101 protein-coding genes and 6 tRNA genes (2 of these 107 only partly in view) are annotated in these 115,343 nt (G+C 64.4%); 36 read left to right on the forward strand and 71 right to left on the reverse strand.

The window, feature by feature from the left end; translation table 11 throughout:
- Window positions 1-766, forward strand: the 3' portion of a protein-coding gene (locus tag D7S86_RS08395) for a GNAT family N-acetyltransferase (RefSeq protein ID WP_121085353.1). The gene continues 50 nt to the left of window position 1, outside the view; the window shows 766 of its 816 coding nt (coding positions 51-816); its start codon lies beyond the left edge, outside the window; the stop codon is at window positions 764-766.
- A 65-nt stretch (window positions 767-831) separates the two neighbouring features.
- On the opposite strand, the gene ppx is transcribed toward D7S86_RS08395, so the two are convergent.
- Window positions 832-2,349, reverse strand: coding sequence for an exopolyphosphatase (gene ppx, locus D7S86_RS08400; RefSeq protein WP_121085355.1), 1,518 nt, complete (start codon window positions 2,347-2,349; stop codon window positions 832-834).
- 165 nt (window positions 2,350-2,514) lie between these two features.
- On the opposite strand from ppx, the gene ppk1 reads away from it, so the two are divergent.
- On the forward strand, window positions 2,515-4,584 hold the full coding sequence (gene ppk1 / locus D7S86_RS08405; RefSeq protein ID WP_166444109.1) for a polyphosphate kinase 1: 2,070 nt from the start codon (window positions 2,515-2,517) through the stop codon (window positions 4,582-4,584).
- A 162-nt stretch (window positions 4,585-4,746) separates the two neighbouring features.
- Here the strand turns inward: ppk1 and phoR are convergent, their stop codons facing one another.
- From phoR to D7S86_RS08460, 11 genes are all read right to left on the reverse strand, one after another.
- Window positions 4,747-6,069, reverse strand: coding sequence for a phosphate regulon sensor histidine kinase PhoR (gene phoR, locus D7S86_RS08410; RefSeq protein WP_121085359.1), 1,323 nt, complete (start codon window positions 6,067-6,069; stop codon window positions 4,747-4,749).
- Between the two features lie 154 nt (window positions 6,070-6,223).
- Entirely contained in the window at window positions 6,224-6,925 is a 702-nt protein-coding gene (gene phoB, locus D7S86_RS08415; RefSeq protein ID WP_121086054.1) for a phosphate regulon transcriptional regulator PhoB, read from the reverse strand.
- A gap of 34 nt (window positions 6,926-6,959) precedes the next feature.
- Complete coding sequence (phoU, locus tag D7S86_RS08420) at window positions 6,960-7,664, reverse strand: phosphate signaling complex protein PhoU (protein ID WP_121085361.1); 705 nt, start codon at window positions 7,662-7,664, stop codon at window positions 6,960-6,962.
- A gap of 15 nt (window positions 7,665-7,679) precedes the next feature.
- Complete coding sequence (gene pstB, locus D7S86_RS08425; protein WP_121085363.1) at window positions 7,680-8,471, reverse strand: phosphate ABC transporter ATP-binding protein PstB; 792 nt, start codon at window positions 8,469-8,471, stop codon at window positions 7,680-7,682.
- A gap of 3 nt (window positions 8,472-8,474) precedes the next feature.
- Window positions 8,475-9,368: a phosphate ABC transporter permease PstA gene (gene pstA / locus D7S86_RS08430; RefSeq protein ID WP_121085365.1), complete on the reverse strand. Its 894-nt coding sequence runs from the start codon at window positions 9,366-9,368 to the stop codon at window positions 8,475-8,477.
- Window positions 9,365-10,303: a phosphate ABC transporter permease PstC gene (gene pstC, locus D7S86_RS08435; protein WP_205962785.1), complete on the reverse strand. Its 939-nt coding sequence runs from the start codon at window positions 10,301-10,303 to the stop codon at window positions 9,365-9,367. Before pstC ends, pstA begins: the two co-directional genes overlap by 4 nt.
- Before the next feature lie 124 nt (window positions 10,304-10,427).
- Entirely contained in the window at window positions 10,428-11,462 is a 1,035-nt protein-coding gene (gene pstS / locus D7S86_RS08440; RefSeq protein ID WP_121085369.1) for a phosphate ABC transporter substrate-binding protein PstS, read from the reverse strand.
- A gap of 385 nt (window positions 11,463-11,847) precedes the next feature.
- Window positions 11,848-13,206: a phosphoglucosamine mutase gene (glmM, locus tag D7S86_RS08445; protein ID WP_121085371.1), complete on the reverse strand. Its 1,359-nt coding sequence runs from the start codon at window positions 13,204-13,206 to the stop codon at window positions 11,848-11,850.
- Between the two features lie 143 nt (window positions 13,207-13,349).
- The gene (gene folP / locus D7S86_RS08450) at window positions 13,350-14,192 is read right to left on the reverse strand and encodes a dihydropteroate synthase (RefSeq protein ID WP_476704089.1); all 843 of its coding nucleotides are present in this window, start codon (window positions 14,190-14,192) and stop codon (window positions 13,350-13,352) included.
- 250 nt (window positions 14,193-14,442) lie between these two features.
- Window positions 14,443-16,335 carry an ATP-dependent zinc metalloprotease FtsH gene (ftsH, locus tag D7S86_RS08455; protein WP_121085378.1) on the reverse strand — a complete coding sequence of 631 codons (1,893 nt, stop codon included), beginning with the start codon at window positions 16,333-16,335 and terminating at the stop codon, window positions 14,443-14,445.
- Between the two features lie 141 nt (window positions 16,336-16,476).
- Window positions 16,477-17,139 (reverse strand): RlmE family RNA methyltransferase, encoded by a 663-nt coding sequence (locus D7S86_RS08460; RefSeq protein WP_121085380.1) that lies wholly within the window; start codon window positions 17,137-17,139, stop codon window positions 16,477-16,479.
- Between the two features lie 110 nt (window positions 17,140-17,249).
- On the opposite strand from D7S86_RS08460, the gene D7S86_RS08465 reads away from it, so the two are divergent.
- Window positions 17,250-17,783 carry a YhbY family RNA-binding protein gene (locus tag D7S86_RS08465; RefSeq protein WP_121085382.1) on the forward strand — a complete coding sequence of 178 codons (534 nt, stop codon included), beginning with the start codon at window positions 17,250-17,252 and terminating at the stop codon, window positions 17,781-17,783.
- 64 nt (window positions 17,784-17,847) lie between these two features.
- Here D7S86_RS08465 and D7S86_RS08470 read toward each other — a convergent pair whose 3' ends face one another.
- The 6 genes from D7S86_RS08470 to gloB all read right to left on the reverse strand — a co-directional run bounded on the left by D7S86_RS08470 (window position 17,848) and on the right by gloB (window position 26,923).
- Window positions 17,848-18,351 (reverse strand): DUF4149 domain-containing protein, encoded by a 504-nt coding sequence (locus D7S86_RS08470; RefSeq protein ID WP_121086058.1) that lies wholly within the window; start codon window positions 18,349-18,351, stop codon window positions 17,848-17,850.
- Window positions 18,352-18,426: 75 nt separating this feature from the next.
- Entirely contained in the window at window positions 18,427-18,903 is a 477-nt protein-coding gene (gene greA, locus D7S86_RS08475) for a transcription elongation factor GreA (RefSeq protein WP_121085384.1), read from the reverse strand.
- Window positions 18,904-19,030: 127 nt separating this feature from the next.
- Window positions 19,031-22,285 (reverse strand): carbamoyl-phosphate synthase large subunit, encoded by a 3,255-nt coding sequence (gene carB, locus D7S86_RS08480; RefSeq protein WP_121085386.1) that lies wholly within the window; start codon window positions 22,283-22,285, stop codon window positions 19,031-19,033.
- A 50-nt stretch (window positions 22,286-22,335) separates the two neighbouring features.
- The gene (carA, locus tag D7S86_RS08485) at window positions 22,336-23,490 is read right to left on the reverse strand and encodes a glutamine-hydrolyzing carbamoyl-phosphate synthase small subunit (protein ID WP_121085388.1); all 1,155 of its coding nucleotides are present in this window, start codon (window positions 23,488-23,490) and stop codon (window positions 22,336-22,338) included.
- A 580-nt stretch (window positions 23,491-24,070) separates the two neighbouring features.
- Complete coding sequence (locus D7S86_RS08490) at window positions 24,071-25,885, reverse strand: transglycosylase SLT domain-containing protein (RefSeq protein WP_121085390.1); 1,815 nt, start codon at window positions 25,883-25,885, stop codon at window positions 24,071-24,073.
- 183 nt (window positions 25,886-26,068) lie between these two features.
- On the reverse strand, window positions 26,069-26,923 hold the full coding sequence (gene gloB / locus D7S86_RS08495; protein ID WP_121085392.1) for a hydroxyacylglutathione hydrolase: 855 nt from the start codon (window positions 26,921-26,923) through the stop codon (window positions 26,069-26,071).
- Between the two features lie 9 nt (window positions 26,924-26,932).
- On the opposite strand from gloB, the gene D7S86_RS08500 reads away from it, so the two are divergent.
- The 4 genes from D7S86_RS08500 to D7S86_RS08515 all read left to right on the forward strand — a co-directional run bounded on the left by D7S86_RS08500 (window position 26,933) and on the right by D7S86_RS08515 (window position 29,527).
- On the forward strand, window positions 26,933-27,901 hold the full coding sequence (locus D7S86_RS08500; RefSeq protein WP_121085394.1) for a class I SAM-dependent methyltransferase: 969 nt from the start codon (window positions 26,933-26,935) through the stop codon (window positions 27,899-27,901).
- 5 nt (window positions 27,902-27,906) lie between these two features.
- Window positions 27,907-28,350 carry a ribonuclease HI gene (rnhA, locus tag D7S86_RS08505; protein ID WP_121085396.1) on the forward strand — a complete coding sequence of 148 codons (444 nt, stop codon included), beginning with the start codon at window positions 27,907-27,909 and terminating at the stop codon, window positions 28,348-28,350.
- Between the two features lie 74 nt (window positions 28,351-28,424).
- Window positions 28,425-29,162: a DNA polymerase III subunit epsilon gene (gene dnaQ, locus D7S86_RS08510; protein WP_121085398.1), complete on the forward strand. Its 738-nt coding sequence runs from the start codon at window positions 28,425-28,427 to the stop codon at window positions 29,160-29,162.
- 290 nt (window positions 29,163-29,452) lie between these two features.
- A tRNA-Val gene (locus tag D7S86_RS08515) sits at window positions 29,453-29,527 on the forward strand.
- Between the two features lie 213 nt (window positions 29,528-29,740).
- Here the strand turns inward: D7S86_RS08515 and D7S86_RS08520 are convergent.
- From D7S86_RS08520 to D7S86_RS08535, 4 genes are all read right to left on the reverse strand, one after another.
- A complete protein-coding gene (locus D7S86_RS08520; protein WP_121085400.1) occupies window positions 29,741-30,499 on the reverse strand; it encodes a polysaccharide deacetylase family protein in 759 nt (252 codons plus the stop codon).
- A gap of 5 nt (window positions 30,500-30,504) precedes the next feature.
- Window positions 30,505-32,304 (reverse strand): HAD-IIIC family phosphatase, encoded by a 1,800-nt coding sequence (locus D7S86_RS08525; protein ID WP_158601905.1) that lies wholly within the window; start codon window positions 32,302-32,304, stop codon window positions 30,505-30,507.
- 277 nt (window positions 32,305-32,581) lie between these two features.
- A complete protein-coding gene (locus D7S86_RS08530) occupies window positions 32,582-32,848 on the reverse strand; it encodes a hypothetical protein (protein ID WP_121085404.1) in 267 nt (88 codons plus the stop codon).
- 216 nt (window positions 32,849-33,064) lie between these two features.
- Window positions 33,065-34,129 (reverse strand): glycosyltransferase family 4 protein, encoded by a 1,065-nt coding sequence (locus D7S86_RS08535; RefSeq protein ID WP_121085406.1) that lies wholly within the window; start codon window positions 34,127-34,129, stop codon window positions 33,065-33,067.
- 600 nt (window positions 34,130-34,729) lie between these two features.
- Here D7S86_RS08535 and D7S86_RS08540 point away from each other — a divergent pair.
- Window positions 34,730-36,628 carry an ABC transporter ATP-binding protein gene (locus tag D7S86_RS08540; RefSeq protein ID WP_121085408.1) on the forward strand — a complete coding sequence of 633 codons (1,899 nt, stop codon included), beginning with the start codon at window positions 34,730-34,732 and terminating at the stop codon, window positions 36,626-36,628.
- Window positions 36,629-36,835: 207 nt separating this feature from the next.
- Here D7S86_RS08540 and otsA read toward each other — a convergent pair whose 3' ends face one another.
- Window positions 36,836-38,212 (reverse strand): alpha,alpha-trehalose-phosphate synthase (UDP-forming), encoded by a 1,377-nt coding sequence (otsA, locus tag D7S86_RS08545; protein ID WP_121085410.1) that lies wholly within the window; start codon window positions 38,210-38,212, stop codon window positions 36,836-36,838.
- Window positions 38,209-38,967 carry a trehalose-phosphatase gene (otsB, locus tag D7S86_RS08550; RefSeq protein WP_121085412.1) on the reverse strand — a complete coding sequence of 253 codons (759 nt, stop codon included), beginning with the start codon at window positions 38,965-38,967 and terminating at the stop codon, window positions 38,209-38,211. Before otsB ends, otsA begins: the two co-directional genes overlap by 4 nt.
- Before the next feature lie 229 nt (window positions 38,968-39,196).
- Between otsB and D7S86_RS08555 the strand changes: the two genes are divergently transcribed.
- From D7S86_RS08555 to D7S86_RS08585, 7 genes are all read left to right on the forward strand, one after another.
- Window positions 39,197-39,823: an SCO family protein gene (locus D7S86_RS08555; RefSeq protein WP_121085414.1), complete on the forward strand. Its 627-nt coding sequence runs from the start codon at window positions 39,197-39,199 to the stop codon at window positions 39,821-39,823.
- 35 nt (window positions 39,824-39,858) lie between these two features.
- Window positions 39,859-40,314 carry a copper chaperone PCu(A)C gene (locus D7S86_RS08560; RefSeq protein WP_121085417.1) on the forward strand — a complete coding sequence of 152 codons (456 nt, stop codon included), beginning with the start codon at window positions 39,859-39,861 and terminating at the stop codon, window positions 40,312-40,314.
- 277 nt (window positions 40,315-40,591) lie between these two features.
- Window positions 40,592-41,884, forward strand: a complete 1,293-nt coding sequence (locus tag D7S86_RS08565; RefSeq protein WP_121085419.1) for an amidohydrolase family protein — start codon at window positions 40,592-40,594, stop codon at window positions 41,882-41,884.
- Entirely contained in the window at window positions 41,881-42,963 is a 1,083-nt protein-coding gene (locus D7S86_RS08570; protein ID WP_121085421.1) for an ABC transporter ATP-binding protein, read from the forward strand. Before D7S86_RS08565 ends, D7S86_RS08570 begins: the two co-directional genes overlap by 4 nt.
- 152 nt (window positions 42,964-43,115) lie before the next feature.
- Window positions 43,116-44,372 (forward strand): ABC transporter substrate-binding protein, encoded by a 1,257-nt coding sequence (locus D7S86_RS08575; RefSeq protein ID WP_121086060.1) that lies wholly within the window; start codon window positions 43,116-43,118, stop codon window positions 44,370-44,372.
- A 59-nt stretch (window positions 44,373-44,431) separates the two neighbouring features.
- Window positions 44,432-45,361: an ABC transporter permease gene (locus D7S86_RS08580; RefSeq protein WP_121085423.1), complete on the forward strand. Its 930-nt coding sequence runs from the start codon at window positions 44,432-44,434 to the stop codon at window positions 45,359-45,361.
- 1 nt (window position 45,362) lies between these two features.
- Window positions 45,363-46,268, forward strand: coding sequence for an ABC transporter permease (locus D7S86_RS08585; RefSeq protein ID WP_121085425.1), 906 nt, complete (start codon window positions 45,363-45,365; stop codon window positions 46,266-46,268).
- A gap of 81 nt (window positions 46,269-46,349) precedes the next feature.
- Here the strand turns inward: D7S86_RS08585 and D7S86_RS08590 are convergent.
- The 5 genes from D7S86_RS08590 to uvrC all read right to left on the reverse strand — a co-directional run bounded on the left by D7S86_RS08590 (window position 46,350) and on the right by uvrC (window position 49,949).
- Window positions 46,350-46,423, reverse strand: a tRNA-Cys gene (locus D7S86_RS08590).
- An 81-nt stretch (window positions 46,424-46,504) separates the two neighbouring features.
- Window positions 46,505-46,580 (reverse strand) — tRNA-Gly (locus D7S86_RS08595).
- Window positions 46,581-46,680: 100 nt separating this feature from the next.
- Window positions 46,681-46,756: transfer RNA gene (locus tag D7S86_RS08600), tRNA-Gly, on the reverse strand.
- A gap of 100 nt (window positions 46,757-46,856) precedes the next feature.
- A complete protein-coding gene (gene pgsA, locus D7S86_RS08605; RefSeq protein ID WP_121085427.1) occupies window positions 46,857-47,453 on the reverse strand; it encodes a CDP-diacylglycerol--glycerol-3-phosphate 3-phosphatidyltransferase in 597 nt (198 codons plus the stop codon).
- A gap of 123 nt (window positions 47,454-47,576) precedes the next feature.
- A complete protein-coding gene (uvrC, locus tag D7S86_RS08610) occupies window positions 47,577-49,949 on the reverse strand; it encodes an excinuclease ABC subunit UvrC (RefSeq protein WP_121085429.1) in 2,373 nt (790 codons plus the stop codon).
- Between the two features lie 304 nt (window positions 49,950-50,253).
- On the opposite strand from uvrC, the gene earP reads away from it, so the two are divergent.
- The 4 genes from earP to D7S86_RS29925 all read left to right on the forward strand — a co-directional run bounded on the left by earP (window position 50,254) and on the right by D7S86_RS29925 (window position 56,644).
- Window positions 50,254-51,438 (forward strand): elongation factor P maturation arginine rhamnosyltransferase EarP, encoded by a 1,185-nt coding sequence (gene earP / locus D7S86_RS08615; protein WP_121085431.1) that lies wholly within the window; start codon window positions 50,254-50,256, stop codon window positions 51,436-51,438.
- Between the two features lie 208 nt (window positions 51,439-51,646).
- A complete protein-coding gene (gene efp, locus D7S86_RS08620; RefSeq protein ID WP_121085433.1) occupies window positions 51,647-52,204 on the forward strand; it encodes an elongation factor P in 558 nt (185 codons plus the stop codon).
- Between the two features lie 487 nt (window positions 52,205-52,691).
- Entirely contained in the window at window positions 52,692-54,038 is a 1,347-nt protein-coding gene (locus tag D7S86_RS08630) for a sigma-54-dependent transcriptional regulator (protein ID WP_121085437.1), read from the forward strand.
- Between the two features lie 434 nt (window positions 54,039-54,472).
- Window positions 54,473-56,644, forward strand: a complete 2,172-nt coding sequence (locus D7S86_RS29925) for a hypothetical protein (protein WP_205962776.1) — start codon at window positions 54,473-54,475, stop codon at window positions 56,642-56,644.
- Between the two features lie 108 nt (window positions 56,645-56,752).
- Here D7S86_RS29925 and nagZ read toward each other — a convergent pair whose 3' ends face one another.
- The 22 genes from nagZ to D7S86_RS08745 all read right to left on the reverse strand — a co-directional run bounded on the left by nagZ (window position 56,753) and on the right by D7S86_RS08745 (window position 77,037).
- On the reverse strand, window positions 56,753-57,919 hold the full coding sequence (gene nagZ / locus D7S86_RS08640) for a beta-N-acetylhexosaminidase (protein ID WP_121085439.1): 1,167 nt from the start codon (window positions 57,917-57,919) through the stop codon (window positions 56,753-56,755).
- Window positions 57,920-58,315, reverse strand: a complete 396-nt coding sequence (gene acpS / locus D7S86_RS08645) for a holo-ACP synthase (RefSeq protein WP_121086062.1) — start codon at window positions 58,313-58,315, stop codon at window positions 57,920-57,922.
- Between the two features lie 7 nt (window positions 58,316-58,322).
- Window positions 58,323-59,102 carry a pyridoxine 5'-phosphate synthase gene (gene pdxJ, locus D7S86_RS08650; protein WP_121085441.1) on the reverse strand — a complete coding sequence of 260 codons (780 nt, stop codon included), beginning with the start codon at window positions 59,100-59,102 and terminating at the stop codon, window positions 58,323-58,325.
- On the reverse strand, window positions 59,099-60,019 hold the full coding sequence (gene recO, locus D7S86_RS08655) for a DNA repair protein RecO (protein ID WP_121085443.1): 921 nt from the start codon (window positions 60,017-60,019) through the stop codon (window positions 59,099-59,101). The genes pdxJ and recO overlap by 4 nt, the downstream gene beginning before the upstream one ends.
- On the reverse strand, window positions 60,006-60,902 hold the full coding sequence (gene era, locus D7S86_RS08660) for a GTPase Era (protein WP_338069170.1): 897 nt from the start codon (window positions 60,900-60,902) through the stop codon (window positions 60,006-60,008). Before era ends, recO begins: the two co-directional genes overlap by 14 nt.
- A gap of 31 nt (window positions 60,903-60,933) precedes the next feature.
- Window positions 60,934-62,163 carry a ribonuclease III gene (gene rnc / locus D7S86_RS08665; protein ID WP_121085447.1) on the reverse strand — a complete coding sequence of 410 codons (1,230 nt, stop codon included), beginning with the start codon at window positions 62,161-62,163 and terminating at the stop codon, window positions 60,934-60,936.
- Window positions 62,164-62,253: 90 nt separating this feature from the next.
- Window positions 62,254-63,153 carry a signal peptidase I gene (gene lepB, locus D7S86_RS08670; RefSeq protein ID WP_121085449.1) on the reverse strand — a complete coding sequence of 300 codons (900 nt, stop codon included), beginning with the start codon at window positions 63,151-63,153 and terminating at the stop codon, window positions 62,254-62,256.
- Window positions 63,154-63,169: 16 nt separating this feature from the next.
- Window positions 63,170-64,966 carry a translation elongation factor 4 gene (gene lepA / locus D7S86_RS08675; protein WP_121085451.1) on the reverse strand — a complete coding sequence of 599 codons (1,797 nt, stop codon included), beginning with the start codon at window positions 64,964-64,966 and terminating at the stop codon, window positions 63,170-63,172.
- Window positions 64,967-65,044: 78 nt separating this feature from the next.
- Window positions 65,045-65,329 carry a glutaredoxin family protein gene (locus D7S86_RS08680; protein ID WP_420813212.1) on the reverse strand — a complete coding sequence of 95 codons (285 nt, stop codon included), beginning with the start codon at window positions 65,327-65,329 and terminating at the stop codon, window positions 65,045-65,047.
- A gap of 14 nt (window positions 65,330-65,343) precedes the next feature.
- The gene (locus tag D7S86_RS08685; protein WP_121085453.1) at window positions 65,344-66,909 is read right to left on the reverse strand and encodes a DegQ family serine endoprotease; all 1,566 of its coding nucleotides are present in this window, start codon (window positions 66,907-66,909) and stop codon (window positions 65,344-65,346) included.
- A gap of 182 nt (window positions 66,910-67,091) precedes the next feature.
- Window positions 67,092-68,027: a MucB/RseB C-terminal domain-containing protein gene (locus D7S86_RS08690; protein ID WP_420813219.1), complete on the reverse strand. Its 936-nt coding sequence runs from the start codon at window positions 68,025-68,027 to the stop codon at window positions 67,092-67,094.
- A gap of 155 nt (window positions 68,028-68,182) precedes the next feature.
- The gene (locus D7S86_RS08695; RefSeq protein WP_121086066.1) at window positions 68,183-68,875 is read right to left on the reverse strand and encodes a sigma-E factor negative regulatory protein; all 693 of its coding nucleotides are present in this window, start codon (window positions 68,873-68,875) and stop codon (window positions 68,183-68,185) included.
- 102 nt (window positions 68,876-68,977) lie between these two features.
- Window positions 68,978-69,577: an RNA polymerase sigma factor RpoE gene (gene rpoE / locus D7S86_RS08700; protein WP_121085457.1), complete on the reverse strand. Its 600-nt coding sequence runs from the start codon at window positions 69,575-69,577 to the stop codon at window positions 68,978-68,980.
- 75 nt (window positions 69,578-69,652) lie between these two features.
- Window positions 69,653-70,135 carry a hypothetical protein gene (locus D7S86_RS08705; protein WP_121085459.1) on the reverse strand — a complete coding sequence of 161 codons (483 nt, stop codon included), beginning with the start codon at window positions 70,133-70,135 and terminating at the stop codon, window positions 69,653-69,655.
- A 15-nt stretch (window positions 70,136-70,150) separates the two neighbouring features.
- Window positions 70,151-71,389, reverse strand: a complete 1,239-nt coding sequence (fabF, locus tag D7S86_RS08710) for a beta-ketoacyl-ACP synthase II (protein ID WP_121086068.1) — start codon at window positions 71,387-71,389, stop codon at window positions 70,151-70,153.
- 129 nt (window positions 71,390-71,518) lie between these two features.
- Window positions 71,519-71,758: an acyl carrier protein gene (gene acpP / locus D7S86_RS08715; protein ID WP_121085461.1), complete on the reverse strand. Its 240-nt coding sequence runs from the start codon at window positions 71,756-71,758 to the stop codon at window positions 71,519-71,521.
- Between the two features lie 134 nt (window positions 71,759-71,892).
- Complete coding sequence (fabG, locus tag D7S86_RS08720; RefSeq protein WP_121085463.1) at window positions 71,893-72,642, reverse strand: 3-oxoacyl-ACP reductase FabG; 750 nt, start codon at window positions 72,640-72,642, stop codon at window positions 71,893-71,895.
- Between the two features lie 91 nt (window positions 72,643-72,733).
- Window positions 72,734-73,660, reverse strand: a complete 927-nt coding sequence (gene fabD / locus D7S86_RS08725) for an ACP S-malonyltransferase (protein WP_121085465.1) — start codon at window positions 73,658-73,660, stop codon at window positions 72,734-72,736.
- A 275-nt stretch (window positions 73,661-73,935) separates the two neighbouring features.
- The gene (locus tag D7S86_RS08730) at window positions 73,936-74,937 is read right to left on the reverse strand and encodes a beta-ketoacyl-ACP synthase III (RefSeq protein ID WP_205962777.1); all 1,002 of its coding nucleotides are present in this window, start codon (window positions 74,935-74,937) and stop codon (window positions 73,936-73,938) included.
- On the reverse strand, window positions 74,934-76,040 hold the full coding sequence (plsX, locus tag D7S86_RS08735; protein ID WP_121085469.1) for a phosphate acyltransferase PlsX: 1,107 nt from the start codon (window positions 76,038-76,040) through the stop codon (window positions 74,934-74,936). Before plsX ends, D7S86_RS08730 begins: the two co-directional genes overlap by 4 nt.
- A gap of 122 nt (window positions 76,041-76,162) precedes the next feature.
- Window positions 76,163-76,342 carry a 50S ribosomal protein L32 gene (gene rpmF, locus D7S86_RS08740; protein WP_121085471.1) on the reverse strand — a complete coding sequence of 60 codons (180 nt, stop codon included), beginning with the start codon at window positions 76,340-76,342 and terminating at the stop codon, window positions 76,163-76,165.
- A 74-nt stretch (window positions 76,343-76,416) separates the two neighbouring features.
- Window positions 76,417-77,037 carry a YceD family protein gene (locus D7S86_RS08745; protein WP_121085473.1) on the reverse strand — a complete coding sequence of 207 codons (621 nt, stop codon included), beginning with the start codon at window positions 77,035-77,037 and terminating at the stop codon, window positions 76,417-76,419.
- Between the two features lie 127 nt (window positions 77,038-77,164).
- On the opposite strand from D7S86_RS08745, the gene D7S86_RS08750 reads away from it, so the two are divergent.
- Entirely contained in the window at window positions 77,165-77,764 is a 600-nt protein-coding gene (locus tag D7S86_RS08750; protein WP_121086070.1) for a Maf-like protein, read from the forward strand.
- On the forward strand, window positions 77,761-78,477 hold the full coding sequence (locus D7S86_RS08755; RefSeq protein ID WP_121085475.1) for an SAM-dependent methyltransferase: 717 nt from the start codon (window positions 77,761-77,763) through the stop codon (window positions 78,475-78,477). The genes D7S86_RS08750 and D7S86_RS08755 overlap by 4 nt, the downstream gene beginning before the upstream one ends.
- 100 nt (window positions 78,478-78,577) lie before the next feature.
- On the opposite strand, the gene D7S86_RS08760 is transcribed toward D7S86_RS08755, so the two are convergent.
- The 4 genes from D7S86_RS08760 to rluC are packed head-to-tail and all read right to left on the reverse strand — an operon-like array spanning window position 78,578 to window position 81,700.
- Window positions 78,578-79,588: a S49 family peptidase gene (locus D7S86_RS08760; protein ID WP_121085477.1), complete on the reverse strand. Its 1,011-nt coding sequence runs from the start codon at window positions 79,586-79,588 to the stop codon at window positions 78,578-78,580.
- Window positions 79,589-79,638: 50 nt separating this feature from the next.
- Window positions 79,639-80,019, reverse strand: coding sequence for a Rieske (2Fe-2S) protein (locus tag D7S86_RS08765; RefSeq protein ID WP_121085479.1), 381 nt, complete (start codon window positions 80,017-80,019; stop codon window positions 79,639-79,641).
- Window positions 80,020-80,058: 39 nt separating this feature from the next.
- A complete protein-coding gene (locus D7S86_RS08770) occupies window positions 80,059-80,718 on the reverse strand; it encodes an HAD-IA family hydrolase (protein WP_121085480.1) in 660 nt (219 codons plus the stop codon).
- The gene (gene rluC / locus D7S86_RS08775; RefSeq protein ID WP_121085482.1) at window positions 80,699-81,700 is read right to left on the reverse strand and encodes a 23S rRNA pseudouridine(955/2504/2580) synthase RluC; all 1,002 of its coding nucleotides are present in this window, start codon (window positions 81,698-81,700) and stop codon (window positions 80,699-80,701) included. The genes D7S86_RS08770 and rluC overlap by 20 nt, the downstream gene beginning before the upstream one ends.
- 808 nt (window positions 81,701-82,508) lie before the next feature.
- Between rluC and D7S86_RS08780 the strand changes: the two genes are divergently transcribed.
- From D7S86_RS08780 to D7S86_RS08800, 5 genes are all read left to right on the forward strand, one after another.
- Window positions 82,509-85,874 (forward strand): Rne/Rng family ribonuclease, encoded by a 3,366-nt coding sequence (locus D7S86_RS08780; RefSeq protein WP_121085484.1) that lies wholly within the window; start codon window positions 82,509-82,511, stop codon window positions 85,872-85,874.
- A 284-nt stretch (window positions 85,875-86,158) separates the two neighbouring features.
- Window positions 86,159-87,295, forward strand: a complete 1,137-nt coding sequence (gene moaA / locus D7S86_RS08785; protein ID WP_121085486.1) for a GTP 3',8-cyclase MoaA — start codon at window positions 86,159-86,161, stop codon at window positions 87,293-87,295.
- Window positions 87,292-87,981 carry a molybdenum cofactor guanylyltransferase gene (gene mobA / locus D7S86_RS08790; RefSeq protein WP_121085488.1) on the forward strand — a complete coding sequence of 230 codons (690 nt, stop codon included), beginning with the start codon at window positions 87,292-87,294 and terminating at the stop codon, window positions 87,979-87,981. Before moaA ends, mobA begins: the two co-directional genes overlap by 4 nt.
- A gap of 91 nt (window positions 87,982-88,072) precedes the next feature.
- The gene (locus D7S86_RS08795) at window positions 88,073-88,384 is read left to right on the forward strand and encodes a hypothetical protein (protein WP_121085490.1); all 312 of its coding nucleotides are present in this window, start codon (window positions 88,073-88,075) and stop codon (window positions 88,382-88,384) included.
- Entirely contained in the window at window positions 88,384-88,866 is a 483-nt protein-coding gene (locus D7S86_RS08800) for a GNAT family N-acetyltransferase (RefSeq protein WP_121085492.1), read from the forward strand. The genes D7S86_RS08795 and D7S86_RS08800 overlap by 1 nt, the downstream gene beginning before the upstream one ends.
- A gap of 45 nt (window positions 88,867-88,911) precedes the next feature.
- On the opposite strand, the gene D7S86_RS08805 is transcribed toward D7S86_RS08800, so the two are convergent.
- The 4 genes from D7S86_RS08805 to pncB all read right to left on the reverse strand — a co-directional run bounded on the left by D7S86_RS08805 (window position 88,912) and on the right by pncB (window position 94,287).
- Window positions 88,912-90,294 (reverse strand): DNA recombination protein RmuC, encoded by a 1,383-nt coding sequence (locus D7S86_RS08805; RefSeq protein ID WP_121085494.1) that lies wholly within the window; start codon window positions 90,292-90,294, stop codon window positions 88,912-88,914.
- A complete protein-coding gene (locus D7S86_RS08810) occupies window positions 90,291-91,286 on the reverse strand; it encodes a 2-hydroxyacid dehydrogenase (RefSeq protein ID WP_121085496.1) in 996 nt (331 codons plus the stop codon). Before D7S86_RS08810 ends, D7S86_RS08805 begins: the two co-directional genes overlap by 4 nt.
- A 59-nt stretch (window positions 91,287-91,345) precedes the next feature.
- Entirely contained in the window at window positions 91,346-92,812 is a 1,467-nt protein-coding gene (locus tag D7S86_RS08815) for a sodium:proton antiporter (protein WP_121086072.1), read from the reverse strand.
- A 284-nt stretch (window positions 92,813-93,096) separates the two neighbouring features.
- The gene (gene pncB / locus D7S86_RS08820; RefSeq protein ID WP_121085499.1) at window positions 93,097-94,287 is read right to left on the reverse strand and encodes a nicotinate phosphoribosyltransferase; all 1,191 of its coding nucleotides are present in this window, start codon (window positions 94,285-94,287) and stop codon (window positions 93,097-93,099) included.
- Between the two features lie 307 nt (window positions 94,288-94,594).
- On the opposite strand from pncB, the gene fdxA reads away from it, so the two are divergent.
- The 4 genes from fdxA (at window position 94,595) to D7S86_RS08840 (ending at window position 95,915) form a co-directional block, all read left to right on the forward strand.
- Complete coding sequence (fdxA, locus tag D7S86_RS08825; RefSeq protein ID WP_121085501.1) at window positions 94,595-94,918, forward strand: ferredoxin FdxA; 324 nt, start codon at window positions 94,595-94,597, stop codon at window positions 94,916-94,918.
- Window positions 94,919-95,096: 178 nt separating this feature from the next.
- Window positions 95,097-95,172, forward strand: a tRNA-Asn gene (locus tag D7S86_RS08830).
- Between the two features lie 199 nt (window positions 95,173-95,371).
- A tRNA-Asn gene (locus tag D7S86_RS08835) sits at window positions 95,372-95,447 on the forward strand.
- Window positions 95,448-95,762: 315 nt separating this feature from the next.
- Window positions 95,763-95,915, forward strand: a complete 153-nt coding sequence (locus D7S86_RS08840; protein WP_121085502.1) for a DUF3096 domain-containing protein — start codon at window positions 95,763-95,765, stop codon at window positions 95,913-95,915.
- Window positions 95,916-95,987: 72 nt separating this feature from the next.
- Here the strand turns inward: D7S86_RS08840 and D7S86_RS08845 are convergent, their stop codons facing one another.
- Window positions 95,988-96,236: a hypothetical protein gene (locus D7S86_RS08845; RefSeq protein ID WP_121085504.1), complete on the reverse strand. Its 249-nt coding sequence runs from the start codon at window positions 96,234-96,236 to the stop codon at window positions 95,988-95,990.
- Window positions 96,237-96,580: 344 nt separating this feature from the next.
- Between D7S86_RS08845 and D7S86_RS08850 the strand changes: the two genes are divergently transcribed.
- Window positions 96,581-98,395: a glycoside hydrolase family 15 protein gene (locus tag D7S86_RS08850; RefSeq protein ID WP_121085506.1), complete on the forward strand. Its 1,815-nt coding sequence runs from the start codon at window positions 96,581-96,583 to the stop codon at window positions 98,393-98,395.
- A gap of 337 nt (window positions 98,396-98,732) precedes the next feature.
- Window positions 98,733-99,992, forward strand: a complete 1,260-nt coding sequence (locus tag D7S86_RS08855) for a polyhydroxyalkanoate depolymerase (protein ID WP_121085508.1) — start codon at window positions 98,733-98,735, stop codon at window positions 99,990-99,992.
- A 188-nt stretch (window positions 99,993-100,180) separates the two neighbouring features.
- On the opposite strand, the gene pdxR is transcribed toward D7S86_RS08855, so the two are convergent.
- The 10 genes from pdxR to upp form a co-directional block, all read right to left on the reverse strand.
- Window positions 100,181-101,659: a MocR-like pyridoxine biosynthesis transcription factor PdxR gene (gene pdxR, locus D7S86_RS08860; protein WP_121085510.1), complete on the reverse strand. Its 1,479-nt coding sequence runs from the start codon at window positions 101,657-101,659 to the stop codon at window positions 100,181-100,183.
- Window positions 101,660-101,936: 277 nt separating this feature from the next.
- A complete protein-coding gene (gene rng, locus D7S86_RS08865; protein ID WP_121085512.1) occupies window positions 101,937-103,403 on the reverse strand; it encodes a ribonuclease G in 1,467 nt (488 codons plus the stop codon).
- Window positions 103,404-103,429: 26 nt separating this feature from the next.
- Window positions 103,430-104,050 (reverse strand): Maf family protein, encoded by a 621-nt coding sequence (locus tag D7S86_RS08870; RefSeq protein WP_121085514.1) that lies wholly within the window; start codon window positions 104,048-104,050, stop codon window positions 103,430-103,432.
- Between the two features lie 79 nt (window positions 104,051-104,129).
- A complete protein-coding gene (rlmH, locus tag D7S86_RS08875) occupies window positions 104,130-104,600 on the reverse strand; it encodes a 23S rRNA (pseudouridine(1915)-N(3))-methyltransferase RlmH (protein ID WP_121085516.1) in 471 nt (156 codons plus the stop codon).
- Entirely contained in the window at window positions 104,600-105,226 is a 627-nt protein-coding gene (gene rsfS / locus D7S86_RS08880; protein WP_121085518.1) for a ribosome silencing factor, read from the reverse strand. The genes rlmH and rsfS overlap by 1 nt, the downstream gene beginning before the upstream one ends.
- 3 nt (window positions 105,227-105,229) lie before the next feature.
- Window positions 105,230-105,919: a nicotinate-nucleotide adenylyltransferase gene (locus D7S86_RS08885; RefSeq protein ID WP_420813220.1), complete on the reverse strand. Its 690-nt coding sequence runs from the start codon at window positions 105,917-105,919 to the stop codon at window positions 105,230-105,232.
- The gene (gene hemF / locus D7S86_RS08890; RefSeq protein ID WP_420813213.1) at window positions 105,916-106,836 is read right to left on the reverse strand and encodes an oxygen-dependent coproporphyrinogen oxidase; all 921 of its coding nucleotides are present in this window, start codon (window positions 106,834-106,836) and stop codon (window positions 105,916-105,918) included. The genes D7S86_RS08885 and hemF overlap by 4 nt, the downstream gene beginning before the upstream one ends.
- 187 nt (window positions 106,837-107,023) lie before the next feature.
- Window positions 107,024-108,298: a phosphoribosylamine--glycine ligase gene (purD, locus tag D7S86_RS08895; protein WP_121085524.1), complete on the reverse strand. Its 1,275-nt coding sequence runs from the start codon at window positions 108,296-108,298 to the stop codon at window positions 107,024-107,026.
- A 45-nt stretch (window positions 108,299-108,343) separates the two neighbouring features.
- Complete coding sequence (locus D7S86_RS08900; protein WP_121085526.1) at window positions 108,344-109,072, reverse strand: YebC/PmpR family DNA-binding transcriptional regulator; 729 nt, start codon at window positions 109,070-109,072, stop codon at window positions 108,344-108,346.
- A 286-nt stretch (window positions 109,073-109,358) separates the two neighbouring features.
- The gene (upp, locus tag D7S86_RS08905; protein ID WP_121085528.1) at window positions 109,359-110,045 is read right to left on the reverse strand and encodes a uracil phosphoribosyltransferase; all 687 of its coding nucleotides are present in this window, start codon (window positions 110,043-110,045) and stop codon (window positions 109,359-109,361) included.
- Between the two features lie 218 nt (window positions 110,046-110,263).
- Between upp and D7S86_RS08910 the strand changes: the two genes are divergently transcribed.
- From D7S86_RS08910 to D7S86_RS08920, 3 genes are all read left to right on the forward strand, one after another.
- Window positions 110,264-111,043: an SDR family oxidoreductase gene (locus D7S86_RS08910; protein WP_121085530.1), complete on the forward strand. Its 780-nt coding sequence runs from the start codon at window positions 110,264-110,266 to the stop codon at window positions 111,041-111,043.
- Window positions 111,044-111,088: 45 nt separating this feature from the next.
- Window positions 111,089-111,478 carry a methylglyoxal synthase gene (locus D7S86_RS08915; protein WP_121085532.1) on the forward strand — a complete coding sequence of 130 codons (390 nt, stop codon included), beginning with the start codon at window positions 111,089-111,091 and terminating at the stop codon, window positions 111,476-111,478.
- Window positions 111,479-111,634: 156 nt separating this feature from the next.
- A complete protein-coding gene (locus tag D7S86_RS08920) occupies window positions 111,635-113,188 on the forward strand; it encodes a methyl-accepting chemotaxis protein (RefSeq protein ID WP_121085533.1) in 1,554 nt (517 codons plus the stop codon).
- Between the two features lie 33 nt (window positions 113,189-113,221).
- Here D7S86_RS08920 and msbA read toward each other — a convergent pair whose 3' ends face one another.
- Window positions 113,222-115,006, reverse strand: coding sequence for a lipid A export permease/ATP-binding protein MsbA (gene msbA / locus D7S86_RS08925; RefSeq protein ID WP_121085535.1), 1,785 nt, complete (start codon window positions 115,004-115,006; stop codon window positions 113,222-113,224).
- A gap of 278 nt (window positions 115,007-115,284) precedes the next feature.
- On the opposite strand from msbA, the gene D7S86_RS08930 reads away from it, so the two are divergent.
- Window positions 115,285-115,343 carry the beginning of a glycosyltransferase family 2 protein gene (locus tag D7S86_RS08930; RefSeq protein ID WP_121085537.1) on the forward strand. It continues 724 nt past the right edge of the window, so 59 of the gene's 783 nt are visible here — the first part of the coding sequence; it begins with the start codon at window positions 115,285-115,287; its stop codon lies off the right edge, out of view.

Genomic DNA, 115,343 nt, shown 5'->3' on the forward strand with positions numbered 1-115,343 from the left:
CACTCGGAGGCGTCTTCCTCGTAGCGAAGACGCGGTTCCCCAGCACAATCTCAGCGTGGCTTGGGCGCATAGCGAAGAAGCCCTTCGCGAAGCGCAACATCTGCGGTACCGCGTCTTCGCGGAGGAAATGGGCGCGCAATTGAGCGGCCCCGAAGGCCTCGATATCGACGCATTCGACAAGTACTGCGATCACCTGCTCGTACGCGATCTCGACACGCTCAAGGTCGTCGGCACTTACCGCGTCCTGCCTCCGCATCGCGCCGCGCAAATCGGCCGACTCTATTCGGAAGGCGAGTTCGATATCAGCCGCCTCACGCATCTGCGCCCGAAAATGGTCGAGGTCGGCCGCTCGTGCGTGCATGCGAACTACCGCAGCGGCTCGGTCATCATGTCGCTCTGGGGCGGTCTCGCGGCCTATATGAAGAAACACGGCTACGAAACGATGCTCGGCTGCGCGAGCGTGCCGATGGGCGATGGCGGCCACTATGCGGCGAATCTCTATCAAGCGCTGCGCGATACGTCGATGACGGATCCCGAGTACCGCGCGTTCCCGCACACGCCGCTGCCCGTCGACGAACTGCACACGGGCGCGAGCGTCTCCGCGCCGCCGCTGATCAAGGGATATTTGCGTCTCGGCGCAAAAATCTGCGGCGCACCGGCCTGGGATCCGCATTTCAACACGGCTGATTTCCTGACGCTGTTCCGCTTGTCCGATATCAACGCGCGCTACGCACGCCACTTCATGGGCGACGCCGCATCGCGCTAACTGTATCCGACGTCGATACGCACTCGATGTGCGTATCGACGTGATGCTCGGTCAACCGCGTCCGTTCAGTCCGCTCGGTCCGTATAGACCACGCGGTATCCGTAGCCGACCTTCTCCCACTCCTGCGCCTCGCGCAACAAGTTGTAATCGGTCAGCGGATTCTCATCGACCCAGGCCTTCGGCACGCGCACTTCGAAGCGTTTCCCGTCTTCCTTGACGGCGATCGCAGGCATTGCGACATCGGCGCGACGACGGCACAACAACACGGCCAGACGCAGACAGAACAGCAGACGCCATTCGACCGTATGCGTCTGCGAGAGCTTGCCGAGTTTGCCCGCATGTCCGAGCACGAGACCCGCGAGACGCGCCTGATCGGTTCGCGAAAAGCCCGGCATGTCCGCATTGCTCGCGATATACGCCGAGTGCTTGTGATACGCGCTATGCGAGATCGACAGCCCGATTTCATGCAATGCCGCGGCCCACTGAAGAAACAAACGCGCCTCGGCGACCGCATCGTCATCGGTATCCGCGATCTGGTCGTAGAACGACGTCGCGAGTTCGGCGATACGCTGGCCTTGCTCGTGATCGACGCCATATCGCCGCGAAAACCCTTCGACGGTGATCGAGCGCATATCCTCGTGATGCGAGCGGCCGAGCAAGTCGTAGAGCACGCCGAGCCGCAACGCGCCGTCGGTCGTATCCGCATACTCGATACCGAGTTCGTCGAAGACCGCGATCATGATCGAGAGTCCGCCCGCGAGCACGGGCACGCGATCGGCCTTCAAGGCGATGAGCTTCGCGCGATTGACGTTCTCGGCCTTGATCAACGCGCGCTTGAGCTTCTCGAGACCGCCGCGCGTGATGCCGTGCGTGACGCCCGGATCATTGAAGTTGTTGGCTTCGATGAGTTCCGCGAGCGCACGCGCGGTGCCCGACGAACCGATCGCCTGCTCCCAACCCGCGCTCCGGTATTCGCTCGAGATAATCTGGATTTCACGGCGCGCGGCAAGTTCGGCCTGCCGCATCGCATAGTCGTCGATATTGCCGCTTGGGAAAAAGGTCTGGCTATGACTCACGCAGCCGATATACAGACTCTCCATGATCAGCGGATCGTAGTCCTGGCCGATGATGAATTCCGTCGAGCCGCCGCCGATATCGACAACGAGACGCTTGCCCGCGATCGTCGGCACCGAATGCGCCGCGCCCGCGTAAATCAAACGCGCTTCCTCGCGCCCCGCGATGACCTCGATCGGAAATCCGAGCGCGCGCTCGGCCTCGCCGAGAAAATCGCCCGCATTCTTCGCGACGCGCAATGCATTTGTCGCGACCGCGCGCACATGATCGGGATGAAAATCGCGCAGCCGTTCGCCGAACCGCTTGAGCGCTTCCCATCCGCGTAACTGGGCCGGTCGGTCAAGATATTTATCGCGTGATAAACCCGCGCCGAGGCGCACCGGCTCGCGCAATGCGTCGACCGGATAGATCTGACTACCCGCCGCGCTTTCCTCTACGCGACCGACAATCAACCGGAAGCTGTTCGAACCTAGGTCGACCGATGCAAGGAGTTGTGCGTGTTGGGACATGCGTGATTTGAAATATATTCGTGGTTACCCAGTGACGGCCGTCATGGCCGAGGGTATACAGTTGCAGCGTAAAGTTTGTGACAATGCCTGTCATCACGAATGCGACATGATACTGTGAGACCCTCCGAAAGTCCTTCAACTTCGAATTCATCGATCTCATCGCTCATGCGTTACCCGCTTCTCAATCGCGAACTCGGCATTCTCAGCTTTAACGAACGCGTGCTCGCGCAGGCAGAAGACGAATCGGTGCCGCTGCTTGAGCGGCTTAGGTTTGTCTGTATTACATCGAGCAATCTCGACGAATTCTTTGAAGTCCGCATGGCCGGTCTTCAAGAACAAATGCGTGACAACCCCGGTGCGTTGACGCCCGATGGCATGTCATTGCAACAGGTCTACGATCAGGTCGTCGAACGCGCGCAGAAACTCGTGCATCGTCAGTACACGATGCTCGACGGCATCCTGCCGCGACTCGAACAGGAAGGCATCGTTTTTCACAATGTCGACGAGCTCACGGACGTGCAAAACGAGTGGGCGCGCGAATACTTCCAGGACGAATTGTTGCCCGTCCTGACACCGATCGGACTCGACCCCGCGCACCCGTTTCCGCGCGTGCTCAACAAGAGCCTGAATTTCGCCGTCGAACTCGAAGGCAAGGATGCGTTCGGCCGTCAGGCCGTCATGGGCATCGTGCAGGCGCCGCGCGCGCTGCCGCGCCTCATCAAGATGCCGCATGAGCTGTCGGGCTACCCGTATGGCTTCGTGCTGCTGAGCACGCTCATGCAGCGCTTCGTCGGCGAGCTGTTCCCCCGGCTCACGGTCAAGAGCTGCAACCAGTTCCGCATCACGCGCAATAGCGAACTGTTCGTCGACGAAGACGAAATCACGAATCTGCGCATCGCGCTTCAGGGCGAATTGCCCGCGCGCCATCTCGGCGCGGCGGTGCGTCTCGAAGTCTCGGCCGACACGCCCAAGCATCTCGTGCGACGCATGATGGACGAAGCGGGTCTGCACGAGCAGGACTGCTATCGCGTCGATGGTCCCGTGAATCTCGTGCGGCTGATGCAACTGCCCGATCTCGTCGATCGTCCCGATCTCAAGTTCGTGCCGCATGTCCCGTCGACGCCGAAGGCCCTCGCGAACACGCCGAGCCTGTTCGCGGCGATCGACCGCGGCGACGTGCTGCTCCATCATCCGTACGAAAGCTTTCAGCCCGTGCTCGACCTGCTGCTCGAAGCCGCGAACGACCCGAACGTCGTCGCGATCAAGCAGACGATCTATCGCACGGGCAGCGTCTCGCCGCTCATGGACGCGCTCATGCAGGCCGCGCGCAACGGCAAGGAAGTCACCGTCGTGGTCGAGCTGCTCGCGCGCTTCGACGAAGAGACGAATATCAATTGGGCCGCGCAACTCGAATCGGTCGGCGCGCATGTCGTCTACGGCGTCGTCGGCCACAAGTGCCACGCGAAGATGATCCTGATCGTGCGGCGCGTCGTCGAGAACGGCAAGCCGCATCTGCGGCGCTACGTGCACCTCGGCACGGGCAACTATCATCCGCGCACCGCTCGGCTCTATACGGACTTCGGTCTCATGACGTCCGAGCCCAAGATCTGTGAAGACGTGCATCACGTGTTCCAGCAACTGACGGGCATCGGCGCCGAGATCACGCTGCATCGTCTCTGGCAATCGCCGTTCACGCTGCATCCGCGGCTCGTCGATGCAATCCGCGCCGAGACCGAACACGCACGCGCGGGCCGCAAGGCGCGCATCGTCGCGAAGATGAACGCGCTGCTCGAACCGACCGTGATTCACGCGCTGTACGACGCATCGCAAGCGGGCGTCAAGATCGATCTGATCGTACGCGGCGTCTGTTCGCTGCAGCCCGGTGTGCCGGGACTGTCCGAAAACATCTCGGTGCGCTCGGTCGTGGGCCGCTTCCTCGAACACCATCGGATCTACTACTTCTACGCGAACGGCGATGAGGACGTCTATCTGTCGAGCGCGGACTGGATGGATCGCAACTTCTTCCGGCGCGTCGAAGTCGCGTTCCCAATTCTCGATCGGCGGCTCAAACGGCGCGTGATCGCCGAAGGCCTGTCGGCCTTCCTCGGCGACAATCAGGCCGCCTGGGTCATGCAAAGCGATGGACACTACCGCCGCCGCAGACCCGGCAAGACTTCGCGCAACGCGCAGATGAGCCTGCTCGCGAAGCTCTGCAGCGATACCGTGGCGCCTTGAGCGTCGTCGAGGCGGGCGTGCCGTGAATGCATGCCCGCCTCGAACGAAAAAGGGGCTGAGATCCGGCATAAACCGGTCTCAGCCCCTTTTTTTACGCGGTATTTCGTTAGTGCGTTAAGCGACGATGACGCTCGACACTCGCCGAGGCATCGCCATGCCGGCTCAGATCGCCTTCGCCGCGGCCACCTTGTCGCGGAACGTTCGCGCCGCGGCGAAGCGCACCGCAAACTCGCTGCCGCGCCCTTCTTCGCTCTTGACCTGAAGCAACGCATCGTGCCGTTGCAGCACGTGCTTGACGATCGCAAGGCCGAGTCCGGTGCCGCCCGTGTCGCGCGAACGGCTACGATCGACGCGATAGAAGCGCTCGGTCAGACGCGGGATATGTTCGGCCGGAATCCCGATGCCGGTATCCGTGACAGAGAACACCGCGCCGTCGCCCGTATCGCGCCAGCGGATCGTGATCTTGCCGCCCTCGGGCGTATAGCGGACCGCATTGCTCACGAGATTGCCGAGCGCGCTCATGAGCTCGTTCTCGGCGCCGACGACCGTCAGCCCGTCGTCGGCTTCCATCTCGATCGTATGCTTTCCGCTCGACAAGCCGAGCGCGTCATCGCGCAGATGGCGCAGCAAATTCGGCATGTCGATCATATGCTCGACGGGCGGCTTCGCATCGCCTTCGAGCTTCGCGAGCACGAGCAGATCGTTGACGATGATCTGCATGCGCGCGGCCTGCTGCGCCATGATGTCGAGATATCGCGCGCGATCGGCCTCCGAGAGCGGCAGCTCGCGCATCGTTTCGAGAAAGCCCGACAGCACCGTCAGCGGCGTCTTGAGTTCGTGCGAGACGTTCGCGACGAAATCTCGGCGCATCGAATCGGTACGTTCGAGTTCGGTGATGTCCTGCGTGAGGACGAGCTTGCGATTGTCGCCATACGGAAATGCCTGCACGGCGAGGACTTTCTGGCGATTCTCGCCCATGCCGCGCATATGAAGATCCTCGTCGTAACGCTGCTGATGCAGATAGCGGACGAAGTCCGGATGACGGACGAGATGCGTGATGTGCTGGCGCAAATCGCGCTTCGTATCGAATCCGAAATGCGACTCGGCGATCGCGTTGCTCCATTCGATCTGGTTCTGGTCGTCGAGCATGACCACGCCGTTCGGCGATGCCTGGATCGCCTGGATAAAGCGCTGGTGCTGCATCTCGACTTGCCGGATCTGCGAATGCCAGCGTTTGACGAGCTTGTGAAGGCGATAGTAGATCTCGCCCCAGATGCCCGGCGCATGGATCACCTCGTCGTGCGCCGGCGCTTCGAGCGCATGCCAGAGCCGCCGCGTCTGGATACTGTTGAACACGACATAGCCGACGAGCGCGACACCCAGGAAAATCGGCGCAACGGCGGGCCTGCACCACATGCCGAGCCCGAGCGCGATAAGTGCCACGACGAGCAGGGACACCATTGCGCGTGTCCAGATGACGTTCATGCGAGACCTGATTCTATCGACGGCGCGCACGCGCACCGGGTTAAGGTCGCGGTGTCATCACACACCGCATGCAAGCCTCAAAGCCTCTTCACGATTGTCGCGCGCGCGTGCAATGCGCTGCCCGCGACAATCGGCGTCACGATGCGACGCGCGATCAGTTCGCCTTCGCGAGCCGATAGCCGCTGCCGCGCACCGTTTCGATCATGGCATCGCAGCCCGCGGGTTTGAGCGCGGCGCGCAGGCGCTTGATGTGCACGTCGACCGTACGCTCTTCGACGAACACGTGATCGCCCCAGACCTGGTCGAGCAATTGCGTGCGGCTATGGACGCGCTCGGGGTGCGTCATGAAGAAATGCAGCAGGCGGAACTCGGTCGGGCCGAGATCGAGCTTCGTCTCGGCGCCGCCGTTCTGCGCGGCGACGCGATGCGTCGACGGATCGAGGCGCAAGCCGTTGATCGCGACGATGTCCTCGGTCAACTGCGGCGCGCGACGACGCAACACGGCCTTGATACGCGCCATGAGTTCCTTCGGCGAGAACGGCTTCGTGACGTAGTCGTCGGCGCCGATCTCGAGGCCGAGCACCTTGTCCTGCTCTTCGCCGCGCGCGGTCAGCATGATGATCGGAATATGTTTCGTCCGATCGTTGGCGCGCAGATCGCGCGCGAACGAGACGCCGGATTTCCCGGGCAGCATCCAATCGAGCAGCACGAGATCGGGCAAGACGTCGCTGATCAGGCTCGCGGCCTGTTCGGCGTTGTATGCGCGTATCGGGCAATGTCCGGCATGCTGAAGGTTGACCGAGATCAGTTCGGAGATCGCGGGCTCGTCTTCGACGACGAGAATGCTGCTGGGTATCGACACCTAGGGGCCTCTTTCTTGTTCTGAAGAATCAACCGAGCGCTTCGCGTTCGAGCTGCTCGCGCGACACGTGACGCACATCCGTGCCCTTGACGATGTAGATGATGAACTCGGCGATGTTCTTCGCGTGGTCGCCGATGCGCTCGACGGCCTTCGCAATGAACAGATAGTCGAGCCCGGCCGAAATCGTGCGCGGATCTTCCATCATGTACGAGACGAGCTTGCGCACGAACGCGCGGAATTCCTCGTCGATCTGCTTGTCGTCGCGCACGATCTGCGCGGCGGCCACCGTATCGAGCCGCGCGAACGCGTCGAGCGCGCGACGCAGGATCGAGACCGCCATCTCGCCGGACAACTTGATCTCGGCGATATTGATCGCGCGCGCCGAGCCGTCTTCGGACAGGCGCTTCGTGCGCTTGGCGATCTTCTCGGCCTCGTCGCCCGCGCGTTCGAGATTCGTGATCGTCTTCGAGATCGCCATCAGCAAGCGCAGATCGCGCGCGGCCGGCTGGCGGCGCGCGATGATGTTGCTGCACTCCTCGTCGATCTCGACTTCCATCGTGTTGAGCTGGTGCTCGGACGCGATCACGCGGTCCGCCGCTTCGATATCGAAGTTGTTGAGCGCCTGCATCGCGATCGTGATCTGCGACTCGACGATCCCGCCCATTTCGAGCACCTTAGACGACACCGCGTTGAGATCGGCGTCGAACTGGCTGGACAAATGCTTGTCGGACATGGCTCGTTTCTCCCGTTAGCCGAAGCGGCCGGTAATGTAATCCTCGGTTTCCTTGCGCACGGGCTTGATGAAGATCTTTTCGGTTTCGCCGAACTCGATCAGTTCACCCAAGTACATGTACGCCGTATGGTCCGAGCAGCGTGCGGCCTGCTGCATGTTGTGCGTGACGATCACGACCGTGTAGTCGTCCTTGAGCTCGGCGATGAGCTCCTCGACACGGCCCGTCGAAATCGGATCGAGCGCCGAGCACGGTTCGTCGAGCAGCAGCACCTCGGGCTTGATCGCAATCCCGCGCGCGATGCACAGCCGTTGCTGCTGACCGCCCGAGAGACCATGGCCGCTTTGCTGGAGCTTGTCCTTGACCTCGGTCCAGAGCGCGGCCTTCGTCAGCGCCCATTCGACGCGATCGTCCATCTCCGAGCGCGAGAGCGACTCGAACATTTTGACGCCGAACGCGATGTTGTCGTAGATCGACATCGGGAACGGCGTGGGCTTCTGGAACACCATGCCCACGCGCGCGCGCAGCAGCGAGATATCCTGCGTCGTCTCGAGCAGGTTCTCGCCGTCCATGATGATCTCGCCCTCGGCGCGTTGCTCCGGATAGAGCGCGAACATCTTGTTGAACGTACGCAGCAGCGTCGACTTGCCGCATCCCGACGGACCGATGAATGCGGTCACCTTGCGGTCGGGAATCGACAGATTGATGTTCTTGAGCGCGTGATACCGGTTATAGAAGAAGTTGAGGTTCTTGACCTGGATCTTCGTGCCCGGGGCGGCCACGGCCGCATTAGCTTGAACGGTCGCCATCTTTTATCGGCTCTTGAAAAGCGAGCGCGCGAGAACGTTGAGTCCGAGCACGCCAAGGGTAATCAGGAAGACGCCCGCCCATGCAAGCGACTGCAGATGCGGATCGACGTTGAGTGCGAACTGGAAAATCGTGACCGGCAGACTCGCCATCGGCTTGGTCATGTTCAGGCCGAAGAACTGACTGTTGAGCGACGTGAACAGCAACGGCGCGGTCTCGCCGGTGATCCGCGCGATCGCGAGCAGCACGCCGGTCATGACGCCCGAGATCGACGACTTCAACGTGATCGAGAGCACCATCTTCCACTTCGGCGTACCGAGCGCGATCGCCGCTTCGCGCAGGGCGTTCGGTACAAGCTTGAGCATGTTCTCGGTCGTGCGGATCACGACGGGGATCTGCAGCAGCGCGAGCGCGGCCGCGCCGGCCCAGCCGCTGAAGCCGTGGAACGGCGCAACGAGGATCGCATAGACGAACAGACCGACGACGATCGACGGCCCCGACAACAGGATGTCGTTGATGAAGCGCACGAGACTCGCGAACCAGCTCTTCTGCCCATACTCGGCGAGATAGATGCCGGCCAGAATGCCGATCGGCGTGCCGACCGCGGTCGCGCATCCGACCATGATCAGCGAGCCGGCGATCGCATTGAGCAGACCGCCGCCCGGATCGCCCTGGGCGGGCGTCGATTGCGTGAAGAGATCGAGCGACAGACCGCCGATACCGAACTGGATCGTCGTGAACAGAATCCAGACGAGCCACAGCAGGCCGAAAGCCATCGCGAGCATCGACAGCGTCAGCGCGATGCGATTGACGCGGCGGCGACGCGTCTGGAGCTTGCGTCGGACGTCGCGCGCGCCGCCTTGCAACTGCGCCGCTGCGTTGAAAGTTTGGTCGCTCATCTTGCGCCCTCCGCGCGCTCAAGGCGCAACAGCATCAGCTTCGATGCGGACAGCACGACGAAAGTGATGAAGAACAGGATCAGGCCGAGCTCCATGAGCGCGGCCGTATGGAGCCCCGGACCCGCTTCGGCGAATTCGTTCGCGAGCGCCGACGCGATGCTGTTGCCCGGCGCGAACAGCGACACGCTGTTCAGCAGGTTCGTGTTGCCGATCACGAACGTGACGGCCATCGTTTCGCCGAGCGCGCGGCCAAGGCCGAGCATCACGCCGCCGATGACACCCGTCTTCGTATAAGGCAGCACGACGTTCCACATGACTTCCCACGTCGTACAGCCCAGTCCGTACGCCGATTCCTTGAGCAGCACGGGCGCGACTTCGAACACATCGCGCATGACCGACGTGATGTACGGAATGATCATGATCGCGAGGATGAAACCCGCGAGCAAGATGCCGATGCCGATCGTCGGGCCATGGAACAGCGCGCCGATCAGCGGCACCGAGCCGAGCACGGTTTTGAGGGGTTTTTCGATGAACGTCGCGAAACTCGGCGCGAAGACAAGCAGACCCCACATGCCGTAGACGATCGAAGGGATCGCGGCGAGCAGTTCGATGGCCGTACCGAGCGGCCGACGCAGCCAGACGGGCGCGAGTTCGGTCAGGAACAGCGAGATGCCGAAGCTCACGGGCACCGCGATGATCAGCGCGATCGCCGACGTCGCGAGCGTGCCGTAAATCGGCACGAGCGCGCCGAATTGATCATTGGGCGGATCCCAATCCGAGGTCCACAAGAACGACAGGCCGAACTTCGAGAGCGTCGGCCAGGAGGTAATCACGAGCGACACGAGAATGCCGCCGAGGAGCAACAACGTCACGAGCGCCGACAGGCGCGTGAGGGTCCCGAACACAAGGTCGCCGGTACGGGACGGCGCACGCATCGTGCTCGCGGGTTTGACTGAAAGCTGAGTGTCGGACATGGCGCCCCTTAAACGCACCGCGCGGCATGAATGCCGCGCGTGCTATCTGACAGCTCCCCGCGCCGCGGGGAGCAGGTTCCGGCTTTTACTGCGCTGCGAGCGACTTGCCCGACGCATCCTTCACCTTCGTCTTCCACTGCGAACGGATTTCGTTGATCACGCTATCCGGCAGCGTCACGTAGTCGAGATCGTTGGCAGCCGCCGTGCCGTTCTTGAACGCCCAGTCGAAGAACTTGAGCGTTTCCGCGCCTTGCGCCGGCTTGTCTTCGGCCGTGTGCACGAGCACGAACGTCGCGCCGACGACCGGCCACGCATCCTTGCCCGACTGGTTCGTCAGGATCTGGTAGAACGACTTCGACCAGTCGGCCGTCGCAGCCGCGGCCTTGAACGAATCCGCATCCGGCGCGACGACGTTGCCCGCCGCATTCTTGAGGTCGACATACGTCATCTTGTTCTGCTTGACGTAAGCATACTCGACATAGCCGATTGCGCCCGGGGTGCGCTGGACCGACACGGCGACGCCGTCGTTACCCTTGCCGCCCAGACCCGTCGGCCAGTTGACCGTCGCGCCTTCGCCGACCTTCGACTTCCACTCGGCATTGACCTTCGACAGGTAGTTCGTCCAGATGAAGCTCGTGCCCGAGCCGTCGGCGCGGCGCACGACCGCGATATCCGTATCCGGCAGCTTGACCTTCGGATTCAGCGCGACGATCGCCGGATCGTTCCACTTCGTGATCTTGCCGAGGTAGATGTCGCCGAGCACTTCGCCCGACAGCACGACTTCACCGGCCTTGACGCCCGGCAGGTTGATCACGGGAATCACGCCGCCGATGACCGTCGGGAATTGGAACAGGCCTTCCTTGTCGAGCTGGTCGTCCTTGAGCGGTGCGTCCGAGCCGGCGAAATCGACCGTCTTCGCGACGATTTGCTTGATCCCGCCCGACGATCCGATACCTTGGTAGTTGATGCGGCCGCCACCCGACTTCGCGTAGGCATCCGCCCACTTCGTATAGATCGGCGCCGCGAACGTGCTGCCTGCGCCCGTGACGTCGGTTGCGTGGGCGGCGAGGGCAAACATGACACCGGCCAGGCCGGCGATCGCGGATTTCATGAGACGCATGAGACCTCCAGGGAGTAAGCGTGTAGTCGCGTTGTTGGCAAATTGCCTCTGTGGACGCCGCTCACTTTAGGGCCCGTCTATGTCATTCATGTGACATTCGATGAAACGTATGTGACAGTCACATTACGCTTCGAAAGGCAAGATATTTTTTTGAAAACGCTGCGCAATGGGAGATTTTGATGCCAAATCGCTGCAATTATTGGCATTTCCCACGGAGACGGCCCAAAGCGGGCCTGAACGGAAAAGGCAGGAAAACGGGACGGGCGCCGACGTCACATGCGATTCACACTCGAACGCCGGTTGAATATCGTATAGCTTAAACGGTGATGGGCGCGCGGTCTGCGCGGGGCCGCACGATCGCACAAGCGCGCGCCCCGCGCTTTGCTCACGCGGTCGCGGTACGGACCGTGTTCGCGATCGATTCGGCATAGTGCGACGCCGCGCCGGGATCATGCGCCTCGACCATCACGCGCAGCACGGGCTCCGTCCCGGATGCGCGAATCAGCACGCGCCCCTGGTCGCCGAGCGCCGCGCGAGCCTGCGAAATCGCGGTATCGATCTCGCCGTTGCCCTTCCATTCGGCGTCGGGGCGCATCCGCACATTGATCAGCGTCTGCGGGAACAGCTCGACGCCTTCGAGCAGCTCGGCGAGCGTCTGACCGCTGCGCTGGAGCGCGGCGAGCACGAGCAATGCCGAAACGATGCCATCCCCCGTCGTATGGCGATCGAGCGACAGAATATGGCCCGAGCCTTCCGCGCCGAGCTCCCAGCCGTTCTCGCGCAGTTGTTCGAGCACATAGCGGTCGCCGACGGCCGCGCGTACGAACGGTACGCCGAGCTTCTCGAGCGCGAGCTCGACCGCCAGATTGGTCATCAGCGTACCGACCGCGCCCGGCACCCGACCGTTCGTCGCGATGCGGTCGCGCACCAGCACATAGAGCAGTTCGTCGCCGTTATACAGACGCCCGTCCGCATCGACGATCTGCACACGGTCCGCGTCGCCGTCGAGTGCGATACCGAGATCGGCCTGATTCGCCTTGACGGCCTGAACGAGCGCATCGGGCGCGGTCGCGCCGACGCCGTCGTTGATATTGAACCCGTTCGGATGAATCCCGATCGGCACGACTTCCGCGCCGAGTTCGTGGAACACGTGCGGCGCGACGTGATACGCGGCGCCATGCGCGCAATCGACGACGAGCTTCAGGCCGTGTAGATCGTATTTGGCCGGAAACGTGCTCTTGCAGAACTCGATATAGCGACCCGCCGCGTCGTCGAGACGGCGCGCTTTGCCCAGATGCTCGGAAGACGCGCATTCGAGCGGCTCGTCGAGGTGCGCCTCGATTTCGAGTTCGACCTCGTCGGGCAGCTTGTTGCCGTCGGCCGAGAAGAACTTGATGCCGTTATCGTCGTACGGATTGTGCGACGCGCTGATCACGACGCCGGCCGACAGCCGCAGCGCTCGTGTCAGATACGCGACACCCGGCGTCGGCATCGGCCCGGCGAGCATCACGTCGACGCCCGCGGCCGCAAAACCGGATTCGAGCGCCGCTTCGAGCATATAACCCGAGACGCGCGTGTCCTTGCCGATCAGCACCGTCGGGCGGCTACCGCGCTTGCCCGAATGCGAGCCGCCCGCGAGCACCTTGCCGGCCGCATAGCCGAGCCGCAACACGAACTCCGGCGTGATGGGCGACTGGCCGACCTTGCCACGGACGCCGTCCGTACCGAAATAACGACGAGTCATACGCTCGTTCTCCTGGTTATCGACTGTCAAACGCCAGTCACAATTATCCGCGAACCTCGTCCGCGACGGGTACGCCTTCTTTCCGCTGGTTCGTACCGGCGATTACGCGCACCGCGTGCCGTGACCGACCACGCGCGCTCCGCTCAACCGGCCGCGCGCATCGCTGCCCAGACCTTGAGCGCGTCGATCGTCTCGGCCACATCGTGCACGCGCACGATCCGCGCGCCGCGCTCAACCGCGAGCACCGCCGCCGCCACGCTCGCCGCCAGCCGTTCCGTGGCAGGCTTGTTGATGACGGCGCCGAGCATCGATTTGCGCGACATGCCCGCGAGCACCGGGACGCCGGCCGGCGCCGTGCGCGGCAAGTCCGCGAGCAGCGCGTAATTCTGTTCGACCGTCTTGCCGAAGCCGAAACCCGGATCGACGCTGATCCGCGCACGCGCCACGCCGGCCGATTCGAGATCGGCGACCCGATGCGCGAGAAACTGCGCGACATCGGCCACGACGTCGTCATACGCCGACTCCGGGGCGGTCTGCATCGTCTGCGGATCGCCGATCATATGCATGACGCAGAGCCCGCAGTCGCTCGCCGCCACGGCTTCGAGCGCGCCCGGCAGGCGCAGGCCCCAGATATCGTTGATCATGTCCGCGCCATGCGCGAGCGATTCGGCCATGACTTCGGGCTTATAGGTATCGATCGAGATCGCGACGCCCGCGTCGCGCAGTTCGTCGACGAGCGGTATCACGCGTTCGAGTTCCGCATCGAGCGCCAAAGGCGGCGCGCCCGGTCGCGTGGATTCCCCGCCGATGTCGATGATGTCGACGCCCGCCGCGATCATCTGCTCCGCATGCCGAAGCGCCGCGTCGCGCGCGATAAACCGGCCGCCGTCCGAAAACGAGTCCGGCGTCGCGTTGAGGATGCCCATTACCAGCGGACGCTCGAACGCATACTCGAACCGCCCGCATTGCCATACCGATTGCTTCACCACCCACTCCATATTCCATGCGCGTACGTCGCCGACCGGTGCGCACATCGCAGCATGATGCGCCCGGCACCGCGACCGTACTGTACAACGCGTCTCAATTGCCCGATCCGCGTACGCCCCTCGCCGCCCCGGCTCGGCTCGGCTCGGCTCGGCTCGGCTCGGCTCGGCGAAGGATCATCGATCGCTCGCCCGGCAATATCAACAAAAAAGGCCGGCTTTCGCCGGCCCCGATGCTCGATACGCTGACGGCTTACGCGGGTTGCGTCGCGCCGTTCGCGGGCTTGGTCTCGACGCCCGAGTTGCCGCCGCCCGGCGGCACGTCGCCCGAACCGCGCGGCGCACCCTTCGGCGGCCGCGGCGGCAGACCCGCCATGATGTCGTTGACCTGATCCGCATCGATCGTTTCCCAATCGAGCAGCGCCTTCGTCATCGCTTCAACCTTGTCGCGATTGTCCTGCAGCAGCTTGCGCGCTAGCGCGTATTGCTCGTCGAGGATCCGGCGGATTTCCGCGTCGACCTTCTGCTGCGTGCCTTCGGACACCGCGCGCGAGGACATGCGACCAAACGACTGATCCGATTCGGTATCGACATAGACCATCGTGCCGAGCACATCGGACATGCCGTAACGCGTGACCATATCGCGCGCGAGCTTCGTGGCGCGCTCGAAGTCGTTCGACGCGCCCGTCGAAATCGCGTTGAGGAACACTTCCTCGGCCGCGCGACCGCCGAACAGGATCGCGATCTCGTTGAGGATGCCGTCCTTGTACGCGTAGTTCTTGTCGTGTTCGGGCAGATACCAGGTCAGACCGCCCGCGAAGCCGCGCGGCATGATCGTGACCTTGTGAACGGGGTCCGACAGCGGCAGCAGCTTGCCGACGACCGCATGACCCGATTCGTGGTACGCCGTCATCCGGCGTTCTTCCTCGCGGATCACGGCCGACTTGCGCTCCGGACCCATATAGATCTTGTCCTTCGCGTCCTCGAAGTCCTGCATCTCGACAATGCGCTTGCCGCGACGCGCCGCGAACAGCGCGGCTTCGTTGACGAGGTTCGCGAGATCGGCGCCCGAGAAACCCGGCGTGCCGCGCGCGATGACCGACGCGTCGACGTCGTTCGCGACCGGCACCTTGCGCAGATGGACCTTGAGGATCTGCTCGCGGCCACGGATATCGGGCAGCCCGACAAACACCTGACGGTCGAAACGGCCCGGACGCAGCAGCGCCTTGTCGAGCACGTCGGAACGGTTCGTCGCGGCGATCACGATGACGCCCGAGTTCGCCTCGAAGCCGTCCATCTCGACGAGCATCTGGTTCAGCGTCTGTTCGCGCTCGTCGTTGCCGCCGCCCATGCCGGCGCCGCGATGACGGCCGACCGCGTCGATTTCGTCGATGAACACGATGCAAGGCGCGTGTTTCTTGGCCTGCTCGAACATGTCGCGCACGCGTGCCGCGCCGACGCCGACGAACATTTCGACGAAGTCCGAACCCGAGATGCTGAAGAACGGCACCTTCGCTTCGCCGGCGATCGCGCGCGCGAGCAAGGTCTTACCGGTGCCCGGAGGTCCGACGAGCAGCACGCCGCGCGGAATGCGGCCACCGAGCTTCTGGAATTTCTGGGGATCGCGGAGGAAATCGACGAGTTCGGAGACTTCTTCCTTGGCTTCGTCGCAGCCCGCGACATCGGTGAAATTGATCGCGTTGTTGTTCTCGTCGATGAGCCGCGCGCGCGACTTGCCGAACGAGAAGGCCCCGCCTTTGCCCCCGCCCTGCATCTGTCTCATCATGTAGAACCAGAAGCCGATGATCAGAATCGTGGGGCCGAGGTAATAGAGTGCCGAGATCAGCGCGTTCGGTTCATCTTCGGCCTTCGCCGTGACCGAGACGCCGTCCTTCATGAGATCGCCGATCATCCAGATGTCGCCGGGCGACACGAGCGTGTATTTGGCGCCGTCGGCGGGCGTCACGGTCAGGTTACGCCCCTGGACGATGACGTTCTTGATCTTGCCGTTCTTGGCGTCGTCCATGAACTGGGAGTAGCTGACCCCTTCCTGGATGCGAGGCTTGTCGAACTGCCTGAACACCGTAAACAGCACCAGTGCGATGACCAGCCACACTGCTGCCTTCGAAAACAAATTGTTGTTCAAAGCATCGCTCCTTCACTCATAACGCCGGCTGCCCGAAAAAAGTCCGGTTCCCACCGGCGAACCATTCTAATCCAGGCCGGGAAGCCCCGCCATAGGAATAGTCTACGCCATTGATAGTCAATTCAAGGGTTTGGCGCGCCTTTAGACGCCTTTACCGGGCGTCTTCAATCCCTTTCCGAGAATGAACGTTTCGGCCGATTTATCCCGGGAAGCCTTCGGCTTGCGGGCCGCCACCACCTTGAATTGCCGTTTGAACTTCTCGACGATCTGGCTATATCCGCTGCCGTGAAAGCACTTGACGAGCAACGCGCCTTCGGGCCGCAAATGGTTTTGTGAAAATTCAAGCGCCAGATCGCAAAGATGCTCGATGCGCGCGGCATCCGCCGACGCGACACCCGACAGGTTGGGCGCCATATCCGAAATTACAAGGTCCACCGCTTGCGCACCGACAATCGTCTCGAGTTGTTCGAGCACGGCGTCGTCGCGAAAATCGCCCTGGAGGAAGTGAACGTCGGCGATCGGTTCCATCGGCAGGATGTCGAGCGCAATGATCGTGCCGTCGATGCCGCCTTCGTTCTTGCGATTGCCCTGCGCGAGCTTGTTGCGCGCGTATTGGCTCCAACTGCCCGGCGTCGCGCCGAGATCGACGATGACCTGCCCCGGACGGATCAGCTTGTCCTGCTCGTCGATCTCCTTGAGCTTATATGCCGCGCGGGCGCGATAGCCCTCGCGCTGGGCGAGCTTGACGTACGGATCGTTGATGTGATCGTGAAGCCAGTGTTGATTGAAACGATTCTTTGCCATGAGATTGCATTGCGACGACGAACAAACACCGGGAAATGGCCTGAATCGTCGCTTTTGTTCGATAATACGCGTTTGGCGCGGTCCTCGCGCCCCTCTATCCAGACCGAGCCATGCCCGCCCTCAATGTGACCCCGGCGCACCGCGCCGCGTTGCGCTCCGATGCGCACGCCCTCAAACCCGTCGTCCTGATCGGGGCGGAAGGCCTTTCCGAAGCCGTGATCAAGGAGATCCGGGTCCACCTCGACGCGCATGAACTGATCAAGATCCGCGTGTCGGGCGACGATCGCGAGGCGCGCGTCGAAATTTATGATGCGATTTGCGACCGGCTCGACGCCGCGCCGATTCAACATATCGGCAAACTGCTCGTCGTCTGGCGCCCCGCGCCCGAGGAAACGCCCCTCAAGCCGAGCCAGCGCGCCAGCTCGCGCCTGCCGTCGGTCAACAGCGCGCGCGGCGAGCAGCTCGCAGCGCGTGGCGGTGCGCCGCGCGTCGTCAAGGTCACGAAACCGAGCAGCTCGGTTCGCAAGCCGAAACCCGTCAAGGTCACGGTTCGCGGCAACGAGCGCGTGACGGCCGGCGGCAACGTCAAGCGCGCGAAGCCGCGTCAGACGAGCGCCAAGCGCCACCACCAGTCGGTCAAGTAATTCACGCTCGGCGTGTCACTCGGCATCCGATCCGCACGGGACGGATGCCGGACCGCATGACGACTCAGGCCGGCGCGATCACCGACGCGCGCACGCCGCGCATACAGACAAGCCAGACGCCGAGCACGCTTTCAAGCAGATAGAACACCATCGACACGCCGTGCAGCGCGCCGAACTGCGTCTTGTACGCCGAATGCGAGATGTCGGTGCCCGCGGTCTGAGCCGCGATGCGCAGCGCATTCATCCAGGGCTGCAGCGCGAAATACCCGACCAGCGTGCACGCGATCATCGCGATGATCACACGCCGCGCGCGGCGCAGCGCTTGCGCGCCGATCTCGATCGACGACGCGCCGGCGTCCCGCATGCGCAGCACGCGGTTCGCGATCAGCAGCAACACGATGCCCGAGACGACCGACACATAGGCCTGCGTGTGGAACAGATTCGCCGCGACACGCCCCGCATCCGTTTCGGACAGCAGCGCAAACAGCGTCGGTGCGACGAGATAGCCCGTCGTGAGCAAGCTACCGACCCAGATCGTCGAAATCAGATTGAATAGTCGTTGCGGCATCGTGGCGCGGCCCGTCGCGATCGCGGCGGCGCGCCTTCGGACGCGCACCGCGCTACGCGTGACGGTTCAGATGTTTCAGATGTACTTGACCGAGATGATTTCCCACTCGCGCACGCCGCCCGGGGCCTGCACGGATGCGACGTCGCCTTCGACCTTGCCGATCAGCGCGCGCGCGATCGGCGAGCTGATCGAAATGAGGCCGTGATCGAGATCGGCCTCGTCGTCGCCGACGATCTGATACGTGACCGTCTTGCCCGCGTCGACGTCTTCGAGTTCGACGGTCGCGCCGAACACGACGCGGCCGTCCGCATCGACAGCCGACGGATCGATGATCTGCGCGGCCGACAGCTTCGACTCGAGTTCGGCAATGCGCCCTTCGATAAAGCCCTGCTTTTCCTTTGCCGCGTCGTATTCGGCGTTTTCGGACAGGTCGCCTTGCGCACGCGCCTCGGCGATCGAATTGATCACGGCCGGACGCTCCTTGGACTTCAGGCGCTCGAGCTCTGCTTTCAGCATCTGCGCGCCGCGCTTGGTCAACGGAATGGTGCTCATAAGAATTCAAAAACCAAAAAAAATCGCCGCAGCCAAAGTGCATCCGAACCGTCAGGTCCGGACACCGCGTTGGCCGCGGCTCGTTCCAGAGATGCCCCGATGCGTGCGCCCGGGGCCTCGATCCGAGTTAGTTTAGGCGAGCGTGCAGCCCTTGTAAATCGTAGACTTCGAGGTCCTTCAGGTAGCGCAGTCCCTCAACCGCCGCGCGCGCGCCCGACATCGTCGTGTAATACGTGACCTTGTGCGCCTGCGCGCTCATGCGGATCGAACGCGAATCGGCGATCGCGGTGCGCGTCTCGTCGACCGTCGTAAACACGAGCGCGATCTCGCCGTTCTTGATCATGTCGACGATATGCGGACGGCCGTCCTTGACCTTGTTGACGGTCTTGACGGGCACACCGGCCGACGCGATCGCCGATGCCGTGCCCTTCGTCGCGACGAGCGGATAGCCGAGTTCGTGCAATTGCTTCGCGACTTCGATCGCGACGCCCTTGTCCGAATCCTTGACCGTCAGCAGCACCGTGCCCGATGCCGGCAGACGCGAGCCCGCCGCGAGCTGCGACTTGAACAACGCCTCGCCGAACGTGCGGCCCACGCCCATGACTTCGCCCGTCGAACGCATTTCCGGTCCGAGCACCGGATCGACGGTCGGGAACTTGATGAACGGGAACACCGCTTCCTTGACGCTGAAATACGGCGGCTCGACTTCGGCCTTCACGCCTTGCGAGTCGAGCGACTGGCCGACCATGCACCGTGCGGCGATCTTCGCGAGCTGCATGCCGGTCGCCTTCGAGACGTACGGCACCGTGCGCGATGCGCGCGGGTTGACTTCGAGCACGTAGACGATGTCCTCGACCGTGCCGTCCGCGCGCTTGTCCTGCTGGATCGCGAACTGCACGTTCATCAGACCGATGACGTTGAGCGCGCGCGCCATCGCTGCGGTCTGGCGCTTGAGCTCGGCGACCGTCTCGGCCGACAACGAGTACGGCGGCAGCGAGCACGCCGAGTCGCCCGAGTGCACGCCGGCCTGTTCGATGTGCTCCATCACGCCGCCGATAAAGACGTCCTTGCCGTCGGAAATACAGTCGACGTCGCACTCGATCGCATCGTTGAGGAAGCGGTCGAGCAGCACGGGCGAATCGTTCGAAACCTTGACGGCCTCGCGCATATAGCGTTCGAGATCGCGCGGCTCATGGACGATTTCCATCGCGCGGCCGCCAAGCACGTACGACGGACGCACGACGAGCGGATAGCCGATTTCCTGCGCGAGCTTGAGCGCTTCGTCTTCGGCGCGCGCCGTGCGGTTCGGCGGCTGACGCAGGTTCAGCGTGAACAACAGCTTCTGGAAACGCTCGCGGTCTTCGGCCGCGTCGATCATATCGGGCGACGTGCCGATGATCGGCACCCCGTTCGCTTCGAGGTCGAGCGCGAGCTTGAGCGGCGTCTGGCCGCCGTACTGGACGATCACGCCGACCGGCTTTTCCTTGTCGACGATCTCGAGCACGTCTTCGAGCGTCAGCGATTCGAAATAGAGACGATCCGACGTGTCATAGTCGGTCGACACCGTCTCGGGATTGCAGTTGACCATGATGGTTTCGTACCCATCCTCGCGCATCGCGAGCGCCGCGTGCACGCAGCAGTAGTCGAACTCGATCCCCTGGCCGATGCGGTTCGGACCGCCGCCGAGCACCATGATCTTCTTGTTGTTCGTCGGCTGCGCCTCGCACTCGTCCTCGTAGGTCGAGTACATATAGGCCGTCTTCGTCGCGAACTCGGCCGCGCACGTATCGACGCGCTTGTAGACCGGACGCACGTTGAGCGCGATCCGGCGCGCGCGGACCTGCGTCTGCGTCGCGCCGAGCAGCTTCGCGAGGCGCCGATCGGAGAACCCCGCGCGCTTCAAATAACGGAGTTCGTCAAACGACAGGCTCTCGATCGTGCGGCCGGCAAGCGTCTTTTCGATGCGGACGATGTCCTCGATCTGCGCGAGGAACCACGGATCGATCGCGGTTTCCTCGTGGACTTCCTCGACCGTCATGCCGATGCGGAACGCATCGCCGACATACCAGATCCGATCCGGACCCGGCGTGCCGATTTCCTCGACGATCTCATCGCGGTCGGACGACTTCTCGTCGAGACCGTCGACCCCGACTTCGAGGCCGCGCAGCGCCTTCTGGAACGATTCCTGGAACGTGCGGCCGATCGCCATGACTTCGCCGACCGACTTCATCTGCGTCGTGAGCTTCGAATCAGCTTCGCGGAACTTCTCGAACGCGAAGCGCGGAATCTTCGTGACGACATAGTCGATCGTCGGCTCGAACGACGCGGGCGTCTGACCGCCCGTGATTTCGTTGCGCAACTCGTCGAGCGTGTAGCCGGCCGCGAGCTTGGCCGCGATCTTCGCGATCGGGAAACCCGTCGCCTTCGAGGCAAGCGCCGACGACCGCGAGACGCGCGGATTCATTTCGATGACGACCATGCGGCCATCGGCCGGGTTGATCGCGAACTGGACGTTCGAACCGCCCGTGTCGACGCCGATCTCGCGCAGCACGGCGAGCGACGCATTCCGCAGGATCTGATATTCCTTGTCGGTCAGCGTCTGTGCGGGCGCAACCGTGATCGAGTCGCCCGTATGCACGCCCATCGGGTCGAGGTTCTCGATCGAGCAGACGATGATGCAGTTGTCCTTTTTGTCGCGGACCACTTCCATCTCGTACTCTTTCCAGCCGAGCAGCGATTCTTCGATCAACAGTTCGCGCGTCGGCGAAAGATCGAGCCCGCGGCGGCAGATTTCCTCGAACTCTTCCTTGTTGTACGCGATACCGCCGCCCGAACCGCCGAGCGTGAACGACGGACGGATCACCACCGGGTAGCCGATGCCGCCGACTTCGCCCGCGATACGCGCCTGAACCTGCTGGGCCTCTTCCCACGAGTGCGCGATGCCCGACTTCGCGGAGCCGAGACCGATCTTCGTCATCGCGTCCTTGAACTTCTGACGGTCTTCGGCCTTGTCGATCGCCTCGGGCGACGCGCCGATGAGTTCGACGTCGTATTTCGCGAGCACGCCATGCGCGTGCAGGTCGAGCGCGCAGTTCAGCGCGGTCTGGCCGCCCATCGTCGGCAGGATCGCGTCGGGGCGTTCCTTCGCGATGATGCGCTCGACGACTTCCCACGTGATCGGCTCGATATACGTGACGTCGGCCGTGTTCGGGTCGGTCATGATCGTCGCGGGATTGCTGTTGACGAGAATGACCTTGTAGCCCTCTTCACGCAGCGCCTTGCACGCCTGTGCGCCCGAATAGTCGAACTCGCAGGCCTGGCCGATGATGATCGGACCGGCGCCGATGATGAGGATGCTCTTGATGTCTGTACGCTTCGGCATAAAGCTCTCGGATGCTGGATTCTGTGTTCGCTGTCGTCAATGTTGCGGGCTCAGGCCGCGACCGGCCGGCCGGCCTTCTTCGCCTCGATCATCGAGACGAAGCGATCGAACAGGTAGGCGATGTCGTGCGGACCCGGCGACGCTTCGGGGTGGCCCTGGAAGCAGAACGCGGGCTTGTCCGTCAGCGCGAAACCTTGCAGCGTGCCGTCGAACAGCGACGTATGCGTGACGCGCGCATTCGCGGGCAGCGTCGCGGCATCGACCGCGAAGCCGTGGTTCTGCGACGTGATCACGACGCGGCCGTCGTCGTGGTCTTTGACCGGATGATTCGCGCCGTGGTGACCCGTTTTCATCTTCATCGTCTTCGCGCCGACCGCGAGACCCATGATCTGATGACCGAGGCAGATGCCGAACGTCGGGATGCCGCGCTCGATGAACTCGCGCGTCGCACGGATCGCGTAGTCGCACGGTTCCGGATCGCCAGGGCCGTTCGAGAGAAAAATGCCGTCCGGATTCAGCGCGAGCGCATCGGCCGCGCTCGACTGCGCGGGCAACACCGTCACACGCAGGCCGCGCTCGGCGAGCATGCGCAGGATGTTGTACTTGACGCCGAAGTCGAACGCGACGACGTGAAATTTCGGATCGCGCTGCGCGCGATAGCCTTCGCCGAGACGCCATTCGGTCTGCGTCCACTCGAACGGCTTCGTCGCCGACACGACCTTGGCGAGGTCCATGCCCGCGAGGCCCGGGAACGAGCGCGCGAGTTCGAGCGCCTTGTCCGCATTGTCCTCGCCCGCGAGAATCGCCCCGCTTTGCGCGCCCTTCTCGCGCAGGATCCGCGTGAGCTTGCGCGTGTCGATACCCGCGATCGCAACGATGCCCTCGTCCTTCAAATACTGGGACAAGGTGCGCTGCTGGCGGAAATTCGAGGCGGCGAGCGGCAGATCGCGGATGATCAGACCGGCTGCGTGAACCTGGCTCGCCTCGACGTCTTCAGCGTTGACGCCGACATTGCCGATATGCGGGTACGTCAGCGTGACGATCTGACGCGAATAGCTCGGGTCGGTGAGGATTTCCTGATAGCCGGTGATCGCGGTATTGAAAACGACTTCGCCGATCGTCTGACCGGGTGCGCCAATCGAATAACCGCGGAAGACCGTACCGTCAGCGAGCGCAAGCTGGGCGAGAGGAAAAGACGGCAACACGGGAGGCTCCTTGCGGGGGACACCCAGCTGCCGACCTGCCGTTCATGTCCGGAGAACCGAGCTCGCCGGCCGCGGACTCCGTGTGCGGCACACCGAGCGCCTGTATGGCAATCGGGTGCGCGACGGTCGCGGCGTGGCGCGTCGATCCTGCACATCGCTTCGCAGCGCTTGCCCCCTTCGGGATCAGGCAAGTCGAACGGAAGATGCGGCGGACGAACGAGAGAGTGAGGGTAGGCGCTAGGGTGCGGGTGGATTAACTTAAACTTTCGAATTATAGCGCGCGGCAGCCCCTCAGGCTAGGCCTGCCCTAGGCCGGCTCGCTCGGAACCGGATGGCCGCCCCGCGGCAAACCCTTGCCGCACAAGGCGCTCGCGCTATTTCAAGACGGCTGGAAAAATATCCGACCGCGCTCCGTTCGACGAAACACGCAACCGCCCCTGCCCTGATCCAACCGCGACTGAATGCCGACCCAAGCCCATAAACGAAAACGCGCCGGCCCACAGGACCGGCGCGTGCAAAGGCGTCGAATTGATCGGAGCGTAACCTCACGCGTTGCCCCCGCAACACGTGTCAATCCGGGCTAGCCGCTGTTTTTGCTGCTGCGCTTCTCGGCGGCCTCGGTGGTGGCCCGTTTGCGGCTCGCACCACCATCCTGGGCTTTCGAAGTCTGCACTGCCTTGCCCGGCGCCTTCGACTGAGCCGTCTTGGACGTCGCGCGCGAGGCATCTTTCCCGCCGGCCACGCTTCGAGCAGTGGCTTGACGCCCCGCTTTCGAATCGTTGGCGGCGACACGCTTGGTCGCATCTTTTGCGTCTTGCGGCGCATGCGAACCGTGCGTCGAAGCCCTGATCATACTGCCGCGCGCTCCCGAATGGGAATCGGAATCCGCATTTCGTTCCGAGGCGTCAGCCTGCTTGTCCACCCCCTTCCCCGGGGCCCGGGACGCCCCCTTGTCCGCAGGCTTGTCGGCCTTGCCGTCGTCGCCCGCCGCCGCGGCGACCGGGAGCGGCTTACCGACCGGAACGTGCAGCACCAGCGTCTGACCCGGCGAGAGCTGGACGCCGCGCCGCTTGTTCCACGCGCGAAGCTGGGCGACCGTCACGCCGTAGCGCGACGCGACCGAGGCCATCGTCTCGTGACGCCGCACGCGAATCAGCACCTTGCGCGTATCCGGCACGTCAGGCTCGATCGCGAGCACGGCGTTTTCGGCCACGTCCGCGCTGATGTCTTCGTCATCGTCATCACGCGGCACGACAACCGTCGAACCCGGCTTGAGCCGCATGCCGCGCGGGATCCGGTTCGTGTCGCGCAGCGTATCGACGTCGACGCCGATCTTTTGCGCAAGCGCTTCAGGCGTCGTACGTGAGTCGACCGTGTAGGTCGTCCACGACGCGAGCTGCCCCGAGTAGACCTTGAGGTTGTCCTGGAACTGTTGGGCGTTGTCGAACGGCAGCAGGATCTGCGCTTGCGTCGCGCCGACGATCATCGGCAGGCGGAACGAGGGATTGAGCGCCTTGAACTCGTCCGACGACATGCCGGCCAGCTTGGCCGCGACATCGACATCGATATCGTGCGCGGTCGTGACCGTCACGAAATACGGGTGATTCGGAATATCGGGGAGCGAGAGCCCGTAAGCCTGCGGATTCTCGATGATGTTCTTGACCGCCTGCAGCTTCGGCACATAGTTGCGCGTCTCGGCGGGCATCTTGAGACTCATATAGTCCGTCGGCAGCCCCGCGGCCTGATTGCGCGCGATCGCGCGCTGCACATTGCCTTCGCCCCAGTTGTACGCGGCGAGCGCGAGATACCAGTCGCCGAACATGTCGTGGAGCTTCTGCAGGTAGTCGAGCGCGGCGCTCGTCGACGCGAGCACGTCGCGGCGCTCGTCCTGGAACATATTGTTGCGCAGGTTGAACGTCTTGCCCGTGCCCGGCACGAACTGCCACATGCCGGCGGCCTTCGCGACCGACAGCGCCTGCGGGTTATATGCGGATTCGATAAACGGCAGCAGCGCGAGCTCGGTCGGCATATTGCGCTGCTCGAGCTCGTTGACGATGTGATAGAGGTAAAGCTTCGACCGGTCGGTCATGCGCTGGACATAGTCGGGGCGCGACGTGTACCAATCGAGATTCGACTGGACGAGATCGCCGTCCATGTCCTGCAACTGGAAACCCTTTCGGATTCGCGACCAGATGTCGTCGGGCTGCTTGAGCGCGGCAACCGACTGGTTGTCCACATTGATCGGCGCACCGGTCGAGGAAAGTGCTGCAGGCAGATTCTTGGAGGGGGACTTCTGAATCGTGGAAATCGGCGAGGAAGCGAGGCCAGCCGTATCGGGTGCGCTCGCACACGCGGAGAGTAGCAAGGCGCCTAGCGCACAAATCAAGAATCGCATTGGACGTCTCGTTCCAGGGACTGCAAGGAAAGTGTTGGGCCGATGGTAAGTAAGGCCTCCTGATCCGTCAATCGAAAAAATGAAAAAAGCCTTGATAATCCGCTATATGGCCATGATTTCGCGAATGAATCTTAGGTAAACCCTGACTTGTCGCACACGGATTGGCGTGTTGATGAGAAAAGTCTACCGAAACACGTTTTTCCAATCCCGCATCGCGGCGAAGACATCGACGCGTGCCGCGCGGTCGCGGACCGATGGCGGCGTGTCGTTCATCGACGGCGCCGCCGCGAGCACGCGGTCGCGCACGGCCGGCTCGTGAGCGCGCAGGAACGGATTGACGCGTTTCTCGTGACCGATCGTCGTCGGCAGCGTCGGACGCCCGGCTTCGCGCAGCGCGCTCGCGCGATGCTGCCAGTCCTGCAGCGCGGCGTTATCGGGCTCGCAAGCGAGCGCGAAACGGATGTTCGAGAGCGTGTATTCGTGTGCGCAGTGGACCTGCGTCTGCTCGGGCAACGCGGCAAGCGCATCGAGCGAAGTCAGCATCTGCGCGGGCGATCCTTCGAACAAGCGTCCGCAGCCGCTCGCGAACAGCGTATCGCCGCAAAACACATGCGGCGCGCGATCGCCGCCCTGCAGCTGAAAATAGGCGATATGGCCGCGCGTGTGACCGGGCACGTCGATGACGTCGAACGGACCGAACGGCGCGCCGAGATCGATCGTGTCGCCGCCGGCGAGCGCGTGCGTCACGACGGCGATGTGTTCGGCACGCGGTCCGTAGACGGGAATCTCGGCATCGGTCCCGAAGGACTTCAATAAAGCGGCGACGCCGCCGACGTGGTCCGCGTGATGATGCGTGAGTAGAATAGCGGTCAACGTCAGATCGCGCTCGCGCAGCCAGTGCTCGACGGGAGCGGCTTCGCCGGGATCGACGACGACCGCGCGGCGGCCGTCGTCCATGACCCAGATGTAGTTGTCCGCGAACGCCGGAACCGGCGCGTAGTCGTACGAGGCGTACGAGGCGTTGCTCGAGCTCTTCATTGGATCACCATGTCTGACCACCGGATTATAGACTGGCCTGCGTGGACGGCTTCGCCGCCTGGGCGCTACGTGCTCGCATGGGAGCAGGCGCAACTCGACCACGTCGTCGGCGACATTTTCGGCTATCACGCGCTTCAGCTCGGCCTGCCGCAACTCGACGCGCTGCGCGAGAACCGGATGCCCTATCGCGGCCTCGTGCTCGACAACGCGAGCCGCGCGAGCACGCCCTATGCGATGCCGCCCTCGAAGGCCGCCCGTCCGGCGTCCGACGGATCGGCGGGCTGGAGTCCGCGATTCGATCCGCTGCATGGCGGGCCCGCCGGACACGCGGGCGACGATCCGCGCAACGGACGTGAAGGACGCGACGGGCGCGCCTCGGTCACGCCGCTGCCAAGCCGCGGCCTTGCGCATGCGCCCGGTTTTGCGCGCAGCACGATCTGGTGCGAATTCGTCGAATTGCCGTTCGAAGCGCAGAGCGTCGATCTCGTCGTGATGCCGCATACGCTCGAATTCACGCCCGACCCGCACCGGCTGCTGCGCGAAGTCGAGCGCGTGCTGATGCCCGACGGACAGCTCGTGATCGCCGGATTCAATTCGCTGAGCCTCTGGGGCATGCGGCAATCGATGGGACGCATGACGCGCAACCCGTTCGTGCCGGGCACCCACGATCTCATAGCGTTCACGCGGCTCAAGGACTGGATCAAGCTGCTCGGCTTCGAGTTCGACCGGGGCCGCTTCGGATGCTATCGGCCGCCGCTGTTGACCGACAAGTGGCTCGCGCGGTACGAATTCATGGAGTCGGCCGGCGATCGCTGGTGGCCGATCTTCGGCGCGACCTATATGATCACGGCCGTCAAACGCGTGCGCGGCATGCGGCTTGTCGGGCCCAAGTGGGCCAAGAAACCGGCGCTCGCGCCCGGGCTCGCGCCCGTCGCGACGCCGAATTCACACAGCTCGATTGAACGGAAGATCCAATAGAACTCATGCCGGATGTGATCGATATCTATACGGATGGCGCCTGCAAGGGCAATCCGGGCCCCGGTGGCTGGGGTGCGCTGTTGCGCTTCGGCACGCAGGAAAAGGAATTGTTCGGCGGCGAGAAGCTCACGACGAACAATCGCATGGAACTCATGGCCGTGATCGCGGCGCTCGAGGCGCTCAAACGCCCGTGCAAGGCGGTCGTGCATACCGATTCGCAATATGTGCAGAAAGGCATCAGCGAATGGATACACGGCTGGAAGAAAAAGAACTGGATGACGGCCGCGAAAGCGCCGGTCAAGAACGCCGATCTCTGGAAACGGCTCGATGCGCTGACCGTGCAGCATGAACTCGAATGGCGGTGGGTCAAGGGACACGCGGGTCATCCGGGCAACGAGCGCGCGGATCAGCTTGCAAATCGCGGCGTCGAATCGCTGACTTCGGCCTGACGGCTCGCATCGCGCGGTCAAGCCGCTCCGGCGGCTCGACATCGCATCCTCGGCAGCTCACGTCGGACATCATCATGCGTCAACTCATTCTCGATACTGAAACGACCGGCCTCAATGCGCGCTCGGGCGACCGCGTCATTGAATTCGGCGCGGTCGAACTCGTGAACCGGCGGCTCACGGGCCGCAATCTGCATTTCTATATCAATCCCGAACGCGAAAGCGATCCGGGCGCACTCGCGGTCCATGGATTGACGACCGAGTTTCTGAGCGACAAGCCCAAGTTCGCCGAAGTCGCCAATGAGATTCGCGATTTCGTCGCGGGGGCGGATCTGATCATTCATAACGCGCCGTTCGATCTCGCGTTTCTCGATGCCGAATTCGGCCTGCTCGGTCTGCCGACGTTTTCGAGTCAGTGCGGCGAGATCATCGACACGCTCGTGCTCGCGAAGTCGCTGTATCCGGGCAAGCGCAATTCGCTCGACGCGCTATGCGATCGGCTCGGGGTGAGCAACGCGCATCGGACGCTGCACGGGGCCTTGCTCGACTCGGAGTTGCTCGCCGAAGTGTATCTGGCGATGACACGGGGTCAGGAAAGCCTCGTGATCGACATGCTCGGCGACACGGGCGGAAAGGACATGCCGGGCGAGCAAGCCGTGACGACCGGATTCGCATCGCTCGACCTGCCTGTCGTCGTTGCATCGGACGACGAGCAGGCGGCCCACGACGCCGTGCTCAACGATCTCGACAAGTCGGTCAAGGGCGCATGCGTGTGGCGCGCCGAGCCGAAGATCGAGGAGACGAGCGGCGGTTGAGGCGAGACGGCGCGAATCGGTGAAAGATCGATGCAACGCGCTGGACAGGTTCAATGTCTATGGCGATCACGCGGGACGCGAGACACAGGGCGTGAAACACAGGGCATCAGCCGCGGAGCGCCAAACAAAGCGCCAGACACGGGAGCGATAAGCCCGTTCGCCCGCGCCCCTTCACTCGCGTGACCGCGGATGCGGCACGGCAACCCTCGCCTCAACGGGCAAAAAGCTTCAAAGATACATTTTTCGGTTGCCAGGCCAAAAAAACCGTTGCTATAATCGCGGTCTTCTTTGGACGGTTAGCTCAGCGGTAGAGCACTGCCTTCACACGGCAGGGGTCACAGGTTCAATCCCTGTACCGTCCACCACCGGATTCCCGGGTGTGTCGTCCCCGAAAAAAGGCCCTCAGCCATGCCGAGGGCCTTTTTCTTTTTGCAGTCATCGAAAACGCATTCGATGCGCTGTTTGACCGACATGGAGACCTGCGCCGGGCGCGTTTTTCGTCCTTGACCGCGTGCCCGACGCGATGACCTCGTGTTCTCGTTACCGGCAAGCGGTCATCCGCCGTCAGTAGCCAGAATTCAGGCGTGACCTGCGCCGCCGCCGAAAGTCAATTCAGCCACGGCATGCTTGACGGGCACACTCGCGATGCCCGCGCGCTTGAGCCCCTCGAGCACCTCGACGAGCATCTCCGGCGTACAGCCGAACGGCGACGGCTGCTCGGACACATCGTGCGTGAAGAACACGAGCCAGCCATTTTTCCGCTTGGCCTCCTCGATCCACTGCCCGATCTCGTCAGGCCGCCAACGGCGCGCTTCGATCGGCACCGACAGCACCTGCGCAAGATCGACACGACCTGCATTGATCCCAGGGCGGATACCGCGCGCAATCGCATATTCGCGCGCGATCACGCCCTTCGAACGCGGCCCGACGTCGCCATACGGATAGGCATAGCTCGCGACGCGTCCGTTGCCGACCGTCGCCTCGAAGAACGCCGCATTCTCGCGCTTCTCGTCGCGCAGTTGCGCCGCGCTCATGCCCGACGCGCGCCGATGCCCAAAACTATGGCAGCCAATTTCATGGCCTGCGGCAAGAATCCCCCCAAGATCGTCGGGCCGGAAATACTCGATGCCGTCCTCGGTCTGTCCCGCGAAGCGCCCCGCGGCGTAGTACGTGCCCCGGCTGTCATAGTCGGCCAGGATCGGTCCCGCGACCGACCACGCGGAACGCGGAAAGTCGTCGAACGTAATGCTCGCCAGCGGCCGTTCGAGCCGGCTCGACACCCACTTGTAGGGCAGCTTCCGGGTAATCAGGTTCGTTATTTTTTGACGCAAAGCCATGATGATCAGCCCGCTGCGGGATGGGGAGACAAGGTCTCGACCTTGACGATGTCCGAGTCTTCGAAAGGCGCCGACAAGTCGCGCGTCCACCCGTCCTCGTCACGCGAGAATCCGAGTTCTTCGAGCATGTCGCGCGCCGCGCCATTGCGCTTCGTTTCCTTGAAACGCACCGCGAATCGCGCATGCCCGCGCGCGCTCAACAGCGCGGCCAGATACGCGAACAACGCTTGCTCGACCCGCTTGCGCTGCACGCGGCAACTCATGAAGAACGCCTCGATCCGCCCATTGAGCACATCGAGCACGACAAAGCCGATCAAGCCGTAGTCGCCGTAACGATCGCGACAACGCACGGTCAGGTAGCGGCGATCGAGATCGCCCTGCACGCGCTCGACCTCGTCGCGTGAAAATTTCGCGCCCGTGAAATTGAGCTGGTTCGTTCGCTGCGACAACTCGTGCGCTCGCGTCATATCGGCCGTGTCGAGATCGCGGACCTCGATGACGAGCGCCGACGCCCGCAGGAACGCGTGGTAGTCGCCACCGTGCTGTTCCATGCTCTCGACGCGTTGCGCCTCCGTCCGATACAGCTCGCGGCGCCGCGCGCCTTCCGCGGTGACCGGCTGATTGAACCAGGGGTTCGTCAGCATGTGCGCGACGTCCTCATGCGTGAGCACACGCAAGGTCTCGTGGCCGCTGAGCGCCTCCGCGCGCTCGAACGGCTGGTCGTCGATAAACACGAAACTGTCGACACCGAGATCGAGGCGCTTCGCGATCCGCGCGATCGATTCGCTCTTGGGCCCCCAGTTGACCTGCGGATACAGGAAATAATCGGCCAGTCCGTGCAGATGCAGCGCTTCGAGCGCTTCATCGAGATCGTTCTTGCTCGCGATCGACTGGAGAATCCCGCGCGCATCGAGCGCCTTGATCGCGGCAACCGCTTCGGGACGCGGGTGTACGCCTTGCGCGCCCTCCTCGGCGAGCGTGCCGGTCCAGATCGTTTCGTCGAGATCCCAGACCACGACCTTGGCCAGCGCCGACGGCGGCGCAGCCGAGATCGCGGCCGGCGGCGGCGATGCATCGGCGATCGGCAAGGGGGTGCGAAGCCGGACAAAATCGAGCGCGCCGAATACCGCGTCGATGCCCTCGGCTTCGCCGACCGGTTCGATCTGGATCAGGTACGGGCGCGCGAGATCGATGACGTCGGACAGTTCGGCCACTGGAATAAACCAGGTCTGAGGCGCGTCCGTCAGCGTGATGTGCTTCTGATACGTGGCCTTCTTCGGCTCGCTTTGCAGGAACGTCACCGTGAAGGCACGCGCGCCATTGCGAACATAGGCTTCGATCGCGAACGCATCGTTCATGTTCGTGCTTGGCCGCGACGCACGCCCCGCGCGATTCTTGCGCTGATTCCAGTACCAGACGAAGTAACGCGCCAGGCTGAACGGCAAACGCGTGTTCGCAAGCCATTTCGACACGACGCGATCACGCCGCTCGAGCTTGGCGGCCGCGGCTTTCTCGTGCAAGGCGATCGGCCCACGCCCTTCAAGCTTGCCCCACTTGCGAAACCGGATCCGGCTCAGACCATGGCCGGCCGACTCGATACCGGCCTCGAACCGGCGGCACTGCAGATCGGAACGCGGATCGTAAAACGCGCAACTTGAATAGCAGGTCGGATATGCGCACTCGGAGCAGTGCTCGCCCCAGACGATTCGGCTCAGCGCGGTGACGTTTTCATCGTCCAACAGAAACGGGCCAGGCGGGATATTGGCCTTGAATTCAACGAATTCGAATACAACTGTTTCCTTCAAAGTGCCCCCCGGCCTGAACTCTGTGCGACTACGGCTTTTTAGGTATAAAAAAGCATAGCACGCCATTGTCGTACTCAGTGGCTTGCCCGCGGTGCAAAAGCTCTAAGATGAAGAGTCCTTACGGAACAGGTAATCGTTGAGCACGCAAGCGTGTTCAACCTCAGACGATTGCCCATTCCGATCGGTCAGTTTTGGCACACCAAGCTCGCCGCGTTTCGCCTTTTACGACGTCTCGTTTTGGCGCGTCTTTATTCGCCTTTGACGCATCTCGAAGACGTCATGCTCGCGGTTCGTTCGCCGATCTCGGACGAGGCTCGACGTCCGCGCCTGCGTCGTCGAAACCGCCGCCGTCCATCCCCGGACCCGTCTGCCAGACGGCCCTGCCGCGCGCCGACAGGAGCCCGCCGCCACGCGCCGGATCGGCCTCGCCCTCAGCAATCGCCATCGCGCCGCCAGGCGGCTCCTGAGCCCGCACGGGATGCCCCTTGCGCGCCGCATACGCTTCGTCGTGCGAGCGGCCCGCATACGTTTCGATCGCGTCCATCGAATCCCTCCGTCAAGCGATTTAACGGAGATCGCCGCATTCTTCGTTCCCGCTCGTTCAACGACCATCGTCGAACACGGACCATGCGGCTCAAATACAACACTCACACGACGCCCGGACACGCCATATAAAAACAAACCCCCGCCCGCCTCGCGGCGGCCGGGGGCTGAGTTAGACGCCGATGCGAGCACACCGCATCGGCTTCCGAACAGCGATTTACTTCGCGTTGACTTCGCGCAGCGTCGTACGGCCCTTCTGACGCACGAGTTGTTCGAACGCCTTCACGTAGTTCTGCGCCATGCGCTTGGACGTGAAGCGATCTTCGAATGCCTGACGAACGCGTGCGCGCGGAATCGTGTGCAGACGGTTGACGGCCGCGACAGCCGACGTTTCGTCTTCGACGATAAAGCCCGACACGCCGTTTTCGATGACTTCAGGCACCGAACCGCGGTTGAACGCGATGACCGGCGTACCGCATGCCATCGACTCGATCATCACGAGGCCGAAGGGTTCCGGCCAGTCGATCGGGAACAGCAGTGCATGCGCGCCCGACAGGAAGCCCGGCTTTTCGGCTTCGTTGATTTCGCCGATGTATTCGACGTGCGGCAGCGCGAACAGCGGCTTGATCTCTTCTTCGTAATACGCGCGATCGGCCTTGTCGATCTTCGCGGCGATCTTGATCTTCATGCCGGCGGCCTGCGCAATGCGAATCGCGCGGTCGACACGCTTTTCCGGCGACACGCGGCCGAGGAAAGCGAGATACTTCTGTTCGACGCCCGGAGCGGGCTTCAGCAGGTTTTCCGGCAGACCGTGGTGAACCGTCGTCAGCCAGTTGGCTTGCTGCAGCGGCGTGCGCTGGTGATCCGAAATCGAAATCACGGGCACATCGTTGAACGTGTCGAAAATCGGACCGAGTTCGGGCAGATCCAGACGGCCGTGCAGCGTCGTCACGAACGGCGTGTCCTGCCGGCTGAACAGCGGGAACGGATAATAGTCGATATGGAAATGCAGCACGTCGAATTCATGCGCGCGGCGGCGCACTTCTTCGAGCAGCAGCATGTGCGGCGCCATCGTGTCGCGAATCGTCGGGTCCAGACGCAGTGCCTGCGGCCAGAACGCTTCGAGCTTCGCCGAGGTCTTCGAGTCCCCGCTCGCGAACAAGGTCACGTCATGGCCCAGGTCGACGAGGGCTTCCGTCAGGTTGGACACGACGCGCTCTGTACCGCCGTAGAGCTTCGGGGGAACCGCCTCGTGCAGTGGAGCGATCTGAGCGATCCGCATATCGACACTCTCCTAAATAAAAAACAGGCAAAAATTTTGCTGCGAGTTCTGGATTCGGTGAAGCTTCGTTTCCGTTCTTTCACCGGGCCGCGGCCCCGCCGACGCCGACAGCCGTTCCGTAGTCGATTCCTGCGGGGCAGCGCATCGCGCGCATTGCAGCAAGTGAAGCCCTACGGGTAAATAGCGCTTGACACATAACGCACCACAATTGGGGCCGTTGACGCCAAAACATGAAAAAAATCTGTAAGCTTCGACCCTCGTCCCGAACACAGGGTTCAGATTTTGGACGAACTGCTCTAGCATTTAACGGACCCGCCTCGATCGCGCTTAATACGCAACTCCACCGAGGCGAGCAGGCCCGCATGTTGCGAAGCGTACGGACACGGCCGACTCCGCATCCCACGATGTGAACGAATGGATCACCGGGCGGGATTATGACGAGCCCCAAAATATTGCGAAGGCTTGAATTTCAAAGAATTTAGCTTGTTACAGTGGGGATACAACTTGTGGCAGGCAGTCTTGTCAGCCGTCACCTAGATTGGGGCGTTAGAGGCGGGTCCTTGGCGGAATAACCGTCAAGCCGCCAGCGATATCGAATTTATGAACACATCCGACGTGCAGCACAACACGCGGCTCACCCCCGAGCAACTCGAATTCGAGTCGCCCGAAAAGCTGACGGTCGCCGAGCGTAACCTGCGCAATGAACGCCTGTCCGGCTATTCGCGCCGGCCGCTCGCCTTCCTTTTCCGGTATATCCGGCGCCGTCCGATCGCCCACACGGTGCTGCTCACGAGCGTCTTCGTCGCGGTGCTCTGCGCGCTGATGTCGCAATACGCGATCAAACACCTCGTCGACGTGCTGTCCGCCGGCCACCGCAACACGGGCCCGGTCTGGATCGCGTTCCTGCTGCTCGTGACGCTGATCGCGGCCGACAATCTCTCGTGGCGCGTCGGCGGCTGGATCGCCGCGCGCGCGTTCGTCGGCGTGACCGGCGATCTGCGCCGCGACCTGTTCCAGTACCTGAGCGGCCATTCGCCGAGCTACTTCCTCGAAAAGCAGCCCGGCATGCTCGCGAGCCGGATCACGGCGACGTCGAACGCGGTCTACATCACCGAAAATACAATGGCCTGGAACGTCCTGCCGCCCACCATCGCGGTCATCGGCGCCATTGTCATGGTGACGATCGTCAATCCGCTGATGTCGGGCGGTCTGATGCTGATCTCGGCCGTGCTCGCCGTCGTGCTGTTCAGGCTCGCGGGCCGCGGTTCGCACAAGCACCATGCGTTCGCGACACGCGCCGCCGCCGTCGACGGTGAACTCGTCGACGTCATCAGCAATATGGGCCTCGTGCGTGCGTTCGGCGCGACGTTCCGCGAGCACGCGCGCTTCGCGAGCAGCGTATCGGCCGAAATGGATGCACGTCGCCACAGCCTGCTCTACCTCGAAAAGCTGCGCCTGCTGCACGCGGTCATCACCGCCTGCCTGTCGGCCGGCCTGCTCGGCTGGGCGCTCTGGCTCTGGACACAGGGCAAGGTCACCTCGGGCGACATCGTGCTGATCAGCTCGCTCGGCTTCACGATCCTGCACGGCACGCGCGATCTCGCGGTCGCGCTCGTCGACGTCACGCAGCACATCGCGCGTCTGGCCGAAGCCGTCGAAACGCTGCTCGAACCGCACAGCATGCCCGACCATTCGCACGCGACGTCGCTCGAATCGCGCGGCGGCAAGGTCCAGTTCGACGACGTCTGCTTCGCCTACCCGAAGCGCAAGCGCATTCTCGACAGCTACAACCTCGTGATCGAGCCGGGTCAGCGCGTCGGCCTCATCGGGAAATCAGGTGCGGGCAAATCGACCGTGCTGTCGCTGCTGCAGCGCTTCTACGAGACGCAGGGCGGCCGCATCCTGATCGACGATCAGGACATCTCGCTCGTGACGCAGGAAAGCCTGCGCCACGCGATCGCCGTCGTGCCGCAGGATATTTCGCTGTTCCATCGGTCGGTCTACGAAAACATCGCGTACGGCCGGCCCGATGCGACGCGCGACGAAGTTATCGCCGCGGCCCGCGAAGCGCGCTGCGCCGAATTCATCGAAGCGATGCCCGAAGGCTACGACACGATCGTCGGCGACCGCGGCGTCAAGCTCTCGGGCGGTCAGCGCCAGCGCATCGCCATCGCGCGCGCGGTGCTCAAGAACGCGCCGATCCTGCTGCTCGACGAAGCGACGTCGGCGCTCGACAGCCAGTCCGAGGAAGCGATCCAGCAGGCGCTCGATCGTCTGATGCGCGGTCGCACGGTCATCGCGATCGCGCACCGGCTCTCGACGCTGCAGAACTTCGACCGTCTGATCGTCATGAGCAACGGCCACGTGATCGACGACGGATCGCCCGAAGTCCTGCGCAACCGCCCCGGTCTCTATCGCGATCTGCTCGGCAAACAGCAGCACGGCAAAGGCGCGCATCACGGCGCCACGGCGAATCACAGCGAACAGCAGGTCGCCTGAGGACGACGGCGCGCCCGAGCGCGATCATGGTCCGCGACTGAAGTTCGCGCTAAGGATGGCGCGTGGCCAACGCATCCGAGCGCTCGCCTCCTGCGCCGTCGGAATGCATCCCACCCCGGTGCCCGGACGCGTGTCCGGCCGCCGGGGTGTTGCGATAACCGTACCCGGGGGGGGGGGCGCGATAACCGTACGTTAACCGCCCCCGCTCTACTGCCGGACCGCGCGCAGATCGCGCAGGAACGAGTCGCGCCAGACCGACACGCTGTTGCGCCGCAGAACCGTCATCATCCGCGCATGGCGCGCGCGCCGCTCGTCGAGCGGCATGCCGAGCGCGTGATCGAGCGCCTCGGCCATTCCCTGCACATCGATCGGATTCACGATCAACGCGCCGTCGAGTTCCTGCGCGGCACCCGCGAAACGCGACAGCACGAGCACGCCCGGATCCTCGGGATCCTGCGCGGCGACATATTCCTTGGCCACGAGATTCATGCCGTCGCGCAGCGGCGTCACATAGCCGACGTGCGCCTCGCGAAACAGCGATGCGAGCACGGCGCGCTCGTACTGCCGGTGCAGATACCGGATTGGCGTCCAGTCCATTTCGGCGAAGCGGCCGTTGATCCGCCCCGATTCGGCCTCGAGCTGCAGACGGATCTGCTGATAGCTCTGGATATCGGAGCGCGTCGGCGGCGCGACCTGGATAAACGAGACCTGCGCGCGATGGTTCGGCGAGATCTCGAGCAGTTTCTCGAACGCGCGAAAACGCTCGACGAGCCCTTTCGAATAGTCGAGACGATCGACGCTGACGATCAATCGCCGCTCATGCATCGTCTGCCGCAGATTCTTGAGGTGGCGGCCGTCTTGCCCTTCCTTCGCGAGCGCCGCGAGTTCGTCGGGATAGATCCCGATCGGGTAGGCGCCGATGCGCAGGCTGCGCCCGTATGCGTCGACGCGCCCATCGGCCGACACCGTGCCGTGCGCCTCATGTTCGAGATAGTCGCGCAACGCGCGCAGATCGGGCTCGGTCTGCACGCCGACAAGGTCGTAGCAGCAGAGCGCGCGCATGAGCTTGTCGTGCGGCGGGACCGTCACGAGCACCTGCGACGCCGGAAACGGAATATGCAGAAAGAAGCCGATCCGGTTCGTGATGCCTTCCTGGCGCAGCGCCTCGGCAAACGGGATCAGGTGGTAATCGTGGACCCAGATCACGTCGTCGGGCCGCAGCAGCGGGATCAACTGGTGCGCGAGCCACGCATTGACGCGCTGGTAGCCGTCGAACTCGTGGCGATCGTAGTGCGTGAGGTCGCTGCGGTAGTGAAACGTCGGCCACAGCGTGTCGTTCGAGAAGCCGCGATAGTACTGGTCGTAATCGCGACGCGTCAGCGAGACGGTCGCGAACGTGACGGGGCCGCGCTCCTCGATTTTCGGCGACGCAGGCGCGGCGCTCGCGACTTCGCCGCTCCAGCCGAACCACATGCCGCCGGTCTCGCGCAGCGCGTCGTAGACGCCGACCGCGAGACCGCCGGCCGCCATGCCGCCCTCGGAAATCGGCGCGACGCGATTCGAAACAATGATCAGACGACTCATCGTGCACGCGCGCCCGAAACACACTGCGCGAGCCAGTCGAGCAGCGCGCCGACCGAGTCCACGCGATGCTGGCCGATCGTCTCGCCCGCACCGACCTTGATCGATATTCCGCCGCGCGCATTGACGACCGAGAAGCCCTTCTCGTCGGTCAGATCGTCGCCCGCGAACACGGGCGTGCGCCGCGCGAACGGCGGCTCGTCGAGAAACGCGGCGATCGCGCGCCCCTTGTCGACGTTCTTCGGCTTGATCTCGAACACCATCTTGCCCGGCTGCAGCACGTAGCCGTCGGAAAACCGCTCGGCAAGCCGCTCGGTCGCGACGCGCGCGGCGGCTTCGCGCGTCGGCGCGTTCCGGTAATGAAGCGCGAGCGCGGCGCCCTTGATTTCGAGCAGCATGCCCGGATTGTCGGCCACGACCTGTTCGAGCGCGTGCTCCATCGTGATCAGGCGTTCGTCGCCGAAACCGACGCTCAGTGTGTCGCCGTTCGCGTCGCGACGCTCGGCGCCGTGCAGGCCCGCGGTCGGCAAACGCAACGGCGCGAGCATCGCGTCGAGGTTCGCGATCCCACGCCCCGACACGACGGCGACCGCGCCGTTCGTGGCTTCGCGCAGCGCATCGAGCAAGGTTCGAACACGCGGTTCGACGACCACGCCGTCGGGCGTCGAGGCCAATTCGACGAGCGTGCCGTCGAAATCGAAGAAGAACGCCGTTTCGGCGAAATCAAGCGTGGCAGGCAGAGCAAGCTTTGGCGACATAGCAAGGCTGAAATGGGCGCGAGCCCGAGTGCGGCACACCCGACACCGCGCAATACCACGCGACATCACGCGGCCGGTCGCGAATGCGGCTGGACGCGGCATCTTACCGCGCTTCGGGGTCGGAATCAGCGTCTTGTGGGGCTGCCGGAGACGAAGTCGCGCGTCGAAATGGGTTACAGTGCGCAGGCACTGCGCGTCTGCGCCCCGCTTTCCGAAAGGTATTGGTCTCATGCAACACCCGATCCAGCACGCCCGGCGAGCATCGTTCGCCGTACGCGGCGCCGTCCTCGGCATCCTCATGTCCCTCATGCTCGCCGGGTGCGGCAAACATCCCGAATCCTGGATGCTCGAGAACGTCGACGGCCATCTGCCTGATCTCGAATTCACGCTCACGAACGACGCGGGCAAACCCGAGACGGCCGCCGATCTCAAAGGCAAGATCGCCATCGTGTATTTCGGCTATACGCATTGCCCCGATATCTGTCCGCAGACGATGGCCAATCTGACGCAGGCTGTCGCGAAGGTCGGCGACGCGGCCGACGAGATCCGGATCGTGTTTATTTCGGTCGACCCCGCACGCGACACGCCCGAATCGATGCATGCCTACGTCGACGCGTTCGACGCCCGGCATGCGATCGGCCTCACGGGCTCGCCCGCGGCGATCGAGACGCTCGCCAAGCGCTACCGCGTCGCCTATCAGGCCGATGCGCCCGCGTCGGGCGGCAACTACGAGGTCTCACACAGTTCGGGCATCTACATCTTCGATCGTGACGGCCGAGCGCGTTTGCTCGCGAACGGCACGGACACGATCGATGCGCTCGCCCACGATCTGCGACAGCTCGCGCAACAGCGTTGAGCCGCCGCTCCCGATGTCTTAACTCAAGCCGCCTCATGACGCTCACTCTTCGCCCCTTCGTCAGACTCGCCGCCGCCGCGACGAGCGTCTGCCTCACATCCCTCGCATTCGCAGCCCCGGCGAGCGTCACCGTCGACGGCGGCTGGGTCCGCTGGCTGCCCGGCACCCTGCCCGCCGCCGGGTATCTCGCCATCACGAACACGAGCGATCAGCCCGTCGATCTCGTCGGCACGTCGAGCCCCGACTACGGCATGACGATGCTCCACGTGACGCGCACCGAAGGCTCGACGTCGAAAATGGAAATGGTCGACAAGCTCACGGTCCCCGCGCATCAAAAGGTCGCGCTCGAACCCGGTCACTATCACCTGATGCTCGAACAGCCGACGCACAAGATCGCCCCGGGCGACACGATTCGGCTCGAACTCAAGTTCTCGAACGGCGAAACCGTCGTCGCGCCGCTGCCGGTCAAGCCGCCTTCGGCAACGCAGTGATGCTTTGAAGCGGGCCGACGCCGTGCGCGTCGCCGCCCGCCCCCGCCTCGGTGCAACACGCACCAGCGCAGTGCCCCGCCCCGACCGCCGCCGTCCGCCCATCCCCCGCTCGTTCCTCGCCGCCTTGCGCGCATGCCCCGTGCCGCAACGTTGACGGGCGCACGCTTTGCGCTTTCGCTCAGTCTCTACTTACTGAATCGGCACGCTCATTGCTTTGTCGGGTTCATGCCCGTCCGGCCGCCTCGGACGGAAGTGTATGTCCCCCGCGACGAGCCTCATGCCCAGTCTTGCAGACCGTAGTGCCGACCTTGTGATCCGCCGCGCCCGTGTGCGCGACGATGCGCCGCTCACGGATATCGCGATCCGCGAGGGCCGCATCGTCGCCGTCGCGACCGATCTCGACGTCGACGCCGTGCAGACGCTCGACGTCGGTGGCCGCGCCACGCTGCCGGGCTTCATCGAAGCGCATATCCACCTCGACAAGGCGCTGCTCGCGCGCGCCCGGCCGTCGGTATCCGGCACGCTCGACGAGGCGATCCGCGTGACGGGCGAACTCAAGGCGCGGCGCGATCGCGCCGACATGCTCGAGCGCGCGAGCCGCGTGATCGAGATGGCCGTCCAACACGGCACGACCACGCTGCGTGCGCACCCCGACGTCGATCCGATCCAAGGCCTGCTCGGCGTCGAGGTCATGCTCGAACTGCGCGAGCGCTACCGCGATCTCGTCGATCTCCAGATCGTCGCGTTTCCGCAAGAAGGCCTGTTCAAGGCGCCCGGCACGGAGGCGCTGCTCATCGAGGCCTTGCGGCTCGGCGCCGACGTCATGGGCGCCTGCCCCTACAACGAAACCCATTGGGACGACACCGTCCGGCACATCGACCGTGTCTTCGAGATCGCGGCGCGCTTCGGCGTCGATCTCGACATGCATGCGGACTTCGCGGACGACACGCGCGATCCGCGTTTCGCGGCCGTCTCGCAGATTGCGCGCAAGACGATCGAGATGGGATACGAGGGACGCGTCTCGCTCGGTCACGTGACCAGTCTCGGCGCGGTCCCGCCCGATCAGCTCGGCGCGCTCGTCGACGCACTGCGCCGCGCCGACATTCACATCGTCACGCTGCCCGCGACGGACCTCTATCTCGGAGGCCGCACCGATACGCATGCGCGCCGGCGCGGCCTCACGCCCGTGCGCGATCTGCTCGACGGCGGCGTCAATGTCGCCTACGCATCGAACAACGTGCGCAACGCCTTCACGCCGTTCGGCAACGCCGACATGCTGCACGTCGGCAACCTGCTCGCGCATGCGGCGCAACTCGGCACGCCGGCCGATCAGGCACGCGTGCTCGAAATGGCGACGACACGCGCCGCGCGCGCGATCGGCTTGCGCGACTACGGAATCGCGGTCGGCAATCCGGCCGACCTCGTCGTGCTCGACGGCATGCGCGTCGACGAAGCCTTGCTCGACCTGCCGCCGCGCAGTTGGGTCATCAAGCGCGGCCGCATCGCCGTGACGACCCGGCATTGCTGTGAACTCCATCGCGCTCACGCGCTTCAGGACACGTCTCAATGAGCGATCTGACTCCGGCCGATTCGACGGCTTCTTCCACACCGGTCGTCCGCACGAGCGCCGCCGACATCGAACTCGTGCACGTCTCGAAGCGCTATGGCGACGCGCTCGCGGTCGACTCGATCGACTTGCGCATTCCGGGCGGCGAATATTGCTGCCTGCTCGGTCCGTCGGGCTGCGGCAAGACGTCGACGCTGCGCATGATCGCGGGACACGAATCCGTCTCCGAAGGCGACGTGCTGATCGCGAACCGGAACGTCACGCGCGAGGAACCCGCGGCGCGCGGCACCGCGATGGTGTTTCAGAGCTATGCGTTGTTTCCGCATCTGAGCGCGCTCGACAACGTCGCGTTCAGTCTCAAGATGCGCGGCGTCGCCAAGGACGCGCGACGCAAACGCGCGGCCGAGCTGCTCGATCTCGTCGCGATGAGCGCGTACGCGCAACGCAAGCCGTCGCAATTGTCGGGCGGCCAGCAGCAGCGCGTCGCGCTCGCGCGCGCGCTGCTCAACGAACCGCGCTGCCTGCTGCTCGACGAGCCGTTGTCCGCGCTCGATCCGTTCCTCCGCGTGCAGATGCGCGCCGAGCTCAAGCGCTGGCAGAAGGAACTCGGCATCACGTTCGTGCACGTCACGCATTCGCAGGAAGAAGCCATGGCGCTCGCGGATCTCGTCGTCGTCATGAGCCATGGACGCATCGAGCAGGCCGGTTCGCCGCACGAGGTGTTCAACCGGCCGCGGACCGAGTTCGTCGCGCGCTTTCTCGGCGGGCACAACGTGCTCGAAGCCAACGGCCGCGCGTTCACCGTGCGCGCCGATCATCTGCGCATCGCGCCGCACGGCACGACGCCGGTCCAGCCCGCCGCGCGCGAAGGCGGCTTCAGCCGGATCGGCGGGATTCCGTGCACGGTCCGCGAAGCCGAATACCAAGGCACGCATCTGCGCATGACGCTCGCGCCGCTCGACGGCTCGCCCGAGTTGATTTCGCTGCTGCCGGACAGCGCCTACGACGCGTCCAAGCTGGGTCCCGACGCGCGTGTCGTCGTCTGGTGGGACGAACACGACGCGCACGCGCTCGCGGCGTAATTCAGAACAACACCGTCATCCAAACCGCACTTCAAGATCATTCAACACGGGAGATCGCAATGAACGCGTTTGACAAGCAATCGGGCAAGCAGCAGATCGGTACGACGCCCGATCACGACACCGCCGACACCGCGTCGGCCTCGGCGACCGACATGGCCGCCGGCAAGGGCCTGTCGCGCCGGACCTTTCTGAAGGGCGCGGTCGCGGCAGCCGGCATCGCGGGCTTCCCCTACGTCCACGCGCAGGAAAAGATCACGCTTCGCTATCTGGGCACGGCCGTCAATCAAAGCGCCGATATCGCCAAGAAGTTCAAGGAAGACACGGGCATCGAGATTCAGTACATCCCCGTGACGACCGACGACGTCGCCAAGCGGATCATCACGCAGCCCAATTCGTTCGATATCGTCGACACCGAGTACTTCGCGCTCAAGAAGCTGATCCCCGCGGGCACGCTCACGGGCATGGACGTCAAACGCATCAAGCTCGCGGACAAGATCACGCCCGTGCTCACGCGCGGTGAGGTCGACGGCAAGAAGATCGGCGATCAAGGCACGGCGCCGAAGAAGGTCATGTTCCTCACGGGCGAGAAATCGACGCAGTTCTCGTCGACGCCGACCCAATGGATGACGCTGATCCCGACGACCTACAACGCCGATACGCTCGGCATTCGCCCCGATCTGATCAAGCGTCCCATCACGAGCTGGGCCGAGTTGCTGAACCCCGAATTCAAGGGCCGCGCGGCGCTGCTCAATATCCCCGCGATCGGCATCATGGATTCGGCCATGGCGATCGAGGCGATGGGCAAGGTCAAGTACGGCGACAAGGGGAATATGACGAAGGCCGAGATCGACCAGACCATCAAGATCCTGATCGAGGCCAAGCGCGCTGGGCAGTTCCGCGCGTTCTGGAAGGACTTCAACGAAAGCGTGAATCTGATGGCGTCGGGCGAAGTCGTGATCCAGTCGATGTGGTCGCCGGCCGTGACCAAGGTCCGCACGATGGGCGTCGCCTGCACGTTCCAGCCGCTCAAGGAAGGCTATCGCTCGTGGGCGTCGGGTTTCGGCCTGCCGCGCTCGCTGCAGGGCCGCAAGCTCGACGCGGCGTACGAATTCATCAACTGGTTCCAGGACGGCTGGGCCGGCGCGTATCTGATGCGCCAGGGCTATTACGCGGGCGTGCTCGAGACCGCGCGCACGCATATGGAACCGTATGAATGGGACTACTGGATCGAGGGCAAGCCCGCGACGCAGGACATCAAGGCGCCCGACGGCCAGTTGCTCGAGAAGGCGGGGACCGTTCGCGACGGCGGCTCGTATGTCCAGCGCATGGGTGCGATCGCATGCTGGAACGCGGTGATGGACGAGAACATCTACATGGTCCAGAAATGGAACGAGTTCATCGCAGCGTGATGCGCCCGCCGTACGTGACACGCCGTACGCTTCGTACGCAGTATTGAGGAGTTTCTTTCATGGCGTCGCTTCAGCTTCCGACCCAACCGCCGGCCGCCTCGGCCGACACATCCGGCGTGCGTCACCGGCGCGCGCCGGCGTGGCTTCAAGCGACGCCGCTGACGCTGACGTTCGCGCTGTTCTTCGTGATCCCGCTGGTGATCACGCTGATCGTGAGCTTCTGGGACTACAACGAGTACCAGATCATCCCCGCGTTCACGTTCAAGAACTACGTCGCGATCTTCGACGGATGTTCGTCGATGAGCGACGTCTGCGTGACGCTCAAGACGTATGGCTCGACCGTCAAGTTCTGCGCGATCGTGTGGGCGATCACCACCGTGCTCGGTTTCACGATCGCGTATTTCCTCGCGTTCCACGTCCGCTCGACGGGCGCGCAGACCACGCTGTTCCTGATCTGCACGATCCCGTTCTGGACCTCGAACGTGATCCGCATGATTTCGTGGATTCCGCTGCTCGGCCGCAACGGCCTCGTGAACCAGGCCCTGCTCGCGACGCACCTCGTGGACCGGCCGCTCGAATGGCTGCTCTATTCGAACTTCTCGGTCGTGCTCGCGTTCGTGCATCTCTACACGTTCTTCATGATCGTGCCGATCTTCAACGCGATGATGCGCATCGATCGCTCGTTGCTCGAAGCCGCGCGCGATGCGGGGGCGAGCGGATGGCAGGTCGTGCGCGACGTCGTGCTGCCCTTGTCGAAGACGGGCATCGTGATCGGCTCGATCTTCGTGATCACGATCGTGATGGGCGACTTCCTGACGGTCGGCGTGATGGGCGGCCAGCAGATCGCGTCGGTCGGCAAGATCATCCAGGTTCAGACCGGGTATCTGCAATTCCCCGCGGCGGCCGCGAACGCGATCATTCTGCTCGCCGTCGTGCTCATGATCGTCTGGGCGCTCACGCGCGTCGTCGATATTCGAAAGGAGCTCTGACATGAGCACGATTGCGCGACGTCATCGCGAACGCCGGCCCGCGAGTTTCTATTGGCTCGCGCTCATCTTCGGGCTCTTCGTGCTGTTTCTTTACGGCCCGGTCATCACGATCTTCATCCTGTCGTTCCAGGGGCCCGAAGGCGGCCTGACGTTTCCGATGCGCGGCGTCTCGCTGCACTGGTTCGCGGCGCTGCGCGACGGCGTCGGCGACGTCGACATCTGGGGCGCGTTCGCGCGCTCGATGCGGCTTGCGTTGATCGTCACGATCCTGACCGTGCTGTTCTCCGTATCCGCGGGACTTGCATTTCGCAAGCGCTTCCGCGGCGACTCGGCGGTGTTCTATGTGTCGGTCGCGAGCCTGATCATGCCGTCGATCATCGTCTCGCTCGGCATCGGACTCACGTTCCGGCTCATCGACACGGCCGTCAAGGCGCTCGCGACCGCATGGGGCTTTCAATCGTTCGCGGACGGTTACACGACGTCGATGAGCCTCTATACGTCGGCGCTCGGCGCGCATCTGACGTGGACGCTGCCGTTCGGCCTGCTCGTGATGTTCGCGGTCTTCAACCGGTTCAATCCGGCCTACGAGGAAGCGTCGCGCGATCTTGGCGCCTCGCCGTGGCAGAGCTTTCTTCACGTCGTGCTGCCGATCATCGGACCGTCGGTCATCGGCGTCGGGATGTTCGGACTCACGCTGTCGTGGGACGAAATCGCGCGCACGTCGCAGGCGATCGGCGATCAGAACACGCTGCCGCTCGAATTGCAGGGCCTGACGACGTCGGTCACGACGCCTGTCATCTACGCGCTCGGGACGATGACGACCGCCCTGTCGCTCGCGGTCGTGATCCTGAGCCTGCTCGCGGTTCGTTGGCTGACGCGGCGGCGGGCGCGCGCGACTGCGGGCTAAGCACGGACTAAACGCGAATTAAACACGGACGAAAAAAAACCACCCTCTCGGGTGGTTTTTCTTTGCCGCTTGACGCGATTCTGGAGGCGCGGGCCGGAGTCGAACCGGCCTGGAAGGATTTGCAGTCCTCTGCATAACCGCTTTGCTACCGCGCCGTAGACGGCTTTTATTCAAACTTCGCGTTCGAATAAAACTGACTCAAACAAAAAGGGAAGCAGCCTTGCTTCCCCCTTGTATGGAGCGGGAGACGAGTCTCGAACTCGCGACCTCAACCTTGGCAAGGTTGCGCTCTACCAACTGAGCTACTCCCGCGTAAGCTGCTTGCGAACCGGACAACACGCGAATCGTCCGGTCTCGACACACTCGAATTCAAAAAACACGTCAAACGACACGAATTCGATCCTGCAAAATCTGGAGCGGGAGACGAGTCTCGAACTCGCGACCTCAACCTTGGCAAGGTTGCGCTCTACCAACTGAGCTACTCCCGCATGATCCTACTGTTTCGCTGCTTCGTTAGTGCCATCAGCAACGAGAACGAGATTATGAAGAGGTCATTCTTGAGTGTCAAGCACGAGATCCAAATTCTTTTTATCTCGCCGCGTCGACGCGATCGCGAATCTGGGGCCACGCGAGTTTCATGTAGTACAGCATCGACCAGATCGTGAGGAACGCGGCCACGTAGACGAGCCAGAGACCCCATACGCGCGCGTCGAACAGCGTGTGTCCTTCGAATACAAGCGGTCCGTCGTAGAGCAGCATCGGAATCGCGACCATCTGGCATGCGGTCTTGAATTTACCGAGCGAATTGACCGCCACGCTGCGCGACGCGCCGATTTGCGCCATCCACTCGCGCAGCGCCGAAATCGTGATCTCGCGGCCGACGATCACAAGCGCGATGACCGCGTTCAAGCGCGTGAGTTCGACAAGGATCAGCAACGCGGCCGTCACCATGAGTTTGTCGGCGACCGGATCGAGAAACGCGCCGAACGACGACGTCTGATTGAGCTTGCGCGCAAGAAATCCGTCGAACCAGTCCGTGAGCGCGGCGAGCACGAAGATCAGCATCGCAATCGTGTTCTTGACGGGTACCGACATCATCACGTCGGGGATGTAGAAGATGCCAACGACGAGCGGAATCAGGACGATTCTCAGCCACGTCAGGAAGATCGGCAGATTGAACGGCATGGGGTGCAGGCACTCGCTAGTCGACAACGGCATTGTGCCTTGTTCGGAAGCTCGCGAACAAGGCAGGGGATTTTTCACAACGCCGACGGGGAACGGCGTCCCGAACTATACCGTCGCGCGACATCAATGAAGTTGTTTGTAAATCTGCTCGGCGAGCGTGCGCGAAATGCCTTCGACGCTCGCGAGCTCGTCGATGCTCGCCGACACGACGCCGCGCAAGCCGCCGAAGCGCGCGAGCAGGCGCTGCCGCCGCTTCGCGCCGACGCCCTCGAGTTCTTCGAGGCGTGAGCTTTGCCGGACTTTCGCGCGTTTGGCGCGCATGCCCGTGATCGCGAAGCGGTGCGCTTCGTCGCGGATCTGCGCGATCAGCATGAGCGCCGCGCTGTCCTTGCCGAGTTCGAGCGAAGGCCGTCCGTCGGCGAACACGAGCGTTTCGAGCCCGACCTTGCGGCCCTCGCCCTTGGCCACGCCGACGAGGATGCCGATATCGATGCCGAGTTCGGTGAACACCTGGCGCGCGATCTCGACTTGCCCTTTGCCGCCGTCGATCAACACGATCGTGGGCATCGGCGCTTGAGCGCTCGCCGAGGCCGACGCCGTATCCGTCGGCGCTCCTTCTGCGGACGCGCCGGCGGCCGACGATGCGTCGTCCGGCACACCGGCGGCCGGCGCACCGGAACGCGACGCCGCGTCGTCCGGCTCGGACGCCTCATCCACGCGGTCCGTCACATCGACGACCCCCGTGGCCGCATCGACGTCGCCGACGCGCACGGCATCGCCCGCGTTGGCCGCCTGCTGCGCGAGGATCTTTTCGTAGCGACGCGTGAGGACCTGACGCATCGCCGCGTAGTCGTCGCCCGGCGTGATTCCCGCGATGTTGTAGCGCCGGTAGTCGCCGGATTGCATCTTGTGATGGTGATAGACGACACACGACGCCTGCGTCGCCTCGCCCATCGTGTGACTGATGTCGAAGCACTCGACGCGCAGCGTCGCGAGATCGTCGCATTCGAGGCTCAGCACATCGGCCAACGCGCGCGTGCGCGCCTGCTGCGAACCCTGCTCCGAGAGCAATCGCATGAGCGCGAGCTTCGCGCCCTGCTCGGCCATTTCGAGCCATGAGCGCTTTTGCCCCTGCGGCTGCCGGATCATCGAGACCTTGCGCCCCGCTTGCGCGCCGAGCAGATCGACGATCTGCCGATTGGCGGGCGGCACGTTGACGATCAGCACGGGCGGCACCATATGGTCGACATAGTGCTGCCCGATGAACGCCTCGATGACGTCGGCCTCGAGCGAACGCTCGGCGCGTCCGCGCGCGGCGGCGGACGCGCCGGTCACATCGTCAGACACGTCGCCCGCCGCTGCATCGAACTCGGCTGCTGCGTCGCTCGACATCGCGTCGCCCTCGCCGTTCGTACCCGTCGCACGCTCGTCGCCCGCCGATCGCGCCGGCCCCGCATCAGCCGCATCGGCCGCACCCGTCGCCTCGCTCGCGTCGTCCGCCTCGCGATCGAGGCCGAGCGCACGCGCCTTCTTGCGATCGTGCTCGATCTCGCCGACTTCGCGCCGCGCATCGAGCACGTCGATCGCGTCCGACGCGTCGAGTTCGTCATCGTCGAGCGACTGACCGACCTGACTCGGAAAATACGCCTTGTCGCCGAGATGACGTCCGCCGCGAACCATCGCGAGATTCACGCAGACCTTGCCGCCATACGCGACCACGGCAAGGATATCGGCATCGTTGTCGCCGCCCGTCTCGATGGTCTGCTGATGCAGGACCGCCGCGAGCGATTTCATCTGATTGCGAACCGCGGCGGCCTGTTCGAAACGCAATTCGGCCGCATACGCATGCATCTTCTGTTCGAGCTCGCTCATGACCTCGGTCTGGCGCCCGCCGAGAAAACGCGCCGCATTGCGAACGTCGACCGCGTAGTCGTCCTCGCTGATGTGACCGACGCACGGCGCCGTGCAACGCGAGATCTGATGCAGCAGACACGGACGCGTGCGGTTCGCGAAGACCGAGTCCTCGCAGGTCCGCAACTGAAACACGCGCTGCAGGATCTGAATGCTTTCGCGGACCGCCCATGCGTTGGGGAACGGCCCGAAGTACTGATGCTTGCGGTCGACCGCGCCGCGGTAGTAGACCATGCGCGGAAACGCGTGCCCCGTAAGTTTCAGATACGGGTACGACTTGTCGTCGCGAAACAGAATGTTGTAGCGCGGCGCGAGCGCCTTGATGAGGTTGTTCTCGAGCAGCAGGGCTTCGGCCTCGGAGCGCGTGACGGTCGTTTCGAGTTTTGCGATCCGGCTGACCATCATCGCGATGCGCGGCGACAGCAGCGACTTGTTGAAATAGCTCGAGACGCGCTTCTTGAGGTCGCGCGCCTTGCCGACGTACAGCACGGCGCCGTCCGCATCGTAGTAACGATAGACGCCGGGCAAGTGCGGCAATTGCGCGAGGATGGGCTTCGGGTCGAAAAGGTCGCTGTCGTCGGACATGCTCAGAGCCCCGGGCTTTGGCCGGGCTGCCACTGCAATAGAATCGCACGAAGGCTAGATGATACCCGGCGGGCGCTGGAGACCTCGACGCCCGTCCGCACGCATGCTTGACGGCGTGCACCGGATCGCGGTCTGTCGTCGCCTGCCCGTCGCCTGCCCGTCGCCTGCCCGTCGCCTGCCGGAGCGTACGCGCCGCGCATGGTTGCCGCGCGTGAATCTCGCGACGACGCGCGACACTTGCCTCGGCGCGTTCGATTGATACGATGCGCGTGTTCGATGCTCCGCCTGATGACGCCCCCGCTCCATGATCCAACGCCCGATTGCCTGCGATATCTTCTGCACCGTCATCGACAACTTCGGCGACATCGGCGTCGCGTGGCGGCTCGCGCGCCAACTGGCCGCCGAGCATGGCTGGTCGGTCCGGCTCTGGGTCGACGACTTGCAGACGTTTGCAAAGCTCGCGCCGTCGCTGCAGCCCGACAAACGCTGGCAGCATCTCGGCGAGATCGTCGTCGAGCACTGGCGCGAGCCGTTCATCGAGAATGAACCGCTGACGATCGCGGACGTCGTGATCGAGGCGTTCGCGTGCGATCTGCCGCCCGTGTATCTCGCGGCGATGGCCGAGCGCACGCCGGCGCCGGTCTGGATCAACCTCGACTATCTGAGTTCGGAAGACTGGGTCGGCGACTTTCATCTGAAACCATCGCCCCACCCTCGCCTGCCGCTCAACAAGTGGTTCTTTTTCCCGGGTCTCGGCGCGCAGACGGGCGGCGTGCTCATCGAGCAAGCGATTCAGGACCGACGCGACGCGTTTCAACGGGATCCCGCCGCGCGCGCGGCGCTGTTCGAACGCCTCGGCGTGCCGCCGCCCGGCGAGGCGGCGACCGTCGTGTCGCTCTTCGCGTACGAGAATCCCGCGACCGCGGAGCTGCTCGGCGCGTGGCGCGACGGCGACGCCGAGCTCCTGGCGCTCGTCCCCGTCGGACGCATCGGGCCCGACGTCGCCCGTTTCCTTGGACTCGACGCATTCGACACGACCGTGCGCGCGACGCGCGGCAAGCTGACCGTTCAGGCGCTGCCGTTCGTCGATCACGAGACGTACGACCGGATCCTCTGGACGTGCGACCTCAATTTCGTACGCGGCGAGGATTCGTTCGTGCGCGCGCAACTCGCGGCACGGCCGTTTGTCTGGCACATCTACCCGCAGCACGACGACGCGCATCTGCCGAAGCTCGACGCCGCGCTCGCGCACATCACGGCGCATCTCGACGCCGGCGCCGCGCAGGCGCTCACGCAGGTCTGGCAGCGCTGGAACGGCGCGCCGGACGACACGCACGCGGGCCCCGAAGCGATCGCGCACGCATGGGCCGCATGGACGCGGCATCGTGAAACGCTCGCGCGCGGCGCGCGCGAATGGATCGAAGAACTCGCGACGCGGCGCGACCTCGCCGGAAATCTGGCGGAGTTTGCCGAAAGCCGGTTAAAATAGACCGTTTTTCAATAGCTTAGACTTGTCGAGCACAGGCATCCGGACTTTCCGGCCGTTTCCCAAAGGTCAGCGGACACGGCGGCGCCGGCATTCCGAATCGAGTGACGCAGGAACGCAGCGAATCGAGGCTTGAGCCCGACTCAGGCGGCCCGCTGTGCTCGCACGCCAGATCGCAAGTCAAACATTCAGGTAAGACAGGATACGTTTTATGAAGACCGCACAGGAACTCCGCGCAGGCAACGTCGTCATGATCGGCAACGACCCGATGGTCGTGCAGAAGGCCGAATACAACAAATCGGGCCGCAATTCCGCCGTCGTCAAGATGAAGTTCAAGAATCTTCTGACCGAGGCACCGAGCGAAGCCGTCTACAAGGCGGACGACAAGTTCGACGTCGTCGTGCTCGACCGCAAGGAAGTCACGTACTCGTACTTCGCGGACCCGATGTACGTGTTCATGGACGCCGACTACAACCAATTCGAAGTCGAAGCCGAAAACCTCGGCGACGCGATTTACTACCTCGAAGACGCGATGCCCTGCGAAGTCGTGTTCTACAACGAGAAAGCCATCTCGGTCGAACTGCCGACGACGCTCGTGCGCGAAATCTCGTACACGGAACCGGCCGTCAAGGGCGACACGTCGTCGGGCAAGGTGCTCAAGAACGCGAAGCTGACGAGCGGTCTCGAACTTCAAGTGCCGCTGTTCTGCAATATCGGCGACAAGATCGAAATCGACACGCGTACGAACGAGTACCGCAGCCGCGCCTAAGTCGGCGCTGCGCATCCGGTCGCGCGCATCGCGCGGGCCGGCGCGTTCAATCCCTCTCGATGACCGGCCGTTCGACGAACCGGTCACCCCCGAAGCGCTCATTCGAGCGCTTTTCTTTTTTTCACGCCTCATCAACAAAACGAAGCAAGATTTACCGGCGCGCTTGCCGATTTCAATCACCTTCTGTGTCATCTGCGCCCCCCTCGATTCCGTGCAAAGCCCGTGGCCATGGGGGTTGGGCCGAATGACGCCCCTCCGTGGCACGAGTTCTGCTTAGACAGCGCTCAGATATCGAACGACGTGCTGAGGTCGATTCCATGCTGCATGACGCCATCGGGTCGCTTGCGACCGCGCGGATTGCCGCCGTGTTCGGCTTCACGGGCTGGACCGTGGGCACCGCCCCGGTCGTGTGCGCTCGGCGGCGTCCTTCGACGTGCGCCTCGACGCGCTGCATCGATGTCGAGCCCCCGAACCCTCACAGAACGCCATGCCACACGCGCTAATCGTAGAAGACGATCCGAACAGTCTGTCCGGGCTGGCCGCGATCCTCCAGGCCGACGGATTCTCCGTGGATGTCGCGGCCACGCTCGCCGACGCCCGCGAGGCGCTCACGCGCTTTATTCCCGACGTGGTGCTGATCGATCTGAACCTGCCTGACGGCAAGGGGCTCGATCTCCTTCAGCATTTGCGATCGCAGCCGCCCGACGGCACCGTGCCCGTGATCGTCATGACCGGCAACGCGACGGTCGAATCGGCGATCGAGGGGCTCCGTCATGGGATCTGGGACTATCTGCTCAAGCCGGTCAGCATTCCGCGCTTGCGCAGTCTCCTGGCGCGTATTCCGCGTCCGTACGAGCTCTCGGAAGAAGTTCAGAGCTTGCGCTCGATGCTGCGCGAACTCGGCCGCTTCGGGCCGATGATCGGGCGCTCGGAGCCCATGCAAGCCGTCTACGACACGATCGAGCGCATCGCGCAGACGGAGGCTGCCGTGTTCGTCCATGGCGAGCCCGGCTCGGGCAAGCAGACGGTCGCCCACACGATTCACGAGATGAGCCGCCGGCGCAAGGGGCCGTTCGTGCGTTTCGACTGCGCGGCGACGCGCGACGGCGCGCGTTCGTTCGACAGCCTGCTGTTCGGCCATGAGCGCGGCGCGTTCGCGGGCGCGGATATTCGTATGGCCGGCGTGCTCGAGGAAGCGGCCGGAGGCACGCTCTACGTCGAAAACGTAACGTCGTTGCCGCGCGATCAGCAACTTGCGCTGCTCGGCGCGCTCGATGGCCGCACGATCCGGCGCATGGGCGGCTCGCACGACACGCCCGCGGACTTCCGTTTGATCGTCGGCGCGGAGATCTCGCCGACGCAGGCGCTTGCTACCGGCGCTCTGGTCGATGAACTCGTGCGCCGCCTGTCGGCCACGACGATCGGGCTGCCGCCGCTGCGCGAACGCGGCGCCGACATCGAGCTGCTCGCATTGCACTGCATCGACGAGTGCAATGCCGAAACCGGCCAGCAAAAGCGGCTCGCGCCCGGCGTGCTGCGCGAGCTGCACGGCTACGATTGGCCCGGCAATGTGCGCGAGCTACGCACGACGCTGCGGCATGCCTATCGAACGTCGGACGACACGATCGAAACGCTGCGTTCGGCGGACGGCTCGCACGCGGCCGCGTTCAGCAGCGTCCAAGTGACGGTCGGCACGCCGCTCGCGACGGTCGAGGAGTTGCTGATCCGCGCGACGCTCGACGCCGTCGGCGGCACGCGGCACCGTGCCGCGTCGATGCTCGGCATCAGTCCGAAGACGCTCTACAACAAGCTGCAGCGCATGAAGATGAACTGAGGCGCCCCCGGCGCGCGAGACGACGATTCGCGCGCCATTCGGCCCTCACGCGGCGCGTCGGGCGCGGGCACCTGCGGCGACCGTGCGCCGCGCCGCCGAACGTCACGGATCGCTCGGCAACGGCGCACCCGTTCGCTGCGATCGCATCGCGCCGCACGCAATGCGATGCGGCGGGACATGATCGTTTTATCCATTCCGGTAACGACGCGCTTCGCGACACTCTCGCAATCGAAACCCTTTGCGGAGAGGCGTGCATGGTTCGCCCCACTGATGTATCGACGACGCGCCTGTCAGGCGCGTCCCATCGAAGCCCATCGGCACGCCTCGGACCGCACGACGAGACGCCTAAGCGAGGACCGTTCTTTTGCGAGATCGCCGCCGTCGTACGGCGCGCTGATCGTGGCGAGCGCCTGACGAGCACGCGCTGCGCCCCTGTGCTGCGCGAGATTGCGGCGGCCGCCATCTCGCGCGCGATTGTCAACGTGCAGCCGTTCGATCCGGACGCGGCCGCGAACTATGCCATGAGCGCCATTCCCCGACTTCTGCAGCCCTGGATCTTGAAAGAACTCCACATGGCCGACACACGCGCGTGTCCCGCATTTTGCCAGGCGGTCGCTGAGTCCAGAATCCGCAACGGCGAATCATGTCGCGTCGTCGGCGAGGCCTTTGGCGTCGAGCGCGGCTGGATCACAATGCGCACGCTCGGGCGCGTTGCGGTCGAGGGCCCCGCGGGAAAACGCGTGCGCGACGGCGAGTCGTGTCGAGCCGTCGGTAAGGATCACGGCATCGAGAACGATGACGATGCGATGAATGCACTCGAGATGATTGCCGTCAACGGCCCGGCGGGCACGCGCGTACGCAACGGCGAGCCTTGTCTCACCGTCGCAAACGATCATGGCATCCGGCTATATGACGATGCGATGGATGCGCTCGAGATGATTGCCGTCGAAGGCCTCGCGGGCACGCGCGTACGCAACGGCGAGCCGCCGGATATCGTCGCTCGCGAACACGGGATGCGGCCACTCCAATTGCCCTTAGAAGCCCTCGAGATGATATGCGTCGAAGGGCCCGCCGGGCAACGCGTGCGCGACGGCGAGCGCTGCGACACGATCGCAGAGGAGTACGGACTTCGCTTTTTCGGCGAAGCGAGGCCTGCGCTCGAGATGATCGCCGTCAAGGGTCGCGCGGGTGAATGCGTGCGCAATGGCGAATCGTATGAGGACGTCGCCAAAGTGTTCGGCATCGAATCATTTGGCCCCGCGATGGACCGCCTTCGCGAGATATCCGCGCGCTCGCAAAGCCACCGAGCCGCGTCATCCGCGATCGCGCCGCAGCACATCGCCTCCCACGCAGACACAACGCCCGCATGCCTCGCGCCGACCTCCAGTCTCGAACCATCTCGCGCGCGTTCGCAGATCGCCGGGGATTCGATTCGCGAAACAGACCGCGCGGCGCGCCGGCTACGCGACAAGTCAGTCGCCGAGTCCCGAGTCCGCGGCGGCGAGTCATGTCTCGTCGTAGGCAACGCATTCGGCATCAAGCGCGACACGATCGCAATGCGCGAGCTTCAGCGCGTCGCGGTCGAGGGCCCCGCGGGAAAACGCGTGCGCGACGGCGAGCCTTGTCTAGCTGTCGGAAACGATCATGGCATCGAGGAATATGACGATGCGATGCATGCACTCGAGATGATTGCCGTCAACGGCCCGGCGGGCGCGCGCGTACGCAATGGCGAGTCTTGTCGAACCGTCGGAAAGGATCATGGCATCCGGTCAGATGACGATGCGATGGATGCCCTCGAGATGATTGCCGTCAACGGCCCCGCGGGCGAGCGCGTACACAACGGCGAGTCTTGTCGAACCGTCGGAAAGGATCATGGCATCCGGCCATTTGACGACGCGATGGACGCGCTCGAGATGATTGCAGTCAGCGGCCCGGCGGGCGCGCGCGTACGCAACGGCGAACTGCCGGATGTCGTCGGTCGTGAACACGGAATACGGTCGCTCGGATTGCCCTTCCAAGCGCTAGAAATGATATGCGTCGAAAGCTTTGCCGGGCAACGCGTACGCAACGGCGAACGCTGCGACACGATCACAAAGGCGTACAAACTTTGCGGCTTCGGCAAAGCGACGCAAGCGCTTGAAATGATCGCCGTCGAAGCTAGCGCCGGCGAACGCGTGCGCAACGGCGAATCGTGCCGCGACGTGGCTAAGGCGCACGGCATCGGGAAGGAAGGCGCCGCCATGGACGCGCTTAAGATGATCGCCGTCGACGGTCCCGCCGGCGCGCGCGTGCGCGACGGCGAATCGTATAAAGACGTTGCCCGTGCGTTCGGCATCCGTCCATTTGACGCCGCGATGATCCGCCTTCGCAAGATATCCGATCGCTTGCAAAGCAGCCGAGCCGCGTTGTCCGCGATCACGCCCTCCCACACGGACACAACGCCCGTTCGTCTCGCGAGCCCGTTCCCCGCTCTCGAGACATTTCGTACGCGTTTGCGCATCGCCGAGGCGTCGATTCGCGAAACAGAAGACGCGGCGCGCCGGCTACGCGACATCCACGTCAAAGAAGGTGGAGAAGCCCGGCTGTCCGACACATCCCGCATGTAGGCGACGGAGCGTCACCGACTCATAGACGAAGCCATCGCGCGGCGCGACGACAACTGGAGCGTGCGTCGCACACGCCGCGTCGCCACATCGCCCCGCCGGGCGCGCGGCTCAACGCTCGACGCGTTGCGCGCCCGACAGTTCAACCGCCAACGCCGGTTCGCTCGGCGCGCCGGCCACGGGCGCCCCCGCAGCCCCAGCCGGCTTGACGAGCCGTACCTTCGCGATCAAAAACTCGCGCGCGGCCAAATAATCGGGATGCCGCATGAGCTTGCTCCATCGCGCGGCCTTGCCCTTCGGCCGCAGCCGCTTGAGACGGCGCTGCGACAGACGCGAGGGTTGATACCGGAGCCCCTGGAGCACCTTGTCCGCCTGCGCGGGCTCGTTGCAGACGAGCACCATATCGCAACCCGCGTTGAGCGCGGCCTGCGCGCTTTGCAGATGATCGCCGACCGCGCGCGCGCCATGCATCGAGAGATCGTCGCTCAGAATCGCGCCGGCGAATCCGAGGCGATGACGCAGGATGTCCGTGATCCACTTGCGCGAGAACCCGGCCGGCAATGAATCGACGCGCGGATAAATCACGTGCGCGGGCATGACCGCGGTCAACGCAAGGCCCATCCACGTGTACGGTTGCGCATCCGCGAGCAAGGCGTCGAGCGGACGATCGTCGATCGGCATCGCATAGTGCGAATCGGCCTCGACATAGCCATGTCCCGGAAAATGCTTGCCGCAATTCGCCATGCCCGCGAGCGACATGCCATGCGCGACGCTCTTGGCGAGCATCGCGACGACGCGCGGGTCGCGATGAAACGCACGGCTGCCGATCGCCTTCGATTGGTCGTAATCGATATCGAGCACCGGCGTAAAGCTCAGATCGACGCCGCATGCGCGCAGCTCGGATGCGAGGACGAGCCCCGCCGCCGTCGCGGCCTGCGTGCCGAGAAACACGTCCTGATCCCACAGCGCGCCGATGTCGCGCATCGACGGCAAATGTGTAAAGCCGTCGGTCTTGAACCGCTGCACACGCCCGCCCTCGTGATCGACGGCGATCAACACGTCGGGGCGTACCGAGCGGATCTGCTCGGTCAGCATCGTGAGTTGGGTCCGATCGGTGAAGTTGCGCGCAAACAGGATCACGCCGCCCGTCAACGGATGCGCGATCCGGCGCGCGTCATCGTGGGTCAGCGTCGTGCCGACGACGTCGAGCATCACGGGTCCGGCGAGTCGCTTGAACTGCTTCGTCAATACCGGTTGCGCGTAGGCGTACTCTTGCATTCAATCTTGCTCCGCGATGACGAAGGCGACCGCATAGTCGACTTCGTCGGAAATCGTAACCTTCGCGGTTACATTACGTTCGGCGAGCCATGCCGCGAGCTCGCCCGATGCGACGATGACCGGCTTGCCGCTCGGCTCGTTCAAGGTCTGGACCGCGCGCCATGTCATCGGCCAGTGCATGCCGAGGCCGATCGCCTTCGAAAACGCCTCCTTGGCCGCGAAGCGCGTCGACAGATAGGCGAGTCCGCGCACCGCGGAACGCGCGGCGCGCGCGTGGTACGTCCTGAGTTCGTCGGGACCGAGCACCTTCTCGGCGAACCGGCCGTTCGTGCGCTCCATGACGCCTTGCACGCGGCTGACCTGCGTGATGTCGGTTCCGATGCCGTAGATCGCCATCGGGACCTCAGCGCGCGGCGCGTCCATGCAGCGCCGCGAGACGCGAGGCGACCATGATCGCCTTCATCTCGCGCACGGCGTTTTCCCAGCCCGCGAAAATCGCGTGCGCGACGATCGCGTGGCCGATATTGAGTTCCTCGATGCCGTCGAGCGCCGCGATGGCCTGCACGTTCTGATAGTGAAGGCCGTGGCCCGCGTTGACCTTGAGGCCGAGCGCGCGACCGACCGCGAGCCCCGTCACGACGCGCTCGAGTTCGCGCGCGCGCACGGCCTCGTCGTGCGCCTCGGCATAGGCGCCCGTATGCAGCTCGATGACCGGCGCCTGGCACGCGTGGGCCGCACGAATCTGTGTCTCGTCGGGATCGATGAACAGCGACACGCGAATCCCGGCATCGGCCAGTTGACGGCACGCGGCCGATACGGTTTCGAAGTGGCCCGCCACGTCGAGACCGCCTTCGGTCGTGAGTTCCTGCCGCTTCTCGGGCACGAGACAGACGTCCTGCGGCCGGATCTCGCATGCGATGTCGAGCATCTCGGCGGTCACCGCGCATTCGAGATTCATCTTCGTGCGCAATTGCGGGCGCAAGGCGCGCACGTCGGCGTCACGGATATGACGGCGATCTTCGCGCAAATGCAGCGTGATCGAATCGGCGCCCGCGGCTTCGGCGAGCAGCGCGGCGCGGATCGGGTCCGGATAGTCGGTGCCGCGCGCATTGCGCAGCGTCGCGACGTGATCGATGTTGACACCAAGTTCAGGATGAATCGCGGGCGGGGCGAGCAGGCTCATAGGTTCTGGAGGTCGATCAGGATCTGGCGCGTGTTCAACGGCGCGCCGCCGAGATGGTAGTTGAGCACGAAGCGCATCAGATTGCGGCTCTGCGCGGCCGTCGCCGAGCGCTGGTAGTCGTCGCGCTCCATATCGAGCAGCGTTTGTCCCGACACGACCGGCCATGCGCTCGTTTCGCCGTCGCGCACCGTGCGCACGCCGCGCTCGGGATCGAACGCATAGCTCGCTTGGGCCACGACGGGTTCGCGCGTATCGCATGTGCGATCGAACACCATCGCATAGCCCGTTTCGCGCAGCAGCACGCGCTCGAACGAGCGCAAGACTTGGACCGGCGGCTCATCGTGCGCGAGACGCGTCAGCGTGAGCACGTAGTGATCGAAGAGCTTCGGATAGCCGTCGTCGCGCGCGCAGAATTTGACGAGCAGTTCGTTCGCGTAAAAACCGCAGAGCAGCGCGTCGCCGCCGAGCGGCCGCATGCCGCCGAGCCATTCGGCCGCGGTCAGCGTGCGGACCTCCGACTTGCCGCTCCACGACAGCGCGAGCGGCTCGAACGTCTGCAAGACGCCGCGCAACGCCGAATGCGGGCGCTTCGCGCCTTTCGCGACGAGCGCCAGACGGCCGTGCGAGCGCGTGAACACGTCGATGATCAGGCTCGTTTCGCGGTACGGATAGCTATGGAGCACAAAGCCGGGCTGATGCAGCACGCGCGTGTCGGCCTTCGGGGCCCGCGGCTGACCGGTCTGGCGCGCCTGATTGACTTGACGCGACGGTGCGTCCGCCGCGTCGCCGGCAGGCCCATCGGCGTCGCGCCCGGACGGCTTCGCGGCCGGCGCGCGACGCGAGCGGGCCGGCGCGCGCGCGGGCGGCTCGTCGCCGTATTCGAGTTCGTCTACGGGCGCGCCGTCATTCGTAGCCATAGGCGCGCAATCCGGCCTCGTTGTCGGCCCACCCGCTTTTGACCTTGACGAAGACCTCGAGGTAGATCGGTCCGTCGAACAGCTTCTCCATATCGAGCCGCGCGTCGGTGTTGATCTGCTTGAGCTTCGCGCCCTTCTGGCCGATGACCATTGCCTTGTGACCGTCGCGATCGACGAGAATCGTCGCGAAGATCCGACGCAGCCGACCTTCCTGCTCGAACTTTTCGATCAGCACCGTGCTCGTGTACGGCAGTTCGTCGCCGGTCCAACGGAAGACTTTCTCGCGCAAGATCTCGGCGGCGAGAAAGCGCTCGGATCGATCGGTCAGATCGTCTTCGCCATAGATCGGCTCGCCCTCAGGCAGATGCGGCAACAGCGTTTTAAGCAAATTCTCGATATCTTCGGGCTTCTTCGCCGACATGGGCACGATTTCACTGAATTCGTGCTCGTGTCGGACCGAATCGACGAACGAATAAAGCGCATCCCAACCGCCGACGCGATCGGCCTTGTTCGCGATCAGCAGCACGTCGGCCTTCGGCGGCAACAGGCTCAGGACTTTTTCGTCATCCGCGCCGAATTTGCCCGCTTCTACAACGAAAAGCACGACATCCACATTCGAAAGGGTCGACGTGACAGCGCGATTGAGCGAGCGGTTCAAGGCGGTCGCGTGCTGCGTCTGAAAACCGGGCGTATCGACGAAGATGTATTGCGCGCCTTCCTCGGTCCGGATGCCCGTGATCCGATGGCGGGTCGTCTGCGCCTTGCGCGACGTAATACTGATCTTTTGTCCAACAAGTGCGTTCATCAGCGTCGATTTGCCGACGTTCGGACGGCCAACGATCGCGATCATGCCGCAACGGAACGGGGTTTCGGTCACACTCATGAAGATATCTCGGTTCAGCGGGCGGCCGCGCTTACGCGCCTGCGCGACCCGTTGCAGGAACGCGAACCGGGTCGACGCCGAGCGAATCGGACGCGACGGCTTCGCGTGAAGAAGGCGGCACGGCGTCCGCGGCTTCGCCTGGCGCCGCGTCGCCCTGAGGCGTCGCCCGTTTGTCTGCGTCGCCGCGCGCGCCATCGGGTGCGCCGTGGATCAGCGCGACATGGCGTTCGCTCAACGGCTTGTCAGGCGGCGCGGCGCGCGTCGCAACGGCGCGCTCGCCTTTGTCGCTCGCGAATCGGTCCGCGCGCTCGGCGGGAAGCTTATCGGCAGACTTCTCGGTCGTGCGTTCACCGACGGGCTTCGGCGCCGCCGGCCGATCCGACGGCTTGTCCGCGGCAGTCCGTTCGACAGCCTTGTCAGCGCCCCTGTCGGTCGGTTTATCCAGTTTTTCGCCACGATCGGCGCGCGGCGGCCGATTCGCCGGTGGCGCGCGCAGATCGAGCGCCTGCTGGATGCCGCGCTCCTCCTCGGCGAGCTTCGCGGCGGCGCGCGCGCTCTTCGAGCGTTTGGCCTTGGTCGTCAGCGTCGGCGCGAGCGTCTGCAGTTCGTCGAGCGCCTTCTTCGCGGCGGCTTGCTCGGCCGCGCGCCGGCTCGCGCCCGATCCGAACACCTTGATCTCGAGCTTCGCGACCGAGCATTCGACTTCGAATTGCTGGTTATGCGCGGCGCCATGCGTCGCGATGACGGTGTACTGCGGCAACGCGATCTTGTGCCCCTGCAAATGCTCCTGCAGCAGCGTTTTCGCATCCTTGCCGAGCGTACGCGGGTCGATATGGTCGAGGATCGGCGTATACAGCCGACGAATCACGGTCTGCGCGGCTTCGAAACCCGCATCGAGAAAGACCGCGCCGAAAATCGCTTCGAGCGTATCCGCCAGAATCGACGGACGGCGGAAACCGCCGCTCTTGAGCTCGCCCTCGCCGAGCCGCAGAAATTCGGCGATGCCGAGGCCCTGAGCCAGCTCGTAGAGCGACTGCTGTTTGACCAGATTCGCGCGCACGCGCGACAGATCGCCTTCGTCCAGCTTCGCGAAACGCTCGAACAGCAACGACGCCACCACGCAATTCAAAACGGAGTCGCCAAGAAACTCGAGCCGTTCGTTATGCGTGGCGCTGTGGCTGCGATGGGTCATCGCCTGGCGCAACAATTCCGCATTGCGGAATTCGTAGCGCAACCGGCTTTCCAGTTGGGACGGAGGCATGGGCCAAGTATAACCCGCTCGCCGAAGCGGACGGAAAACGGCGGAAAGGCCGTCGCGCGGGGCACTGCGCGACGGCGAGCAAGCGTGAAATTATTGGAACGTGCCGATTCGCTTGAGGTTCGCGAAATTGAGCCAGATGAAAAACGCGCGCCCGACGATGTTCTTGTCCGGGACGAATCCCCAATAGCGGCTGTCTTCGCTGTTGTCGCGGTTGTCGCCCATCATGAAGTAATGACCGGGCGGCACCTTGCAGACCACGCCCTCGGCGTTGTACGTGCAGTTCTCGCGAAACGGAAAGTCCGACGCGCCCATGACGAACGGCGGCACTTGCGCGTTGTTCAGGATGTCGTGCGTCTTCGGTCCGAGCACTTCCGAGAACTTCTTGTTGTACGAAGGCGGATCGCGCTCGTCGTCGAGAAACTCGCCGTCGGGCGTTTCGGGAACCGGTTGACCGTTGATCGTCAGGCGCTTGTTCTGATACGCCACGGTGTCGCCGGGCACGCCGACCACGCGCTTGATGAAGTCGACCGACTCATCCTTCGGGAAACGAAAGACCATGACGTCACCGCGCTGGGGATCGCCGATCGGGATGATCTTCTTGTCGATGATCGGCAGACGGATGCCGTAGTCGAATTTGTTGACGAGGATGAAGTCGCCGACATAGAGCGTCGGCAACATCGAACCCGACGGAATCTTGAACGGTTCGACGACGAACGAGCGCAGCACGAACACGAGCAGGATTACGGGGAAGAAGCTCGCCGTGTACTCGAGCCACCAGGGCTGGCGCAGCGCATCGTCGCGCAGCTTCGCGCGCGTCGCTTCGGGACGCTCATCGGCGAAGCGCTCCCCCATCTTCTGTTGCTGCCGGTCGAATTCCGCGACTGCCGACTCTGCTTTCCTGCGGCGGCCCGGCTCGAACACCAGCTTGTCCGCCACCCACGCGATACCGGTCAACACGACCAGCACAAAAAGTATCAGCGCAAAATTCATAAAATCGGTCCTGTCCTTATTTGTCTTCGACCTGGAGAATCGCGAGGAACGCTTCCTGCGGAATCTCGACGCTACCGACCTGCTTCATCCGTTTCTTACCGGCCTTCTGCTTTTCGAGCAGCTTCTTCTTCCGCGAGATATCGCCGCCGTAACACTTCGCGAGCACGTTCTTGCGCAAGGCCTTGATGTTCTCGCGCGCAATGATGTTCGCGCCGATCGCGGCCTGAATCGCGACGTCGTACATCTGGCGCGGAATGATCTCGCGCATCTTCGACGCGACCTGACGACCTCTCGACTGGCTCGCCGAACGGTGCACGATGACCGACAACGCATCGACCTTGTCGCCGTTGATCATCATGTCGACCTTGACGACGTCGGCGCTCCGGTACTCCTTGAACTCGTAGTCCATCGACGCGTAGCCGCGCGACACCGACTTGAGGCGGTCGAAGAAGTCGAGCACGATCTCGGCCATCGGGATTTCGTAGGTCAACTGAACCTGGCGGCCGTGGTACGACATGTTGATCTGCACGCCGCGCTTTTGCGTGCACAGCGTGATGACCGAGCCCACATATTCCTGCGGCATGAACAGATTGACCGTCACGATCGGCTCGCGGATTTCTTCGATCCTCGAGACGTCGGGCATCTTCGACGGATTGTCGACCATGACGACCGAGCCGTCGCGCTGCAGGACCTCATAGATCACGGTCGGCGCCGTCGTGATCAGGTCCATGTCGAACTCGCGTTCGAGACGTTCCTGCACGATTTCCATATGGAGCAAGCCCAGGAAACCGCAACGGAAGCCGAAGCCGAGCGCCTGCGACACTTCGGGCTCGTACTGGAGCGCCGCGTCGTTGAGCCGCAGCTTTTCGAGCGATTCGCGCAACGCGTCGTACTGATTCGCTTCGACCGGATAAAGTCCCGCGAACACCTGCGGCTTGACTTCCTTGAAGCCCGGCAACGGTTCGGCCGCGCGCTTGTTGCCCGCGTGCGTGACCGTATCGCCGACCTTCGCGGCGTCGAGTTCCTTGATCCCGGCGATGATGAAGCCGACCTGGCCCGCCGACATGACCTCGAGATTGCGCGACTTCGGCGTGAACACGCCGATGTGCTCGACGAGATACTCGGCGTCGGTCGCCATCAGCTTGATCTTGTCCTTCGGACGCAGCGTGCCGTTGACGATGCGCACGAGCATCACGACGCCGACGTAGTTGTCGAACCACGAATCGATGATCAGGGCCTGCAGCGGCGCATCGGCGTCGCCCTTCGGCGGGTCGATCTTCTCGATCACGGCTTCGAGCACATCCTCGACGCCTAGACCGGTCTTCGCGCTGCACAGCGTCGCGTCGGTCGCGTCGATCCCGATGACGTCCTCGATCTCCTGCTTCGCGTTATCGGGATTCGCCGACGGCAGATCGATCTTGTTGAGCACGGGCACGACTTCGACGCCGAGTTCGATCGCCGTATAGCAATTCGCCACCGTCTGCGCTTCGACGCCCTGGCTCGCATCGACGACGAGCAGCGCGCCTTCGCACGCGGACAGCGACCGGCTGACTTCATACGAAAAGTCGACGTGTCCCGGCGTATCGATCAGATTCAGGTTGTAGACCTGGCCGTTGCGCGCGCGATAGGTCAGCGCCGCGGTCTGAGCCTTGATCGTGATGCCGCGTTCGCGCTCGAGATCCATCGAGTCGAGGACCTGGGCCTCCATCTCGCGATCGGAGAGGCCGCCGCACAACTGGATGATGCGATCCGCCAGCGTCGACTTGCCATGGTCGATGTGCGCGATGATCGAGAAATTGCGAATATGGTCCATTCAGGCGGGTACACAAAAAAGGCGCGCTCTTGAAAATGCCGAGCACGCCTTCAGGAAGAGGGTTGAGCACCCGGTATTTTAGCCGAAATCGGGCCGCCGCTGCCCGACTTCGGCGTCGGCGGCCGCGTCGGGGACGCGCGCGCGATACGCATCGAGCTCGGCGACCACGCGATCGGCGTCAAGGTGGTAGTGGCAGAGTTCGATCTCCCCCGCGAACAGCACGGGCACACGCTCGCCGTGCGCGGCCTCGAGCGCCGGATCGCTATCGACGTCGATGACGTCGACCGGCACGCCGAACCGCGCGGCGATCGGCGCCAGCCCCGCGAGCAAATCGTCGCAGAGGTGGCACCACGACCGGCTCAAGACCGTGAGCCGCACTATTTCTGCGCGCGCGGCTTGACCGGCACGTACTGCGACGTATCGCCGCGCCGCACGAGCACGGCGACCGCCTTCGACGCGTCGAGCGACTTGACGACCGATTCGAACTGCCGTGCGCTTGTGATATCCGTCTCGCCGACGCGCTGGATCACGTCGCCCTTCTGGATGCCCGCGCGGGCCGCGGGGCCGTCGGCGACCTCGACCTCGACGCCGCCCTTGAGCTTGAGCGACTTCTGATCGTCGGCCGACAGGTCGCGCGCCGCGATACCGAGCGCATCCGTGGCCGGGGCCTTCGGCTCGGGCTTCGATTGCGTGTCGTCGTGCGCGGGCTTGTCGGGCTGCATTTCGGCGACGACGACCGTCAGATCGTGCGTCTGCCCCTTGCGCCAGACCGTCAGCGACGCACGCGTGCCGGGCTTCGTATCGCCGACCATGCGCGGCAGATCGGTCGCGACCTCGACAGGCTTGCCGTTGAACTTGAGGATGATGTCGCCGGCCTGCACGCCGGCCTTGTCGGCCGGACCGCCCGGATCGACGCTGCCGACCATCGCACCCGCCGCGCGCGGCAAGCCGAGCGAGTCCGCGACATCCTTCGTGACCTCGCCGATCGCGACCGCGATCCGGCCGCGCGTGACTTTGCCCGTCGCGCGCAATTGATCGCCGACGCGCATCGCCTCGTCGATCGGAATCGCGAACGAGATCCCCATGAAGCCGCCCGTGCGGCTGTAGATCTGCGAATTGATCCCGATGACCTCGCCCTGCATATTGATCAGCGGACCGCCCGAATTGCCGGGATTGACCGCGACGTCGGTCTGGATGAACGGCAGATAATCGCCCGTATCGCGGCTCTTCGAGCTGACGATGCCGGCCGTGACCGTATTGTCGAGCCCGAACGGCGAGCCGATCGCGACAACCCATTCGCCGACGCGCACCTTGTTCGAATCGCCGATCGTGACCGCGGGCAGGCCCGTTGCGTTGACCTTGACGATCGCGACGTCGGTCCGTTCGTCGAAGCCGATCAGCTTGGCCTTGAATTCGCGCTTGTCGGTCAGCGTCACGTAGATCGTGTCCGCATCGTCGACGACGTGCGCGTTGGTCATCACGAAACCGTCCTGCGTCAGGATGAAGCCCGAGGCGACGCCGCTATCCTGTTCGCCATCGCCGCCGTCGCCCTGATCGGCGTCCGGACCGTCCGAGTCGCCATTGTCATGCGGATTGTCGGGCTGCGCCTTGCCGCTGCCGCCGCTGCCACTGCCTCCGCCGTTGCCGCCGCTCCCGCCATTCCCACCGTTGCCGCCCGGCGAATTCGGCATCGGGATGCCGAAGAAACGACGGAAGAATTCGGACATATCGCCGTTGTCCATGCCCGGCGGCAAGGCGTTCGAGCTCGACCGGACCTTCGCGGTCGTTCGAATATTGACGACCGACGGCCCGACCTTGTCCACGAGGTCGGTGAAATCCGGCAGATTGGCGGCCGGCATCGCATGAGCGGCCGGCGCGATCACAGACATGCACAAGGTCGCCGCAACCGCGACGAATACAGCGCGCACCGATTGGAAGGTCATGGAGAAGGGCTCTGGTCGCCGATTGAACTGAACGGTGTCTATTCTATGGCAGTTACGACGCGGCGCAACGGGACACCGGGCATCGAACCCGCCTCGTCGATCACGTTTGAAGACTGCCGATGCGCTCAGGCAGCGTCGTCGCAGACGCTTGCACAGACGCGCTCCGGCCCGGTGCGGTCGCGCTACTTCGCAGGCTTGTACGCAATCGCCGAAGCGAATTGCTCGAGCGTCGGCTGAGGCACTTCACCGACCACGGTCACCCAGAAGTCCCCCGATTTGCGCACGAGAATATGCGTCGCGCCGCTGCTAGCGATACCTTCCTTGCGGTCGCTCTTGCCCACGGGCTCGACGAATACCGATACGGCCGACAGCCCGTCGCTATAGACCGCCTGATCGACTTGAACGGGCGGATCGCCGGGTTCGCGCGCGGCCATCGGGCGCCGAATTTCGCGAATCGCATGGAAGCCCGCGACGACGGGCGGCACGCGCCAGCCCTCGGCGGCCATATCGACCGTGTCGATCGGCGGATGCACGACACTCCAGCCGCTCGTCTCGCGAATGCCGCTCGCGACGATCCGGTGGTCGTAAGGAACGGTAAACGTGATTTGCGAAAACGCGATCTGCTCGAGCACCTGATGCTTGTCGTCGAGCGTCTGGGCACGCAGCAGCAGGCCCGTCTTCTTGTCGAACCATAGCCGGAACGCGAAGCGATAGCTATCCTTCGGTTCGAGCGCGATGACTTGTGTCGCATAGCCGGCGATCCGATCGTCGCCGACCGGCCGCACGTCATAGACGTCGAGCAATTGCGTCGGATCGCCCGCGAGCAGCGCCGGAAACGTGTACTTGTTCGAGCGGCGATCGACGATGACAAGCTTGCGATCGGGCACGAAGGTCCAGACGTCGTCATTCTTGCGCAGCGTGCGCGTCGGACGCCCGTCGAGCCCTTCGACCTGTTCGTACTCGTTGCCGTAGTCGAGATAGTGAACGATCTTCGACGACTGGAAGCTGCCACCGCGTTGATACGTGAACGTGCCTTCGTACGTTTCCTGGCGCGCGGCGCGATCGATGCGCGCAAGCCAGCTCTCGGCGTCGCCACGGGCCGCGACGGGCTCGGACATGACGCCCGAGGCGCCCGACGCTGCCGACGACGACGCATCGGCCGCATATGCGCCGTGCACGCCGCTCAACGCGAGCAGCCCTGCCGTTAATACGGAAACGGCCGCTATGCGCAGCCGCTTGATCCCGAATACCGCAACCCCGTGGCGACCCCGCATCAATTCGCGCCCGTCGAATAGAGTGCCGAGCGTACGTACGGCGCACCGTTGTCACCCGGATGGGACGCAAATTCCATGTGCGCTTCGAGATATTGATCGAGCGCCGCGTCGCGGATCACGTTCGGTTGGGCCGCACTCGGTTGGGCCGACACGCTCGGCGCGGGACTCATAGCGACCGACACCTGGCGAACGTCGGGCGCTGTCACCGTCGCGGCGCTCAGCGCCGCCGGCGAGAGCCCCGCGGCGGACGGATTGCCGAGATGCTGAAGCTGCGGCAGGACGACCCAGCTCAGCACGGCGGCCGCGGCGGCAATCGCGAAGGCCGGCGCGACACGGCGTCGCGCACCGAAGGTCGCCACACCGTTCGCGGCCGCGGGTTCCGCGGCACCGGCCCCATGCGCCGCGTCGGGCTGCGAGGGCCGCGCGTGCGGCGCCGGCGCGAGCAGATGCGGTTCGTCGGCGAGGCGCGCCGAGAAACGCGCCATGAAACCATCGGTTTCGGCCGCCCCGTGTGCGAGATCATCGGAACGCAGCACGTCGCCGACCAGGTGGTAAGCCGACCACGTCGCGCGATCGTCCGCGTCGAGTTCGAACATAAATTGGTCGACGTCGCCGAGCGACTGATTATCGACAAGCGCGGAAACGCGTTCCGCGCGGGAATCGGCTTGCGTGTGCGACGAGACGGACCCCATGCTGTTCCCCATCATGAAAACTACCCTGTTACTTACGCGTGTCACTGACCACGATCATTGTCCGGTTCGGTGTCCCGTTACCGGATCCTGTTTGCCGGATCGCTACCACCGCCGGCCTTCCGGGGTGTCGAGCAAGGGGCGCAACTTCGTCGCGATCGCTTCCCGTGCACGAAAAATGCGGGAGCGCACGGTCCCGATCGGGCATCCCATGACTTCCGCGATTTCCTCATAGCTGAGCCCTTCGATCTCGCGCAACGTGATCGCCGTGCGCAATTCCTCGGGCAGCGTCGCCATCGCCCCGTTGACCGTTTCGGCGATCTGCTTGCTCATCAACATCGATTCCGGCGTGTTGATATCCCTTAGTTGATCCGCCTCAGCAAAAGTTTCAGCTTCTTCCGCATCGGCTTCAGTCGAAGTCGGCGCGCGCCGACCTTGGGTTGCAAGGTAGTTCTTCGCCGTATTGACAGCGATCCGGTACAACCAGGTGTAAAACGCGGACTCGCCACGAAACTGCGGCAACGCACGATAGGCCTTGATGAAGGCGTCTTGGGCGACATCTTCCACCTCGGCCGGATCACGGACAAGGCGGGAGATCAGGCGGATGATTTTCCGTTGATATTTTGCGACAAGCAGCTCGAAGGCCGCCTTGTCGCCTTTTTGCACACGTTCGACCAGAACCTGGTCGATTTCCTTTTCGCTCACCTGTGAGTCCGCTCGCTTGAGTACTGCTGACGGGATACTCGGGCATTGTAATGTGCCCGCTTGCGCTCGCCCTCATCACAGACCGCCGGTCAGCCGCGCGAGGCGCACGGCCAGCACGCGGAACGTTTCGCCGTCGAGCGCGTCGGCCGGAATCAGCCACGCACGCTCGGCGACGCGCTCAGTCACGCGACGTCGGAAGCCCGACGCGCCGATCACATCCGGCGACGCCGGCTGCACGCACAGCATGACCCAGAGACCCGCGACATGACGCGCACCGACGAGCTGCCCCGTATCGCGGTGTCCGCCGCGCTCCGTCCAGGCGAGCGCACCGTCGGCCGCGAGCGCAAAGACGCACGGCACGCGACGCACCGCCACGCGCGCACGCGCGACGAGCACCATCGGACCCACGAGACCCGCGACACACCCCGCTTCGCGGCCCGCGAACGTCGACGCCGCGAGATACAGCGCGAGCGCCGCGCCGGCCATGAATCCGATCGACAGCACGAAGAGACAAAACGATCTGCGTACGTCGACATGCAACTCGGCCGACGTACGCATTCGGTGAACCGCGCCTCAGACGCGTTTGAAGACGAGCGTGCCGTTAGTCCCGCCAAACCCGAAGGAGTTCGACAACGCATGCTCAATTTTCAGATCCCGCGCCGTATTCGCGCAGTAGTCGAGGTCGCACTCGGGATCCTGGTTGAAGATATTGATCGTCGGAGGCGAGACCTGGTGCTTGACGGCCAGCGCCGAAAACACCGCCTCGATGCCGCCCGCGGCGCCGAGCAAGTGCCCCGTCATCGATTTCGTCGAGTTGACGACGGTCGACTTCGCGTGATCGCCGAGCGCGCGTTTGATCGCGACCGTTTCGGCGATGTCGCCTAGGCCCGTCGACGTGCCGTGGGCGTTCACGTAGTCGATCGCGTCGGCGTTGAGGCCCGCATCCTTGAGCGCGAGCTTCATGCAGCGATAGGCGCCGTCGCCGTCTTCGCAAGGCGCGGTCATGTGATACGCGTCCGAGCTGCGGCCGTAACCGACGAGTTCGCAGTAGATCTTCGCGCCGCGCGCCTTCGCATGTTCGTATTCCTCGATCACGAGGACGCCCGCGCCTTCGCCGAGCACGAAACCGTCGCGATCCTTGTCCCACGGACGGCTCGCGGTCGCCGGATCGTCATTGCGTTGCGAGAGCGCGCGCGGTGCGGCGAATCCGCCGATGCCGAGCGGCGACACGGTCGACTCGGCGCCGCCCGCGATCATGACATCGGCTTCGTCGTGCTGGATCATGCGCAGCGCTTCGCCGATCGAGTGCGTGCCGGTCGTGCACGCGGTCACGATCGCGAGATTCGGGCCCTTGAAGCCGTATTTGATCGACAAGTGGCCCGAGATCATGTTGATGATCGACGCAGGCACGAAGAACGGCGAGATCCGGCGCGGACCGCGATTCAGATATTCGCTCTGCGTCTGCTCGATCATCGGCAGGCCGCCGATGCCCGATCCGACGATGACGCCGATACGCTCGGCATTGTCCGCGGTCACGGTCAGACCGCTGTCCTGGACCGCCTGAATCCCCGCGGCGAGGCCGTAGTGGATGAACGTATCCATGTGCCGGGCTTCCTTCGCCGGCATGTATTGCTCGACCTCGAAGCCTTTGACTTCACCGGCGAACCGGGTCGAGAAGTTCGATGCATCGAACTTGGTGATGTTGGCGATGCCGGTCTTGCCGGCGACGAGGTTTGCCCAACCGTCGGCAACCGTGTTGCCGACCGGCGAAATATGACCCAAACCTGTAACGACAACACGACGACGGCTCACGATCGTTCCTTTTTGCTCGCTTTGATAAAACAAAAGCCACAGCAGCCACGGAGACGCACTCCGAAGGCCCTGTGGCCCATCAATTCAGCCCGTACGGCAACCCGAACGGTACGTCCGACAGAGGTAAACTCAAGCCTTGACGTGAGCGCGAGCGTAGTCGATCGCTTGCTGCACCGTCGTGATCTTCTCGGCTTCCTCGTCCGGAATTTCCATGCCGAACTCGTCTTCGAGGGCCATCACGAGTTCGACCGTGTCCAGCGAGTCGGCGCCGAGATCGTTGACGAACGATGCGTCATTCTTGATTTCAGCTTCAGCCACGCCGAGTTGTTCGGCGACGATCTTCTTGACGCGCTGTTCAATATTGTCCATTCACCCCTCCGGGAAATAAGTTCAGAAAAACAAGTGCGCGCATTTTAGCAGGTTTGTTCTACAAAAAAGCGCAGCGCAACCGTTCAGGAAATCGGAATCAACTTACCGCATTCGTAATCGAATGCGGGCCCGCGTCACGCCATGAACATGCCGCCGTTCACGTGCAGTTCGACGCCCGTGATGTAGCCGGCGTTCGGCGATGCGAGAAACGCCACCGCATGCGCGATATCGTCAGTGCTGCCGAGCCGTCCGAGCGGAATCTGCGCCTTGAGCGCGGCTTGCTGTTCGTCGGGCAGCGCCTTGGTCATATCCGTATCGATAAAGCCCGGCGCGACGCAGTTTACCGTAATGCCGCGGCTACCGATCTCGCGCGCGAGCGCACGCGTCATGCCCGCGACGCCCGCCTTCGCGGCCGCGTAGTTGGCCTGCCCCGGATTGCCCGACGCGCCGACGATCGACGTGATGCTGATGATCCGGCCGCCGCGTGCCTTCATCATCGGACGCAGCACCGCGCGCGACAGCCGGAACACGGCGCGCAGATTCGTGTGGATGACCGCATCCCAGTCGTCATCCTTCATCCGCATCGCGAGCTGATCCTGCGTGATACCCGCGTTGTTGACGAGCACCTGGAGCCCGCCGAATTCCTTGACCACGGCATCGATCAGCGCATCGCAGGCCGCATCGTCGTTGACGTTGAGCACGACGCCGCGGCCGCTGAGACCGGCCGCCGAGAGCGCCTCCGTCAGCGCGGCCGCGCCCGATTCGCTCGTCGCCGTCCCGATGACCGTCGCCCCCTGCTGCGCAAGGGTCATCGCAATCGCGCGGCCGATGCCACGCGAAGCGCCCGTTACGAGCGCCACATGTTTGTCGAGAGTCTTGTCCATGATCGTAGTGTGTCCGAGCCCGGCGCGGGAGCTGGCCGAATGGCCAGTTGCACGCGCCGACGGCATGCGCAACGGTCGATATCCGTGCGCGTTATTGAAGCGACTTGAGCGTCTCGTCGAGCGACGCGGCGTCGAAAATCGCGCCGTTGACGAGTTGCGCGTCGATCCGCTTGGTCAGTCCCGCGAGCACCTTGCCCGGGCCGCATTCGATCACCTGCGTCGTGTCCTCGGCGATGCGCTTGACGCATTCGACCCAGCGCACCGCGCCCGCGGCCTGACGCACGAGCGCGTCGCGAATCGCGGCCGGATCGCTGACGATCGCGACATCGACATTGTTGACGACAGGAATCGCGGGCGTCCGGATGTCGACGTTCGCGAGATACTCGCGCAGGCGGTCCGATGCGGGCTTGAGCAGCGACGAGTGGAACGGCGCCGACACCGGCAACGGCAGCGCGCGCTTCGCGCCGGCGGCCTTCGCCAGTTCGCAGGCCTTGTCGATGCCGGCCTTGAGGCCCGCGATCACGACTTGCGCCGGCGCGTTGAAGTTGACCGCCTCGACGACACCCGCAGCCGATGCTTCGGCGCAGACGGCGCGCACCGCATCGTCGTCGAGACCGAGGATCGCGGCCATGCCGCCCGTGCCGACGGGCACGGCTTCCTGCATGGCCTGCGCGCGGAACCGCACGAGCGGCACCGCATCGCGGAAGCTCAGCGCGCCCGCGGCGACGAGCGCCGTATATTCTCCGAGACTGTGACCCGCGACGATCGACGGCGCCGGGCCGCCCGCGGCCAGCCACGCGCGGTAGATCGCGTATGACGCCGTGAGCATCACGGGTTGGGTATTCGTCGTCAGGCTCAGCGCTTCGGCCGGACCTTCGGCGATCAAGCGCCCGATGTCCTGACCGAGCGCCTCGGACGCTTCATCGAGCGTCTCCCGCACGACGGGCACGTCGGCAAACGCGTTGAGCATGCCGACCGCCTGAGAGCCCTGACCGGGAAATACAAACGCAAACTTCATGACGTCCCCTTCTCTTGTCTGACTGGATCATGCGGGCGCATTCGATTTGTTCGAACGCAGCGAAGCGTCCCGCCTCGAACCGGCTCCATGCGGCGCTCTGCCGCGATCGGCCGGTCCCTGTCCTCATCGTGTCGATCGCGCGGCCGATTCCGACTGCGCGTGTCCGTCGCATGGTTCCGCGCGCAAGACACAGACGACCCGGACGCGCGCATCGAGCACGCGACAGTCTTGTCGACCCCGATGACATTCGATCCGGCGCTGTCGCGCCGGACGATCTACATGCGCACGAGCGCGGCGCCCCAGGTGAATCCGCCGCCGACGCCTTCGAGCAATACGTGCTGCCCCTTCTTGATGCGCCCGTCGCGGACCGCGGCGTCGAGCGCAAGCGGGATCGACGCGGCCGACGTATTGCCGTGTTCGTCGACGGTCACGACCATGCGCTCGGCGTTGAGACCGAGCTTGCGCGCGGTGCCCGACATGATCCGGATATTGGCCTGGTGCGGAATCAGCCAATCGAGCTCCGATGCCTGCATGCCGGCCTTCGCGAGCGCTTCGTTCGCGACTTTTTCGAGCACGTTGACGGCCAGCTTGAACACCGCCTGACCGTCCATGTGCAGGAACGCGTTCCCCGCGATCGCGCCGCCGTGCACATTGCCGGGCACGCACAGAATCGATGCGTGGCTGCCGTCGGCATGCAGCGCCGTCGAGAGCACGCCGGGCTCGTCCGATGCCGTCAGCACGACCGCGCCCGCGCCATCGCCGAACAGCACGCATGTCGTGCGATCGTTGAAATCGAGAATCCGCGAAAACGTCTCGGCGCCGACGACGAGCGCCGTCTTGTTCGCACCGCTGCGAATGAAGTTGTCGGCCGTCGCGAGTGCGTAAGCAAAGCCCGAACACACGGCCTGCACGTCGAACGCGGCACACCCGTTCTTGATGCCGAGTTTGTTTTGCAGCAGGCAAGCCGAACTCGGAAACACGAAATCAGGCGTCGACGTCGCGACGATGATCAGATCGATCGACTGCGGATCGATGCCCGCCGATTCGATAGCGCGCTGCGATGCGACGAGCGCGAGGTCGGTCGTCGTCACGTCCGGTTCGGCGAAGTGACGCGCGTGGATGCCCGTGCGCGCAACGATCCACTCATCGCTCGTCTCGAGCCCGCGTGCGGCGAGTTGAGCGGCGAGTTGATCGTTGGTGACGCGGTTGGGCGGCAAATAGCTGCCGGTACCGATGATGCGGGAATACGGGGACTGCTGCGTGGTGGAAGCCATCATACCTTCGGGGAAACGGTCGCGAGCGCGATGCGAGGATCGACAGAGCCGCCCGATGCACCGGACGATAACGCGTCCGTGCCGGCGAGCGGCGAGGCGTTTTCTTCCATGGCCTTTGCCAGACGGGCCTGGACGCCGTTCTTGACGGCATCATAACCGCGTTTGATGGCCCACTCAAACGCGTAAGCGTCGGCCGAGCCGTGACACTTGATCACCACGCCGCGCAAGCCGAGCAGCGCGGCGCCGCTGTAGCGACGGTGATCGACGCGGCGCTTGAAGCGCGCGAGAACCGGCCACGCGAGCACGGCCATGAGCCGCGTCATCCACGAGCGCCCGAACTCTTCCTTGATCATTGCCGTGAGCATCTGGGCGAGACCTTCGGACGTCTTGAGCGCGACATTGCCGACAAAACCGTCGCAGACGATCACGTCGGTCGTGCCTTTGTAGATGTCGTCGCCTTCGACATTGCCGTAGAAGTTCAACGTGCTCGCGCGCAGCAATTCGCCGGCGCGCTTGATGACTTCGTTGCCCTTGATGACCTCTTCGCCGATGTTGAGCAAGCCGATCGTCGGCCGCTCCTTGCCGTCGACGGCCGCGACGAGCGCATGCCCCATCTCCGCGAACTGCAGCAAATGCTGCGGCTCGCAGTCGACGTTCGCGCCAAGATCGAGGACCGTCGAATAGCCCTTGCGGTTCGGCATGACGGTCGCGAGCGCCGGGCGCTCGACGCCCGCGAGCGTCTTGAGCACATAGCGCGAGACGGCCATCAACGCACCCGTATTACCCGCGGAAATGCAGCACTGCGCGCTGCCGTCCTTGACGAGATTCAAGGCGACACGCATCGACGAGTCTTTTTTCTTGCGCAAGGCGACCTCGACGGGATCGTCCATCTGGACGACCTCGGAAGCCGGCACCACCGGCAAAGCTGCGATTTCGCGCGGGTCGACGACTTTGGCGCGCTTGAGTTGCGCCCGAATCGGCTCTTCAAGGCCGACGAGCACCAGTTCCGCATCCGGATGGGAGCGGACGAAGCTGACGGCTGCCGGCACCGTCACGGACGGACCGTGATCGCCGCCCATGCAGTCGATAGTGATCTTGACGGTCATGCGACGAGACGGATCTGGATACAAAAAAGCGGCATCGGATGCCGCTTGTTTTGTCGAACCCACGCTATGCACGCGTTCGGGCCGACGATGTCGAACCCGGGAGCCAAAATGGCTGCGCGCACTTAGTCGTTCTTGGTCTTGACGACCTTCTTGCCGCGGTAGTAGCCGTTCGGGCTGATGTGATGACGCAGATGCGTTTCACCCGACGTCGGTTCGACAGCGATCGCCGCGCCGGTCAGGAAATCGTGGGAACGGTGCATGCCGCGCTTCGACGGCGACTTCTTGTTTTGCTGGACAGCCATGACAACTCCTAAAAATTTTGCCGGATTCTAGCATATTCAGGCAGCACCCTCAGGTCGAGCATTGCCTGGTTCGTTCATGCGTCGTTCTTTGGCGGAACGTCGCGTTTCAGCGCGGAAAGCGCCGCAAACGGGTTGTCGTCTCGCTTGGCCTCATCCGGGTCCGGATGCGCGATCACGATATCGCCTGCCTTCCCGGTCACGAGCGACTCGTGCACCGAGGGACACACGTCGTGCTTCGGCACGAGCGGAAACGACAGCAATATTTCTTCTTCAATCAGCTCGTACAAGTCGAACTGCTTTGATCCGACGATCGGATCGATTTCATCGTCTTCGAGCGGCACCGCGTCGGCCTGCTCTTCGGTCGCGACAATCAGATAGCTTGCGCGCACATGGATCGGCTGCTCGTACGGCGTCATGCAGCGTTGGCATTCGAGCCACAACGCGGCGCGAATCGTCACGTGCAGATGCAACTCGGGCGCCGCGCCCGTCACCTCGCGCCGCTCACCCTGCGCCGTCCAGTGCACGAACCCGTCGCGAGACCCGCCATGTTCCGATACGGGAACCGCGAGTTCGTTTACTATGCGCGGCAAGTCGCCCAGCGCGATGTCGCCCGCGCCGCTGCGTCCCGCGCGGGCAAACTCGAACAGATCGAAAGCACGCCAGTCGGGACCGGCAGCCGCGGTGGATGAGCTCATAACAGTGCTGCCGCTGCGAAACGCGAGAGTGTACCGATTTTTGGCCTTTCGAGTCAATCACTTAACCCGATGGTTTTAAGCGTCCGCCTGCTTGCCCGCCGGCGGCGCCCGTCCTGAACGCCCGACGATGTCATCCGAAGCCGATCGCTCCCTGATTCTTGCCTCCAGTTCCCCGTACCGGCGCACGCTACTCGAACGCCTGCGCGTGCCGTTTTCCGTCGTCGTTCCGGCGATCGACGAGACGCCGCGCCCCGACGAGAGCCCCGCCTCGACGGCGATGCGCCTCGCCGTCGAAAAAGCCCGCGCCGTCGCCGAGCGGCACCCGCGCGCGCTGATCATCGGGTCCGATCAGGTCGCGACACTCGACGGCCAGCAGATCGGCAAGCCCGGCGACCATCGCAGCGCGCTTGCGCAACTGCAGACGATGCGCGGGCGCGTCGTCGAATTCCATAGCGCGCTCTGCGTATTCGATGCCGCGCGCGGCGATGCGCAGATCAAGGACATCCTCACGCGCGTGCGCTTTCGCAACCTTCCCGACGCGGCGCTCGACGCGTATCTGCATGCCGAACAGCCCTACGACTGCGCGGGCAGCGCCAAAGCCGAGGGACTCGGGATCGCGCTGCTCGAATCGATCGAGAGCCATGACCCCACCGCGCTGATCGGGCTTCCGCTGATCGAACTCGTCAGCATGTTGAACCACGCAGGCTATCCGGTACTCCGCGCATGACTGGCACGCTCTATTTGATCCCGAACACGCTCGGCGAAGGCGACGAAGCCGCACTCGAGCTCGTATTGCCCGCGCCCGTACGCGCATGCGCGAGCCGGCTCGGTTATTTCGTCGGCGAAAACGCGAAGAGCACGCGCGCGTTCCTCAAGCGGGTCGGCACCGAACGGCCGATCCAGGACATCCGGATCGCGGAGCTCAACGTCAATACGCCCGCGGCCCAGGTCGAGGCGCTGCTCAAGCCGATTCTCGACGGTGCCGACGGCGGACTCGTGTCCGAGGCCGGCTGCCCCGCGGTCGCCGATCCGGGCGCGCTGCTCGTCGAGCGCGCGCACCGGCGCGGCGTGCGCGTCGTGCCGTTCGTCGGGCCGAATTCGATCCTGCTCGGATTGATGGCGTCGGGCCTCAATGGCCAGAGTTTCGCGTTTCACGGCTATCTGGCGCTCGACGCCGCCGCGCGCGTCAAGCAGCTTCGCGAACTCGAACAGACCTCGCGCCGCGGCAAGCAGACGCAGATCTTCATCGAAACGCCGTATCGGAACAAAGCGATGCTCGACGCGATGCGCAGCACGCTCGCACCGTCGACACGCGTCTGCGTTGCGGTAGACCTCACGCTGCCGACCGAACAGGTCGTCTGCAAGCCGGCATCGGAATGGAAATCCGATACGCTCGACCTCAACAAGCGCCCCGCGATCTTCCTGATGCTTGCGAATTGATGCGTGCGAACTGATGCTTGCAAGCTGATACGCGCGAACCGTGCCGCGCAAGGGCGGCGGCGCCGGGCAAGCAGGCGCTCGCCCGGCGGCGCTGCAAGCCTTATTGGAGCGAGGTCCGCACGGCGACGTGCGCGAGCGCCTTCATCGCGGCATCGCCGATCGACGCGCCGAAACGGCTCGCGAGACGGTCGGCGAAATTCGACTTGACCGTGTAGTCGACGACGTTGTCGGCCTTGATCACATTGCGCGCGACGAAATCGGTGTCGCCGAATCCATCGGCCAAGCCGAGATCGACACTCTGCTGGCCCGTCCAGAACAAGCCCGAGAACAGATCGGGATCGTCAGGGTTCTTGAGCCGGTTGCCGCGACCCTGCTTGACCGCCGCGATGAATTGCGCGTGGATCTGGTCGAGCATCTGCTGCGCATGCTCCTTGGCCTTGTCGGACTCCGGCGAGAACGGATCGAACAAGCCCTTGTTCTCGCCCGACGTATGCAGACGCCGTTCGACGCCGAGCTTGTCCATCAGACCCGTGAAGCCGAATCCCTCCATGAGCACGCCGATCGAGCCGACCACGCTCGCCTGATCGACATAGATCTTGTCGGCCGCGACCGCCACGTAGTACCCGCCCGACGCGCACATATCGTCGACGACGACATACAGCGGCTTGCTCGGATACTTCGTGCGCAGGCGCCGCATGTCGCGGTTGATGATCGCCGCCTGCACGGGGCTGCCGCCGGGACTGTTGATCCGCAGGATCACGCCGACCGTGTTCGTGTCGGCGAACGCCGATTCGAGCGAGGCATTGATGTTTTCCGCACTCGCCTGTCCATCCGACGAGATCTCGCCGGTCAGCGTCACGAGCGCCGTATGGCGGCCCGTCGACACGGTCGTCTCGCCCGACACGTTGAGCAAGCCCCACGCGATCAGTGCGAATACGATCAGAAACGCAAAGCGAAAGAAGATTTTCCAACGACGCGTCGCGCGCTGCTCACGCAGCGCCGACAGCGCGAGCTTTTCGAGGACGGCGCGTTCCCAGTTGGGTTCCCGGCCCGGCGGGACGGATGCTGCGGGAGGCGTCGATGATTCAGGGCGATCGAAATTATCTGACATGCGTCGTCAAAAAAGGCGTTGTTCCAGCCAATGGATTGGCGACCGGTCAGTCACACAACAGCCGCCGGACGCACGTCGTCGTCCGGTAGCCAAAAGATCGCGCGGCCGGAAGGCGTTTCGCGTTCTTCAACCCGTACTGCGCGGAGTTTCGCACCCCGACACGGACCGCCGACACATCGCCCGCTCTCGGGCGTATAAACGGCGCCGTGGGTTGCGCAAACCAAGTATAAACCCGAATCGTCGAAGAACTGCCCCTCATTCCAGTCCAACTCCATCGGCACATGCGCGCACTGATTCAAGTACCCGTAGGCCACGCCGTCGAACCGGACGAAGAACACCGTCGTGTCGTGACCGAGGTAGGTCGCGTTCGCGCGAACCCCCGAACCGCCGTCCACCAGCGCAAGCGCATCGCAGATATACACAGGTTCCATGAGATTCGTATGACGTTTTAACGCGTTCGAGGTTTAGGCTCAAGCATTCTGATCGAGCCACCGACCGAGTTCGGCGACATCGTGCGCGCAAAACCGCGGCGACAGCTTGAGCAGAGGCGCCTCGGCGTGCGCGCCGTAGGTGACCGCGATGCCCGCCGTGCCCGCATTGAGCGCCATCTGCAGGTCATGTGTTGTGTCGCCGATCATGACGGTACGCTCGGGCGTCCGGCCGACAAAATCGATGACCTCATGAAGCATTTGCGGATGGGGTTTCGAGAAGGTTTCGTCGGCACATCGCGTGACATCGAACATGCCGACCAGATCGACGGCGTTGAGCGCACGATCGAGCCCGACCCGGCTCTTGCCGGTGGCGACCGCCAGCAGAAAACCCGCTGCGCGCAGGCGTTCGAGCATCGCGCGCACGCCGTCGAACAGCTCGATCGTCGGATCGCCGGTCAGATAGTGCACGCGATACCGCTCGACGAGCTTCGGGTAGTCGGCCGGATCGAGCGCCGGCGCGGCGATTTCAAGCGCCTCGCGCAAGCCGAGCCCGATGACATAGCTCGCCGCCTGATCATCGGGCACGGGAAGGCCGAGATCGCGGCACGCGGCCTGGATGCTGCGCGTGATGTGCCGCGTCGAGTCCATCAGCGTGCCGTCCCAGTCGAACACGATCAAATCAAACTGTTTTTGCGGCATGGCCCTCGTCATCCTGCAATTGGTTCAGAAACTGCCGGCATTCGTCCGGCAACGGCGCTTCGACTTCGAGCGGCGCCCCGGTTCCCGGATGCGTGATCCGCAGCTTGTACGCATGCAGGAACATGCGGCGGATGCCCGGCTTCGCTCCCGAACGCGCGAGTTGCTTGTTGAGCGCGAAGTCGCCGTATTTCTCGTCGCCGACGATCGGCGTGCCCACATGCTGAAGATGTACGCGGATCTGGTGCGTGCGGCCGGTCTTGAGTTCGCATTCGAGCAGCGCGAAACCGGCGAACCGCTCGATGAGATTGAAGATCGTATGGGACGCGAGTCCGTCCTCCTGCACGCGGACCCGACGCTCGCCGTCGGGCGTCAGGTATTTGTGCAGCGGCGCTTTGACCGCGCGACGCCGATCGTGCCAGTCCCCGGCGACGCACGCGAGGTATCGTTTGTCCACCCGATTCTCGCGGATCTGCTCGTGCAGCGAAACGAGCGCCGAGCGGCGCTTGGCGATCATCAGCAGGCCCGACGTCTCACGATCGAGCCGGTGCACGAGTTCGAGATATTTGGCCTTCGGCCGCGCGTTGCGCAATTGCTCGATGACGCCGAAGCTGACCCCGCTTCCGCCGTGCACGGCGAGACCCGCCGGCTTGTCGATCACGAGCAGGTGGTCGTCCTCATGGACGATCGCATAGGACGGCGGCGGCATCCAGGCCGGCGTCTCGACTTCTTTCGCCGCGATCCGGATCGGCGGCACGCGGACCGTGTCGCCGGCCTCAAGACGATAGTCAGCGCTCACTCTGCCCTTGTTGACGCGGACCTCGCCGCTGCGCAGGATCCGGTAGACATGGCTTTTCGGCACGCCTTTGCAGACGCGCATGAGGAAGTTGTCGATGCGCTGACCGGCCCACTCGTCGTCGATCTCGATCATCGAGACCTGGTCGGCCGCGACCGCTTGCCCGGAGGTTTTGCCTAACTCATTCATTCTGCATATAATTTGTCCCAACTTTCGTTGGCTGTCACCGGCACTTGCCGGCCAGACACGAAAGTGTGCCCCGTGCGAGCGGTCAAAACCGTCATTTTACTTGCACCCGTGGGCCGGTTGCTCGTCCCGCTTCGACGAGCATGGTTGAGTGAGTTGCACGCACGAGATCCGCTCCGGCAGGGAGTGCGCCCACAGGCGCCTCCGGTTGGCGAGCGTGTTTCGCGGGCAGCGAAGTTAGGGTCAAAAAGAATTTTGAATCGCGCAGCGGGCTGTGTCAGGCACGCTGCGCGAGTTGCGAAGTCAGCCGGTCCGCGGCCGACGCGCCCCGCTTCCCTGGTGATCGTGGACGATCACGGCGAAGCCGGATGCGACGGATGTCGACCGGTGCGATGTCAGGCATGTACTGTGACGCCGCGCGCCGAATGGGCCGGCCAAGCATGCATACAGGCGCCCGCTTGCGCGTCCGGTTCTGGCGTCCGGTCCAGGTGCGATTTTCCGCACGGACCGGCTCAGTCAGGATACGGCATGCCCGCGCATGGTTGCCCGCATCGCCAATCGCCAGTGCCAATGCTGCCCTTCGGAACGGGCAGGCTGATCCGGCAATTCTCCCGTCCCCGACTTCGGCCCCGCGTGCTTTATATGTGACAACAAAAAAGCGCGGCGCGCTGTCGTTTTCCCGGTCCGTGCGGCCCCATCTGGCCGCATGTGTCCATCCGGTGTCCGGTCCCGCATCAGTCCACGCGACTGGTCGCGCCCATCCGCGCGGACGGACCCAAAACGACGGCGCAGTTGCTCTGGGAGCCGTTCAATGAAACGCATGCTGTTCAATGCAACGCAGCAGGAGGAATTGCGCGTTGCAATCGTCGACGGTCAGAAACTGATCGACATCGACATCGAAACCGCCGGTCGCGAACAACGCAAAGGCAATATCTACAAGGGTGTCATCACCCGCATCGAACCGTCTCTCGAAGCCTGCTTCGTCAATTACGGCGAAGACCGCCACGGCTTCCTTCCGTTCAAGGAAGTCGCCCGCCAGTATTTCCGCGAAGGCGTCGACATGCGCTCGGCACGCATCCAGGATGCGCTGCGCGAGGGCCAGGAACTCATCGTCCAGGTCGAAAAGGAAGAACGCGGCAACAAGGGCGCGGCGCTCACGACGTTCATCTCGCTCGCGGGCCGTTACCTCGTGCTGATGCCGAACAACCCGCGCGGCGGCGGCGTATCGCGCCGCATCGAGGGCGAGGAACGGCAGGAACTGCGCGAGACGATGGGCCAGCTCGAGCTGCCCGACGGCATGAGCATCATCGCGCGCACGGCCGGCATCGGCCGCAGCGCCGAAGAGCTCCAGTGGGACCTCAACTACCTCATGCAGCTCTGGCGCGCGATCGAAGACGCGTCGAAGCAGACGCGCGGTCCGTTGCTGATCTATCTCGAATCGAGCCTCGTCATCCGCGCGATTCGCGACTATTTCCAACCGGATATCGGCGAAATCCTCATCGACACCGAGGAGATCGACGAACAGGCACGCGCGTTCATGAGCGTCGTGATGCCGGACAACCTCAACAAGGTCAAGCGCTACCGCGACGACGTGCCGCTGTTCTCGCGCTTCCAGATCGAGCATCAGATCGAGACGGCCTACTCGCGGACCGTTCCGCTGCCGTCGGGCGGCGCGATCGTCATCGATCACACCGAAGCGCTCGTCGCGATCGACGTGAACTCGGCGCGCGCGACCAAGGGCGCCGATATCGAAGAAACCGCGGCCCGCACGAATCTCGAAGCCGCGGACGAAGTCGCGCGCCAACTGCGCTTGCGCGACCTCGGCGGCCTGATCGTCATCGACTTCATCGACATGGAGTCGAGCAAGAGCCAGCGTGAAGTCGAGCAGCGTCTCAAGGACGCGCTCAAGCATGACCGCGCGCGCGTCCAGATGGGCAAGATCTCGCGCTTCGGCCTCATGGAGCTTTCGCGTCAGCGTCTGCGCCCGGCGCTGTCGGAAGGCAGCCATGTCACGTGCCCGCGATGCAACGGCACGGGTCATATCCGCGATACCGAATCGTCGGCGCTCCAGGTCCTTCGGATCATCCAGGAAGAGGCGATGAAGGAAAACACCTCGGCGATTCATTGCCAGGTGCCCGTCGAAGTCACCGCGTTCCTGCTCAACGAGAAGCGTCAGGAAATCAACAAGATCGAGACGCGCTTCAAGGTCAACGTCGTGTTGATCCCGAACAAGCATCTCGACACGCCGCACTACAAGCTCGAACGGCTGCGTCACGACGATCCGCGCCTCGAAGATCCGCGCGCGAGCTACAAGATGGCCGAAGAGGCCGCGCGCGAGCTCGAGTCGGAATCGGGCTACAGCAAGCGCGCCGAAGACGCGAAGCCGAAGCAGGAAGCCGCGGTCAAGGGCATTACGCCCGAGCGTCCGGCGCCGGCCTCGACGCCGCGTCCGGAACCCGTCGCCGCCGCGCCGGCCGCAGCCGCACCGGTCGCGACCGGCGGGTTCTTCGGCTGGGTCAAGCGCCTGTTCGCGGGCGCGCCCGCACCCGCGCCGGTCGTCGAAGCGCCGGCCGCGAAGCCGTCGGCGCGCACCGCACGCGATCGCGTCGAGCGCGGCGACAAGGATCGCGCCGGCACGCCGGGCGACAAGGGCGAACGCGCCGACAAGGGCGAGCGTCAGGATCGTGGCCGCAACAACCGCCGCGGCGGTGCGCAGACACGCGACGCCGAAGGCAAGCAGGCCCAGCGCGGCCCGCGTCAAGATCGCGGCGACCGCTCGGCCGAAACGCGTGAAGCACGCGAACCCCGTGAGGGCCGTGAAACCCGCGAGAGCCGTGAACCGCGCGAGGGTCGTGAAGGTCGCGAGCCGCGTGAAGCACGCGAAGGCCGTGGCAATCGTGAACGCCAGGAACGGCTTGCCGACGCGATCGACGGCGTCGAACGCCAGGAGCGCGGCGAGCGCAAGGGCGGCGAACGTGCGGAGCGCGCGGACCGCGGCGAACGCGCCGAGCGTGGCGAACGCAGTGAACGTGGCGAGCGTCGTGAAAAGCGCGCCGCAGCGGAAGCCGTCGTAACGGCCGAAGACAAGCTGAACGGACAAGCCGCGGACGTCTCGCTCGATGAAAACGGCAATGCGCGTTCGAACGAGGATCTGTCGGGCGATAGCGAAGCGTTGCGCGAAGGCGGCGAAGAACGCCGTCGTCGTCGTCGCGGCCGCCGTGGTGGCCGTCGCGAGCGCGAGGAAGACAACGTCAACGCGACGCTCGAGGCGGATGTCGCCGAAGGCGCCGGCCAGGCGGCACCGGTCGAAGCGATCGAGTCGGAAGGCGAGGCACGCGAACCGGCTCGCCCCGTTGCGACACCGGACGTCGAACCCGCTGCAGCCATGTCGCCGGAAGCGGTCGCACCGCATGCCCCGGAAGCGGCTCAAGCGGTCGAAACGCGTCGCGATGTCGAGGCGAGCGCGCCTGTTGCATCGTCCGCGCCCGCCGCATCGGAGTCGGCGTCCGTGACAGAACCGGCCGCAGCGGCGTCGCACGCCGAGCCGCAGACCGGCTCGCGTGAAATCGACGCGCCGGTGGCTGTCGCGCCGGTTCAGACGACCCCGGTCGTTGCCGAACCCGTGGCTTCGGCTCCGGTTCAAGCGCCCGTCGAAACGCCTGCAGCACCGGCATCCGCATCGGTCGAAGCTGCGGCGACGGCAGAGACGGCGCCGGTCCCCGTGACCGTCGAATCGGCTCAAGTCGCACCGGCACCGGTGGTCGCACCGGCTCGGGATGTTGCGCCGGCGCCGCGCGCCGATACGGAAGACACGACGCGCACCGCCGCACAAGCGGTGGCGCCGGCTTCGACCGATGTGCCGGCGGTTCCCGCGGCGTCCGGCACGCCGGTAGCGCCCGCCGCTGCAGCGCCTGTCGCGACATCGACGGGTACGTCGGCACCGGCCGCCTCGGCCGCTCACGGCACGCTGTCGGTCGAGGCGCTCTCGCCGATGCTCGAATCGGCGGGCCTCGTCTGGGTCAACACGGACTCGGACAAGCTTCGTGCCGCGCGCGACATCGCCGCTCAGCAAGTACGGCCGGCTCGCGCGCCGCGCGAACGCAAGCCGTTGCCGCCGGTCTCGACAGCGCCGATGGTCCAGGTCGAAACGGGACACACCCCGAACGGCCAGGCGTAATCAGCCGGGCGACACGATCGCGCCCGGCCGAGTCAGCGATGATTCGGCCGGCACGATCCCGCCCGTCGGGATGTCCGCCGCGTCACACGCGGCACGCATCGAATCCGGCTGCGCCTCGCCATGCGAAGCGCGGCTCGGTAAAGCCCCCCAGCCTCCCGGCTCGGGGGCTTTTTCTTTGGGCGAGTCGACGGATGAGTGAATCGTCACAGTGCGCCGGTCCCCACGGCGAGGCAATCCGGTCGATTCTGTTCGGCTAGAATGAATTGCCCCCATCCAGAAATGCCATGTCCAGCAAGATCATTCCGGTTACCGATTGGCGCTCGATGTTGCGCGATCGGCCGACGCCCGACCTGTCCGGTTCGCCCGTTCCGCCGAACGGCGTCCTGACGGACACGCGCGGCCGCGCCTTGCGCGATCTCCGGATCTCGATCACCGATCGCTGCAACTTCCGATGCGTCTACTGCATGCCGAAAGAGATCTTCGGCAACGACCATCCGTTTCTGCCGCATGCGGAACTGCTCACATTCGAGGAAATCGAGCGTCTTGCGACGGTTTTCGTCGCTCACGGCGTGCGCAAGATTCGTCTGACGGGCGGCGAGCCGCTGCTGCGCAGAAATATCGAACACCTGATCGAACGACTCGCCTCGCTTCGAACACCCGAAGGCGACCCGCTCGATCTGAGCTTGACGACGAACGGCTCGCTGCTCGCACGGAAAGCGCATGCGCTGCGCGCGGCCGGCCTCCGCCGCCTGACCGTGAGCCTCGACGCGCTCGACGACTCCCTGTTTCGCCAGATCAACGACGCCGACTTCCCCGTCGCCGAGGTGCTCGACGGCATCGATGCGGCGCGCGAGGCGGGATTCGGGTCGATCAAGGTCAATATGGTCGTCAAGCGCGGCACGAACGACCATGAAATCGTGCCGATGGCGCGCCATTTTCGCGGTACCGGCGTCGTGCTCCGCTTCATCGAATACATGGACGTCGGTACGTCGAACGGCTGGCGTATGGACGATGTCGTCGCATCCGCGGACGTCATCGCGCAGATCGCACAGTACGCCCGGATCGAGCCCGTCGCGCCCGGCTATCGCGGCGAAACAGCCGAGCGCTGGCGCTATAGCGACGGAAGCGGCGAATTCGGCACGATTTCGAGCGTCACACGGGCCTTCTGCGGCGATTGCACACGTGTCCGGCTCTCGACCGAAGGCAAGATCTATCTGTGCCTGTTTGCGTCGCAGGGATACGACTTGCGCGCGCTGCTCCGCGCCCCGGGCCTCGACGATGCGGCGCTCGCCACGGCCATCGCGCGGATCTGGCACGGCCGCGGCGATCATTACTCGGAAATCCGCGCCTCGAACAGCGCGCCGCGCGACGTCGCCGCGCACGACGCGCGGCGTGTCGAGATGTCGTATATCGGCGGATGACGCACGGCACGCGAACCGTCATCGCGCGTGCGCAGCTCACGGGCCTGATCCTCGCGGGTGGCCAGGGCGCGCGCATGGGGGGCGTCGACAAAGGTCTCGAACCGCTGCTGGGGCGCCCGCTCGTCGAACACGCGATCGCGCGCCTCGCACCCCAGGTCGGTCATCTGGCGATCAGCGCGAATCGCCATATCGCCGAGTACCGGCGATATGGCTATCCGGTCTTCAGCGACGATGCAGGCCCCATGCGCACCGCCTCGCCCCAGACGCATACCGATGCGAATGCGCCGGACGCGACCCATGCCGGCACGCCGCGCTTCAGCGGGCCGCTCGCGGGCATCGCGACCGGACTCGCCTCCATCGATTCGGACTGGTTGCTCGTGGTCCCGTGCGACGCCCCGTTGTTCCCGACGGACCTCGCCGCCCGCCTGATCGAGGCGATCGAGATCAGCGCCGCCGATCTCGCCGTCGCGGCCACGATCGAGGCCGACGGATCGCGCCAACGCCACCCCGTCTTCGCCCTGATCCCGCGCCGCCTCGCGGCCTCGGCCGCCGCCGCGCTCGACGCGGGCGCGTACAAACTCGACGCGTGGTACCGTCGCCACAACCCGGTTGAAGTCAGTTTTCCCGATTCCCGCGCGTTCTACAATGCGAACACCCTGCGCGACCTCCGCGAATTAGAACGATAATCGCGCACCCTCGTACCCATAGACATCGATACAATCGCCGACCCGGCCGCGATGCCGGAACGCCGGACGCCCTTATTCATTCAGCTATTCCATGAGAAAGCAGATTTCGTACATCACGCCGGGGCAAACCGCGAAGGCGCTCATCCTGATCTATCTGACGTTCTCGGTCCCGATCGTGATCCTCGGTGCGCTCGTCGCGGCGATCCAGTCGGGCCTCGCGAGCGGCGGCCTGTCGAGTTCGTCGATCGCGAATATCGTGCTCGCGTTCTTCAGCGCGTTGATCCTCAACGCCCTGCTCGGCTTTGCGCTGCTCTGGATCGCCTGCCACGCCTACAACTGGGTCGCGGGCCGTTTCGGCGGTATCGAGATCGCGCTCACCGACGCCCCCGAGGACGACGACTGATGCAGTCCGCGTCGATTCGCTTCGCCCGCGCCGACGACGCCCGCGCGATCCATGGACTGATCGCCGAACTCGCCGACTTCGAACGTCTGACGGATCTGCTCGTCGCGACGCCCGAGTCGCTGCGCGATGCGCTCGCAGGCGACACGCCGCGCGTCGAATGTCTTGTCGCGGAGCGCGATGGCGTCGTCGTCGCCTACGCGCTGTTCTTCCACAACTATTCGACATTCCTCGGCCGGCGCGGCCTCTATCTCGAAGACCTCTACGTCAGTCCGGCCGCGCGCCGCGCAGGCCTCGCGACCGCGCTGCTGCGCAAGCTCGCCGCGATCGCGGTCGAACGCCGATGCGCGCGGTTCGAATGGACCGTGCTCGACTGGAACACGGCAGCGATCGCGTTCTACGAAAGTCTCGGCGCGACGGTCCTGCCCGACTGGCGCGTCGTACGCATGACAGGCGACGCGCTGACGGCCTTCGCCCAGCCATAGCGCGATCCGGCGCCCACTACCGGCCGCCGGCTCGCCGGTAGTGGGTTACCCGCCGGTCGAATCCCCGCGGACCCGATCCTCATCGTTCTCGCCGGCCGAGGCCGATTCATCGAACAACGCGCCCGTGCTCGCATCGTCGAACGCGCGCGCGACCGCTTCGCCGGGCAGCGCTTCGACATCGCGAAGCTTGCGCGACATGGAACGCGTCCGCACCTCCGCCGCCTCGATCGTGCGCGCGACGGTCTGCAATTGCGTCTTGGTCCGCGCGAGCACGTCGCCGAACTTGCCGAACTCCGTCTTGACCGCGCCGAGCACCTGCCAGACCTCGCTCGATCGCTTTTCGATCGCCAGCGTGCGAAAACCCATCTGCAAGCTGTTCAGCAACGCCGTGAGCGTCGTCGGGCCGGCGACCGAGATCCGGTAGTCGCGCTGGAGCGCGTCCGTCAAACCCGGGCGACGCAGCACCTCGGCGTAGAGCCCTTCGGTCGGCAGATACAGCAAGCCGAAATCGGTCGTATGCGGCGGCGCCACGTATTTTTCGGCGATCGTGCGGGCCTCGTGCCGCACGCGCTGATCGAGCGCGCGCACCGCCTCCTCGACGGCCGCCGGGTCGGCACGCTCCTGCGCGAGCACGAGTCGCTCGTAATCCTCGCGCGGAAACTTCGCGTCGATCGGCAACCAGACCGGCGATAGCGCACCGCCCACGCCCGCTGCACCGTCGTGACGTCCCGGCAGGCGAATCGCGAACTCCACGCGCTCGGCGCGCCCCGGCACCGTTGCGACGTTCTTCGCATACTGGTCGGGCGTCAGCACCTGTTCGAGCAAGGCTTCGAGCTGGACTTCGCCCCAGGTTCCGCGCGTCTTGACATTGGTCAGCACGCGCTTGAGGTCGCCGACGCCCGCCGCGAGCGTCTGCATTTCGCCGAGCCCGCGATGTACCTGCTCGAGCCGATCCGAGACGAGCTTGAACGACTCGCCGAGACGCTGTTCGAGCGTCGCATGGAGTTTCTCGTCGACCGTGCGCCGCATCTCGTCGAGCTTCGCCGCGTTGTTCGCCTCGATGTCCTTGAGCTTCTGCTCAAGCGTCGCGCGCACCTCGGCGAGCCGCCGCTCGTTGCCCTCCGACAGATGCGCGAGCTGCTGATTCAACGTGTCGCCGAAACGCTTGAGCGCAACGCTCTGCTCATCGCGACCGACCCGCGCGTTCTGCGCGATATCGGACCGGATCTCGCGTTCGAGCCGCTCGATCGCGCGTTGCTGCATCAGCGCCGCATCGTTCCAGCGATCGCCGAGTTCGTCGATCACGCGGTCGTCGACTCGGCCGCCCCTGCGCATCGACCACACAGCGAGCACGATCACGGCGATCAGCGCGACGACAAGCGCCACGCCGAGCAAGACGACGACCGTGCCCGATGCGTCTGCGCTCATGCAGCGCTCCAGCGCGCCATGACCTCGGGGTTGATCGGCGTCGGCGGATGGCCGGCTTGCGGCCCCTCGTTGAGCCCCGCGATCAGATTGTCGGCCGCGAGATTCGCCATCGCGCGCCGCGTCGCGAGCGTCGCGCTTCCGATGTGCGGCGTCAACACGACGTTCGGCAGATCGAGGAAGCCCGGATGAAGCTTCGGCTCGCCCTCGAAGACATCGAGCCCCGCCGCGCCGATCCGGCGTTCACGCAGCGCCTCGACCAGCGCCGCGTCGTCGACGATCCCGCCGCGCGCGATATTCGTGAGCGTCGCGGTCGGTTTCATCTGCGCGAGTTCGGCGGCGCCGATCGTATGGTGGCTCTCGGGCGTATAGGGCAGCACGAGCACGATGTGATCGGCCGTGCGCAAGAGCGTCGCCTTGTCGACGTATTCGGCGTTGAGTTCGCGTTCGATCTCGGGCGCGACACGCGAGCGGTTGTAATACACGACGCGCATGCCGAACCCCTTCGCGCGACGCGCGACCGCCTGCCCGATGCGTCCCATGCCGATCACGCCGAGCGTCGCGCCGTGAATGTCGACGCCCATGAGCATGTCGTACGACCAACGATCCCACGCGCCCGAGCGCAGCAGACGTTCGCTCTCGCTCATCCGGCGCGCGGCCGCCATCATGAGCGCCCATCCGAGATCCGCCGTCGTCTCGTTGAGCACGTTCGGCGTGTTCGTCGCGAGAACGCCCGCGCGCGTGAACGCGTCCATATCGAAGTTGTTGTAGCCGACCGCCATGTTCGACACGACGCGCAGACGCGGCGCCTGTTCGAGCACGGACGCGTCGATCACATTGCCCGCGACGAACGCGCCGTCCTTGTCGGCCAGCTTCGCGCCGAGCTCGGCACGCGTGTACATCTCGTCTGCTTGATTCGATTCGACGTCGAAATAGCGTGCGAGACGCTCGATGACATCGGGAAAAACGGCACGGGACACCAGGATTTTCTTCACTTCATGCTCATCCGGAATAAAGTCGCGTCGCGCGGGGGATCGCGATTCGCGAAATCGGTTTATCGAAAGAACAACACGCTCAATATCGCAAAAACAGGCAACAGGATAGCGCCTGACCACGCCATATAGCCAAAGAACCCCGGCATCGCGACACCGCGCGACTGCGCGATCGACCGGACCATGAAGTTCGGCGCGTTGCCGATATAGGTATTCGCGCCCATGAACACCGCGCCGGCCGAGATCGCCGTCAGCGTCGAGGCACCATGCGACATCAGTTGCTGCGCGTCGCCGCCCGCGATATTGAAGAACACGAGATACGTCGGCGCATTGTCGAGAAACGACGACAGCAGGCCGGTGACCCAGAAATACATGACGTCGTCGGGTCCGCCGTCGGGCTTCGCGACGCTTTGCGCGAGCCACGCGAACACGCCGTGTTCGCCCGCGCGCAGCATCGCGATCACCGGCGCGATCGTGATGAAGATGGCCGCGAACAGCTTCGCGACCTCGACGATCGGCATCCAGTCGAATGCGTTGCGTTCGCGGACCCCGCGCGGCGTGCAGGCGAGCGAGACGATCGCGACCGCGACGAGCACGATGTCGCGGACCGCGTTCTGCAGTTCGACGCGCGTGCCGAGCACATCGAACCCGATGCCGGGCCGCCAGAGACCGCTCGACAGCACCGCCGCGCTCACGACAACGAGCAGCGCGATATTGCGCTTGCCTTCGATCCAGATCGCGCCGGTGTCCGGCGTCGGGTCGGCAAACGCGCTGCGGTACTCGCCGGGCATGCGCGCGAAACGCAAATCGATCGCGAAAAACAACGCCAGCAGAACGAGCGAGACGACGAGCAGCGGCAACCCCAGATGGGTCGCCGTCCACGCGAACGTGACGCCGTTCAGAAAACCGAGAAACAGCGGCGGATCGCCGAGCGGCGTCAGCGCGCCGCCGGCATTCGCGACGAGGAAGATGAAGAACACGACGACATGCGCGCGGTGGCGCCGGTTGTCGTTCGCGCGCAGGACGGGCCGGATCAGCAGCATCGCGGCGCCCGTCGTGCCCATGACGCTCGCGAGCACGGTGCCGATCGCGAGCAGCGTGGTATTGGTCGCGGGCGTGCCGCGCAGATTGCCGCGCACGCCGATGCCGCCCGCGACGACATAGAGCGCGCAGAGCAAGACGATGAACGGCAAATACTCGTCGAACGCCGCGTGGACCACCGTCGCGAGCGCGGCATGGATCCCGGCCTGCACCGTGAACGGCGCCAGGAACGCCAGCGCCCAGACCGCCGCGATCTTGCCGTAATGGTGATGCCAGACGCGCGGCGCGCAGAGCGGAAACAAGGCGATCGAGAGCAACAGCCCCGCGAAAGGCAGTCCTGCGATCAGCGGCAGGCCCGCGGCATCGATTCCATGCGCGGCCGCTTGCGCATGCGCGGGATCGCCGGGCGACGCCGCATGGGCGGATGCGGCAAAGGATGCGGCCAACCACGCCCCTGCCGAGACCGGCGCCGCACGCACGGTACGCATCGTACGCACCGCGCCGACGGGGCGCGCGCCCCGCACGGCACGCCCCTCGCGCACACCGCGCACAGAAACCCTGCGGGATACGGCGCTCTCCACAGATTGAGCGTTCAAGCGACACCTCGGCAAACCGACAGGAAGGGGCACCAGCATAGTCCGCCCGCGTTCGTCATGCCGAGTCATCCGGATGGCCGGTGCGCATCCGAATCGGCGTCAATCGTCGGCTTCATGAGCCGACGCCACAAGTCGACGCCATGGGTCGACTCATGAATCGGCCTCACGAATCGGCGTCAAGCTTCGCCGACGGTCTGCTCGATCTCGAAGACCTGTCGCAGATAGGCGAGGTAGTGCTTGTCGTCGCACATGTTCTTGCCCGGCGAATCGCTGAGCTTCGCGACGGGCTGCCCGTTGCAGCGAACCATCTTGATCACGACCTGCAGCGGCGTATAGCCGAGATCGTTCGTCAGATTCGTGCCGACACCGAAGGCGAGCTTCGTGCGCCCCTTGAATCGTTCGTAGAGCTGTAACACTTTCGGAATATCGAGCGCGTCCGAAAACACCATGACCTTCGTCTTCGGATCGCAGCGATTGTCTTCGTAATGCCGGATCAGCCGCTCGCCCCATTCGAACGGATCGCCCGAATCGTGGCGCGCGCCGTCGAACAGCTTGCAGAAGTACATATCGAAGTCGCGCAGAAACGCCTTCATCCCGTAGACGTCGGACAGCGCGATGCCGAGGTCGCCGCGATACTCCTTCGCCCACATCTCGAAGCCATAGATCTGCGAATCGCGCAGCCGCGGCCCGAGCGCCTGGCACGCCTGCAGATATTCGTGGGCCATCGTGCCGAGCGGCGTCAGGCCGTGCTTGTAGGCGAAAAACACATTGCTCGTGCCGGCGAACTGATCGCGCAGCGTGTCCTTGAGCATCAGCACGACTTCCTCGTGCCAGCGCTTCGAGAAGCGGCGCCGCGTGCCGTAGTCGGCGATCCGGCACTCGCTGTAGTCGGCGTTCGCGCCGAGCAGGCGGATCTTCTCGGCGGCGCGCGCACGGCCCTCGGCATAGTCGGGATCGGTCTGCGTGTTGCGGAAGTACACCTCGTTGACGATCGCGAGCACGGGCACTTCGAACAGGATCGTATGGAGCCAGGGCCCGGTGATCTTGATTTCGATCTCGCCGTTGTGCTTCGGCGATGCCGTGACCTCGATATGACGTTCGTTCAGATGAAACAGCTCGAGAAAGTCGATGAAGTCCGACTTCATGAATCGCCAGCTGCGCAGATAGTCGAGCTCCTGCGGTGTGAACCGCAAGGCGCAGAGGCCGCGAATCTCGTCACGAATCTCGTCGATGTAGGGCGTGAGATCGATATCGGGCGTGCGGCACCGGAACGCGTACTCGACCTCGGCGGACGGGAAGTGATGCAACACCACCTGCATCATCGTGAACTTGTAGAGGTCAGTGTCGAGCAGCGAGGTAATGATCATGGGACGCGGGTCGGATCCGGAACGCAGGCGGGTCATGGTACCCGAAAGGTCCTAAACGCAGGGGGATACCCGGACGCCGCCCGCGCGCGGCATCAGGTCGCGGCCCGTAGACGCCGGATGAGGCACCAAACCGCACGCGAGACGCGCCATGCCGGCCCTCGACGTTCGCGTCCCGGATCCAATATGCAAATCACCAAACGATCTGATTTCGCGCGGACCCGGGTTCGGTCCGAGCCAGGCGTCTAGGCTACAATATCGGTTTTAGCGAAATGCCGTTGACGGCACCTACCGTTCTGCAGGAGTTTGCATGACTCACGTTGTGACCGAAAGCTGCATCAAATGCCGCTATACCGATTGCGTCGATGTATGCCCGGTGGATTGCTTCCGCGAAGGCCCGAATTTCCTCGCGATCGATCCGGATGAATGTATCGACTGCGCAGTCTGCGTGGCCGAATGCCCGGTCAATGCGATCTACGCCGAAGAAGACGTCCCCGGCGATCAGCAAGCGTTCACCGCGCTGAATGCCGAACTCGCGAAGAACTGGCCGAGCATCACGAAGACGAAGCCCGCGCTTCCCGAAGCCGAAGAATTCAAGGACGTGAAGGACAAGCTCGCGCTGCTCGTTCGCTGATTCCACGCGAGCAGTGCAATTCGCCGCGTGAGAGCAATGCGACGTGAACGGCACGCCGATGATGCGAGACCGATCGTCACGACGCAGAACCGATCCCGATGGATCCGCAGCGTAAAAAAAGCGCGCCAGACGCTTGACAGCATAGTGCCCACTCCATAAACTCTTGCTTCTCTGCTGTTCCCCGATAGCTCAGTTGGTAGAGCGCCGGACTGTTAATCCGTAGGTCCCTGGTTCGAGCCCAGGTCGGGGAGCCAAAAGCTTCAAAGCAAAAGGCCAGCACGATGATACTGTGCAGGCCTTTTGTGTTTTAAGACGTTGTGATTGAGTTTTAAAAAGTCGGTCTGATTATCCGCAGGACTTCCCACGGACATTCAACAGCAGGCGCTCGAATCATTCAGCGCGCGTGCATTGCCGATTTCAATTCGATTCAACACGACGTCGAATGGTTGCTGTTCCCCGATAGCTCAGTCGGTAGAGCGCCGGACTGTTAATCCGTAGGTCCCTGGTTCGAGCCCAGGTCGGGGAGCCAAAGGCTTCAAAAGCAAAAGGCCCGCATATCCATGCGGGCCTTTTGCTTTTCTGCATTCAACCGTATCCGGCATGGATGCGATTCATCCATGCGAGCGCAAACAAGCGCAGCGTCACACGCGACGCTGACATGTCCACACACCCCATCGACGCATCCGCATGCCGACCTCAACACGACGACCGACGTCGTCGTGTTCGTCGCGACGTTTACGATGCGTTTCTCATTTGCGACGGCCGTCCCGCGTCAGGTACGCTGCGTGCTTTTTGACACGCGATACCCCTCGCGTCCCGCCCCTCCCAACCTGAAGGAATCGCTATGAACGTTTCGCTGAGCCTGGGCCCGCTTGTTTCGCTGATCGCCGGGTGCCTGATCCTGATCATGCCGAATCTGCTCAACTACATCGTCGCGCTGTATCTGATCGTGATCGGCGTGATGGGCCTCTTCGGCGTCGGCGGCCTGCACATCTGAATCGCGCGGACGCGATGGACGATCCGCGTCACCGCCGGTCGGCCATCGCACGCTCCGTGCGAGGCATCGCGATCAGCCGTGAACGAGCTGATCGAGCCGCAGCTTGCCTTGGAGCGACAGCCCGCCGACCTCGTAGTGGCCGTGACTCCCATGAATGTGGACGAAGCAGCCGCGTTCCATGAGGAAGGTCGCGGTCGCGTCGAGACAGTTCTGCGACAAACCGAGATTCTGACAATTGAGCCGGACCACGTCTTGCGCGTCGGCGACGCGGCCCGCGGCGGACAACAAGGCAATGCAGTCGGATTTCGATGGCGTAAGCATGAACGCTCCCAAGATCTTGTGGATCGATGTTCAGCTGTGAATCGGCGAGGGCATCGGATCGATGTCCGGCGTGTGAGTCTCACGCGCGTCGCCGCATCTCGAATCCCGATTCTAATCGGCGAAAAATCGAACGCAAGCGTATCCATCACGCTCGAACCGCTTTTACATGCGGCAAATCGTCACAGGTCAATTCGTCTAAACCATGCGGTCGGATTGACCGATATCCAGATAGTCGACGGTCTCATCACGCGCAAACGATTGAACGATTCGTTACTATCGACATTCGTCGGCGAACCCCGGTGCGAGACGCGCGCCTCGTGCCTTTCGAACAGAAAATATTGCTTATGGCTGCTCGCATCGAAGACTACGCATTGATCGGAGATGGCCATACGGCCGCGCTCGTTTCCCGGGACGGATCCGTCGATTGGCTCTGCTGGCCGCGATTCGATTCGTCGGCCTGTTTCGCGGCGCTGCTCGGCACGCCCGACAACGGACGCTGGCTCATCGCGCCCCAAGAGGCGACGACGCACGTGCGCCGGCACTATCGCGACGGCACGCTGATTCTCGAAACGGACTACGAAACGTCGACGGGCAGCGTGACCGTCGTCGATTTCATGCCGCTGCGCAACGGATGGTCGGAGCTGATCCGGATCGTGTTCGGCAAGCGCGGGACGGTCGACATGAAGATGGAGATGGCGCTGCGCTTCGACTATGGCGCGGCCGTGCCCTGGGTCACGCGCCTGCCCGACGACTCGGGCCTGCGCGCGATCGCGGGGCCCGACATGGTGATCCTGCGGACCCCCGTCGATCTCGTCGGCGTGAATTTCCACACGGAAGCGCATTTCCGCGTCGAGGCCGGACAGGCGGTGCCGTTCACGCTCGCCTACGCGCCTTCGCATCACGCGCCGCCGCCCGCCGGCAATCCGCGCAATGCACTCGCGAAGACCGAGAACTATTGGCGCGAATGGACGGGGCGCAGCACGGTCGAAGGCCGCTACGCGGAGCCGATCCAGCGCTCGCTGATCACGCTCAAGGCGCTCGCTTACGAACCGACGGGCGGCATCGTCGCCGCGCCGACGACGTCGCTGCCCGAAGCGATCGGCGGCACGCGCAACTGGGACTACCGCTACACCTGGCTGCGCGACGCGACGATCACGCTGCTCGCGCTCATGCGCTGCGGGTACTACGACGAGGCCGGCAAATGGCGCGACTGGCTCGCGCGCGCGATCGCGGGCTCGCCGGACCAGCTCCGGATCATGTATGGCCTCGCGGGCGAGCGGCGCCTGCCCGAATGGGAAGTGCCCTGGCTGTCGGGCTATGAAAACTCGCAGCCCGTGCGTATCGGCAATCAGGCGGTCGACCAGCTCCAGCTCGACGTCTACGGCGAAGTCATGAACGCCCTCTATGTCGCGCGCGCGGGCGGCCTGCCGGCCGACGAGACGTCGTGGCCGATCCAGAACGCGCTCGTCGATCATCTCGCGACGATCTGGACCCAGCCCGACGAAGGCATCTGGGAAGTCCGCGGCGGCCGGCAACACTTCACGTTCTCGAAGGTCATGGCATGGGTCGCCGTCGATCGCGCGATCAAGTCCGTCGAGCGCTTCGGCGTCGACGGCCCGCTCGACGCGTGGCGCACGCTGCGCGAGCGCATCCACGCCGATGTCTGCGCGAACGCCTGGAGTCCGAAGCGACAGGCCTTCACGCAGGCCTACGGCAGCGACAACCTCGATGCGAGCGTGCTGCTCATGTCCTTGCTCGGCTTCCTGCCGGCGAGCGATCCGCGCATGCGCAGCACGATCGAGGCGATCGAGAAGGATCTGACCGACGGCGGGCTCGTGATGCGCTACCGGACCGAACATACGGCCGACGGCCTGCCGCCCGGGGAGGGCACCTTCCTCGCCTGCAGTTTCTGGATGGCCGACAATCTCGCGCTGATCGGCCGCCGCGACGAGGCGCACGCGCTTTACGAGCATCTGCTGTCGCTGCGCAACGACGTCGGCCTGCTTGCGGAGGAATACGACGTGATCCGGCAGCGTCAGGTCGGCAATTTCCCGCAGGCGTTCTCGCACGTCGCGCTGATCCACACGGGTCTGAATCTCATGCGCCACGAGCAGTCGATCGCACAGGCGGCCGGCCAGCCGGCGAGCACCGAGGCGTGAAATCCCCCATGCGCGGTACGCCAAAATGCGCCGCAGCAAAAGAAGGAACAACGGGTTCGAAGCAAAACGACATTTCGCAACGCGTCATTTACACGACACGATGACGCGCACATACTCCCTAAACCTCTGGTAAAAAAGCATTTTTATGGAATGCTGCCATGCGGCACAAGGGTTTGTCCCGTATGATGGCGGAACATATATCAGTGGTAGAGTCAATGCCAGTCCGATTTTTGCTGCAATGCAGCGCCGGCAGGCTCGCCCGCCCCGTGCAATACATGGATTTTGTTGAACCACGCTGACGCCAGTCCGGCGGTCGGCGGTGAGATCAGGAAGCGCGATGCTTTACCAACTACACGAAATACAGCGTGCGTTCTGGGGCCCGTTCACCGCATGGGCGGAAGCGGCTTCCAAGTCGTTCGTGAATCCCGCGAGTCCGCTCGCGTACGTGCCGGGCGCCTCGCGCCTCGCCGCGGGCTACGAGCTCATGTACCGGCTCGGCAAGGACTATGAAAAGCCCGAATTCGATATCAAGGCCATCGAGAAGGACGGCCTGAGCATTCCGATCGTCGAGCAGACGATCATCGAAAAGCCCTTCTGCCGTCTGATGCGCTTCAAGCGGTATTCGGACGACGCGAAGGAAGTCAGCGTCATGAAGGAAGAGCCCGTCGTGCTCGTCTGCGCGCCGCTCTCGGGCCACCACGCGACGCTGCTGCGTGACACGGTCCGCACGCTGCTCCAGGATCACAAGGTCTACATCACCGACTGGATCGACGCGCGGATGGTGCCGTTCGACGAAGGCGCGTTCCACCTCGACGACTACATCGCGTATATCCAGGACTTCATCCGCCATATCGGCGCGAAGAACCTCCACGTGATCTCGGTCTGCCAGCCGACCGTGCCGGTCCTCGCCGCGATTTCGCTGCTCGCGAGCCGCGGTGAAGACACGCCGCTCACGATGACGATGATGGGCGGCCCGATCGACGCGCGCAAGAGCCCGACCGCGGTCAACTCGCTCGCGACGAAGCACTCGTACGAGTGGTTCGAGAACAACGTGATCTACACGGTGCCGTCGAACTATCCGGGCGTCGGCCGCAAGGTTTATCCGGGCTTCCTCCAGCACACGGGCTTCGTCGCGATGAACCCCGAGCGGCACCTGACCGCGCACTGGGAGTTCTACGAGAATCTCGTGCGCGGCGACGAAGAAGATGCCGATGCGCATCGCCGCTTCTACGACGAATACAACTCCGTGCTCGATATGGCGGCCGAGTATTACCTCGAGACGATCCGGATCGTGTTCCAGGAATTCCGGCTCGCCGAAGGCACATGGGTCGTCGAGGGCGAGCCCGTACGCCCGCAGGACATCAAGACCACGGCGCTGTTCACGATCGAGGGCGAACTCGACGATATCTCGGGCGACGGCCAGACGCGCGCGGCGCATGAGCTGTGCACGAGCATTCCGGCCGATTCGCGTCGTCATTTCACGGCCGAGAAGTGCGGCCACTACGGCATCTTCTCGGGCCGCCGCTGGCGCAACATCATCTATCCGCAGATTCGCGACTTCATCAACGAGCATCAGCCGGAGACGGTGGCCGCCTGAGGCGGTGAACTGACCGGATGACGTGGCCTGATGACGCGGCCTGATGACCAGGGCGTCCTGACAGGGTCGTGCGCCGCATGCAGTCACACCGCTTCGGCATCGACGCGACCGCTTGAACGACGGCCGCCGGATTCGAGATCCGGCGGCCGTTTTGTTTTTGCGCCCTACCCGATCACCTGCCCGGCCACCTACACGGTCAGCTCGCGCAGCACGCCCGCAAGCCGGCCGAGACCTCGATCGATCGTATCGGCATCGACCCCGCCGTAACCGAACAGGAACCCGTTTCGCGCGGGCGCCTTGTTGAAGAACATCGAGAGCCCGTGCAAGCCCACGCCGGCCTCGCGCGCGGCCCCGATCACGCGCGCCTCGTCGAGCGGCGGCGCGAGCAACGCGACAAGGTGGATGCCCGCGACCGGCACGATCGGATCGAGCCACGCCGAGAGTCCGCCGTGCAGATGCGCGAGCACGCGCTCGCGCCGCGCCGAATAGTGCTTGTGGATGCGGCGCAGATGCTTGGCGAAATCGCCGCCGAGCATGAACTGCGCGAGCGCGCTCTGCGTGAGCGCGCAACTGTGATGATCGGTCACGAAGCGGACCTTGAGCAGCGCATCGACGAGCGTCGCGGGCGGCACGCAATAGCCGATCCGCAGCTCGGGAAAGATCGTCTTCGAGAACGTGCCCACGTATGCGACGAGCCCCGCCCGGTCGAGACTCTTGAGCGGTTCCATCGGCCGTCCCTCGAAACGAAACTCGCCGTCGTAGTCGTCCTCGATGATCAACGCGCCGCGATGCCGCGCCCATTCGAGCAATTCGACGCGGCGCTCGAGACTCATCGGCATGCCGAGCGGAAACTGGTGCGACGGCGTCACGTAGACGATCCGCGCATCGTCGGGAAGCTTCGCGACGACGAGCCCCTGTGCATCGACGGGAATATCGGCGACGCGCGCGCCGAGCGCCGCGAAACACGAGCGCACCGGCGGATAGCCGGGATCCTCGACGGCCACGACGTCGCCGGGCCGGATCATCACGCGAGCGAGCAGATCGATCGCCTGCTGCGCGCCCTGAGTGACGACAACCCCGTCGGGATCGCTCGCGACTGCGCGGCTATACGCGAGGTAGCGCGCGATCGCGAGCCGCAGATCGGGATCGCCCGCGGCCTCGCGATAGGTGCCGCGCCCGCGCGCCTGGATGCGCAACGCATGATGCACGCAGCGCCGCCACGCATCGAACGGGAATTGCGTCTTGTCCGTCACGCCGCCCGCGAAATCGGCGTCGAGCGCGTCGGTAGGCCGCGGCAACGAGCGCGCATCGGTGAACGCGCCCCAGACCGGCAACGCGCGCGGCAGCACGGTTTTGTGCCGCGCGTGCGAAGCATCGGCCGTCGACGGCGCGGACTGCCCGCGTTCGGTCTTGGCAGGCAGCCGCATCAGCCCCTCGGCGACGAACGTCCCGTCGCCGGGACGCGAGACCAAATACCCCTCGGCGCCGAGACGTTCGAAGGCTTCGAGCGTCGTCTTGCGCGAAACGCCGAGTTGCGTCGCGAGATCGCGCGTCGACGGCAACCGTTCGCCGGCCGGCAAGCGTCCGTCGAGGATGCCCGAGCGCAACTGCCGGTAGAGTTGCCCCGTCAGATCGCGACGGCCTTCAATCGTGATGTGGATATCCATCGATCTGGTCTCGATCCCGGCGCGCGCTTCGGCGCTGTCGGCCGGCCGGCGCCTTCGAAGTCCATACGCATCGATGCACGCCGATCCGCTGCCTTGCGCGCGTACGTGCGTCGAAATGCAACTGCTATCGTTACGTTTACCCCGCACACCGAACGTGACGAAACGCGACGGAGCGGCCCTTCAAGCATGCGCGATGCACCGTATGCGACGCTCGGTGCGCTGCGCCTCAATCTTCGCGCTCGACGGCTCCGCGCATCGGCCCAACGCGACCGGCGCGTTACATGAGCACGATGTCGTACTGCTCCTGACTCAGATTGTTCTCAACCTGTAGCGAGACCGGCTTCCCGATGAAGTCGCAGAGCATCGCGAGATGCTGCGACTCTTCTTCGAGGAACAAATCGATGACCGTCTGCGACGCGACGACCCGGAATTCGCGCGGATTGAACTGGCGCGACTCGCGCAGGATCTCGCGCAGCACGTCGTAGCAGACCGTGCGCGGGGTCTTGACCTGGCCCTTGCCCAGGCACGTCGGACACGGCTCGCAGAGCACGTGCGCGAGCGACTCGCGCGTGCGCTTGCGCGTCATCTCGACGAGGCCGAGCTGCGAGAACCCGTTGACCGTCACGCGCGTGCGATCGCGCGACAACGCCTTCTTGAGCTCGCTCAGCACCTGATCGCGATGCTCGGCGTTCTCCATATCGATAAAGTCGATGATGATGATGCCGCCGAGATTGCGCAGCCGGAGCTGGCGCGCAATCGTATGCGCGGCTTCGAGATTGGTCTTGAAGATCGTATCGTCGAAGTTGCGCGCGCCGACATACCCGCCCGTGTTCACATCGATCGTCGTCATCGCCTCGGTCTGATCGATCATCAGATAGCCGCCCGACTTCAGATCGACACGACGCGATAACGCGCGTTCGATCTCGGTCTCGATGTTGTAGAGATCGAACAACGGACGCTCGCCGACATAGTGATGGAGCTTCGGATTGACCGCCGGCGTGAATTGCGTCGCGAACTCGACGAGCTTCTGAAAGGTTTCGCGCGAATCGACGAGCACCTTCGTCGTCTCGTCGCTCACGAAATCGCGCAGCACGCGCTGCGCGAGATTCAGGTCTTCGTAGAGCACCGACGGCGCGGGCACGCGCAAGGCCTGGCTCTGGATCGTCGCCCATGTCTTGCGCAGATAAGCGACGTCGTTCGCGAGTTCCTCGCTCGTCGAGTCCTCGGCGATCGTACGCACGATATAGCCGCCCTTCTCCTCGGGCGGCAGCACCGAGGTCAGGCGCGCGCGGACCGCTTCGCGCTCGGCCTCGCTCTCGATCTTCTGCGAGATGCCGATATGCGGCTCCTGCGGCAAATAGACGAGCGTGCGGCCCGCCACGCTGATCTGCGTCGACAGACGCGCGCCTTTCGTACCGATCGGATCCTTGATGACCTGGACCATCAGCGTCTGCCCGTCGAAGACGGTCTTCTCGATCGGCTGCAACGGTGCGTTATGCGATTCGCCGGGCACGCGCGGATGCCAGATATCCGCGACGTGCAGGAACGCGGCGCGTTCGAGGCCGATGTCGATGAAGGCCGACTGCATGCCGGGCAGCACGCGCACGACCCGGCCGAGATAGACGTTGCCGACGCGTCCGCGCGAGAGCGTGCGCTCGACATGAAGCTCCTGCACGGCACCCTGCTGAACGATTCCAACCCGGGTCTCCTGCGGCGTGATGTTGATCAGGATGTCTTCGTTCATGTTCTCGTTATGGGGCTGGATCGGTATCAGAATTCGACACGCGCGGCGCGCAATAGCGCGGCCGTTTCGTACAAAGGCAAACCCATGATACCGGAATAGGACCCTTCGATTTGCGCCACGAATTCGGCCGCGCGGCCCTGTATGCCGTAGGCGCCCGCCTTGCCGAAGGGTTCGCCGCTCGCGACATAGGCGTCGATCTGCGCGGCGCGCATCGGCGCGAAACGCACGGTCGAGATCGACAACGCCGCGTGCACGCCGTGCGTGCCGCCGACCGCGACGGCGGTCAGCACCTGATGCTCGCGTCCCGCGAGCCGCGCGAGCATATCGGCCGCGTGCGCGGCATCGGCCGGCTTGCCGAGGATCGCGCCGTCGACCGTGACGGTCGTGTCGGCGGTCAGGATCGGCGCGCTGGCGAGCGGACTCGCGCGCAGACGCTCGAACGCCGCCGACGCCTTGGCCTCGCAGACGCGCACGACATAGTCGCGCGCCGACTCGCCCGGCCGTTCGGCCTCGAGCGCTTCGGCTGCGGCGGGGTCGTCGGGCAGCAGCAACTCGAAACGCACGCCGATCTGGCCGAGCAACTCGCGGCGGCGTGGACTTTGCGAGGCGAGATAGATAAAAGCGGACGGCGCGGGAGTCGGTTGCATCGGATGGCCAAAGTGTGGGATCGGAACGTACGGCGCGTGAATGCGCCCATCGGTGCGCGCGCGGATGGCGGCGCGCGGACTACGCGCGGTGATACGGATGGTTCTGCGTGATCGTCCACGCACGATACAACTGCTCGGCGAGCAGGACACGCACCATGCCGTGCGGCAGCGTGAGGCTCGAAAGCCGCAGCAGTGTGTCCGCGCGCGACTTGATCGCGGGGTCGAGGCCGTCGGCGCCGCCGATGACGAACGCCACGTCGAGACCGTCCTGCTGCCAGCGCGGCAGGGCCTGTGCGAGCTGCATCGTCGTCCAGTCCTTGCCGTGTTCGTCGAGCGCGACGAGCCGTGCCTTCTTGGGTAACGCGGCCTCGATGCGTTGCCGCTCGATCGCCATGACCGTTTCGGCCGTGCGCGCGCCCGAGCGCAGCTCGGGCTTGATTTCGATGAGTTCGATGCGCAGCTCGGGCGGCATGCGTTTCGTGTATTCGGCAAAACCGCTCGCGATCCAGTCGGGCATCTTGTGCCCGACCGCAAGCACGTGGAGCTTCATCAGCCCGCCGAACGGGGCGTTTTGCGCGCGGCCGTCTTGCGGGGCGCGGCCGTCTTCGCGGCAGTCTTCTTGGCCGCGACCTTCTTCGCGGGCGCCGCACCGGACGCCGTCTTCTTCGCGGGCGCGCGCTTGGCCGACGCATCGCCGGTCGCCGTCTTCTTGGCGGCGGTCTTCTTGACCGCGGCGGTCTTCGCGCCCGTCTTGCGCGCGGGCGCGGCGTCCTCGTCGCCGTCGTCTTCATCGTCGTCGGCCGTCACGCGCGCGCCGCCGAAGGCCGAACTCGTGCTGAGCTTGACCTTGACGGGCTTGTCGCCCCAGATCTCTTCGAGGTTGTAGTACTGGCGCAGCGCGGGCTGCATGATATGCACGACGCAGTCGCCGCAATCGACGAGCACCCATTCGCCGACGTCCTCGCCTTCGGTGCTCACGATCTCGCCGCCGGCTTCCTTGACGAACTCGCGCACGCTGTTCGCGAGCGCCTTGGTCTGGCGGTTAGACGTACCGCTTGCGACGATCACGCGATCGAACAGCGAGGTCAGATGGGTCGTGTTGAAGACCTTGATGTCCTGCGCCTTGACGTCTTCGAGACCGTCGATGATGACGCGCTGCAGCTTGGTGATGTCCATTGTTTACGACTGATAAAGGTGATGTTGCCGGATATAGTGCCAGACATTGGCCGGCACATGCTCCGAGGTGGGGTCCTGCGCGGCGAGCCGGCTGCGCAGATGCTCGCGGATCTCGGTCGCCGAGATATCGAGCGCGAGCGCCTCGTCGATCAGTATATGACCCCGCGGCGATTGCGCGAGCACGTCGGCCGGCGCGAGCCGGCGTCCGATCTCGGCGCGCAACGTGTCCGATTCGATATCGCGCACGGCGAATCCGGGCCGCGATTCGGCGCACAAATGTGCATGATCGAACAATTGCCGCCATTCATGCCACGTGTCGAGCCGCACGAGCTGATCGCCGCCGATCAGATAGCAGAGCGACGGCGACGCCCCGATACGCTCGCGCCAAAGCGCCAGCGTATCGACCGTGTACGTCGGACGGTCGCGGTCGATCTCGTCGGTCGCCACACGCACACGCGTGCCGGGCAGCGTGAGCTGCTCGGCGGCGAGCCGCGTCATCGCGAGCCGATGCGCGGCGCTCGACACGCCCGCCTTCTGATACGGCTGGCCCGCGGGCAAGAGCACGAGCTCGTCGAGCGCGAGCAGTCCGGCAAACCGGCGCGCGAGCGCAAGGTGGCCGTCGTGGATCGGATCGAACGTTCCGCCCAGGATGCCGATACGCGTGCGCGCGCCGTGGTTCCCTTGCACGATCAGACCCAGGCCCGCGGCACGAGAAAGTCCGTGTACAGCCGCTGCTCTTCCGAAGCCGGTTCGGGCTTCCAGTCATAACGCCAATGCGCGACGGGCGGCATCGACATCAGGATCGATTCGGTGCGGCCGCCGCTCTGGAGTCCGAACAGCGTGCCGCGATCGAACACGAGATTGAACTCGACATAGCGGCCGCGCCGGTAGCATTGGAACGCGCGCTCGCGTTCGCCGTACGGATGCGCATGACGGCGCTCGACGATCGGCTGATAGGCGCTCAGGAACGCATCGCCGACGCTGCGCATCATCGCGAAGCCCTGCTCGAAGCCGAGTGCGTTGAAGTCGTCGTAGAAAATGCCCCCGATGCCGCGCGGCTCGTTCCGATGCTTGAGGAAGAAGTATTCGTCGCACCAGGTCTTGAAGCGCGGATACAGGTCCATGCCGAACGGATCGAGCGCGTCGCGGCAGACCGTATGGAAATGCCGCGCGTCGTCCTCGAAGCCGTAGTACGGCGTCAGGTCCATGCCGCCGCCGAACCAGAACACGGGCGCTTCGGTCGGATGCACGGCGACGAACACGCGCACGTTCATATGCACGGTCGGGCAATACGGATTCACGGGATGCAGCACGAGCGACACGCCGAGCGCCTCGAAGCCGCGGCCCGCGAGTTCGGGCCGCGCGGCCGTCGCCGACGGCGGCAGACGATCGCCCTTGACGTGCGAAAAACCGACGCCGCCGCGCTCGAAGATCGCGCCGTCCTCGATGATCTGCGAGCGGCCGTTGCCGCGCAGCGGATCGGACGGCAGTTTTTCCCACGCGTCGGTCGTGAAAGACGTGCCGTCGAGCGCGCCCAGGGTATCGGTGATGCGCGTCTGCAATCCGAGCAAATAGTCGCGCACTGCGTTCAGATCGAGTGAAGCATTCATCAGGTCAGTTTCCAGCGAAAAGAGGCCCCCGTCGAAGGCCTCGCGCCGTGCACGCGTCGTGCGGCCGGGCCTGCGCCGGAACAGTGCCGCGCCGAGGGGCGCGGTCCGCCTCAGTATCGCAGGCGGCCCGGACGCATGGCTTGCTTCAGGTCAAGTCCTCGCAGACACGCGATCGGCCGCGCGCGCGTCAGTGCTTGCGATTGAGCGCGCGATACCCGATGTCGCGCCGGTACTGCATGCCGTCGAACTCGATCCGGTTGATCGTTTCGTATGCGGCCGATTGCGCGCCGCGCACCGAATCCGACAACCCGACGACGCACAGCACGCGGCCGCCCGTCGTCGTGAGCGTATCGCCGTCGAGCGTCGTGCCCGCATGGAACGTGACCGACGTTTCGGTCTCGGCCGGAATGCCCGAGATCCGGTCGCCCTTGCGCGGCGCCTCCGGATACCCGTGCGCGGCCAGCACGACGCCGAGCGCCGTGCGGCGATCCCAGCTCAGCTCGACCGCGTCGAGTTCGCCGCTGATCGCGGCTTCGACGACCTTCGAGAAATCGCCCTTGAGCCGCGACATGATCGGCTGCGTCTCGGGATCGCCCATGCGGCAGTTGAATTCGAGCGTCTTCGGATTGCCTTGCGCGTCGATCATGAGACCCGCATAGAGAAAGCCCGTGTAGCGGATGCCTTCTTTCTCCATGCCGCGGATCGTCGGCTGGATGATCTCGCGCATGACGCGCGCATGCAGTTGCGGCGTCACGATCGGCGCGGGCGAATACGCGCCCATGCCGCCCGTGTTCGGCCCCTGGTCCGCATCGAGCAGACGCTTGTGGTCCTGGCTCGACGCGAGCGGCAGCACATGCTTGCCGTCGACCATCACGATGAAGCTCGCTTCCTCGCCGCTCAGGAATTCCTCGATGACGACGCGCGCGCCGGCGTCGCCGAGCGTGTTGTCCGCGAGCATCGAATCGATCGCCGCATGCGCTTCGTCGAGCGACATCGCGACGACGACACCCTTGCCCGCCGCGAGGCCGTCGGCCTTGATGACGATCGGCGCGCCCTTGCTGTCGACATACGCATGCGCGGCCGCGACATCGGTGAACGTCTCGTACTCGGCCGTCGGAATGCCATGGCGCTTCATGAACGCCTTCGCGAAGTCCTTCGAGCTTTCGAGCTGGGCCGCTTCCTGCGTCGGTCCGAACACCTTGAGACCGCGCGAGCGGAACAGATTCACGATGCCCGCCGCGAGCGGCGCCTCGGGTCCGACGAGCGTGAACGCGATGCCTTCCTTGACGACGAAGTCGGCGAGCGCCGACAGGTCGGTTATCGGCACGTTGCGCATGCGCTCGTCGAGCGCGGTCCCGCCGTTGCCCGGCGCGACGTACACGATCTGCACACGCGGCGATTGCGCGAGCTTCCATGCGAGCGCGTGTTCGCGCCCGCCCGAACCGACCACCAGTACCTTCATGTGAATCCCCGAAACTTTGAAATCCGTGCTGCCGGCGCAGAGGCGCTATGCCTCGTCGATCACCGCGTTTGTATACACTTCCTGGACGTCGTCGAGATTCTCGAGCACGTCGAGCAGCTTCTGCATCTTGACCGCGTCCTCACCCGTAAAGGTGACTTCGGTTTGCGGCTTCATCGTGACTTCGGCGAGTTCCGCCTTGAAGCCCGCGGCCTCGAGCGCGGCCTTCACGCGTTCGAAGTCGTTCGGCGGGCAGATGACTTCGATGCTGCCGTCGTCGCTCGTCGAGACATCCTCCGCGCCCGCTTCGAGCGCGGCGTCCATGAGCGCCTCTTCCGACGTGCCCGGCGCAAACACGAATTGGCCGACGTGATCGAACATGAACGACACCGATCCGTCGGTGCCCATATTGCCGCCATGCTTCGAGAACGCGTGACGCACTTCGGCGACCGTGCGCGTGCGGTTGTCGGTCATCGTGTCGACGATGATCGCCGCGCCGCCGATGCCATAGCCTTCGTAGCGGATTTCTTCGTAGTTCGCGCCTTCGAGACCGCCCACGCCGCGCTGGATCGCGCGTTGGACGTTGTCCTTGGGCATGTTCGCCTCGGCTGCCTTGTCGGCCGCGAGCCGCAGACGCGGATTCGCATTGATGTCGCCGCCGCCGAGACGCGCCGCGACCGTGATTTCCTTGATCAGACGCGTCCAGATCTTGCCGCGCTTCGCGTCCGTGGCGGCTTTCTTATGCTTGATGTTGGCCCATTTGGAATGACCGGCCATAGTGTCTCTCCGTGGCACGCGATCCCGCGTGCGCTGCTATATCAGTGTGCTTTCGTTACAGGGCGCGTTATCCGGCGCGAACCCGCGCGGCACTTGCGCCGCGCCGCCGGCCATGCCGCCGCGAACCGCGCGTCGCGCGCGCGGCGTGCCGTTTCAGCCGGACCGCGATTTTAGCATGCCGCCCCTTTCCGCTCGGGTCGGCCCGGATCTGAGCGCGTCCGAGCAGGTTCTTTGAGATGCGCGCGGCCCCTCATACCGCGCCGCGCGCGATGCGCGGCGGCATCGATCAGTTCTTCGTGCCGAACAGACGGTCGCCCGCGTCGCCGAGACCCGGCACGATGTACGCATGTTCGTTCAGATGCGAATCGAGCGAGGCGACGAACAACTGGACGTCGGGATGCGCATCGTGGAACACCTGAACGCCCTCGGGCGCGGCAACCAGCGCGAGGAACCGGATCGCGTCGCCCGACACGCCGCGCTTCTTGAGCACGTCGACCGCGTACGCGGCCGAGTAACCGGTCGCGACCATCGGATCGCAGAGGATGAACGTGCGCTCCTCGAGATCGGGCGGCAGCTTGACGAGATATTCGACGGGACGGTGCGTATCGTCGCGATAAACGCCGATATGCCCGACGCGCGCCGACGGCACGAGTTCGAGCAGGCCGTCGGACATGCCGATGCCGGCGCGCAGCACGGGCACGATCGCGAGCTTCTTGCCCGCGATGACGGGTGCGTCGTATTCGACGAGCGGCGTCTCGATCGGGCGCGTCGTCAGCGGCAGGCTCCGCGTGATCTCATAGCCCATGAGCAGCGTGATCTCGCGCAGGAGATCGCGGAACGTGCGCGTCGACGTGTTCTTGTCGCGCATATGCGTGAGCTTGTGCTGGATCAGCGGGTGATTCAGGATCGTCAGATTCGGGAAGCGCGGGTCAAACTGGGTGCCCAGGGGCGTATCGGTTGTGCTGGCGGTCATGGCCGGGTGAGTTCGATGGGCTTCGGCGCGAAGCGGAACGATGGGGTCGGCGCGCGGCCGGCTCGCCGCGAACCGGCCAACCGCCGTGCGGCGTGTTTGCGAAGTGTAGCGAATTTGCGCGCGGCCGGGCATGGCGCGTCCGCGGAACAGGCGACGCCGGTTTCGATCCCCCATAAAATAAACGCCTCGAAAAACGAAGCAGGCTTCTGGAGAACACGATGGACATGGGAATTGCGGGACGCCGGGCGCTGGTCTGTGCGTCGAGCAAGGGACTCGGGCGCGCGAGCGCGCTCGCGCTGGCGGCCGAGGGCGTCGAGGTCACGATTCTCGCGCGCACCCGCGAGACGGTCGAGCGCACGGCCGATGAGATCCGCGCGGCGACCGGGGCGACGGTCCATGCGCTCGCCTGCGACATCACGACCCCCGAGGGACGCGCCGCCGCGCTCGCGCGCTGCCCCGAGCCCGATATCCTCGTCAACAACGCGGGCGGGCCGCCGTCGGGCGACTTCCACGACTGGGACCGCGACGCCTGGATCGCGGCGCTCGACGCGAACATGCTCACGCCGATCGAATTGATCCGGCAGACGATCGACGGCATGGTCGCGCGCCGCTTCGGCCGCGTGGTCAACATCACGAGTTCGTCGGTCAAGGCGCCGATCGGTCATCTCGGCCTGTCCAACGGCGCACGCTCGGGGCTCACGGGCTTCGTGGCCGGCATCGCGCGCAAATATGTCGCGCACAACGTGACGATCAACAATCTGCTGCCGGGGTCGTTCGACACCGATCGGATCGCGAAGATGCTCGCCACGGCCGCGAACGCGAGCCAGGTCGGCATCGACGAGATTCGCGCGCAGCGCGAGCAAGGCATTCCCGCGCGGCGCTTCGGCCATCCCGACGAATTCGGCAAGGCGTGTGCGTTTCTGTGCAGCGCGCACGCGGGCTATATCACGGGCCAGAACTGGCTTATCGACGGCGGCGCGTATCCGGGCACGTACTAGCGCCCCCTCCTCTCGATCACCCACACACAACAAGGAATACGGGTCATGAAACACCGGATCGCGCTGATCGCGCACGACCGCAAGAAAGACGACCTCGTCGCGCTCGCCGGCGGCTACGTCGAGACGCTCCAGCGCTGCGACCTCGTCGCGACGGGCACGACGGGACAACTGCTGATCGACAAGTGGAAGCTCGTCGTCGAGCGCAAGCTCTCCGGCCCGCATGGCGGCGATCTGCAGATCGGCGCGGAACTCGCCGAAGGCCGCGTGCAGATGGTCATCTTCCTGCGCGACCCCATGACGCCGCAGCCGCACGAACCCGATATCAATGCCCTCGTGCGCGCATGCGACGTCCATAACGTCGCCTGCGCGACGAACCTCTCGACCGCGCGCCTGCTGCTCGACCAGCTCGTGATCGACGTCGCCCGCGCGAACTGACCTCGTGCCCCGATCGACGCCATCGACCGACCGGGGCGCGCGCATTCCATAAGCGCGTTAATCAATTTGCCATCTTCGACCTCTACTATCACGGCGAGCGGGGCCGGGGTGCTCACAAGGCATGCCCCGCAATGCAAATAAAAGAGGTCGACCACCATGTCAAACGGGAACTGGACCGTCCGTGCGCGGCTGTACGGGGTCATCGGCGTCGCCACGCTCGTGCTGATCGTCGTCGGGGCGCTCGGGCTATCGGGCCTGTCGCGCGCCGATGCGGCGCTTGAACAAATCTACGAAGGCCGCGCCAAAGCCATCGAGCGGATTTCGTCGATCGACGAGCTGATCGCCGAAAGCCGGTTCGCGATCAGCGACGCGGTGCTCGACCCGTCGGCCGCGAAATCCAAGGCAACAGCCGAACTCATGAACCGCAATGCGCCGCTTATCGCATCGCTGTTCGAGCAATATCGCCACTACCCGCTGTCCGACGACGAGGCCCGCCTCGCCGATCAGTTCGCGAAGGACTACGGAACGCTCGAGAAAGACGGTCTCGGGCCCGCCGCCGCGTTCCTCGCGGCAGGTAATCTGTCCGAGGCGCAATGGACGATCGAAAAGACCGTCGAACCGCAGACCCTGAAGGTCAAGAAGGAAGCCGCCGAACTCCGGCAACTTCAGATCGACCAGGGGCAGGCCGAATACGCGCTCACGCGCGGCGCCGCGACGCGCGTGCGCTGGTTCGTCGGCGCGAGCATCGTGCTCGGCGCCTCGTTCACGGCCTGGATCTGCTGGCTGCTCGGCCGCACGCTGTTCACGCAGCTCGGCGGCGAGCCCGACTATGTCGCGGACATCGCGCGCGAAATCTCGCATGGGAATCTGTCGGTCGAGGTGCACACGCGCGCCGGCGATCAGTCGAGCGTCGTCTACGACATGAAGCTCATGCGCGACAAGCTCACGACGATGGTGCGCGAGATCAAGCAATCGGCCGAGTCGATCGCGCTGGCCGCCGGTGAAATCGCGGCGGGCAATCGCGATCTGACGGCCCGCACCGAGGAACACGCGGCGAACATCGAACGCACCGCGACGAACATGGGACAGATCGTCGCGATCGTCAAACAGAACGCCGACAATGCACTGCAGGCCACCCAGCTCGCCGAACGCGCGACGCTCCAGGCGCGCAACGGCAACGATGCGGTCGTCGAAGCGGTCAGCCGCATGGAAACGTTGACCGCGCATTCGCACAAGATCGGCACGATCACGTCGGTCATCGAGGGGATTGCGTTCCAGACCAATCTGCTCGCGCTCAATGCGGCCGTCGAAGCGGCGCGCGCGGGCGGCGCGGGACGCGGCTTCGCGGTCGTCGCGAGCGAAGTCCGCGCGCTCGCGCGGCGCAGCGCCGATGCCGCGAAGGAGATTGCGATACTGATCGGCAACACGACGCACGAAGTCGATACGGGGTCCGATACCGTGCGTCAGGCGGGCGGCACGATCGAGCAGATGATGCGGTCGGTCCGCGACGTCGCGACGTTGATCGACGAAATCTCGACGGCCTCGAACGAACAGAGCACGGGCCTCGACGCGATCAACAGCGCCGTCGCCCAAATGGACGAAGTCACGCAGCAGAACGCGGCGCTCGTCGAACAGGCGACCGCCGCGGCCCATGCGCTCGATGAACAGGCGGTCAACCTCAATCGCGCGGTGGCGGTGTTCGTGGTCTGACGTCGACCGCCGGCCGCCGACAATCCGCCCTGCTCAGGCCGCTTCCTGCTGCTGATACTGGATCCGGTGCAGGTTCGCGTAGAGCCCGTTATGCAGCAGCAGCTCGGCGTGGCTGCCCTGCTCGACGATGCGGCCGTGTTCGAGCACGACGATGCGGTCGGCGCGTTCGATCGTCGACAGACGGTGGGCGATGACCAGCGTCGTACGGCCGACCATCAGCTTCTCGAGCGCTTCCTGTACGTGACGTTCCGATTCGGAATCGAGCGCCGAGGTCGCCTCGTCGAGGATCAGGATCGGCGCGTCCTTGTAGACGGCCCGCGCGATCGCCAGACGCTGACGCTGGCCGCCCGACAAACGCATGCCGTTGTCGCCGACGCGCGTATCGAGCCCTTGCGGCATCAGCGCGACCGCATCGGTCAGGTTCGCCGCGGCGAGGGCCGCCTCGACGCGCGCGCGATCGATCGTCTGCCCGTAGGCGACGTTCGCGGCGATCGAATCGTTGAACAGCACGACGTCCTGACTCACGAACGCGATCTGCTTGCGCAGATCGGCGAGCACGTACTGGTCGATCGGCACGCCGTCGACGAGGATGCGGCCCGCGGTCGGATCGAAGAAGCGCGGCAGCAGATTCACGAGCGTCGTCTTCCCGCTGCCCGACGGACCCGCGAGCGCGATCATCTCGCCGGGCCGCATGACCAGATTGATGTCGTCGAGCACCGGGCGCTCCGACGTCGGGAACCGGAACGCGACGCGCTCGAACTCGACCTTGCCGAGCGCGCGGTCGAGCGGCGTGTCGCCGCCGGCCGGTTCGCATTCCTCGTCGATCAGGCCGAAGATCAGCTCGCACGCCGTCATGCCGCGCTGCAGCGGCTGGTTCACGTCGATCAGATGCTTGAGCGGCGAGATCACGAGCAGCATCGCCGTCACGAACGCGACAAAGCCGCCGACCGTCGTCTGATCGTGGGCCGACTGCACGACCGCGATCGTGATGACGATCGCGAGCGCAATCGATGCGAAAAACTGCGTGAGCGGCTGAGCGAGGCCGCCGACCACCGTCATGCGCATCGCATAGCCGCGCAGACGCTTGCTCATCTCCTCGAAGCGCGATAGCTCGTAGGCTTCGCCGCCGTGGATCTTGACGACCTTGTAGCCGCCGACCGTTTCCTCGACGATGTACGACAGCTCGTTCGTCAACTTCTGCTGTTCGGTGCCGAGACGCCGCAGGCGGCGATTGATCTTGCTCACGAGCCAGCCGATGCCCGGCAGGATCACCGCGACGATCAGCGTGAGCCGCCAGTTCAGATAGAACAGATAGCCGAGCAGGAACAGCACGGTCAGCGAGTCGCGCACGAGCGTGACCATCACGCTGATCAGCACGTTGAGGATCTGATTGACCTCGAAGACGATCGCGTTGATGACCGTGCTCGCCGTTTCGCGATGGAAGAACGCGGCGCTCGTGTGGATCATCCGGTTGAACATATCGAGCCGCAGCCGCAGCAGGATCCGGTTCGACACGTAGGCGAGCAGATATTGCGAGCCGTATTGCGCGGCGCCGCGCGTAAACGCGAGGCCGATGACGGCGATCGGCACGAACCAGCGCGCGCGGTCGCTGCCTTTCGAGCCGAAGCCGTGATCGAGCAGCGGCTTGAGCAAGGCCGGAATGCCCGCATCCGTGGCCGCGCTGACGCCCATCGTCAGGATCGCGAGCACGACGAGCCCGATCAAGGGTTTGATATACGGCCAAAGCCTTTTCATGACCGCGCTCGACGAAGTCGTGCTGCCGCCGATCGGCTTTCTCAGACTATTCTGGCTTTCCAAGGGGAATACCTTCTCTCGCTTGCAAACAACATGCGGCGTTCGCGCGACAAACCCGTTCGCGCGTACCGGGATAAACCATCGAATTATAACCGTGCGCACCCGGCACGCCGCATGGGGCCGGCCCGCGCGCACCCGGGCCGCGCGGGCCATCGCCCGTCCGGCATGCACAAGCCGTCCATTTCCTTCGCGGGCGCGCCGCGCGACATCGCGCCCGGCAGGCACGCGGGTAGCGCGCGGGTATACTCCGCGCTGTTCCGACCCGATCCCGTCCCGTCCACGTGCACGCCCCGACATCCTCACCCGCCAGGCCGACGCTCGGCGTCGCCCTGATCTCGCT

Origin of the sequence: Pararobbsia silviterrae (genome assembly GCF_003628125.1) — a bacterium.
Lineage (GTDB): Bacteria > Pseudomonadota > Gammaproteobacteria > Burkholderiales > Burkholderiaceae > Pararobbsia > Pararobbsia silviterrae.

Excerpts from the sequence above, each read along its gene's own strand:
- D7S86_RS08920 (WP_121085533.1), top strand. The coding sequence starts at position 111,635 with ATGTCAAACGGGAACTGGACCGTCCGTGCGCGGCTGTACGGGGTCATC.
- hemF (WP_420813213.1), bottom strand. The coding sequence starts at position 106,836 with ATGAATGCTTCACTCGATCTGAACGCAGTGCGCGACTATTTGCTCGGA.
- D7S86_RS08535 (WP_121085406.1), bottom strand. The coding sequence starts at position 34,129 with ATGCGGATCGCTCAGATCGCTCCACTGCACGAGGCGGTTCCCCCGAAG.
- D7S86_RS08770 (WP_121085480.1), bottom strand. The coding sequence starts at position 80,718 with ATGCCGCAAAAACAGTTTGATTTGATCGTGTTCGACTGGGACGGCACG.
- D7S86_RS08750 (WP_121086070.1), top strand. The coding sequence starts at position 77,165 with ATGTCATCCGAAGCCGATCGCTCCCTGATTCTTGCCTCCAGTTCCCCG.
- rluC (WP_121085482.1), bottom strand. The coding sequence starts at position 81,700 with ATGAATGAGTTAGGCAAAACCTCCGGGCAAGCGGTCGCGGCCGACCAG.
- gloB (WP_121085392.1), bottom strand. The coding sequence starts at position 26,923 with ATGAAGAGCTCGAGCAACGCCTCGTACGCCTCGTACGACTACGCGCCG.
- glmM (WP_121085371.1), bottom strand. The coding sequence starts at position 13,206 with ATGACTCGTCGTTATTTCGGTACGGACGGCGTCCGTGGCAAGGTCGGC.
- D7S86_RS08555 (WP_121085414.1), top strand. The coding sequence starts at position 39,197 with ATGCAACACCCGATCCAGCACGCCCGGCGAGCATCGTTCGCCGTACGC.
- D7S86_RS08840 (WP_121085502.1), top strand. The coding sequence starts at position 95,763 with ATGAACGTTTCGCTGAGCCTGGGCCCGCTTGTTTCGCTGATCGCCGGG.
- acpP (WP_121085461.1), bottom strand. The coding sequence starts at position 71,758 with ATGGACAATATTGAACAGCGCGTCAAGAAGATCGTCGCCGAACAACTC.
- otsA (WP_121085410.1), bottom strand. The coding sequence starts at position 38,212 with ATGAGTCGTCTGATCATTGTTTCGAATCGCGTCGCGCCGATTTCCGAG.
- ppx (WP_121085355.1), bottom strand. The coding sequence starts at position 2,349 with ATGTCCCAACACGCACAACTCCTTGCATCGGTCGACCTAGGTTCGAAC.
- pstB (WP_121085363.1), bottom strand. The coding sequence starts at position 8,471 with ATGGCGACCGTTCAAGCTAATGCGGCCGTGGCCGCCCCGGGCACGAAG.
- pgsA (WP_121085427.1), bottom strand. The coding sequence starts at position 47,453 with ATGCCGTTCAATCTGCCGATCTTCCTGACGTGGCTGAGAATCGTCCTG.
- dnaQ (WP_121085398.1), top strand. The coding sequence starts at position 28,425 with ATGCGTCAACTCATTCTCGATACTGAAACGACCGGCCTCAATGCGCGC.
- pdxJ (WP_121085441.1), bottom strand. The coding sequence starts at position 59,102 with ATGAGCCTGCTCGCCCCGCCCGCGATTCATCCTGAACTTGGTGTCAAC.
- D7S86_RS08760 (WP_121085477.1), bottom strand. The coding sequence starts at position 79,588 with ATGTCAGATAATTTCGATCGCCCTGAATCATCGACGCCTCCCGCAGCA.
- efp (WP_121085433.1), top strand. The coding sequence starts at position 51,647 with ATGAAGACCGCACAGGAACTCCGCGCAGGCAACGTCGTCATGATCGGC.
- rpmF (WP_121085471.1), bottom strand. The coding sequence starts at position 76,342 with ATGGCTGTCCAGCAAAACAAGAAGTCGCCGTCGAAGCGCGGCATGCAC.
- nagZ (WP_121085439.1), bottom strand. The coding sequence starts at position 57,919 with ATGCAAGAGTACGCCTACGCGCAACCGGTATTGACGAAGCAGTTCAAG.
- D7S86_RS08585 (WP_121085425.1), top strand. The coding sequence starts at position 45,363 with ATGAGCACGATTGCGCGACGTCATCGCGAACGCCGGCCCGCGAGTTTC.
- lepB (WP_121085449.1), bottom strand. The coding sequence starts at position 63,153 with ATGAATTTTGCGCTGATACTTTTTGTGCTGGTCGTGTTGACCGGTATC.
- fabD (WP_121085465.1), bottom strand. The coding sequence starts at position 73,660 with ATGAAGTTTGCGTTTGTATTTCCCGGTCAGGGCTCTCAGGCGGTCGGC.
- rsfS (WP_121085518.1), bottom strand. The coding sequence starts at position 105,226 with ATGGACATCACCAAGCTGCAGCGCGTCATCATCGACGGTCTCGAAGAC.
- carB (WP_121085386.1), bottom strand. The coding sequence starts at position 22,285 with ATGCCGAAGCGTACAGACATCAAGAGCATCCTCATCATCGGCGCCGGT.
- phoR (WP_121085359.1), bottom strand. The coding sequence starts at position 6,069 with ATGAACGTCATCTGGACACGCGCAATGGTGTCCCTGCTCGTCGTGGCA.
- earP (WP_121085431.1), top strand. The coding sequence starts at position 50,254 with ATGATCCAACGCCCGATTGCCTGCGATATCTTCTGCACCGTCATCGAC.
- D7S86_RS08780 (WP_121085484.1), top strand. The coding sequence starts at position 82,509 with ATGAAACGCATGCTGTTCAATGCAACGCAGCAGGAGGAATTGCGCGTT.
- D7S86_RS08845 (WP_121085504.1), bottom strand. The coding sequence starts at position 96,236 with ATGCTTACGCCATCGAAATCCGACTGCATTGCCTTGTTGTCCGCCGCG.
- pstS (WP_121085369.1), bottom strand. The coding sequence starts at position 11,462 with ATGCGTCTCATGAAATCCGCGATCGCCGGCCTGGCCGGTGTCATGTTT.
- D7S86_RS08855 (WP_121085508.1), top strand. The coding sequence starts at position 98,733 with ATGCTTTACCAACTACACGAAATACAGCGTGCGTTCTGGGGCCCGTTC.
- D7S86_RS08870 (WP_121085514.1), bottom strand. The coding sequence starts at position 104,050 with ATGCAACCGACTCCCGCGCCGTCCGCTTTTATCTATCTCGCCTCGCAA.
- D7S86_RS08730 (WP_205962777.1), bottom strand. The coding sequence starts at position 74,937 with ATGATGGCTTCCACCACGCAGCAGTCCCCGTATTCCCGCATCATCGGT.
- moaA (WP_121085486.1), top strand. The coding sequence starts at position 86,159 with ATGTCCAGCAAGATCATTCCGGTTACCGATTGGCGCTCGATGTTGCGC.
- D7S86_RS08800 (WP_121085492.1), top strand. The coding sequence starts at position 88,384 with ATGCAGTCCGCGTCGATTCGCTTCGCCCGCGCCGACGACGCCCGCGCG.
- D7S86_RS08460 (WP_121085380.1), bottom strand. The coding sequence starts at position 17,139 with ATGGCAAAGAATCGTTTCAATCAACACTGGCTTCACGATCACATCAAC.
- D7S86_RS08530 (WP_121085404.1), bottom strand. The coding sequence starts at position 32,848 with ATGGACGCGATCGAAACGTATGCGGGCCGCTCGCACGACGAAGCGTAT.
- uvrC (WP_121085429.1), bottom strand. The coding sequence starts at position 49,949 with ATGTCCGACGACAGCGACCTTTTCGACCCGAAGCCCATCCTCGCGCAA.
- D7S86_RS08705 (WP_121085459.1), bottom strand. The coding sequence starts at position 70,135 with ATGCGTACGTCGGCCGAGTTGCATGTCGACGTACGCAGATCGTTTTGT.
- pstC (WP_205962785.1), bottom strand. The coding sequence starts at position 10,303 with ATGCGTGCGCCGTCCCGTACCGGCGACCTTGTGTTCGGGACCCTCACG.
- D7S86_RS08560 (WP_121085417.1), top strand. The coding sequence starts at position 39,859 with ATGACGCTCACTCTTCGCCCCTTCGTCAGACTCGCCGCCGCCGCGACG.
- phoU (WP_121085361.1), bottom strand. The coding sequence starts at position 7,664 with ATGTCCGACAAGCATTTGTCCAGCCAGTTCGACGCCGATCTCAACGCG.
- D7S86_RS08685 (WP_121085453.1), bottom strand. The coding sequence starts at position 66,909 with ATGACCTTCCAATCGGTGCGCGCTGTATTCGTCGCGGTTGCGGCGACC.
- D7S86_RS08695 (WP_121086066.1), bottom strand. The coding sequence starts at position 68,875 with ATGGGGTCCGTCTCGTCGCACACGCAAGCCGATTCCCGCGCGGAACGC.
- rng (WP_121085512.1), bottom strand. The coding sequence starts at position 103,403 with ATGAACGAAGACATCCTGATCAACATCACGCCGCAGGAGACCCGGGTT.
- era (WP_338069170.1), bottom strand. The coding sequence starts at position 60,902 with ATGAGTGTGACCGAAACCCCGTTCCGTTGCGGCATGATCGCGATCGTT.
- D7S86_RS08580 (WP_121085423.1), top strand. The coding sequence starts at position 44,432 with ATGGCGTCGCTTCAGCTTCCGACCCAACCGCCGGCCGCCTCGGCCGAC.
- D7S86_RS08520 (WP_121085400.1), bottom strand. The coding sequence starts at position 30,499 with ATGGCTTTGCGTCAAAAAATAACGAACCTGATTACCCGGAAGCTGCCC.
- D7S86_RS08815 (WP_121086072.1), bottom strand. The coding sequence starts at position 92,812 with ATGCGTACCGTGCGTGCGGCGCCGGTCTCGGCAGGGGCGTGGTTGGCC.
- greA (WP_121085384.1), bottom strand. The coding sequence starts at position 18,903 with ATGAGCACCATTCCGTTGACCAAGCGCGGCGCGCAGATGCTGAAAGCA.
- acpS (WP_121086062.1), bottom strand. The coding sequence starts at position 58,315 with ATGGCGATCTACGGCATCGGAACCGACATCACGCAGGTCAGCCGCGTG.
- plsX (WP_121085469.1), bottom strand. The coding sequence starts at position 76,040 with ATGACCGTCAAGATCACTATCGACTGCATGGGCGGCGATCACGGTCCG.
- upp (WP_121085528.1), bottom strand. The coding sequence starts at position 110,045 with ATGACCGCCAGCACAACCGATACGCCCCTGGGCACCCAGTTTGACCCG.
- D7S86_RS08910 (WP_121085530.1), top strand. The coding sequence starts at position 110,264 with ATGGACATGGGAATTGCGGGACGCCGGGCGCTGGTCTGTGCGTCGAGC.
- D7S86_RS08465 (WP_121085382.1), top strand. The coding sequence starts at position 17,250 with ATGCCCGCCCTCAATGTGACCCCGGCGCACCGCGCCGCGTTGCGCTCC.
- rnc (WP_121085447.1), bottom strand. The coding sequence starts at position 62,163 with ATGCCTCCGTCCCAACTGGAAAGCCGGTTGCGCTACGAATTCCGCAAT.
- D7S86_RS08690 (WP_420813219.1), bottom strand. The coding sequence starts at position 68,027 with ATGTCCGAGCCCGTCGCGGCCCGTGGCGACGCCGAGAGCTGGCTTGCG.
- rlmH (WP_121085516.1), bottom strand. The coding sequence starts at position 104,600 with ATGAAGCTCCACGTGCTTGCGGTCGGGCACAAGATGCCCGACTGGATC.
- D7S86_RS08755 (WP_121085475.1), top strand. The coding sequence starts at position 77,761 with ATGACTGGCACGCTCTATTTGATCCCGAACACGCTCGGCGAAGGCGAC.
- lepA (WP_121085451.1), bottom strand. The coding sequence starts at position 64,966 with ATGGACCATATTCGCAATTTCTCGATCATCGCGCACATCGACCATGGC.
- rnhA (WP_121085396.1), top strand. The coding sequence starts at position 27,907 with ATGCCGGATGTGATCGATATCTATACGGATGGCGCCTGCAAGGGCAAT.
- D7S86_RS08915 (WP_121085532.1), top strand. The coding sequence starts at position 111,089 with ATGAAACACCGGATCGCGCTGATCGCGCACGACCGCAAGAAAGACGAC.
- fabG (WP_121085463.1), bottom strand. The coding sequence starts at position 72,642 with ATGGACAAGACTCTCGACAAACATGTGGCGCTCGTAACGGGCGCTTCG.
- D7S86_RS08490 (WP_121085390.1), bottom strand. The coding sequence starts at position 25,885 with ATGCGATTCTTGATTTGTGCGCTAGGCGCCTTGCTACTCTCCGCGTGT.
- D7S86_RS08795 (WP_121085490.1), top strand. The coding sequence starts at position 88,073 with ATGAGAAAGCAGATTTCGTACATCACGCCGGGGCAAACCGCGAAGGCG.
- D7S86_RS08850 (WP_121085506.1), top strand. The coding sequence starts at position 96,581 with ATGGCTGCTCGCATCGAAGACTACGCATTGATCGGAGATGGCCATACG.
- fdxA (WP_121085501.1), top strand. The coding sequence starts at position 94,595 with ATGACTCACGTTGTGACCGAAAGCTGCATCAAATGCCGCTATACCGAT.
- D7S86_RS08745 (WP_121085473.1), bottom strand. The coding sequence starts at position 77,037 with ATGAGCTCATCCACCGCGGCTGCCGGTCCCGACTGGCGTGCTTTCGAT.
- D7S86_RS08470 (WP_121086058.1), bottom strand. The coding sequence starts at position 18,351 with ATGCCGCAACGACTATTCAATCTGATTTCGACGATCTGGGTCGGTAGC.
- ppk1 (WP_166444109.1), top strand. The coding sequence starts at position 2,515 with ATGCGTTACCCGCTTCTCAATCGCGAACTCGGCATTCTCAGCTTTAAC.
- D7S86_RS08765 (WP_121085479.1), bottom strand. The coding sequence starts at position 80,019 with ATGGAACCTGTGTATATCTGCGATGCGCTTGCGCTGGTGGACGGCGGT.
- otsB (WP_121085412.1), bottom strand. The coding sequence starts at position 38,967 with ATGTCGCCAAAGCTTGCTCTGCCTGCCACGCTTGATTTCGCCGAAACG.
- D7S86_RS08630 (WP_121085437.1), top strand. The coding sequence starts at position 52,692 with ATGCCACACGCGCTAATCGTAGAAGACGATCCGAACAGTCTGTCCGGG.
- mobA (WP_121085488.1), top strand. The coding sequence starts at position 87,292 with ATGACGCACGGCACGCGAACCGTCATCGCGCGTGCGCAGCTCACGGGC.
- purD (WP_121085524.1), bottom strand. The coding sequence starts at position 108,298 with ATGAAGGTACTGGTGGTCGGTTCGGGCGGGCGCGAACACGCGCTCGCA.
- pncB (WP_121085499.1), bottom strand. The coding sequence starts at position 94,287 with ATGATCATTACCTCGCTGCTCGACACTGACCTCTACAAGTTCACGATG.
- D7S86_RS08540 (WP_121085408.1), top strand. The coding sequence starts at position 34,730 with ATGAACACATCCGACGTGCAGCACAACACGCGGCTCACCCCCGAGCAA.
- D7S86_RS08805 (WP_121085494.1), bottom strand. The coding sequence starts at position 90,294 with ATGAGCGCAGACGCATCGGGCACGGTCGTCGTCTTGCTCGGCGTGGCG.
- D7S86_RS08565 (WP_121085419.1), top strand. The coding sequence starts at position 40,592 with ATGCCCAGTCTTGCAGACCGTAGTGCCGACCTTGTGATCCGCCGCGCC.
- D7S86_RS08570 (WP_121085421.1), top strand. The coding sequence starts at position 41,881 with ATGAGCGATCTGACTCCGGCCGATTCGACGGCTTCTTCCACACCGGTC.
- D7S86_RS08900 (WP_121085526.1), bottom strand. The coding sequence starts at position 109,072 with ATGGCCGGTCATTCCAAATGGGCCAACATCAAGCATAAGAAAGCCGCC.
- pdxR (WP_121085510.1), bottom strand. The coding sequence starts at position 101,659 with ATGGATATCCACATCACGATTGAAGGCCGTCGCGATCTGACGGGGCAA.
- recO (WP_121085443.1), bottom strand. The coding sequence starts at position 60,019 with ATGGCTACGAATGACGGCGCGCCCGTAGACGAACTCGAATACGGCGAC.
- D7S86_RS08575 (WP_121086060.1), top strand. The coding sequence starts at position 43,116 with ATGGCCGCCGGCAAGGGCCTGTCGCGCCGGACCTTTCTGAAGGGCGCG.
- D7S86_RS08500 (WP_121085394.1), top strand. The coding sequence starts at position 26,933 with ATGTCTGACCACCGGATTATAGACTGGCCTGCGTGGACGGCTTCGCCG.
- pstA (WP_121085365.1), bottom strand. The coding sequence starts at position 9,368 with ATGAGCGACCAAACTTTCAACGCAGCGGCGCAGTTGCAAGGCGGCGCG.